General features: G+C 72.1%; 104 protein-coding genes and 1 pseudogene (1 of these 105 cut by a window edge). 47 read left to right on the top strand and 58 right to left on the bottom strand.

What is annotated here, in order from left to right:
- Positions 1 to 507 (top strand): hypothetical protein (locus AB0G15_RS03245; RefSeq protein ID WP_362834842.1); only part of this gene is annotated, 507 nt, incomplete at its 5' end.
- A 36-nt stretch (positions 508 to 543) separates the two neighbouring features.
- Here the strand turns inward: AB0G15_RS03245 and AB0G15_RS03250 are convergent.
- Positions 544 to 2994 carry a hypothetical protein gene (locus AB0G15_RS03250; RefSeq protein ID WP_362834844.1) on the bottom strand — a complete coding sequence of 817 codons (2451 nt, stop codon included), beginning with the start codon at positions 2992 to 2994 and terminating at the stop codon, positions 544 to 546.
- A 459-nt stretch (positions 2995 to 3453) separates the two neighbouring features.
- On the opposite strand from AB0G15_RS03250, the gene AB0G15_RS03255 reads away from it, so the two are divergent.
- Complete coding sequence (locus AB0G15_RS03255; RefSeq protein WP_362834846.1) at positions 3454 to 4323, top strand: sulfotransferase; 870 nt, start codon at positions 3454 to 3456, stop codon at positions 4321 to 4323.
- Between the two features lie 186 nt (positions 4324 to 4509).
- Here AB0G15_RS03255 and AB0G15_RS03260 read toward each other — a convergent pair whose 3' ends face one another.
- The 3 genes from AB0G15_RS03260 to AB0G15_RS03270 form a co-directional block, all read right to left on the bottom strand.
- On the bottom strand, positions 4510 to 5643 hold the full coding sequence (locus tag AB0G15_RS03260) for a glycosyltransferase (RefSeq protein WP_362834848.1): 1134 nt from the start codon (positions 5641 to 5643) through the stop codon (positions 4510 to 4512).
- A 28-nt stretch (positions 5644 to 5671) separates the two neighbouring features.
- Positions 5672 to 6880, bottom strand: coding sequence for a hypothetical protein (locus tag AB0G15_RS03265; RefSeq protein WP_362834850.1), 1209 nt, complete (start codon positions 6878 to 6880; stop codon positions 5672 to 5674).
- Positions 6881 to 7111: 231 nt separating this feature from the next.
- A complete protein-coding gene (locus tag AB0G15_RS03270) occupies positions 7112 to 8170 on the bottom strand; it encodes a methyltransferase domain-containing protein (protein ID WP_362834852.1) in 1059 nt (352 codons plus the stop codon).
- A 398-nt stretch (positions 8171 to 8568) separates the two neighbouring features.
- Here AB0G15_RS03270 and asnB point away from each other — a divergent pair, with 398 nt between their 5' ends.
- The 7 genes from asnB (at position 8569) to AB0G15_RS03305 (ending at position 17816) form a co-directional block, all read left to right on the top strand.
- A complete protein-coding gene (gene asnB, locus AB0G15_RS03275; RefSeq protein ID WP_362834854.1) occupies positions 8569 to 10479 on the top strand; it encodes an asparagine synthase (glutamine-hydrolyzing) in 1911 nt (636 codons plus the stop codon).
- Entirely contained in the window at positions 10464 to 11747 is a 1284-nt protein-coding gene (locus AB0G15_RS03280) for a polysaccharide biosynthesis C-terminal domain-containing protein (RefSeq protein WP_362834856.1), read from the top strand. Before asnB ends, AB0G15_RS03280 begins: the two co-directional genes overlap by 16 nt.
- A 494-nt stretch (positions 11748 to 12241) precedes the next feature.
- Complete coding sequence (locus AB0G15_RS03285) at positions 12242 to 13378, top strand: glycosyltransferase (protein ID WP_362834858.1); 1137 nt, start codon at positions 12242 to 12244, stop codon at positions 13376 to 13378.
- Positions 13375 to 14340, top strand: a complete 966-nt coding sequence (locus AB0G15_RS03290; RefSeq protein WP_362834860.1) for an NAD-dependent epimerase/dehydratase family protein — start codon at positions 13375 to 13377, stop codon at positions 14338 to 14340. Before AB0G15_RS03285 ends, AB0G15_RS03290 begins: the two co-directional genes overlap by 4 nt.
- A 59-nt stretch (positions 14341 to 14399) precedes the next feature.
- Positions 14400 to 15389: an NAD-dependent epimerase/dehydratase family protein gene (locus AB0G15_RS03295; protein ID WP_362834862.1), complete on the top strand. Its 990-nt coding sequence runs from the start codon at positions 14400 to 14402 to the stop codon at positions 15387 to 15389.
- Positions 15386 to 16423 (top strand): MraY family glycosyltransferase, encoded by a 1038-nt coding sequence (locus AB0G15_RS03300; protein ID WP_362834864.1) that lies wholly within the window; start codon positions 15386 to 15388, stop codon positions 16421 to 16423. The genes AB0G15_RS03295 and AB0G15_RS03300 overlap by 4 nt, the downstream gene beginning before the upstream one ends.
- Position 16424: 1 nt before the next feature.
- Entirely contained in the window at positions 16425 to 17816 is a 1392-nt protein-coding gene (locus AB0G15_RS03305) for a polysaccharide biosynthesis tyrosine autokinase (protein ID WP_362834866.1), read from the top strand.
- On the opposite strand, the gene AB0G15_RS03310 is transcribed toward AB0G15_RS03305, so the two are convergent.
- From AB0G15_RS03310 to AB0G15_RS03330, 5 genes are all read right to left on the bottom strand, one after another.
- Entirely contained in the window at positions 17794 to 18525 is a 732-nt protein-coding gene (locus AB0G15_RS03310) for a hypothetical protein (RefSeq protein WP_362834868.1), read from the bottom strand. The genes AB0G15_RS03305 and AB0G15_RS03310 overlap by 23 nt on opposite strands.
- A 106-nt stretch (positions 18526 to 18631) precedes the next feature.
- Entirely contained in the window at positions 18632 to 20422 is a 1791-nt protein-coding gene (locus tag AB0G15_RS03315; protein WP_362834870.1) for a DUF4012 domain-containing protein, read from the bottom strand.
- Positions 20412 to 21440 (bottom strand): hypothetical protein, encoded by a 1029-nt coding sequence (locus tag AB0G15_RS03320; protein ID WP_362834872.1) that lies wholly within the window; start codon positions 21438 to 21440, stop codon positions 20412 to 20414. Before AB0G15_RS03320 ends, AB0G15_RS03315 begins: the two co-directional genes overlap by 11 nt.
- Before the next feature lie 202 nt (positions 21441 to 21642).
- Complete coding sequence (locus AB0G15_RS03325) at positions 21643 to 22839, bottom strand: PQQ-dependent sugar dehydrogenase (RefSeq protein ID WP_362834874.1); 1197 nt, start codon at positions 22837 to 22839, stop codon at positions 21643 to 21645.
- A 170-nt stretch (positions 22840 to 23009) separates the two neighbouring features.
- Entirely contained in the window at positions 23010 to 23444 is a 435-nt protein-coding gene (locus AB0G15_RS03330; RefSeq protein ID WP_362834876.1) for a DUF1801 domain-containing protein, read from the bottom strand.
- 93 nt (positions 23445 to 23537) lie between these two features.
- Between AB0G15_RS03330 and AB0G15_RS03335 the strand changes: the two genes are divergently transcribed.
- Complete coding sequence (locus AB0G15_RS03335) at positions 23538 to 24290, top strand: SDR family oxidoreductase (RefSeq protein WP_362680720.1); 753 nt, start codon at positions 23538 to 23540, stop codon at positions 24288 to 24290.
- Positions 24291 to 24576: 286 nt separating this feature from the next.
- On the opposite strand, the gene ugpC is transcribed toward AB0G15_RS03335, so the two are convergent.
- On the bottom strand, positions 24577 to 25797 hold the full coding sequence (gene ugpC / locus AB0G15_RS03340; RefSeq protein ID WP_362680724.1) for a sn-glycerol-3-phosphate ABC transporter ATP-binding protein UgpC: 1221 nt from the start codon (positions 25795 to 25797) through the stop codon (positions 24577 to 24579).
- A 177-nt stretch (positions 25798 to 25974) separates the two neighbouring features.
- On the opposite strand from ugpC, the gene AB0G15_RS03345 reads away from it, so the two are divergent.
- Positions 25975 to 26973 carry a substrate-binding domain-containing protein gene (locus tag AB0G15_RS03345; protein ID WP_362680727.1) on the top strand — a complete coding sequence of 333 codons (999 nt, stop codon included), beginning with the start codon at positions 25975 to 25977 and terminating at the stop codon, positions 26971 to 26973.
- Here the strand turns inward: AB0G15_RS03345 and AB0G15_RS03350 are convergent.
- Entirely contained in the window at positions 26945 to 27430 is a 486-nt protein-coding gene (locus tag AB0G15_RS03350) for a glutathione peroxidase (protein ID WP_362834878.1), read from the bottom strand. The two genes, AB0G15_RS03345 and AB0G15_RS03350, sit on opposite strands and share 29 nt — an antisense overlap.
- A gap of 319 nt (positions 27431 to 27749) precedes the next feature.
- Here AB0G15_RS03350 and AB0G15_RS03355 point away from each other — a divergent pair.
- Positions 27750 to 28040 (top strand): annotated as a pseudogene (locus AB0G15_RS03355) (transglycosylase SLT domain-containing protein); the annotation flags it as partial.
- 339 nt (positions 28041 to 28379) lie between these two features.
- The gene (locus AB0G15_RS03360) at positions 28380 to 28874 is read left to right on the top strand and encodes a transglycosylase SLT domain-containing protein (RefSeq protein ID WP_362680736.1); all 495 of its coding nucleotides are present in this window, start codon (positions 28380 to 28382) and stop codon (positions 28872 to 28874) included.
- Positions 28875 to 28976: 102 nt separating this feature from the next.
- On the opposite strand, the gene AB0G15_RS03365 is transcribed toward AB0G15_RS03360, so the two are convergent.
- Complete coding sequence (locus AB0G15_RS03365) at positions 28977 to 29609, bottom strand: TetR/AcrR family transcriptional regulator C-terminal domain-containing protein (protein WP_362680739.1); 633 nt, start codon at positions 29607 to 29609, stop codon at positions 28977 to 28979.
- A gap of 93 nt (positions 29610 to 29702) precedes the next feature.
- On the opposite strand from AB0G15_RS03365, the gene AB0G15_RS03370 reads away from it, so the two are divergent.
- Positions 29703 to 30824: a ferritin-like domain-containing protein gene (locus AB0G15_RS03370; RefSeq protein ID WP_362834880.1), complete on the top strand. Its 1122-nt coding sequence runs from the start codon at positions 29703 to 29705 to the stop codon at positions 30822 to 30824.
- 50 nt (positions 30825 to 30874) lie between these two features.
- On the opposite strand, the gene AB0G15_RS03375 is transcribed toward AB0G15_RS03370, so the two are convergent.
- From AB0G15_RS03375 to AB0G15_RS03390, 4 genes are all read right to left on the bottom strand, one after another.
- Entirely contained in the window at positions 30875 to 31591 is a 717-nt protein-coding gene (locus AB0G15_RS03375; RefSeq protein ID WP_362834882.1) for a hypothetical protein, read from the bottom strand.
- A 23-nt stretch (positions 31592 to 31614) separates the two neighbouring features.
- On the bottom strand, positions 31615 to 31947 hold the full coding sequence (locus AB0G15_RS03380; RefSeq protein WP_362834884.1) for a DUF202 domain-containing protein: 333 nt from the start codon (positions 31945 to 31947) through the stop codon (positions 31615 to 31617).
- Between the two features lie 7 nt (positions 31948 to 31954).
- Complete coding sequence (locus AB0G15_RS03385) at positions 31955 to 32296, bottom strand: DUF202 domain-containing protein (protein WP_362680750.1); 342 nt, start codon at positions 32294 to 32296, stop codon at positions 31955 to 31957.
- A 158-nt stretch (positions 32297 to 32454) separates the two neighbouring features.
- Complete coding sequence (locus AB0G15_RS03390) at positions 32455 to 32856, bottom strand: hypothetical protein (protein ID WP_362834886.1); 402 nt, start codon at positions 32854 to 32856, stop codon at positions 32455 to 32457.
- 200 nt (positions 32857 to 33056) lie between these two features.
- Here AB0G15_RS03390 and AB0G15_RS03395 point away from each other — a divergent pair, with 200 nt between their 5' ends.
- The gene (locus tag AB0G15_RS03395; RefSeq protein ID WP_362834887.1) at positions 33057 to 33314 is read left to right on the top strand and encodes a UBP-type zinc finger domain-containing protein; all 258 of its coding nucleotides are present in this window, start codon (positions 33057 to 33059) and stop codon (positions 33312 to 33314) included.
- On the opposite strand, the gene AB0G15_RS03400 is transcribed toward AB0G15_RS03395, so the two are convergent.
- Positions 33311 to 34894: a Na+/H+ antiporter gene (locus tag AB0G15_RS03400; RefSeq protein WP_362834889.1), complete on the bottom strand. Its 1584-nt coding sequence runs from the start codon at positions 34892 to 34894 to the stop codon at positions 33311 to 33313. The two genes, AB0G15_RS03395 and AB0G15_RS03400, sit on opposite strands and share 4 nt — an antisense overlap.
- A gap of 178 nt (positions 34895 to 35072) precedes the next feature.
- Positions 35073 to 36473 carry a hypothetical protein gene (locus AB0G15_RS03405; RefSeq protein WP_362834891.1) on the bottom strand — a complete coding sequence of 467 codons (1401 nt, stop codon included), beginning with the start codon at positions 36471 to 36473 and terminating at the stop codon, positions 35073 to 35075.
- Between the two features lie 264 nt (positions 36474 to 36737).
- Between AB0G15_RS03405 and AB0G15_RS03410 the strand changes: the two genes are divergently transcribed.
- A complete protein-coding gene (locus AB0G15_RS03410; protein WP_362834893.1) occupies positions 36738 to 38807 on the top strand; it encodes an ATP-dependent DNA helicase in 2070 nt (689 codons plus the stop codon).
- A gap of 178 nt (positions 38808 to 38985) precedes the next feature.
- Here AB0G15_RS03410 and aroQ read toward each other — a convergent pair whose 3' ends face one another.
- The 5 genes from aroQ to AB0G15_RS03435 all read right to left on the bottom strand — a co-directional run bounded on the left by aroQ (position 38986) and on the right by AB0G15_RS03435 (position 43423).
- Complete coding sequence (aroQ, locus tag AB0G15_RS03415; RefSeq protein ID WP_362835304.1) at positions 38986 to 39420, bottom strand: type II 3-dehydroquinate dehydratase; 435 nt, start codon at positions 39418 to 39420, stop codon at positions 38986 to 38988.
- Positions 39421 to 39591: 171 nt separating this feature from the next.
- Positions 39592 to 40668 (bottom strand): 3-dehydroquinate synthase, encoded by a 1077-nt coding sequence (aroB, locus tag AB0G15_RS03420; RefSeq protein ID WP_362834895.1) that lies wholly within the window; start codon positions 40666 to 40668, stop codon positions 39592 to 39594.
- The gene (locus AB0G15_RS03425) at positions 40665 to 41168 is read right to left on the bottom strand and encodes a shikimate kinase (RefSeq protein WP_362834897.1); all 504 of its coding nucleotides are present in this window, start codon (positions 41166 to 41168) and stop codon (positions 40665 to 40667) included. Before AB0G15_RS03425 ends, aroB begins: the two co-directional genes overlap by 4 nt.
- A 64-nt stretch (positions 41169 to 41232) precedes the next feature.
- Positions 41233 to 42411 (bottom strand): chorismate synthase, encoded by a 1179-nt coding sequence (gene aroC / locus AB0G15_RS03430; RefSeq protein ID WP_362834899.1) that lies wholly within the window; start codon positions 42409 to 42411, stop codon positions 41233 to 41235.
- 199 nt (positions 42412 to 42610) lie between these two features.
- A complete protein-coding gene (locus AB0G15_RS03435; RefSeq protein WP_362834901.1) occupies positions 42611 to 43423 on the bottom strand; it encodes an A24 family peptidase in 813 nt (270 codons plus the stop codon).
- A gap of 152 nt (positions 43424 to 43575) precedes the next feature.
- Between AB0G15_RS03435 and AB0G15_RS03440 the strand changes: the two genes are divergently transcribed.
- The gene (locus AB0G15_RS03440; protein ID WP_362834903.1) at positions 43576 to 44568 is read left to right on the top strand and encodes a hypothetical protein; all 993 of its coding nucleotides are present in this window, start codon (positions 43576 to 43578) and stop codon (positions 44566 to 44568) included.
- Positions 44547 to 45566, top strand: coding sequence for a hypothetical protein (locus AB0G15_RS03445; protein ID WP_362834905.1), 1020 nt, complete (start codon positions 44547 to 44549; stop codon positions 45564 to 45566). The genes AB0G15_RS03440 and AB0G15_RS03445 overlap by 22 nt, the downstream gene beginning before the upstream one ends.
- Here the strand turns inward: AB0G15_RS03445 and AB0G15_RS03450 are convergent.
- From AB0G15_RS03450 to AB0G15_RS03470, 5 genes are all read right to left on the bottom strand, one after another.
- A complete protein-coding gene (locus AB0G15_RS03450; RefSeq protein WP_362834907.1) occupies positions 45487 to 46050 on the bottom strand; it encodes an SseB family protein in 564 nt (187 codons plus the stop codon). The two genes, AB0G15_RS03445 and AB0G15_RS03450, sit on opposite strands and share 80 nt — an antisense overlap.
- 211 nt (positions 46051 to 46261) lie before the next feature.
- A complete protein-coding gene (locus AB0G15_RS03455) occupies positions 46262 to 47353 on the bottom strand; it encodes a ring-opening amidohydrolase (RefSeq protein ID WP_362680789.1) in 1092 nt (363 codons plus the stop codon).
- 27 nt (positions 47354 to 47380) lie between these two features.
- A complete protein-coding gene (gene arcC / locus AB0G15_RS03460; protein WP_362834909.1) occupies positions 47381 to 48289 on the bottom strand; it encodes a carbamate kinase in 909 nt (302 codons plus the stop codon).
- A gap of 197 nt (positions 48290 to 48486) precedes the next feature.
- Positions 48487 to 49215, bottom strand: coding sequence for an alpha/beta fold hydrolase (locus tag AB0G15_RS03465; protein ID WP_362834911.1), 729 nt, complete (start codon positions 49213 to 49215; stop codon positions 48487 to 48489).
- 234 nt (positions 49216 to 49449) lie between these two features.
- Positions 49450 to 50010, bottom strand: a complete 561-nt coding sequence (locus AB0G15_RS03470; RefSeq protein ID WP_362834913.1) for a TetR family transcriptional regulator — start codon at positions 50008 to 50010, stop codon at positions 49450 to 49452.
- Positions 50011 to 50091: 81 nt separating this feature from the next.
- On the opposite strand from AB0G15_RS03470, the gene AB0G15_RS03475 reads away from it, so the two are divergent.
- Positions 50092 to 51753, top strand: coding sequence for an MDR family MFS transporter (locus tag AB0G15_RS03475; RefSeq protein WP_362834915.1), 1662 nt, complete (start codon positions 50092 to 50094; stop codon positions 51751 to 51753).
- Positions 51754 to 52073: 320 nt separating this feature from the next.
- On the opposite strand, the gene AB0G15_RS03480 is transcribed toward AB0G15_RS03475, so the two are convergent.
- From AB0G15_RS03480 to AB0G15_RS03490, 3 genes are all read right to left on the bottom strand, one after another.
- Positions 52074 to 52577 carry an RICIN domain-containing protein gene (locus AB0G15_RS03480; protein ID WP_362680804.1) on the bottom strand — a complete coding sequence of 168 codons (504 nt, stop codon included), beginning with the start codon at positions 52575 to 52577 and terminating at the stop codon, positions 52074 to 52076.
- 220 nt (positions 52578 to 52797) lie between these two features.
- Positions 52798 to 53721 carry a tetrahydrofolate dehydrogenase/cyclohydrolase catalytic domain-containing protein gene (locus tag AB0G15_RS03485; RefSeq protein WP_362835306.1) on the bottom strand — a complete coding sequence of 308 codons (924 nt, stop codon included), beginning with the start codon at positions 53719 to 53721 and terminating at the stop codon, positions 52798 to 52800.
- 107 nt (positions 53722 to 53828) lie between these two features.
- Positions 53829 to 55025, bottom strand: a complete 1197-nt coding sequence (locus tag AB0G15_RS03490; RefSeq protein ID WP_362834917.1) for a pyridoxal phosphate-dependent aminotransferase — start codon at positions 55023 to 55025, stop codon at positions 53829 to 53831.
- 478 nt (positions 55026 to 55503) lie between these two features.
- Between AB0G15_RS03490 and AB0G15_RS03495 the strand changes: the two genes are divergently transcribed.
- The 8 genes from AB0G15_RS03495 to AB0G15_RS03530 all read left to right on the top strand — a co-directional run bounded on the left by AB0G15_RS03495 (position 55504) and on the right by AB0G15_RS03530 (position 64057).
- Positions 55504 to 57528 carry a VWA domain-containing protein gene (locus tag AB0G15_RS03495; RefSeq protein ID WP_362834919.1) on the top strand — a complete coding sequence of 675 codons (2025 nt, stop codon included), beginning with the start codon at positions 55504 to 55506 and terminating at the stop codon, positions 57526 to 57528.
- Between the two features lie 48 nt (positions 57529 to 57576).
- On the top strand, positions 57577 to 59007 hold the full coding sequence (locus AB0G15_RS03500) for an extracellular solute-binding protein (RefSeq protein ID WP_362834921.1): 1431 nt from the start codon (positions 57577 to 57579) through the stop codon (positions 59005 to 59007).
- A 105-nt stretch (positions 59008 to 59112) separates the two neighbouring features.
- Positions 59113 to 60366: an MFS transporter gene (locus tag AB0G15_RS03505; protein WP_362834923.1), complete on the top strand. Its 1254-nt coding sequence runs from the start codon at positions 59113 to 59115 to the stop codon at positions 60364 to 60366.
- A complete protein-coding gene (locus AB0G15_RS03510) occupies positions 60356 to 61126 on the top strand; it encodes a MerR family transcriptional regulator (protein ID WP_362834925.1) in 771 nt (256 codons plus the stop codon). The genes AB0G15_RS03505 and AB0G15_RS03510 overlap by 11 nt, the downstream gene beginning before the upstream one ends.
- Positions 61127 to 61286: 160 nt before the next feature.
- A complete protein-coding gene (locus AB0G15_RS03515; protein ID WP_362834927.1) occupies positions 61287 to 62366 on the top strand; it encodes a DUF418 domain-containing protein in 1080 nt (359 codons plus the stop codon).
- Positions 62363 to 63157, top strand: coding sequence for a carbon-nitrogen hydrolase family protein (locus AB0G15_RS03520; protein WP_362680824.1), 795 nt, complete (start codon positions 62363 to 62365; stop codon positions 63155 to 63157). Before AB0G15_RS03515 ends, AB0G15_RS03520 begins: the two co-directional genes overlap by 4 nt.
- Positions 63158 to 63167: 10 nt before the next feature.
- Positions 63168 to 63629 carry a hypothetical protein gene (locus AB0G15_RS03525; RefSeq protein WP_362834929.1) on the top strand — a complete coding sequence of 154 codons (462 nt, stop codon included), beginning with the start codon at positions 63168 to 63170 and terminating at the stop codon, positions 63627 to 63629.
- Positions 63626 to 64057: a hypothetical protein gene (locus AB0G15_RS03530; protein ID WP_362834931.1), complete on the top strand. Its 432-nt coding sequence runs from the start codon at positions 63626 to 63628 to the stop codon at positions 64055 to 64057. The genes AB0G15_RS03525 and AB0G15_RS03530 overlap by 4 nt, the downstream gene beginning before the upstream one ends.
- 107 nt (positions 64058 to 64164) lie before the next feature.
- On the opposite strand, the gene AB0G15_RS03535 is transcribed toward AB0G15_RS03530, so the two are convergent.
- The 3 genes from AB0G15_RS03535 to AB0G15_RS03545 all read right to left on the bottom strand — a co-directional run bounded on the left by AB0G15_RS03535 (position 64165) and on the right by AB0G15_RS03545 (position 68541).
- Positions 64165 to 65682, bottom strand: a complete 1518-nt coding sequence (locus tag AB0G15_RS03535; RefSeq protein WP_362834933.1) for an MFS transporter — start codon at positions 65680 to 65682, stop codon at positions 64165 to 64167.
- A 149-nt stretch (positions 65683 to 65831) separates the two neighbouring features.
- Entirely contained in the window at positions 65832 to 67328 is a 1497-nt protein-coding gene (locus AB0G15_RS03540) for a carboxyl transferase domain-containing protein (RefSeq protein ID WP_362834935.1), read from the bottom strand.
- A gap of 49 nt (positions 67329 to 67377) precedes the next feature.
- Positions 67378 to 68541, bottom strand: coding sequence for a CoA transferase (locus tag AB0G15_RS03545; protein ID WP_362834937.1), 1164 nt, complete (start codon positions 68539 to 68541; stop codon positions 67378 to 67380).
- Between the two features lie 558 nt (positions 68542 to 69099).
- On the opposite strand from AB0G15_RS03545, the gene AB0G15_RS03550 reads away from it, so the two are divergent.
- Both AB0G15_RS03550 and AB0G15_RS03555 read left to right on the top strand, forming a co-directional pair.
- Positions 69100 to 69507, top strand: a complete 408-nt coding sequence (locus AB0G15_RS03550) for a YciI family protein (protein ID WP_362835308.1) — start codon at positions 69100 to 69102, stop codon at positions 69505 to 69507.
- The gene (locus tag AB0G15_RS03555; protein ID WP_362834939.1) at positions 69504 to 70649 is read left to right on the top strand and encodes a DUF6596 domain-containing protein; all 1146 of its coding nucleotides are present in this window, start codon (positions 69504 to 69506) and stop codon (positions 70647 to 70649) included. Before AB0G15_RS03550 ends, AB0G15_RS03555 begins: the two co-directional genes overlap by 4 nt.
- Before the next feature lie 315 nt (positions 70650 to 70964).
- Here AB0G15_RS03555 and AB0G15_RS03560 read toward each other — a convergent pair whose 3' ends face one another.
- Positions 70965 to 71168, bottom strand: coding sequence for a cold-shock protein (locus AB0G15_RS03560; protein ID WP_049562746.1), 204 nt, complete (start codon positions 71166 to 71168; stop codon positions 70965 to 70967).
- A gap of 270 nt (positions 71169 to 71438) precedes the next feature.
- On the opposite strand from AB0G15_RS03560, the gene AB0G15_RS03565 reads away from it, so the two are divergent.
- From AB0G15_RS03565 to AB0G15_RS03580, 4 genes are all read left to right on the top strand, one after another.
- On the top strand, positions 71439 to 71951 hold the full coding sequence (locus AB0G15_RS03565) for a hypothetical protein (protein ID WP_362834941.1): 513 nt from the start codon (positions 71439 to 71441) through the stop codon (positions 71949 to 71951).
- 60 nt (positions 71952 to 72011) lie between these two features.
- Positions 72012 to 72467, top strand: coding sequence for a GntR family transcriptional regulator (locus AB0G15_RS03570; RefSeq protein WP_362834943.1), 456 nt, complete (start codon positions 72012 to 72014; stop codon positions 72465 to 72467).
- Complete coding sequence (locus tag AB0G15_RS03575; protein ID WP_362834945.1) at positions 72464 to 73345, top strand: ABC transporter ATP-binding protein; 882 nt, start codon at positions 72464 to 72466, stop codon at positions 73343 to 73345. Before AB0G15_RS03570 ends, AB0G15_RS03575 begins: the two co-directional genes overlap by 4 nt.
- A 203-nt stretch (positions 73346 to 73548) precedes the next feature.
- Entirely contained in the window at positions 73549 to 74517 is a 969-nt protein-coding gene (locus tag AB0G15_RS03580) for a hypothetical protein (protein ID WP_362834947.1), read from the top strand.
- A 55-nt stretch (positions 74518 to 74572) separates the two neighbouring features.
- Here the strand turns inward: AB0G15_RS03580 and AB0G15_RS03585 are convergent, their stop codons facing one another.
- The 3 genes from AB0G15_RS03585 to AB0G15_RS03595 all read right to left on the bottom strand — a co-directional run bounded on the left by AB0G15_RS03585 (position 74573) and on the right by AB0G15_RS03595 (position 79468).
- On the bottom strand, positions 74573 to 76453 hold the full coding sequence (locus AB0G15_RS03585) for a hydantoinase B/oxoprolinase family protein (protein WP_362834949.1): 1881 nt from the start codon (positions 76451 to 76453) through the stop codon (positions 74573 to 74575).
- Between the two features lie 173 nt (positions 76454 to 76626).
- Entirely contained in the window at positions 76627 to 78852 is a 2226-nt protein-coding gene (locus AB0G15_RS03590) for a hydantoinase/oxoprolinase family protein (RefSeq protein ID WP_362834951.1), read from the bottom strand.
- 169 nt (positions 78853 to 79021) lie between these two features.
- On the bottom strand, positions 79022 to 79468 hold the full coding sequence (locus AB0G15_RS03595; protein ID WP_362680870.1) for a hypothetical protein: 447 nt from the start codon (positions 79466 to 79468) through the stop codon (positions 79022 to 79024).
- A 303-nt stretch (positions 79469 to 79771) separates the two neighbouring features.
- Between AB0G15_RS03595 and AB0G15_RS03600 the strand changes: the two genes are divergently transcribed.
- Complete coding sequence (locus AB0G15_RS03600; protein ID WP_362834953.1) at positions 79772 to 80410, top strand: SRPBCC family protein; 639 nt, start codon at positions 79772 to 79774, stop codon at positions 80408 to 80410.
- Positions 80411 to 80505: 95 nt separating this feature from the next.
- Complete coding sequence (locus tag AB0G15_RS03605) at positions 80506 to 81138, top strand: thymidine kinase (RefSeq protein ID WP_362680876.1); 633 nt, start codon at positions 80506 to 80508, stop codon at positions 81136 to 81138.
- 42 nt (positions 81139 to 81180) lie between these two features.
- Here AB0G15_RS03605 and AB0G15_RS03610 read toward each other — a convergent pair whose 3' ends face one another.
- The 4 genes from AB0G15_RS03610 to AB0G15_RS03625 form a co-directional block, all read right to left on the bottom strand.
- A complete protein-coding gene (locus tag AB0G15_RS03610; protein WP_362834955.1) occupies positions 81181 to 81879 on the bottom strand; it encodes a DsbA family oxidoreductase in 699 nt (232 codons plus the stop codon).
- A gap of 584 nt (positions 81880 to 82463) precedes the next feature.
- Positions 82464 to 82931, bottom strand: coding sequence for an ATP-binding protein (locus AB0G15_RS03615; RefSeq protein ID WP_362834957.1), 468 nt, complete (start codon positions 82929 to 82931; stop codon positions 82464 to 82466).
- Positions 82928 to 83122, bottom strand: coding sequence for a DUF5999 family protein (locus tag AB0G15_RS03620; protein ID WP_362680885.1), 195 nt, complete (start codon positions 83120 to 83122; stop codon positions 82928 to 82930). Before AB0G15_RS03620 ends, AB0G15_RS03615 begins: the two co-directional genes overlap by 4 nt.
- A gap of 478 nt (positions 83123 to 83600) precedes the next feature.
- Entirely contained in the window at positions 83601 to 84341 is a 741-nt protein-coding gene (locus tag AB0G15_RS03625) for a MarR family winged helix-turn-helix transcriptional regulator (RefSeq protein WP_362834959.1), read from the bottom strand.
- A 97-nt stretch (positions 84342 to 84438) separates the two neighbouring features.
- On the opposite strand from AB0G15_RS03625, the gene AB0G15_RS03630 reads away from it, so the two are divergent.
- Positions 84439 to 84849 carry a nuclear transport factor 2 family protein gene (locus tag AB0G15_RS03630; RefSeq protein ID WP_362834961.1) on the top strand — a complete coding sequence of 137 codons (411 nt, stop codon included), beginning with the start codon at positions 84439 to 84441 and terminating at the stop codon, positions 84847 to 84849.
- Positions 84850 to 84897: 48 nt separating this feature from the next.
- Here the strand turns inward: AB0G15_RS03630 and AB0G15_RS03635 are convergent, their stop codons facing one another.
- Positions 84898 to 85896 (bottom strand): LysR substrate-binding domain-containing protein, encoded by a 999-nt coding sequence (locus AB0G15_RS03635; protein ID WP_362834963.1) that lies wholly within the window; start codon positions 85894 to 85896, stop codon positions 84898 to 84900.
- Positions 85897 to 86098: 202 nt separating this feature from the next.
- Between AB0G15_RS03635 and AB0G15_RS03640 the strand changes: the two genes are divergently transcribed.
- Both AB0G15_RS03640 and AB0G15_RS03645 read left to right on the top strand, forming a co-directional pair.
- A complete protein-coding gene (locus tag AB0G15_RS03640) occupies positions 86099 to 86980 on the top strand; it encodes a serine hydrolase (RefSeq protein WP_362834965.1) in 882 nt (293 codons plus the stop codon).
- Between the two features lie 217 nt (positions 86981 to 87197).
- Entirely contained in the window at positions 87198 to 88175 is a 978-nt protein-coding gene (locus tag AB0G15_RS03645; RefSeq protein WP_362834967.1) for an MBL fold metallo-hydrolase, read from the top strand.
- Positions 88176 to 88235: 60 nt separating this feature from the next.
- Here AB0G15_RS03645 and AB0G15_RS03650 read toward each other — a convergent pair whose 3' ends face one another.
- The 9 genes from AB0G15_RS03650 to AB0G15_RS03690 all read right to left on the bottom strand — a co-directional run bounded on the left by AB0G15_RS03650 (position 88236) and on the right by AB0G15_RS03690 (position 98128).
- On the bottom strand, positions 88236 to 89135 hold the full coding sequence (locus AB0G15_RS03650) for a hypothetical protein (protein ID WP_362834969.1): 900 nt from the start codon (positions 89133 to 89135) through the stop codon (positions 88236 to 88238).
- Between the two features lie 25 nt (positions 89136 to 89160).
- Positions 89161 to 89490 carry a monovalent cation/H(+) antiporter subunit G gene (mnhG, locus tag AB0G15_RS03655; protein ID WP_362834971.1) on the bottom strand — a complete coding sequence of 110 codons (330 nt, stop codon included), beginning with the start codon at positions 89488 to 89490 and terminating at the stop codon, positions 89161 to 89163.
- Positions 89491 to 89629: 139 nt separating this feature from the next.
- Positions 89630 to 89890 carry a monovalent cation/H+ antiporter complex subunit F gene (locus AB0G15_RS03660; RefSeq protein ID WP_362834973.1) on the bottom strand — a complete coding sequence of 87 codons (261 nt, stop codon included), beginning with the start codon at positions 89888 to 89890 and terminating at the stop codon, positions 89630 to 89632.
- Between the two features lie 202 nt (positions 89891 to 90092).
- On the bottom strand, positions 90093 to 90653 hold the full coding sequence (locus tag AB0G15_RS03665) for a Na+/H+ antiporter subunit E (RefSeq protein WP_362834975.1): 561 nt from the start codon (positions 90651 to 90653) through the stop codon (positions 90093 to 90095).
- The gene (locus AB0G15_RS03670; protein ID WP_362834977.1) at positions 90650 to 92293 is read right to left on the bottom strand and encodes a Na+/H+ antiporter subunit D; all 1644 of its coding nucleotides are present in this window, start codon (positions 92291 to 92293) and stop codon (positions 90650 to 90652) included. Before AB0G15_RS03670 ends, AB0G15_RS03665 begins: the two co-directional genes overlap by 4 nt.
- Positions 92294 to 92357: 64 nt before the next feature.
- Positions 92358 to 93179 carry a Na(+)/H(+) antiporter subunit C gene (locus AB0G15_RS03675; protein ID WP_362834979.1) on the bottom strand — a complete coding sequence of 274 codons (822 nt, stop codon included), beginning with the start codon at positions 93177 to 93179 and terminating at the stop codon, positions 92358 to 92360.
- The gene (locus AB0G15_RS03680) at positions 93176 to 95965 is read right to left on the bottom strand and encodes a Na+/H+ antiporter subunit A (RefSeq protein ID WP_362834981.1); all 2790 of its coding nucleotides are present in this window, start codon (positions 95963 to 95965) and stop codon (positions 93176 to 93178) included. The genes AB0G15_RS03675 and AB0G15_RS03680 overlap by 4 nt, the downstream gene beginning before the upstream one ends.
- A 240-nt stretch (positions 95966 to 96205) precedes the next feature.
- Positions 96206 to 96982, bottom strand: a complete 777-nt coding sequence (locus AB0G15_RS03685; RefSeq protein WP_362834983.1) for a carbon monoxide dehydrogenase subunit G — start codon at positions 96980 to 96982, stop codon at positions 96206 to 96208.
- Between the two features lie 159 nt (positions 96983 to 97141).
- Complete coding sequence (locus AB0G15_RS03690) at positions 97142 to 98128, bottom strand: acyl-CoA desaturase (RefSeq protein ID WP_362835310.1); 987 nt, start codon at positions 98126 to 98128, stop codon at positions 97142 to 97144.
- Positions 98129 to 98486: 358 nt separating this feature from the next.
- Here AB0G15_RS03690 and AB0G15_RS03695 point away from each other — a divergent pair, with 358 nt between their 5' ends.
- Entirely contained in the window at positions 98487 to 99362 is an 876-nt protein-coding gene (locus tag AB0G15_RS03695) for a polysaccharide deacetylase family protein (protein ID WP_362834985.1), read from the top strand.
- A gap of 161 nt (positions 99363 to 99523) precedes the next feature.
- Here AB0G15_RS03695 and AB0G15_RS03700 read toward each other — a convergent pair whose 3' ends face one another.
- A complete protein-coding gene (locus AB0G15_RS03700; protein ID WP_362834987.1) occupies positions 99524 to 100045 on the bottom strand; it encodes a hypothetical protein in 522 nt (173 codons plus the stop codon).
- 540 nt (positions 100046 to 100585) lie between these two features.
- On the opposite strand from AB0G15_RS03700, the gene AB0G15_RS03705 reads away from it, so the two are divergent.
- Positions 100586 to 102076: a cytochrome ubiquinol oxidase subunit I gene (locus AB0G15_RS03705; protein WP_362834989.1), complete on the top strand. Its 1491-nt coding sequence runs from the start codon at positions 100586 to 100588 to the stop codon at positions 102074 to 102076.
- 11 nt (positions 102077 to 102087) lie between these two features.
- Positions 102088 to 103038: a cytochrome d ubiquinol oxidase subunit II gene (cydB, locus tag AB0G15_RS03710; protein ID WP_362834991.1), complete on the top strand. Its 951-nt coding sequence runs from the start codon at positions 102088 to 102090 to the stop codon at positions 103036 to 103038.
- Positions 103039 to 103109: 71 nt separating this feature from the next.
- Here cydB and AB0G15_RS03715 read toward each other — a convergent pair whose 3' ends face one another.
- On the bottom strand, positions 103110 to 104765 hold the full coding sequence (locus tag AB0G15_RS03715) for an LLM class flavin-dependent oxidoreductase (RefSeq protein ID WP_362834993.1): 1656 nt from the start codon (positions 104763 to 104765) through the stop codon (positions 103110 to 103112).
- 174 nt (positions 104766 to 104939) lie between these two features.
- Here AB0G15_RS03715 and AB0G15_RS03720 point away from each other — a divergent pair, with 174 nt between their 5' ends.
- The gene (locus AB0G15_RS03720; RefSeq protein WP_362834995.1) at positions 104940 to 105485 is read left to right on the top strand and encodes a MarR family winged helix-turn-helix transcriptional regulator; all 546 of its coding nucleotides are present in this window, start codon (positions 104940 to 104942) and stop codon (positions 105483 to 105485) included.
- A gap of 258 nt (positions 105486 to 105743) precedes the next feature.
- On the opposite strand, the gene AB0G15_RS03725 is transcribed toward AB0G15_RS03720, so the two are convergent.
- From AB0G15_RS03725 to AB0G15_RS03735, 3 genes are all read right to left on the bottom strand, one after another.
- The gene (locus AB0G15_RS03725; RefSeq protein WP_362834997.1) at positions 105744 to 106475 is read right to left on the bottom strand and encodes a hypothetical protein; all 732 of its coding nucleotides are present in this window, start codon (positions 106473 to 106475) and stop codon (positions 105744 to 105746) included.
- Positions 106476 to 107093: 618 nt separating this feature from the next.
- Complete coding sequence (locus tag AB0G15_RS03730) at positions 107094 to 107660, bottom strand: helix-turn-helix domain-containing protein (RefSeq protein ID WP_362680945.1); 567 nt, start codon at positions 107658 to 107660, stop codon at positions 107094 to 107096.
- A gap of 348 nt (positions 107661 to 108008) precedes the next feature.
- Positions 108009 to 108362: a MerR family transcriptional regulator gene (locus tag AB0G15_RS03735; RefSeq protein WP_362680948.1), complete on the bottom strand. Its 354-nt coding sequence runs from the start codon at positions 108360 to 108362 to the stop codon at positions 108009 to 108011.
- A gap of 130 nt (positions 108363 to 108492) precedes the next feature.
- Here AB0G15_RS03735 and AB0G15_RS03740 point away from each other — a divergent pair, with 130 nt between their 5' ends.
- Positions 108493 to 109698, top strand: a complete 1206-nt coding sequence (locus AB0G15_RS03740) for an MFS transporter (protein ID WP_362680950.1) — start codon at positions 108493 to 108495, stop codon at positions 109696 to 109698.
- A gap of 136 nt (positions 109699 to 109834) precedes the next feature.
- Positions 109835 to 110923: an NADH:flavin oxidoreductase gene (locus AB0G15_RS03745; RefSeq protein WP_362680953.1), complete on the top strand. Its 1089-nt coding sequence runs from the start codon at positions 109835 to 109837 to the stop codon at positions 110921 to 110923.
- 420 nt (positions 110924 to 111343) lie between these two features.
- Here the strand turns inward: AB0G15_RS03745 and AB0G15_RS03750 are convergent, their stop codons facing one another.
- Positions 111344 to 111922 carry a TetR/AcrR family transcriptional regulator gene (locus AB0G15_RS03750; protein WP_362834999.1) on the bottom strand — a complete coding sequence of 193 codons (579 nt, stop codon included), beginning with the start codon at positions 111920 to 111922 and terminating at the stop codon, positions 111344 to 111346.
- Between the two features lie 88 nt (positions 111923 to 112010).
- Here AB0G15_RS03750 and AB0G15_RS03755 point away from each other — a divergent pair, with 88 nt between their 5' ends.
- From AB0G15_RS03755 to AB0G15_RS03765, 3 genes are all read left to right on the top strand, one after another.
- Positions 112011 to 112727, top strand: a complete 717-nt coding sequence (locus tag AB0G15_RS03755) for an SDR family oxidoreductase (RefSeq protein ID WP_362835001.1) — start codon at positions 112011 to 112013, stop codon at positions 112725 to 112727.
- An 81-nt stretch (positions 112728 to 112808) separates the two neighbouring features.
- Positions 112809 to 113705: an LLM class flavin-dependent oxidoreductase gene (locus tag AB0G15_RS03760; RefSeq protein WP_362835003.1), complete on the top strand. Its 897-nt coding sequence runs from the start codon at positions 112809 to 112811 to the stop codon at positions 113703 to 113705.
- 217 nt (positions 113706 to 113922) lie between these two features.
- Positions 113923 to 114049 carry the beginning of a spermidine synthase gene (locus AB0G15_RS03765; RefSeq protein WP_362835005.1) on the top strand. Its footprint extends 602 nt past the window's final position, so only the first 127 of its 729 coding nucleotides appear in the window; the start codon lies at positions 113923 to 113925; its stop codon lies beyond the right edge, outside the window.

Below are 114049 nucleotides of genomic sequence, written 5' to 3' on the forward strand. Positions count from 1 at the left end.
GGGGGGGGGGGGGGGGGGGGGGGCGGGCGGGGGGGGGGGGGGGGGGGCGCGCGCCCCCGCCCCCCGCCCCCGGAGGGCGCCCTCGACGCGGGGCGCTGGCTGCGCGCCCACTCCGGCCCCGGCGACCTGGTCGCCACGAACGCGCACTGCCGCTGGGGGCGTGAGGAGCCGTGCGACGGCAGGCACTTCTGGGTGGCCGCGCTGTCCGAGCGGCGCGTCCTCGTCGAGGGGTGGACCTACACCTCCAGGAACACGGCCCGCTGGCGTCCGGAACTGCCCGCGCTGGAGCTCCCGTTCTGGGACGCCCGGCTCCTCGCGCTGAACGACGCCGTCTTCGAGGCGCCCACCGGCGAGGCCGTCCGGGAGCTGCGCGAGCGTCACGGGGTGCGCTGGCTCGTCGCCGACGAGCACCGCGGGGGCCCGGTGCCCGCCCTCGGCACCTTCGCGACGCTGCGGTTCCGTTCCGGCGACTACGCCGTCTACCGGCTGCCCGGCGAACCGGACTGAGGGCGGCCGGTCCGGGGCGTGTTCCGTGGATCCGCGCTAGGGCCTGGATTCACGGAACACGTCCGGAGAGGCCCCGGAGGGGTCCGGTATCCGGTAGACGGCGTAGTCGCCGGCGCGGAACCGAAGGTCGGCGAAGTCCCCGATCTCCCCGGGCTCCCCGGACTCACCGGACTTCGCGGTCTCACCGAGCTTCCCGGGCTTCCCGGGCTCTCCGATCCTCCCGGACTCCCCGGACTTCCCGGACTTCCCGGGCTTCCCGGGCTCTCCGATCCTCCCGGACTCCCCGGGCTCCCCTGCCTTCCCGGACTCTCCGATCCTCCCGGACTCCCCGGGCTCTCCGGGCTCCGGGGCCGGGCCGGGCCCGCTTTCCTCGGCGAGGAGCCAGCGCACCCCGTACCGTTCCCGAAGGAGCCGCACCGAGGCCGCCGAGGGTTCCCGGAAGACCTCGTCGTTCAGCCGGATCCGTTCCCCGTCCCAGAACGGGAGCCCCGTCATCGGCTCGCCCGGGCGCCAGCGGTCCAGGTTCGACGCGGTGTACGCCCACCCCTCGACGAGCACGCGCCGCTCGGACAGCGCGGACAGCCAGAAGTGGCGGCTGTCGCACGGCTCGCGGCGCCCCCAGGCGCAGTGCGCGTTCGTGGCGACCAGGTCGCCGGGGCCGGAGTGGGCGCGCAGCCACCGTCCCGCGTCGAGCGCGCCGGGCGGGACCTGCGGCGCCGCCGGGCGGCTCACCCGGTAGACGCCGCCCTCGCCGCCGCCGCGCACGATCAGCAGGGCGCGGGCGTGCCAGGCGGAGAGGGGGCCGACGGCGGTGACCAGGGCGATGACGAGGGCCCAGCCGCGAAAACGGCGCCTCGTCGCGACCAGGACGACGGCCACCGCCACGGCGAGGGCCGACAGGGCGAGGTACGGACGGTACAGGGCGGTCTCCGGCTCGCCCGGGGGCAGCGGGACCTCGACGCCGGACAGCGTGCGGACCAGGTGGGCGACGGCCACCCCCGCGCCCGCCGCGCACGCCGTCGCCAGGACCGACGCCCGTTCCCCGCGCGCGACGACGAGGAAGCCGCAGGCCGCGGCGACCGCCAGGTAGGGATAGGCCCCCTGCAGGAAGTAACCCTGGTTCATGGCGGGGCCCCCGAGCAGGACCACCGCGCCGACGCCCGCCGCGCCGACGCCCAGCATGAGCACCACCCCGGGGCGCGTGAGCAGCCGCGGCCGGCGCAGCAGGCCGGCCACCCCGCACCAGGTGACGGCCCAGCACAACGCGTACAGCAGCGTGATCCCCGCCAGCGAGGCGGGCGACGGCGCGGCGTTCTCCCCCAGGCCGGTCAGCTCCCCCCAGGTCCTGCGCATGAGCGAGAGGGGGTCGACGATCGTCGCCTGCCTCGCGCCGCCGAACAGCACGAACTGCGCGTAGCCGAGGCACGCGGCCGCCATCCCGAGCGCGGCGAGCGCGGGCCGCGGCGACCGGCGCCGCACGCACACCTCCACCGCGGCCACCGCGACCAGCCCGGCGACGAGCATGGGCAGGTACGTGGCCTTCGCCCCCATGACCGCCACCAGGAAGACGCCCACGAGCAGCCACCCGCCGGCACCGCGCGCCCGCCGCCGGCGTTCGAGGAGGTCGAGGAGGAGGAGGACCACCGGGGCGAACAGCAGGGCCCCGAAGGTCTGGGTGGGGCTCTCCCACGCGGAGTGCTGGACGCCCGTCCAGGTGAACAGCCCGTTCGCGTTCGCGTAGAGGCTCGGAACCGCGACGAAGATCGTGCCCCCGATCGAGAGCAGCGCCCCCGCCCGGGAACCGGTGACGCGGTGCCCGATCGCCCCCACCAGGACGACGAACGCCACCAGCATGGGCAGCATCCCCAGGCGGAACAGCAGGACCAGCGGCTCCACCCCGGTGGTCCAGCTCGCCGCCGCGAGGTGCGCGTAGACGAACCAGTGGTAGAGGAGCGGCTCGCCGGCCACCACGGGCACCGTCGGCGGCACGTGGTGCCTCAGCTCGCCGACCAGGGCCAGGTGGTACGGCATGTCGAACAGGGACGTCCCGATTCCCGGCCAGGTGAGGGGGGTCGTCCTGAAGAAGGTGAAGGAGCTCCAGGCGGCCACGTAGGCGACGAGCAGCGCGAGGGACCACGAGTACCAGGCGGGCGCGCACGGGCGGGCGACGCCCTTCCAGTGCCGGCGCAGCCGGGGGGCGGCGGCGAAGGCCACGTACGTGGCGAGCGGCCACGCCGCGACGAGCGACGGCGACCCGGCGGCCCGGGCGGCGACGTAGACGAGCACCTCCACGGCGTAACCGAGTGCCAGCCCGAGCGCGACCTCCTCCACCCGCGCGAGCCTGCGCGCCCTGCGGTACAGGGCCCGGAGCAGCAGCAGGCCGGGCAGTGCCAGGCCCAGCGCGAGGTAGCCGCCGAAGAACGCCATGTCCACGGCCGAGACCCCGTAGAAGGACAGCACGGTCACCACGACGGCGATCGCGAACACCGCCGGCGACCACTTCCGGACGAGGACGGGCGACGTTCCCCATATTTGGGAGGATCGAATTTTTCGATGGGGTATGTCCGGCTTTTTAGGGTCCGCGGCCGTTTCGGGCGGGCTCAGTGTCGAATCGCTACCGGACGCCGGCTTGATCATGCGCGTAAGTCTGGCAACGCGGGCGCACCCACCGGTCCCGAACATTCGCGTCCCGCGATGTTTTGCCAGGCTTTTGTGCCGGACGGGAGCGGTATGACGCGCCGGACGGCACCTCCCGGCCGTTGCCGACAATCATTCGAATCCGGATCGCAGGTGTTCGGCCATTGGTTTCCACGGCCGCTTCACAAGCGACTGACCTGCGAAGACGACATCCGACGACAACTCCGGCGGATATGTTAACGTCGGAGACCCCGCCCGGTTCCGATGAACCGGATCATTTTTCCGGCACCAATCGGAACGGGGAGGAAAGTGCTCGATTTTCTCGTCGGCAGCGGTCGTTGCGGCTCCACGCTTCTTCATGAAATTCTCACCGGCCATCCCGACATGGGATTCGTGACCAACCTGGACGACCGTTTCCCCCGGGTCCCGGATTCGGCGAAGCGGATCGGCGGGGAGATCTACCGCCGGGCCCCGCTGCGTTTCCCGGAGAAACGGTTGCGTCCCTGCGAGGCCCACCGCGCGCTGAGGCGGGAGGTCTCGCCACTGATCGTCGACTCCTTCCGGGACCTCTCCGCCGACGACGTCACGCCCTGGCTGGCGGAACGGCTGAGGGCCTTCTTCGGGAGCCGGGCCTCCGCGCAACGGGTCGGGCGCTACGTCCACAAGTTCACCGGGTGGCCCCGCGCGGCGTTCATGCACGAGGTGTTTCCCGAGGCGCGCTTCGTGCACATCGTGCGCGACGGGCGCGCCGTGGCCAACTCGTGGCTGCAGATGCCGTGGTGGCGCGGGCACCTCGGGGCGCCGGGGTGGCACTTCGGCCCCCTGCCCGAGGCCTACTCCGGGGAGTGGGACGAGGCGGGACGCTCGCAGGTCCATCTCGCGGGAATAGGCTGGAAGCTGCTGATGGACGCCACCGCCGTGGCGCGTGCCGCCGTCCCGCCGGACCTGTGGCTGCAGGTGCGCTACGAGGACCTGCTCGCCGACCCGCGCAAGCAGACGGACGTGATCCTCGACTTCCTCGGGCTCACCTGGACGCCCGGGTTCGAGCGCGGCTTCGCGCGCCACACCTTCTCCTCCGCCCGGCGCGAGGCGTTCCGGCACGACCTCACCCCGTCGCAGCTGGCGTTGCTCGACCGTTCCCTCGCCGGGCACCTGCGCGACTTCGGCTACCGCGTCTGAGCACGCCGCCGGGCGTCCGGGGAGCGCGTTCCCCGGGCGCGCGCGACGGCGGGCGCGCCGCCGGCCTCGAGCACGGCGCACCCGCGGGCAATCGCGCGCCCGGCGGGCAACGGCACGCTCGGCGGGAGACCGCACGCTCGGCGAGTGACCGCACGCGCGGCGGGCTCGGCGGGCGCGCCGCGGGCCTCAGGTGCGCCGTGCCCTCGTCAGTTCCTCGTAGAGGTGCTCGAACCATTCGGCCGTCCCGGCCATCTCGACGCCCTCGGAGCTGGCGGCGGCTCCGGACCGCAGCCGGCGGTGCGTGGCCGGCTCCATCGCCTTGAGGATCCCCGCGGCCAGGGCCTCCGGCGACTCCGGCTCGGTCAGGATCCCGTTCCAGCCCGAGGAGACCAGTTCCGGTATCCCCCCGACCTCGGTGGAGACCACCGGCACGCCGGCCGCGAGCGCCTCCATGACGACCACGGGAAGCCCCTCGTAGTGCGAGCTCAGGACCAGCAGGTCGGCAGCCGCCACCAGCCTCCTCGCCTGCCTCACCGGGCCCAGGACCCGTACCCGGCCCTCCAGCCCGCGCCGCTCCGTCTCGCGGACGATCCCCTCCCGCAGCGGCCCGTCCCCGGCCAGCAGGAAGAGCGCGTCCGGGCGCGCGAGGAGGACCTCGGCCGCGGCCCTGACCAGCAGCGCGTGGTTCTTCTCCGGCCGGAAGTTGGCGACGCAGACCACCAGGAACGCCCCTTCCGGCACGTCGAACTGGCGCCTGACGGTGCCCGCGCGCATCGCCCAGGAGCGCTGCCCGATGACGTCGACACCGTGTACCCGGGTCAGCAGGCGGCGCGCTCCCCGGACGGAGGGGGAGCACGCCACCTGTGACGAGACCGCGACCGTCCGGTCGTCGAGCCTGCGGACGAGGTAGTCGAGGAGCAGGCTGACCGCCGCCGTCAGGCGGCCGAGGCGGACGGTGGACGGCCGCCGGCAGTAGTGGACCGTCGACACCAGGACCGGCCGCCGGGGGGTGATCCTGGCGAACGGCCAGAGCACCGCGGCGGGGGTCGGCGAGTGCGCGTTGAGCACGTCGGGAGCGAGCCGGTGAACCGTTCTGACGAGGTGGGCGTAGGCCAGCGGGCGCGCTTTCGAGCTGAGGTCGACGACCGTGATCCCCGAGGCCCGCAGCTGTTCCACGAGCTCGCCGGTCGACGCGTGCAGGCACACGACCGTGTAGTCCTTGTTCACCCTCGGGGCGCGCCGCAGCCGCTCGACGAGGAGCACCTCGACGCCCCCGGCGTCGAGTGTCTTGACGACCTCGCACACGCGAAGATCCCTCATCGTGTCCTTCCTGGTCGGGGCGGCGCGGTCACCGCGCCGCCCGGGATCCGGCGATGGGCCGGGGCGGGACGGCGGGTTCCGGCGCGTGCCCGGGCGGCCGGGATCGAGGGCGCTCCCCGCGCCCGGCCTCGGTCCACGCGACCGCGGCCAGCACGCTGACGACCAGCATGATCGGCATTCGCTGGCGGAAGATCAGGCCGATGTTCGACATCGTCGTCGCGTAGGCGACCGTGCCCGGGGCGACGAACAGCACGAGGGCGAACAGCAGCGCCCGGTTGTGCCCCCACAGCCGGCGCGCCCCGCGCAGCGCGCTGTAGAGAAGGTAGTACCACAGGAACGTGTCCACCTTTCCGAGCTGCAGCGCCAAGCTGCCCCCCATCCAGGGGAACGGGGCCAGGAGCGTGTAGAACAGCTTCGGCACGAGCGCGCCCCAGGCATCGCCGCCGTCCTCGAACAGCACGCCGGAGCCGCCCTCCGCGCTGGACCTGCGGACCATCTCCGACTGGCCCTGGTCCAGCTGCTCCTGCAGCGCCGTGAAGGACGCCCCGCCGTCCGCCTGCGCGATGAGCACCAGGATGGGGATCAGCACCAGGATCGACACGATCAGGGAGTGGACGGACAGCTTCCGCTGCACCGGGGAGAGCCCGAACACCAGGGGCACCGCGCACATGAGCACCATGTACGGCCGCACGTGCCACAGTGCCCACAGCAGGGGGATCACGGCGACCAGCTTCCGCACGTCGAAGCGCCGCACGTTGGAGACCACGAGCCACAGGCAGGCGACGACGAGGAACGCGTTTATGCCGTCCTTGAACGTGTCGGACGTGTGCAGCAGGAGGGCGGGGAGGAAGGCGACCACGACCAGCAGCCGGAACGCCGCCCGCTCGTCGGCCCCGACGGTCAGCGCGAACCTGTACATGACGACGCACAGCCCGCCGGACAGGGTGGCGAGGACCGCCGTGCAGGCCAGCGTGGCCGGTCCGTCGCACAGGTAGACGATGACTCCGAAGAGGTTGCACGGCACCTCCATGGAGTAGATGGAGGGAATCTGGTCGGAGGTGACGAACCAGAAACCCTCGTGCCTCCAGTACGCGGCGACCTCCATGGCCTTGGCCAGATAGACGCGGTTGTCGCCGCCGTACTCGATGAGGCGGGGCTGCATCACCAGGACGTGCACGACCAGGCGGGCGGCGAAGGCGAGGAGCAGCACCGGGATCGCCCGGCTCGCCTGCTCCATCCCCAAACTGGCATAGGTAAGAAAAACCAGAAATACCGCCATTGAGAAGACGAGAAAAAACTCCATGAATGAGATCACCTTAGAAACGCATCGAGGTCATGCGCTGTGGGCCCGCCGCGGCCGGCGGGCCGGCGGAGCCTTCCGGGGGAACCCGCCGGGCACACCGGAAAGGACGCTCCGGACGCCCCGGGAACCCCGGGGGCCCGCGGCGTCAGATGACCGGCCGGCCGGTCATTTGACGCCGCGGACCACGTACATCCCGCGCCGTCTCTCTATCGAGACGTCGCTCAGGGCGAGGTCCTCGGTCCAGCGCCTGATCCGCCGCCGGGTCTGGGGTTTCTCGTACCGCGGGGCCAGCCAGTCGAACGTGTCCAGAATCGACCAGTTCCGCATCGTCTCCTCGTCCGTCAGGCCCAGGTGCCGGTGGTTGGCCACCGGCACCAGCCGCACGAGCCCCTGTCCCACGCCCGGGACGGCGCTGAGCGCCATGGACAGCGGCAGCAGGCGCGGCACCGCCCTCTCGACCAGGGTGTAGAGCCTCGCGGGAGGCATCCGCCGGGTGAAGGGGCGGATCAGCTGCCGCAGGTGGGGGTAGGCGATCATCGCCGCGTAGACGTCGACGCAGAAACGGCCCCCCGGCCTCAGGTAGCGGAACAGCGTCTTGAACGTCCGTTCCACGTCCGGGGTGTGCTGGACGACTCCGAGGCAGAGCAGGAAGTCGAAGGAATCCTCGGGGAACGGCAGCTCGTAGACGCTCGCCTGGACGAGTCTCAGATTGGGGAAACGGCCGTTCGAGGCGGCGTTGGCATGGACCGCGCTGGAGATGTCGAAGGACGTCACGAGGGCGCCGGTCTCGCACAGCACCTCGGTGAAGCGTCCCGCCCCGCTGCCGCACTCGAGCACGCTCCGGCCCCGCAGCCCGTCCGCGGACCAGCCGCTCCCCGTCATCAGCCGATCACGTGAGATCGGCATGCCGACGTGCGAGTCGAGCTGCGTCAGCCGATGCCTGTTCCACTGGAACCCGAACCCCTCCGCGTAGTTGTCCCGGGGAACGAACCGCGCGATCCCGTCGTCGACGGGATAGTCCGCCCCGCACCCGGCACAGCACAGCCCGGCCCCGTACGCCTCGGTCCCGTGCGCCCCGGTCCCGCGCGCCTCCGCCTCGTACGGCTCGATCCCGTACGGCCCGGCTCCGTCATGGAGCGAACCGCCGCACCGGGGACAGCACAGCGCGGGATGCCGGAGGACACCGGCACCCGTGTCAGCCGTCGTGTCTTCCGCAAAGGTCATCCGACCACCCGTTCAGCGAGAGGGAGTGAAGGGCCGCGACGTCGCGGCCGGCTCCCGGCGTACCGCCACAGGCGTCCGCCGGGTGGGCGAGCACGCGCGCCGGGCGCCCACGACGAGCACGGAGTCATGCCGTTCACCACGTTCGCTCACAAGCTCGCACGTCATGGCCGCCGGGTGGCGCCCGGCGGCTCCCCCGCGAGCAACGATCTTCGTGATCCTTACCAGCGGTTGGAGTTCGCCGCGACACGCCCCCCGGCGCCAACCACCTGCGAGCGGCCGGGGTCGGTTACTCTCAGCAAGATCACGGTAACGGCGGGCCCCGGACGTCCCGGCCCGTCACGAGAACACGGGGCAGGGGCGTCACGAGCCGCCGGCGCCGGCAAGCGATGGAGGGCCCGATGTGCGGGATAGCCGGAATGGCGTCGATGTCGCGCCCCGATCCCGAGCTCGTCCGCAGCATGTGCGAGGTGATCGCGCACCGGGGTCCCGACGGCTCCGGCTTCCACGAGGACGAGCACGCGGCGCTCGGCATGCGCAGGCTGGCGATCATCGACGTGGCGACCGGCGACCAGCCCGTCTACGGCGAGGGCGGGCGGGTCGTGTCGGTCTTCAACGGTGAGATCTACAACTTCGCCGAGTTGCGGCGGGACCTGGCCGGCCGGGGCCACCGCCTGAGCTCGGCGGGCGACTCCGAGTGCCTCGCCCATCTCTACGAGGAGTACGGCGCCGACATGGTCCACCGGTTGCGGGGGATGTTCGCCTTCGCCGTCTGGGACCGCGACCGGCGGCGGCTGGTCCTGGCCCGGGACCGGGTCGGGAAGAAGCCGCTGTACTGGAGGTCCGACCACGCCTCGATCTGGTTCGGCTCGGAGCTGAAGTCCCTGGCCCGCGATCCCGGCATGCGCCGCGAGATCGACCCCGTGGCGCTGCACCACTACCTGACCTACCGCTACGTCCCCGCGCCGTGGTCGATCTACCAGGGCGTGCACAAGCTGCCCCCGGGCCACGTGCTGGTCTGGGAGGCGGGGCGGGTCACCACGCACCGCTACTGGGAGCTGGACCGCACCCCGCGGGTGGTGACGGACGAGCGGGAGGAGGAGGAGCGCCTGCGCGAGCTGATCCTGGAGTCGACCCGGATCCGCATGGTGAGCGAGCGCCCCATCGGGGCGTTCCTCTCGGGCGGGATCGACTCGTCGGCCGTGGTGGCGGCGATGGCCATGCAGAGCCGCGAGCCGGTCAAGACGTTCTGCGTCGGCTTCGAGGACGACCGCTACGACGAGCGCGCCGAGGCCCGGCTGGTCGCCGAGCGCTACTCCACCGACCACCACGAACTCGTCGTGACGGCGGACCTCCTCGGCGTCCTGCCCCTGCTCGCCTGGCACTTCGACGAGCCGTTCGCCGACTCCTCGGCCGTCCCCAGCTTCCACGTGGCGCGGCTGAGCCGGCGGCACGTCACGGTCGTGCTCAACGGCGACGGGGGCGACGAGTGTTTCGGCGGCTACCGGCGCTACGCCCTGATGAACCAGGCCGGCAGGATCCCGGCCATGCCCCGCGCCCTGGCGGCGGCGTCCGCCCGCGCCGGCACCCTCATCACCGAGCGGAGCGGGTACGGATCGCCGCTCCGGCTGCTCGGCCGCGTCATGCGGTTCGCCGCGGAGTGCCCGTCGCGGCGCTACGCCGGCCTGATGTCCTGCTTCACGGCCGAGCAGAAGGCGGAGCTCTACAGCCCCGCGCTCCGCGAGCGGCTGGCGGGGGTGGACAGCCACGGGCTGCTGGAGGAGACCTTCGCGGACTCGTCCGCGGTGACCGCCCTCGGCCGTGTCCTGGACGTCGACACGACCACCTACCTCCCGTACGACCTGCTGGTCAAGGTCGACGTCACCACGATGGCCAACTCGATGGAGGCCCGCTCGCCGTTCCTGGACCACCGCCTGATGGAGTGGGCGGCGGGGCTTCCCGACCCGCTGAAGGTCCGCGACCGGCGGACCAAGCTGCTGCTGCGGCGGGCGGTCGCCCCCTGGCTGCCGGGCCGGCTCCCGCACCGTCCCAAGCGGGGGTTCGGCGTGCCGCTCGCCACCTGGCTCAGGGGCGAGCTGCGGGAGCTCTCCCACGACGTGCTCACCGACGGCGCCGCCCGGGGCAGGGGGCTGTTCCGGCAGGAGGTGGTCCAGGACCTGCTCCGGCAGCACGCCGAGGGAGCCGACCACGGCGACCGGCTGTGGGCGCTGCTGCAGTTCGAGCTCTGGCACCGGGCGCACGCCGTCCCGGACGGCCCCGTCATGGCGGAGATCGGATGCCCGGGGTCCTGAACAGGAGCGCGGCCCTCACCCAGGCGGTCCAGACGATGGCCAGCCACGTCCTGCGGCTGACCCTGGCGGCGATGACGGGCGTCCTGATGGCGCGCACCCTCCAGCCCGAGGGCCGGGGCGTCTACGCGATGCTCGCGACCACCGGCGGGATCGCGGTCGTCCTGGGCAACCTGTCGATCGGGAGGTCGCAGATCGCGCTGTGGCGGGACCCCGCGCGACACCGCGCCCTGGCCGGCAACGGCCTGCTCCTCGGGCTGCTCCTCGGACTCGCCTCCGCCTCGGTCACCCTGGCGGTCGTGACCGCGTTCCTTCCCCTTCCCTCGCCTCACCTGCTCGTCATCGCCCTGCTCGCGGTGCCGTTCGGCGTCGCGGCGGTGAACCTCAACGGGATCGCGTTGCTGCGGTCTCGCACCGACCTCGTCAACCGGGGGGTCGTCACGTCCGCGCTCGTCCTGAACCTGCCGGTCCTGGTGCTCGCGGCGACGGGACACCTCACCGTCACCGCGGTGATCGTCTGCTGGACGGCCGCCGTGAGCGCGCCCTTCTGGCTGCTCCTGCGGCCGCTCGGTCTGCGCGCCATGCGCGTGGAACCCGCGCTCGCCCGCCGCCAGCTCGCCCTGTCGTGCCGGTACCACGCCGGGCTGGCGGCGTTCCATCTCCTGCTGACCGTCGACGTCTTCCTGCTGGGCGTCCTCGTCTCCCCCGCCGAGGTGGGCCTGTACACCGTCGGAGCGGCTTTCCTGACCTTCTCGCGGGTGCCCGCCGACGCGGTGACGCAGGTCGCGCTCCCCCGCCAGGCGGTGGAGGACGAGCTCGGCGCCAGGGACGTCAGCGTCCGCGTCCTGCGGCTCAACCTGCTGCTGTCGTCCGTCTTCGTGTGCGTACTGTCGGCCGCCTCACCGGTGCTCGTCCCCCTGCTCTACGGCGCCGCGTTCGCCGGCAGCGTGACGCCGATCCTCCTCCTGGCCCCCGGCATCGTCGCCCTGTCGCTGCTGCGGCCGGTCGAGCAGTATCTGGTACGGCTGGACCGCCCGATGACCATGACCGCCTTCGCCTCCGGCGCCCTCGCGGCGAACCTGGCGTTGAACGCCCTGCTCATACCCCGGTGGGGGGCCACCGGCGCCGCCCTGGCCGCGAGCACCGCCTACACCGCCCTGGCGGCGGCCGAGATCACCTGGTTCGCCAGGACGACCGCGACCGGGGCGCGGGAGTTGCTGCCGCGCCTGTCCGACCTGCGTTCCGTGGTCCCGGCTTTCCCGCGCCCGTGATCCCCGGGCGGCACGATCGGCCTCCCGCCGGAATTCCGGCCGACAACGCCGAATCGCCGAACGGGGGGTCAAGCTTTCCGCGGCGACATTACCCTGACCGCGGCCCCGAAAGGACGACCGGCTCGTCGGCCGCCGAAACCTCGACCGAGTACGGCAATCGCGATCCGCCGGGTCATGTCACCACCGGCCATTCCATTTCCGCGCGCACACCGCTCTTCCAAAAAGGTCATAGGTCGCGATTCATCTGATCCTGCTCGCCGCTGCGGCCGCCGCCGACCTGCCCGTTTCACCGATGACGGTGATACTCCGCCCAGCCGCGTGAGGGCTTAGATCATGTTCAGGTAGGGAGAAGGAAAAACATCCCGCCGCCGACGTGACGATGCCGGTGAACGAATCAAAAAGGGGTTAGTTTCTCCGAAGTGACCAGGCCCATCACCGAGGAGCCCGTAATGAAGCCGGACGGTCGGATTCGTGTCATGGAGATCATCGCACGTATGAATGTCGGCGGACCGGCCACTCAGGTCATGGGACTGTACGAGGAACTGAACCCCGAGGAATTCGACCACCGTCTCTACACGGGCCATGTCGAGGGCGGCGAGGGCGACCATCTCCGCCTCCGGAACTCGGGGGTGGAGGTCCACCGGATTCCGGGGCTCGGCCGTTCGGTCCGGCCGGCCGACGACTACCGTGCCCTGGCCGCGCTGACCGGGGCCATGCGCGGGTTCCGCCCGCACGTCGTCCACACCCGGACCACCAAGGCGGGCGCGCTCGGACGGGCGGCCTCCTGCCTGTCGGGCGTCGGCTCGGCCCGGGTGCACGTGTTCCACGGGCACCTCCTCCACGGATACTTCTCCCCGCCCAGACGTCACCTCTACGTCAGGACCGAACGGCTGCTGGCCCGCGTGTCCGACCGGCTGGTGACGGTGGGGGCCCGGGTCAGGGACGAGTTGCTGCAGGCGGGGATCGGCCGTCCCGGGCAGTACGTCGTCATCCCGCCCGGGGTCCGGCCGGGACCGGTCCCCGACCGCGGCGCGGCCCGCGCGGCGCTGGGAATCCCGCAGGACGCGCCCGTGGTGGCGTACGTGGGCCGCCTCACCCAGGTGAAGCGGCCGGACCGGTTCGTCGCCGTGGCCCACGCGGTGCTCGGCCGCATCCCCGGCTGCCACTTCGTCATGTGCGGCGGCGGCGAGCTCGGGCGGCAGGTCGAACGGGACGCCGAGAGCGTCCGCGACTCCTTCCACCTGCTCGGCTGGCGCAGGGACGTGGAGACGGTCTACGCCGCCGCCGACGTGGTCCTGCTCACCTCGGACAACGAGGGCACCCCGCTCACGCTCGTCGAGGCGGGAATGGCGGGCACCCCCGTGGTCTCCACCCGGGTGGGAAGCGTCGCCGAGGTCGTCAGGGACGGGCACACCGGCCTGCTGTCGAGCACCGACCCGGACGAGCTGGCGGCGCACACCGTCCGCCTGCTGTCCGATCCCGGCCTCGCCCGCCGGATGGGCGGCGCGGCCCGCGACTGGACGACGCACGCGTTCGCCCTGGACCGCCTCGTCTCGGACACCGAGGACCTCTACCGGTCGCTGTGCGAGACGCGCGGCCGGCACCTGCTCGCGCGGGGGAGCAGCCGATGAGGGTGCTGGTGACGGGCGGCGCCGGCTTCATCGGCGCGCACACCTGCCGGACGCTGGCGGCCAGGCCCGACGTCGGGAACATCACGGTGCTGGACGACCTGAGCAGCGGGGATCTCGCCAACCTCGACGGCGTCGAGGCCGACGTCGTGATCGGCAGCATCCTGGACCGGGACCTGCTGACGGACCTGGTGGCCGGCGCCACGCACGTGATCCACCTCGCCGCCAGGCCGTCGGTGCCCCGCTCGCTGGCCGACCCGCTCGCCTCGCACGCCGTCAACGCGACCGGCACCCTGTACGTGCTGGAGGCGTGCCGCGCGAGCAGGCCGCACGTGATCCTCTCCTCCTCCTCCTCGGTGTACGGCGACCGTCCCGAACCCCGCAAGCACGAGGACCTGCCGACCAGGCCGCTCAGCCCGTACGGGGCCGGCAAGCTCGCCGCGGAGGCCTACGCGCTGGCCTACGCGCACAGCTACGGCCTGCCTGTCCTGCCGTTCCGCTTCTTCAACGTCTACGGCCCGCTGCAGAGCGCCGGGCACGCGTACGCGGCGGTGATCCCGGCGTTCGTCTCCGCGGCGCTGCGGGGCGAGCCGGTCCCGCTGTACGGCGACGGCGGCCAGGCGCGGGACTTCACCTACGTGGAGTCGGTGACCGGGGTCCTCGCCGACGCGGCCGCCCGCCGGGTGACGAGCACGAAGCCGGTGAACCTGGCCTTCGGCACCCGTGTCTCCCTGCGGCACCTGATGGACGTCATCTCCGAGATCCTCGGCCGGGTGGTGGAACCGGTGTCCCTGCCGCCGCGCAGGGGCGACGTCCGGGAGTCCCAGGCCTCCGCCCGCCTGCTGCGCGAGCTGTTCCCCGGGGCGCGCCCCGTCTCCCTCGAGGAAGGGCTCCGCACGACGGTGGCGTGGTTCGAGAAGACGCGGGCCGAGGACGTCGAGGCGGTGGCCGGCGTGCAGGCGTGAGCGGCCGTCTCCCGCCGACGACAGAGATCTCTCTCCAAGCACATGATGAGGAGAAGCCCGTGAGCAAGACATCACCCACCAGATATCTGATAACGGGCGGCAGCGGATTCATCGGCTCGCACCTGGCCGACGCCCTGCTCGCCCGCGACGACTCCGTCGTCGTCCTGGACAACCTCTCGACGGGACGGCTGGAGAACCTCAGGCCGCACCCGAACCTGCGCTTCGTGCACGGCTCGGTCCTGGACGAGCTCATGGTCGACGAGCTGGTCCACCGGTGCGACGTCGTCGTCCACCTGGCGGCCGCGGTCGGCGTCAAGCTGATCGTCGAGCAGCCGCTGCGGTCCCTGACGACCAACATCCGGGGGTCGGAGATCGTCATCGAGGCCGCGCACCGGTACCGGAAGAAAATCCTGATCACCAGCACGAGCGAGATCTACGGCAAGAACTCCTCGGGCGCGCTGCGCGAGGACGCCGACCGCATCCTCGGCAGCCCCGCAGTGGTCCGCTGGGCCTACAGCACCGCCAAGGCCGTCGACGAGATCCTCGCCAACGCCTACCACAAGGAGCGCGGCCTGCCGACGATCATCGTCCGGCTGTTCAACACGGTGGGCCCGAGGCAGAGCCCGAGCTACGGCATGGTCATCCCGAGCCTCGTCCGGCAGGCGCTGTCGGCCGTCCCGTTGACCGTGTTCGGCGACGGGACCCAGACCCGCTGCTTCGCGCACGTCGCGGACGTCGTCGACGCGCTGCTCAGGCTGCTCGACGAGGACGCGGCGGTCGGTGAGACCTTCAACATCGGTTCCGGCGACGAGGTGAGCATCATGGAGCTGGCGAAGCTCATCGTCGAGTTCACCGGGTCCACCTCCGGGATCGACCTCATCCCCTACTCCGAGGCCTACGAGCGGGGGTTCGAGGACATGACCCGCAGGGTTCCCGACACCGCGAAGCTCAGCGCGCTCACCGGCTGGGTCCCGCGGCGCAGCCTCGACGAGATCCTCACCGAGATCATCAGGGAGGCCTCCGGGGAGCCGGCGGCGTCCACCCCGTGAGCGGGACCCTCGCCCTCGTCTCGGGAGCGGCCTGCGCGCTCAGCGCCACGGCCGTCGTACCGCTGAGGCGTCTCGCGGTCCGCTGGAACCTCGTCGACAACCCCGGCGGGCACAAGGCGCACGCCCGCCCGACCCCGTACATCGGCGGCATCGCGATCGTGACGGGCACCGTCGTGCCCTTCCTGATCGCCCTCGGCCTCGCCGACCTGCAGATCACCGCGATCATCCTCGCCGCGGCCGCGGTGTCCGTCCTCGGGCTGATCGACGACATCGCCCCGCTGCCCGCGGTCACCAGGCTGGCCGTGGAGACCTCGGTGGCGGTCGGGGTGGTGCTCTCCGGCGTCCAGGCGACCGTGACCGGGACGTGGCTGGACGGCGTCCTCACGGTGGCGTGGATCGTCGTGATGACGAACTCCTTCAACCTGCTGGACAACATGGACGGCGCGCTGGGAACCGTCACCGCCGTCACCGCGGCCCTGCTGGCGGCCACCGCCCTGGCGCAGGGCCACGTCGCGCTCGCGCTGCTCCTGTGCGCGCTCACCTGCGCGTGCCTGGGTTTCCTGCCGTACAACTGGGCGCCCGCGAGGGTGTTCATGGGCGACTCGGGGTCGCTGTTCATCGGGTTCACGCTGGCCTGCTCGGCGGCCGTCCTCGCCGTCGGGCGTCCCGCGGACGCGGCGGTCGCCGGATTGTTCCTGCCGACCTTCCTGGCGACCCTCGACACCTGCGTGGTCTTCGCCTCCCGCATGCTGGCGGGCCGCTCACCGTTGCAGGGCGGCACCGACCACGTGTCCCACCGGCTGCGCCGGACCGGCCTGGGAACCCGCGCGGTCGCGGCGGCGCTCGGCGCGGTCGCGGCGATCTCCGGCGCCCTCTGCCTGGCGATGGCCCTGGGCCGGGTCTCCCCGCTCGCCGCGACGGCCGCGGCCTGCGTGATCGCCGTCGCCCTCGCCTGCCTGCTGCGGGGCGTGAGCGGGCGCGCGCCGGCCCCCTCCCCCGAATCCCTCCCGAAGATCCGCGAAAGGCGGCACTGACATGGAACTCCTCTATTACACGCGGCTCGCGCGCAGGAACTGGCCGTTCATCCTCCTGGCGCTGATCCTGGCGGTGGGCGCGTCGGCCGCCGTCACGGCCGGCACGCCGCCGAAGTACGTCGCGACGATCTCCATGCTGGTCTCGGGCCACGACAGGGAGGGGAGCCTGTCCACCGCCTACCAGGCGGGGATGCTGTCGGCGCAGCGGGTGCACTCGTACGCGACCCTTCTGTCCAGCCGGCGGGTGGTCGGCCAGATCACCGGCGAGGACGACGTGGAGCGCGTGCAGGCGAACATCACCGCGGAGGCCGTCCCCGGCACCGTGCTGCTGCGCGCCACGGTCGGCGACCCCGACCCCTCGCGGGCCGCGAACCTGGCCAACGCCCTGGGCGAGCGCTTCGCCGAGCTCATCGACCAGATCGAACGGCCCACCCCCTCCAGCCGCCCCATCGTGAAGGTCACGCTGGTGGACCGGGCGGAGACGCCCGACGCGCCGGTCAGTCCCAGGCCGGTGGTCAACCTGACGATGGCCCTGCTGCTCGCCCTGATCCTGGCCATGGCCGTCATCGTCGTCCGCGACCGCCTGGACACCACCGTCAAGTCGACGGAGGCGCTGCAGCAGGCGTCGGGCAGCTCGACCCTGGGGGTCATCGGCTACGAGCGGGACGCGCGGCGCCACCCGCTGATCGTGCGCAACCAGGGCCAGTCGTCCAGGTCCGAGGCGTTCCGCACGCTCCGCACCAACCTGCAGTTCATCGGCGTCGACCGGCAGCCGAAGTCGCTCGTGGTCACCAGCTGCCTGCCGAGCGAGGGGAAGTCCTCGATCTCGGCCAACCTGGCGATAACCCTGGCCCAGGCCGGCTGGCGGGTCATCCTGGTGGACGGCGACCTGCGCCGCCCGACCATCCCCGGCTATCTCGGCATCGAGGGGACGGTCGGCCTCACGGACGTGCTGATCAGCAGGGCCCAGCTGAAGGAGGTCGTCCAGGTCTGGGGCGAGCCGGGCATGTCGGTCCTGCCGAGCGGGCAGATCCCGCCGAACCCGAGCGAGCTGCTCGGCTCCGGCGGGATGCGCGAGGTGCTGGCCCAGCTGACCGAGACGTACGACATGGTGATCGTCGACGCGCCGCCGCTGCTGCCGGTGACCGACGCCGCGACGCTCGGCGCGCTCTGCGACGGCGTTCTCCTCGTCACCCGTCACGGCAAGACCCGGCGGGAGCACATGGCGCGCGCCACCGAGCTGCTGGCGTCGGTCAACGCCCGCGTGGTGGGGACCGTCCTGAACTTCTTCCCGCTCAAGGACAACACGTACTTCGGGTACGGGTACGGCTACGGATACGGATACGAGGCCAAGAAGTCCACGCCCAAGGTCAAGCATCCTGTGGGTGTGTGAGCAGCCGGAGCGGGACGGCGAGCGCTCTGGCGATGTTCCGCCCGGCCGCCCGGTGGGCCAGCCGGGAACCCTGGTAGGGGTCGGCGATGTCGAGCTCGTCCACCCGCACCAGCCCGCGCAGCGCCCGCGCCTCGTCGACCAGGGCGCGTGCCCGATGCGCGGGATCGCGATGCCGGGTGATCTTCCCGGGTGGCACGGCCTGCACCAGCGTGCCGAACTCGGCGATGGTGAAGGCCCGGCCGGCCGCCGCGAGATGCAGGGCCACCGCGTGCGCCCGGTGCCGGCCGGTGGCCGTGAGCACCAGGTCCGCCTCGGCCACCAGGCCGGGGACGAGCAGGCGGGAGCCGAAGTCCGCGGGGTCCCCGCCGAGCCGCACCAGCGTCCGCCGGGTGTGCCTGGCCATCTCCATCCCGGGCCGGGCGTGGGTGCCCGCGCTGATCACCTGGACCGCCGGGCACGGCCCGAGCGCCGCGCGGGTCAGCCGCTCGGCAAGCGGGGAACGGCAGATGTTGCCCGTGCACACGAACAGGATGCTGAACCGGACGCCCTCCCGGGGCGCCGGCGCCTTCCGCACGTCCCGCCAGCAGCGCGGGCCGCAGCCCTCGTGCCCGGGCGGGACGAGCCCGGTCTCCCCGTGGCCGGTGACCTCGGCGGCTCCTCCGATGGCGGGGCTCCGCGCGATCCCGGCGTGCTCCGGTGAGGCCCTCATGACGAGAGGGTAGATCGGCTCCCGTGCGTCACCGCCCGCGGCACACCGCTCTTTGCCCTTTTATACCGACGCACGCGACAGATCGTACGGAAGAGGTCCGTTTCCATCAGGGTGCGCACCCGCGCGGGTCCTCGGTGACGCGGGTCCGCTGCGGCCGGACGAGCGGCTGGACGGGGACCAGCGGCGGTTCCCGCGAGGCGACCTCGGTGAGGTCGAACTCCAGGGACCTCGACTGCCCGGGGGCGAGTTCCAGCATCACCGAGTAGACGGGGTGGGACCGCTCGGTCCCCTCGATGACGGCCGTCCGCTCGCCGTCGAGCCGGGCCCCGGTCATCCGGCCGCCGAGCCCGCCGTACAGCGACACCCACAGCAGGTTGGAGCCCACGGCGGGCCGCCGCGCGGGGCGATCGAGCCGCCCGGTGACGTAGGAGGGCAGCGTCCCTGCCGGGACGTCGTTGGTGAGCCTGACCCGCACGGTCGAGGAGCGCAGGCCGTCCCGGCAGGGGCCCAGCTCGTAGTCGAGGGAGCGGTCCAGGTAGTAGTCGAGCTTGCCGCCGGCGGAGTTGTTGACCACCAGCCCCGCGAACGGCCCCGGCCGTGACGGCAGCACGCCGCCGATGGGGGCGCGGGCCAGGATCCGCTGTTCCGCGCCGTGGCGGCTCCAGACCTGGATCCGCCGCTCGCCCACCATGCGGCCCATCACGGGCAGCAGCGCCGCGGGGTCGGCCAGCGACCTGGGCAGCGCCTCGCCGACGGCACCGGCGATCTCGAGGAGGAAGCGCTTGCGCGCCATCGGGTCGGTGTAGCGGGCGTAGGCCGCCCGCTCGGTGAGGTCGACGACGTTTGCCCCGGTCACCTTCTCCCCGCCGGGCAGGGTGACCGGGCCGATCAGCCCCAGCAGGTGGGCGAGCCCGGCCGGGTCGACGGCCACGGCGCCGTCGAGCCGGGTGCCGGCCCGCCGCTCCCACAACCCGGCCCAGGTGGCGGCGGCGTACGGGAAGTGCGGGGAGAGGTTGGAGACGGACAGCATCCTGGTCGCCCCCGGACCGTAGCGCCGCAGGAACTCCCGGCCGTGGTCGGCGACGGGGACGGGGCTGGTGAACAGGCCGGTGTCGGCGGACAGCCGTTCGACGGCGATCCGGCCCCGGTCGGCCCTCAGGATGCCGAAGGCTCCCACCAGGCCCCCGGTGCCCCGCGCCTCGGCGTTGGTCTGGAAGGCCAGGAAGTAGCGGCGCGGGCCGTCGCCGCCCAGCATCGGAGGGAGCAGCGCGGCGGCCGTCGCCACGTCGCCCAGCGTGGCGCGCAGCCGGTCGACCTCGCGCAGCGCCGTGCCGCGCGCCCGGTCCAGCCGGTCCACGCCGGTGTGCGCCGGGGCCGCCGCCAGGCGGGAGCTCACCCGCGCGAGCCGGGTGACGGCGTCGCCGAGGACCGGCGCCGCCGTCTCGGCGGTGGCCAGCAGCCGCCTCGACCCGCCCGGGGAGGGCGTGGCCGCCGCGACGAACGCCGCGCCGGCCCGATGGAGGCCGTCCAGCACGTCGATCAGTTCCGCGACCCCCTCGGCCAGTGCCCGGACGGTCGTCGCGGCGTCGCCCAGCACCGGGGTGCGGGTGAGCACCGACCAGTCCGCGCCGGCGGTCAGCCGCCGCGCCTCGGCCGCGTGCCGCCGGGCCTCGGCGAGCGGTCCCGCCATGAGGCCGGGTTCGGCCGCGCCCACCGCCGCGCGCAGCCGGAGCAGCGCGTTCTCGGTCGCCTCCAGGTGATCCCGCACGCTCAGACCGAGGTGGGCGGACCAGCCCCCGGCCGGTACGGCGACGGCGAGGGCCAGCAGGCACGCCGTGAGGGCCCGGCGGCGCCTTCCCTGCGGTACCCGATGCCGGCTGCGCCCGCTACGCGCCACTGGAGGATCGACGGCGCCGCACGGAGATCAGGATGCCGGCGGCCCCGGCGGCCAGCAGGCCACCGCCCACCGCGGCCACGGCCGTCAGGGGCGCTCCGGTGAAGGGCAGCCCGCCGTCACCGTCACCCGTCTCCAGTGAGACTCCGCGGACGCATCCCTCGTCGCCGTCACCGCAGCCGTCACCGCAATCGTCGCCGCATCCCCCGAAACCGTCACCGTCTCCGTCTCCGAAGCCGTCGCCGTCACCCCTGTCGGCCCCGGCGCCGGCGATGAGGCGCGCGAGGTTCCGGGCGGCGATGGCGAGGGACTCCGCGGCCGAGGCGAGGTGCGCGGCGGCCTTGGCGATCTCCTCGGCCTCGGTGGCCACCCGCTGGGCGCCGGTGGCCACCACCGCGGCGGCGGAGTCGGACGGCGCCGCGAGAACCGCGAGCGCGCCGGCCTCGGAGGCGATGTCTCCGGCCCTGCCGGCGATCTCCCTGGCCTTCCTGGCGCTCTCCCTGGCCCTGGCGGCGATCTTCTCCGCCTGGGCGGCGAGCGACGCGGCGTAGGAGCCGTCCCGCTCGTCTCCGGGGCTGGTCTCCGCGGCGGAGGCGGCCTGCCGGGCCGCGGAGGCGAGCCGCGCGGCGGCGGGAGCGACCCTCGCCGCACCGGCGGCGCCGTCCTCGCCGTCCTCCACCGCGCGGAGCCTGGCCTCCGCCGAGGCGATGGAGGCCCGCTGGGCGTCGAAGTTCGCTCCGCCGACGACGCCGGCGAGGTTCTCCACGGCAGTGGCGACCGCTCCGGCCTGCGAGGCGACGGCCCCGGCCTCGGAGGCGACGCCCTCGGCGTCGGCGATGGCGTCCTGGGCCTCGGAGGCGAGCCTCGTGGCGGCGGCGGCGAAGTCGATGGACGGCGGGTACGGGGACGCCGCCGATGTCCGGAGGCCGGTTTCGGCGGTCGCCGCCCCACCGGCCCCTACCGCCGCGCCGCTCCCGGCCATCACCGTGAGAAGAATGGACACAATGAACTTTCCGGCCATTTCGGGCTCCTCATGGCGAATATGTCAGTCCAGGAACAGACGCTTGGCACACAAACGACATGCCTCCGGAACCCGTTATATTTGCCTATTGAAAAGCCCGCCCGATCGGCTCACGCCCCTTACCGAATGATCGCCGACTGTTTATGGTGGCGAGACGGCCCGGCCCGGCCGAGGACCGCCCGGGCCGGACGGGCCGGACGGGTCACGGCGCGGCCTCGACCCGGTAGACGGGCCCCGACAGGCTGAGCGCGTACAACTCGCCGTCGTGGTCCTGGCCGAAGGACGACAGCTGTTCCACCGTGCCGAGGTCGTCGCCCCGCCCCTTCCCGCCGGGGGGCGCGGCCTTGACCCAGCCCGCGCAGAAGTCTCCGTAGACGAACCGTCCCTCCAGGCCGGGGATCTTCTTGCCCCGGTAGACGTATCCGGCGATGACCGAGCAGTTGCCGCCCTCGCCCAGCGGATACTCGATGACGGGGTCCACAGTGTCGCCGCCGTCGCCGTCACCGCCGCCCTCGAAGGGGTGGGTGCCCTCCTTCAGGTTCCAGCCGTAGTTGCGGCCGCCCTCGCCCTTCGGCTCGAAATCGACCTCCTCCCAGGCGTTCTGACCGACGTCGCCGATCCACATGTCGCCGGTCCTCGCGTCGAAGGTGAACCGCCAGGGGTTGCGCAGGCCGTAGGACCAGATCTCCGGCTTGGCGCCCTGCCTGCCGACGAACGGGTTGTCGCGGGGGACCTTGTACGGGGTGCCGCGCGGGTCGATTCTGAGGATCTTGCCGAGCCAGGTGTCCAGGTTCTGGCCGTTGCCCTGCGGGTCTCCCCCGCTGCCGCCGTCGCCGAGGGCGATGTAGAGGTGCCCGTCGGGCCCGAAGGCGAGCTGCCCGCCGTTGTGGTTGGCGTATGGCTGCCGCTGGGTCAGCACATCTCTGCGGCCGGTCGCCCTACCTCCGGAGAAGGCCCATTCGGTGAGGTGGGTGTGCCCCTCGCGGTCGGTCCAGTTGAGATAGAGGAAGTTCCCTTCCGGGTGGAAGGCCACCCCGAGCAGCCCCTGCTCGTTGCCCGTGCTGATCTCCCCGGAGAGGTCGACGACGGGCGCCTCGGCGACCTTCCCGTCCTTCACCGCGCGCAGCCGTCCCGTCTGCTCGGCGATGTAGAGCGTCGGGTCGTCCTTGCGCAGGGCCATCGCCACCGGCATGTCGAGCTGTGCGAACTCGGTGAAGCGGACCTTCGGGGCGGCCTCCGTCCCCGCCTCCCCGGTGGGTTCCGCCCGCGAGGCCGCAGGCGACGCGGCGGGAGGGACGGATCCGGATTCGGCGGCCCCGGTGGTCCCGGTGGAGGAGCAGGCGACCAGCGCCGCGCTCAGCAGGGCCAGGCCCCATCCTGTCCGGTGGGAGATCGGCACGGTTCTCAGCCTCCTGTGTTCGTCACCTGCTCAGGCGATCACTTGTACGCGCCGGGCGCCGCGCAGGTTCCGGCCGCGGGGCGACTCCCGCACGTCCCTGCCCTCCCCAGGCCGCGTACGTCCATTCTCCGTTCGCTGATTCTCAGTGTCTCTCCGAGGGTCAACGGCGTTCAGCCGGCCCGGCCCACGCCCCTGTGCACCCGAGCCGTACGGTCGATGAGCTCGCGCAGCGCGCCCTCGTCGACGTCGCCGAGCCGTTTCAGGTAGAGGCAGCCCTTTCCGGCTTTGTGGGGACCCAGCCGGGTGAGCACCGACGCGTGTCGTTCCTCGAACCCGCCCACCAGGTAGACAACGAGATGCTGCTTTCGCGGCGAGAAGCCCACCAGAGGCCAGTCGCCCGTGCGTCCGCTCTCGTAGGTGTGGCGATAACTGCCGAAACCGACGATGCTCGGGCCCCACATCACCGCGGGCTCACCGGTCACCTCGCGCAGGATCGCGCGGAGGCGCTCCGCGTCGGCTCGCCGGCGTTCGTCGGGGACCGCAGCCAGAAAACCGTCGACGCTGACGTCGGTCGGAACCGTCACCGGCTGTTTCGATGTCGCCATGGGGGCATGCTGACATACCGGTACGACAAAAGGCTGAGATCCGTGGCGCAACCCCTGGAACTCCCCCGGCCGCCCCCTCCCTAGACTGCTGGCATGCCAACCGCACTGATCACGGGGGCGACGGCCGGCATCGGTGCCGCCTTCGCCCGCCGCCTGGCCGCCGACGGATTCTCACTCGTCCTGGTCGCCCGCGACGAGAAGCGCCTCGTCTCCGTCGCCGAGGAACTGCGCCTGCGATACGGGGTGAGCAGCGAGGTTCTCGCCGCCGACCTGGTGACCGACGAGGGCCTGGAGGCGGTGGAACGGCGGCTCGGGGAGGGAGTCGACCTGCTGGTCAACAACGCGGGCTTCGGCCACCGGGGGCACTTCCTCGACGTGCCCGCGGAGGAGGAACTGCGGATGCTAAAGCTGCACTGCGAGGCGGTGCTGCGGCTGACGCTGGCCGCGCTGCCGGGGATGAGGGCCCGCGACCGGGGCGCGGTGATCAACGTCGCGTCGGTGGCGGCGTTCTTCCCCCGGGGCTCCTACAGCGCGTCCAAGGCGTGGGTGGTCAGCTTCAGCGAGTCCACGGCCGTCGAGATGGCCGGCAGCCGCGTACGGGTCATGGCCCTGTGCCCGGGGTTCGTGCACACCGAGTTCCACGAGCGCGCCTCGATGGACAAGTCGGGCATCCCCGAGTTCTTCTGGCTGTCGGCTGACAACGTCGTCCGCGAGGCGATGCGCGATCTGGCCCGGGGCGTGCGGGTGAGCATCCCCGACCTGCGCTACAAGGTGATCGTCAGGGTCGGCAGGCTGCTCCCCCTCGGCCCGATCGGCCGCTTCTCGCGCCGCCTCGCCCGCCGCTGAGGGAAGACCCCAGGAGAAAGACCGCCGGGGACCGCAGGAGAAAGGCCGCTGGGGACCGCAGGAGAAAGGCCGCTGGGGACCGCAGGAGAAAGGCCGCTGGGGACCGGCGGTGGGAGGCACCACCGATCTCCAGCGGTGCTCTCCACCGGCGGAAACCGGCCGGCGGAAAGCCACCGGCGACGGCGAGGAACACGAAAAGGGCCCGCGCCACGGGAGGGGGTCGTGGCGCGGGCCCTTCCGGCCTGCGGTGGTGGCCGGGACGCGTCTCGCGGCCCGGCGCGGTGGATCAGACGCGGGCGTTGGCCTCGTGACCGATCGCCAGACCCGAGACCGGGTCGAAGAAGTGCAGGTTGTGGGTGTCGACGATCAGCTCGATGTTCTGACCGGGACGGACGTGGCTGCGGGAGTTGACCCGGGCGGTCCACAGCGACTTGTCGCCCACCAGCGGCAGCGTCGCGTCCTCCTCGCCGTCGTCGGCGGCGGCGGCCACGGTGTCCTGGTGCTGGACCGGCGGGGCGTCGATCAGGAACAGCACGTTGATCTCGGAGCCCAGCTCCTCGGTGACCTCCGCGCGGACCGGCAGGCGGACCCAGCCGGAGGAGGAGCCGTTGGCGGCGATCGAGTCGTCGAAGTCGGAGGGGCGGATGCCCAGGATGATCTTCTTGCCGAAGTACTGGTCGAGGCCGCGCTTCTCGGCGAGGGTCTCGGCCGGCACCGGAAGCTTGAAGCCCGCGAACGCGACGGCGGCGCCGCCGTCGCCGCGCACCAGCTCGGCGTTGACGAAGTTCATCGACGGGGAGCCCATGAAGCCCGCGACGAACAGGTTGACCGGCTTGTCGAAGAGGTTCTGCGGGGTGTCGACCTGCTGGAGCAGGCCGTCGCGCAGCACGCAGACGCGGTCGCCGAGGGTCATGGCCTCGACCTGGTCGTGGGTGACGTAGACGGTCGTCACGCCCAGGCGCTCGTGCAGGGTGTTGAGGGAGGCCCGCATGGAGACGCGGAGCTTGGCGTCCAGGTTGGACAGCGGCTCGTCCATGAGGAAGGCCTGCGGCTCACGCACGATCGCGCGGCCCATGGCGACACGCTGGCGCTGGCCACCGGAGAGGGCGGCGGGCTTGCGCTTGAGGTACTGGTCCAGGCCGAGCATCTTGGCGGCCTCGCCGACGCGCTTGGCGATCTCCGCCTTGGGCATCTTGCGGAGCTTCAGACCGAAGGCGAGGTTCTCCTCGACGGTCATGTGCGGGTAGAGCGCGTAGTTCTGGAAGACCATGGCGATGTCGCGGTCCTTCGGAGGCAGGTGGTTGACCACCCGGTCGCCGATGGAGATCTCGCCGCCGCTGATGTCCTCGAGCCCGGCGATCATCCGCAGGGCGGTGGACTTGCCACATCCGGACGGACCGACCAGCACCATGAACTCCCCGTCCTTGATCTCAAGGTCGAGGCCGTTCACGGCTTTGACGCCGCCCGCGTAGATCTTGTCGACTTTGCTGAGAACAATGGATGCCATGGAAGTCCTTGTCGCCTCGGGCCAACCCCGCGTTCACCCGATATTGGATACGTTTTCATGCATCTCATCGGAAACGGACATCCATGTCAAGAGTCTGCCCGGTTCTGGCCTGTCAGCAGGACCGCTGTTGCCGCTTCGCACTGGATCGAACCTGGAAATCATGATGGAATCGTTTCCATGAACATGCGTCGTACGACGATCAAGGACGTCGCCGGGGCGGCCGGGGTGGGGGTCGCCACGGTGTCCCGGGTTCTGTCGGGCGGGTCGGCCAGCCCGGAGACCAGGGAGCGGGTGCTGACCGTCGCCGCCCAGCTCGACTACCGGCCCAGCGCGCTCGGGCGCAACCTGCGCCAGCGGCGCTCGGGCGGGATCGGGCTGCTGCTGCCCGACATCACCGACACCTTCTACGGCCGGGTGGCCGACGGCGTGCTCGCCTGCGCGCGCTCGGCGGGCGAACCGGTGATCGTGGGCGCGACCGGCGACGATCCCGAGTCCGAGGCCGAGCTGATCGGCACACTGTTGGAACAGGGCGTGGACCGGGTGATCGCGGTCCCCTCGGGCGACGGCGACAGCTGGGCGCCGACCCTGCGGGCCGGGGTGGTCACGGTGTTCGCGCACCGGCTCGCGGCCGGGCGCGACGACATCCCCGCGGTGGTGGCCGACGACCGCGCGGGGGTCAGGACCGCGGTCGACTACCTCACGGGGCTGGGACACCGGCGCGTCGCCTATCTGGGCGGCCCGGGGCAGGAGCAGCGCCTGTCGGTCTTCAGGCAGGCGCTGGGGCCCCTCGTCGACGAGGAGCTGATCGTCGTCGCCCGGGGCAGCCGCGACTCCGCGTACGCCGCCGCCGCCGGGCTCTTCCAGCACCGGCCGGACCTGACCGCCGTGCTGGCCGGGGGCAACCTGCTGGGCGAGGCGGCCGTGCTGGCGGCGCGGGAGCTGGACCTGCGCATTCCCCGGGACCTGTCCCTGATCATGTTCGACGACGTGCCCTGGGCCGAGCTGTGCTCACCGCCGCTGACGGTGATCGCCCAGCCGGCCAGGGACATCGGCTACCGCGCCGCCGAGCTGGTGCTGCGCGGCGGCGCCAGGAGGCCGCGGGGCGTGCTGCTGCCCACCGAGCTGATCGTCAGGGGCAGCTGCGCGCCTAAAGGGACTTCTCGATCGCCGCGATGAGGGCGGGGTCGTCGGGCTGGACGGTCGGCCGGAACCTGGCCAGCACCTCCCCGTCCCGCGCGACGAGGAACTTCTCGAAGTTCCACTTGACGTCGCCGGCCTCACCGCCCGCGTCGGGGGTGGCGGTCAGCGCCTCGTAGAGGGGGTGCCTGTCGTCGCCGTTGACCTCCGACTTGGCCAGCAGCGGGAAGTCGACGCCGTAGGTGGTGGAACAGAACTCCTGGATCTCCTCGGCGGTGCCCGGCTCCTGACCGTAGAACTGGTTGCACGGCACGCCGACGACGGTGAAGCCCCGCTCGCCGTAGGTCCGCTGGAGGTCGACGAGCCCCGCGTACTGGGGGGTGAGGCCGCACCGGGAGGCGACGTTCACGACGAGGACGGCCCGGTCACCGGCCAGCTCGGCCAGGGTGGTGGGCGCGCCGGCAAGAGTGTGAATGGAGATATCACGGATTCCCATGATCAGCAGCCTAATCCCTCTGTCACATTTGAGAGTTATGACGTCCACCAAGTGAAATGTGACCGACACCACAGGTGAGACGACGCCCGCCTCACCAATGCTCTGATCATTCTCTTACCGATCTTTGACAGGACCCCTGACAGGCGCTGTCGACTGGCCCGCCGCCGGATGGCCGGGCATCGTGTCGGCCGTCCCCCGTCCCCGAATCACAGGGAGTCCCATGTCGACGCTCCGCCGTACCGGTGTGCTGGTGATCACCTCGGTGCTCGCCCTCGGCACCACCACGGTCGCCCAGGCGTCCTCGGCAAGACCGGGCAACCAGGCCGTCGCCAGGCCCATGGTGTCCGCGCACGGCTGGAACAACAGCCAGTTCGGCTGCCTCAGCAGGCTCTGGACCAGGGAGAGCAACTGGAACCACCGCGCCCACAACCGCTCGTCGGGCGCGTACGGCATCCCGCAGGCGCTGCCCGGCGGCAAGATGGCCAGCGCCGGACGCGACTGGCGCACCAACCCCAGGACGCAGATCAGGTGGGGGCTCGGCTACATCAAGCAGCGCTACGGCTCGCCGTGCCGGGCGTGGGCGCACTTCACGACGCGGGGCTGGTACTGATCAGGGAACGGTGAATTGAAACCCCATGGCAGGGTGATTTTCACACCGTCTCCCGGCATGGGTGATTCGTCGGCCGTAACCGCCCCTTCTCCGAATCACCCGTAAATCCCGAAGATCGGGCAAACACCTTTCCTTCGCGTGTCCCATCCGCCGCTCGGCGCGCTCTCGCGTAATAGAAAGCGGCCTAGAGAGATCGCCGCGGCGTCTCATGCCGGAAACAGGCCGGAGAGACCGCGCGGACGTTCCCCGTCCGAGCCACGGACGCCGGATCGTCGGACGCCGGAGGGCACCACGTGCCCTCCCGCGCCTTCCGCACGCGGCCCGAGGACAAGGATCCACGTGAACAGCTACCGCGTTCTGCGCAACACCGTCATGACCGTGCTCACCGCCTCGGCGATGGTCGGTCCACCGACGGCGGGGCAGGCTGACAGCACCTCCGAGACGTCCAGGAAAGGGACGGCGAGGACGGTGTACCGCCTCACCTGGGCCACCCAGGCGAAGCCAAGGGTCAAAGCGGTCGCGAGGACCGCCAAGGGCAGGAACAAGACGATCGCCTATCGTCTCGTGTCCCGCCGAGCGTGGCCGCACCGCCAGTTCCGCTGCCTGGACAGTCTCTGGACCAGGGAGAGCAACTGGAACCACCGCGCGTACAACCGTTCGTCGGGCGCGTACGGCATCCCGCAGGCGCTGCCCGGCTCGAAGATGGGCGGCAGCGGCAGGGACTGGCGATACAACCCGAGCACGCAGATCCACTGGGGTCTGCGATACATCAAGAGCCGCTACGGGTCACCGTGCGGCGCATGGGGTCACTTCCGGTCGAGCAACTGGTACTGACCCGCACGGAGAGTGTCCAGGGGAAGGGAACACTCTCCTGACGCCCGGGGCCCTGCGGCCCCGGGCGTCACCCTCCGGGCCGCCCGGCCGCGCCGGCGGCCGTCAGCGGTTGAGGCGTACCGCCATCGCCTGGATGAGCATCTCCAGCCCGAAGGCGAACTCGGCCTCGTGGTCGCACTCGTCGAGTATCGGAGCCAGCTCGCCGACCTGGGGGAACAGGACGGGATCGACCTCGTCGACCCTGACGTCCGAGCGGTGGACCGGGGCGAACGTCGGGGTCACCCCGACCTCCCGCAGCAGCGAGCCCACGATGTAGGCGATGAACACGCGCAGGGCGCGCACCGCCTCGTCGCCGCCGAACCCCGCCTGGCGCAGCGTGTCCAGCGCCCGCTCCACGGGGAGCAGCCCGGCGGTGGAGCGGAGCTGGCGGCTGACCACCACCATCGTGCAGCGCGGGTAGTGGCTCGCGATCTGCCGGAAGGCGAGCGCCTGCATGCGCACCCGGTCGGTCCATTCGGCGTCCGGGTCGTCGGTGAACTCGATCTGCGACAGGACGGTCTCGGCCACCGCGTCCAGCAGCGCCTCCTTGTTCGGCACGTGGTTGTAGAGGGACATCACACCCACGCCCAGGTCGGCGGCGATCGCGCGCATCGACACCGCGTCGGCGCCCTCCCGCTCGATCAGCGCGATGGCCGAGGCGACGATGCGCGGCCTGGACAGTGGCTGGACAGGCATATGGCCGTCGTCCCCTCATCGGTTCCGTTGACGTACGTACAGCGTACGTGACAACCTCGATGGATACGTACGGTGTACGTCTCTGGAGGCCGCATGTCGACGCACGATCTCTACACCATTCCCGCCGAGCTCTCCACCTGGGACGTCGAGGCGGCCGGGGCCGCCCGCTTCACCTGGGAGTACGACGACGGCAGGGACCGCATGCTCGCCCTCTACCAGAAGGGCAAGGACAAGCAGTGGGACTCGGTCAAGCGCATCGACTGGGACCTGGAGGTCGATCCGTACAACGTGCTCGGCGTCCCCGACGAGACCATCGCGATCTTCGGCACCCCGCTCTGGGAGCGGATGGACGACAGGCAGCGCAAGGACGTGCGCCTGCACAACGCCTCCTGGCAGTTCTCCCAGTTCCTGCACGGCGAGCAGGGCGCGATGATCTGCTCGGCGCGGATCGTGGAGTCCGTCCCCGACCTCGACTCCAAGTTCTACGCCGCCACCCAGACCATGGACGAGGCGCGACACGCCGAGACCTACGCGCGTTTCCTCCAGGAGAAGGTGGGCCTGGCCTACCCCATCAACCCGCACCTGAAGTCGCTGCTCGGCAACACCCTGAGCGACTCCCGCTGGGACATGCCCTATCTCGGCATGCAGGTGCTCATCGAGGGCCTCGCCCTGGCCGCCTTCGGCGTGATGCGCGACATCACCACCAAGCCGCTGCCCAGGCAGATCCTCGCCTACGTGATGCAGGACGAGGCCCGGCACGTCGCCTTCGGCCGGATGGCGCTGCGCGACTACTACGCGCAGCTCGGCGAGTCCGAACTGCGCGAGCGCGAGGACTTCGTCATCGAGGGCTGCTACCTGATGCGCGACCGGCTGCGCGGCCGGGAGACGTGGGAGAACCTGGGGCTGACCAAGGCCGAGGTCAACGAGGCCATGGAGTGCGTCGACAAGTCCGAATATCTCAGGATTTTTCGCTCTCTGCTTTTCAGCCGCATCGTCCCCTGCGTCAAGGACATCGGGCTGTGGAGCCCCCGCCTGCAGCAGGCCTACGCCGACATGGGCGTGCTGGACATGGCCGGCCAGAGCCTGGACAAGCTGATGCGGCAGGACGAGGACATCGCCGAGAGGCTCGACGCCGAGAGGTTCGCCGCCGAGGAGGCCGAGCGCCACGCGGAGGTCGCCGAGACCGTCTCCCTCGGCGAGGAGCCGCGGTCCTGACCTCGTTCAGCCCGGGGCCCGCGCCCCCGCCGGACCACCCTCACCGGACCTCAGGGCAGGTGGAGGGCGCTCAGACCCAGCAGGAGGGCCTGCCGGTCACGGGTGGTCAGGCTCTCGTACGGCCGCGCGGCGCGGCGGTTCGTCTCCGCCTCGATCCGGTCGCGGGCGGGCCCCGGGGGCAGGGCGATGATCTGGGCCGCGGTGAGGCCCTCCCGCGTCCAGGCGCCGGCGTGCGCGTCGGCACGGTGGTAGCGCAGCACGGCCAGCCGGTTGAACAGCAGCACGCCCGGCGGGGTCCCCACCGGCTCGTGGGGCGGCGAGGCCTGGGCGAAGGCCGCGCCGCCGCCACCGGCCGCCAGGAGCCTGCCGGCGAGGTCCGCGAGCTCGGGCAGCCGGTCGGCCTGGCCGGCCCACAGCTCGCCGGTCACCGCCGCGTGCACCTCGTACAGGGAGGCGATGAAGGAGAGCGCGGCCTCGGTGGCGCGCAGCGCGCCGCCGTCGCGGGCGAGGGCGCCCTGGGCGATCTGCGCTTCGATCTCCGACCGGTCGAAGGGGTTGTAACGGTAGAGGGCGGCCAGCCCCTCGGCGGTGAGCGGCCTGGCGGGGAGCACGAATCGGAGATCGACCAGCAGGTCCGTCTGGAGGCCGGACCGCTCGGTGAGCTCCCGGCTGAGGGGCCTGCTCGCGATGTGAACGCCGAGATTGACCGCGTCGATCAGCGAAGCGATCGACGCCGCGTAGCCGGGCAGATCATCGAAGCGTGACATGCTGCGATATCTTGCCGCATTTTTTACCTTCCGAACCTTCCCAGAACGAAGGCGGCGGCTCCGGCCACGGCGGCGAGCGTACCGAACCAGGCGATGAGGGCGTCGGCCCGGTTGTCGAGGGGACGGCTCCCGTGCAGGGCCTCCTGGGCGCGCCGGTAGCGGATGCCCGTGTGGGTCAGCAGCAGGACGGCGCAGAACACGGCCGGGACGAAGGGGATGATCGCCACCGCGGGCGTGCCGGCACGCAGGGCCACCCCCGCGCCGGCCAGGCTGGTGACGGCCAGCATGGCGGTGGTGCGGACCCAGGCCAGGCGGGTCCGCTCGCTCTGCAGACCCGCGTCCCACAGCCTGTTCACCGGGGGCTCACCGGGACAGCAGGATGAGGATCAGGGCGAGCACGGCGACCGCCGCCACGCCGTACCCGAACAGGGGTGCGAGGGCGGGGGGCGGGAGCGGGGCGGAGCTGCGCAGGGCGCGCTGGACGCGGCGCCAGCGGGGGTAGGCCATCGCGGCCGCCAGGGCGGACAGCGACACCAGGACCACCGCGAGCACGGTGCGCATCCACGGGACGAAGACGTCGGCGGAGACGGCGGCCATCGCCACGCCGCCCGCGCTCAGCGCGAGCGACGTGCTCAACCAGGTCAGATACGTGCGTTCGTTGGCAAGGGTGAACCGGGGATCCGGCTCACGGTCCGGAGAGTTCATGAACTGTCCTGGGTCTTCATAGAAATGACGGTATTTCAACCACATTTCCCCTAGAGAACCCGGGATTTCCGGAGGTGCCCGCGGGCACCTCCTTCCGGTCCCGCCGGGCGGCGCCCCGCCCCAGGCGGGACGGGCGTGCCGCACCGGGGCGGCGGGGACTACCCGCAGGCGTTGGTCAGCTGCTGGACCCACTGCACCGAGTCGGTGGCCACCTTCTGGGCGGTGTCGACGGCGCTGTTGGCGTTGGTGACGTTGAAGCCCTCCAGGGTGCCGGAGACGCCCTCGGCGGCCTCCTTCAACGAGGTGTTGGCCGCCTTGTCGGCCAGGTCGCCCAGCTTGGCGCCGCCCTCGTTCAGCGCCTTCTCCATCGCGGCGGGGTCGTTGATCAGCCCGGAGACCTTGGCGGCGGTCTCGGTGACGATGCCCGCGGCCTGCACGCACTGCTGTGCCTTGTCGATGCCCTGGCTCACCTCCTGGAGCTCGGAGCAGCCGGTGGTGACGAGGACGGCGGCCAGCGCAGAGGCGGCGAGGACGGGAATTCGTCGCGGAAGGGGTCGCATGACCCGACCCTACCCAACGGGCCGCCGCGGCAGGCGGTGCCGTACCGGCTCGTTACCCACCGGTCCGCCGGCGGGCCGGAACGCGGGAGAGACGGCGGAGCCGGGAGACGCGAAGATCGCGAAACCGGAACGCGGGAGGTGGCGGAACAGGGCCGCCGCGATGGTCGTACGATCCTCAGTAGTCACGTGAGGGGGAGACCATGACAACCTGTGAGCACATCGTGGAGGCCCAGGACACGCCCGCGCGCACCCCGCAGGGGTGCGAGGAGTGCCTGGCGACGGGCGGCCGCTGGGTCCACCTGCGCAGGTGCCTGGCCTGCGGGCACATCGGCTGCTGCGACTCGTCGCCCAACAAGCACGCCACCGCCCACTTCGCGGAAGACGGCCACCCGGTCGTCGCCTCGTTCGAACCGGGCGAGGACTGGCGCTGGTGCTACGTGGACAACGTCATCGGCTAGTCGCGCTCCAGGGTGGCCTCTTCGAAGTCGATCTCGTGGAGGACCCGGCGGAGCACCTCGTCGTCGATGCGCCGCTCGTCGCGGAGGCGGACGAACACGTCGCGCTCGACCGTCAGCATCTCCCGGCGGAGCCGCCGGTAGACGTTGCTCGGCGTCTCCGTCCCCTCCTGCCCCGTGCCGCCGCCCAGGCGCTCCCAGGCGGTGAGGGTACGGCGCTCCGCGCGGGATCTGAGCTGGTCGACGACCTCCCGGTGGACCTCGTCGACGCCCTCCGCCACCAGCTCGTCCAGCCGGGCCAGCGAGGCCGTGGCGGCCGCCTGCTGCGCGGCCGCCTCCGCCAGGTTGTCGGTGTAGGTCTCCTGCGCGTTGGAGACCTTCAGCCTGCGGATCAGCGCCGGGAACGTCAGGCCCTGGACGAGGAGGGTGCCGATCACCACCGAGAAGGTGAGGAAGAGGAGCAGGTCACGGCCGGGGAAGGTCTCCGGGATGGCGAAGGCCGCGGCCAGGGAGACCACGCCGCGCATGCCCGCCCAGCTCACGATGGTCACGTTCTGCCAGGTCGGCGCGTGGGTCTCGGTCCTGCGGATCTTCTTCGACAGCATCCGGGGCAGGTAGATGCTGGGCACGACCCAGACCACCCTGGCGACCACCGCGGCGGCGAAGACGGCGAGCGCCATCCCGGCGAGTTTCCACCCGTCGCCCCACTCCAGCCCTCTCATGATCGGCCACATCTGCAGGCCGATCAGCGCGAAGACGATCGTCTCCAGGAAGAAGTCGAGGACCTTCCAGACCGCGTCGGACAGCAGCCGGGTGCCGAAGGCCGCCCTGGGCATGCGGTGGCCGATGTAGAGGCCGACGATCACCACGACGATCACGCCGGAGACGTGCACGCTCTCGGCCGCCAGGTAGACGGCGAAGGGGATGAGCAGCATGACGGTGTTCTCGACGAGCGCGTCGCGCAGCCGGACCAGCACCCAGGCCAGGGCCCAGGCGAGCGCGAGGCCCATCACCACGCCGCCCGCCGCGGAGCGGGCGAAGTCGAGGGCGGCGTGCTGCCAGGTGATGCCCTGCCCGACCGCGGCGGCGATGGCCACCCGGTAGGCGGTGAGCGCGGTGGCGTCGTTGAACAGGCTCTCCCCCACCAGGATGGTGACCACCTTGCGGGGCAGCCCGAGCCTGCGGGCCACCGCGACGGCGGCGACCGCGTCGGGCGGGGCCACGATCGCGCCCAGCGCGAACGCGGCGGCGAGCGGCAGCTGGGGCAGGAGCAGGTGGGTGACCCACCCGATGACCAGCGTGGTGAACAGCACCAGGCCGACCGAGAGCAGCGCGACCGGCCTGCGGAAGTCGTTGAGCCTCAGGTAGGAGCTGTCGATCGCCGCCGAGTAGAGCAGCGGGGGCAGGAACACCAGCAGGACCAGCTGGGGGTCGAGCTCGTAGGTGGGGACGAACGGCGACAGCACCACCCCGGCGAGCACCAGCAGCAGCGGCGCCGGCCATCCCTTGCGCCTGGCCACCGCGGCCACCGCGATCGCGACGACAGACACGGCCAGCATCTGCAGCACCGTCGACTCGTCCACGCCACCCCGCCCGATAGGGATCGATCAGCCTATGCGTCCCGGCGCACCTCGCGAACCGCCCGGGGCGGCCGAAACCACCACACGGCGCCGGACCACGGACCCGGCGGACGCCACACGGTATCCCCTCCGGCGGCGAGCTCGCGACCGGGGCCCGGCGGCGCCGGGTCCCGGAGGAAGATCACCAGTCGCGGTGCTCGTCCCTGTCGTCGCGGCGACGGCCCTCGCGGCGCCCGCCCTCGTACTGGCGCCCGTCGTCGTACTGGCGCTCGTCGTAGCGCTGCTCGTCGTAGCGCTGCTCGGGGCGGAGCCTCTCGCCGGTGGAGTGCGGCGGTTCCTGGACGTAGGGGCGGGGCAGTCTCTGGTCGGGCGCCGCCTGGCCGAGCAGGCCCAGCGGGTCGGACGGGTCGACGTCCTGCTGCGGGTAGGCGGGCGGCGAGCCGTACAGGTCGCGCAGGTCGGCCGGGTGACCGGCCTGGTGGGACTGGTGGGGCTGCTGGGCGCCGAACGCGTACGGGTCGGGCTGCGAGGGGGGCGGGTAGCCGCCGCCGTACTGGTCGGCCTGCGCGTTCCCGTAGGCGGCCTGCTGCTGGGCGGCGAACCCGAAGGGGTCGGTCGAGTTCTGCTGTCCCGGTCCGTAGGAGTCGGGCTCCGGCCGCTGGGCGGAGTCGGCGAACTGGCCGAAGAACTGGTCGGGGCGCGGCGTGAACGGGGCGGCCGGCTTCTGCCGGCCCTCCGGGGGCGCGAACGGGTCGACGGGCTGGGGCGGCACGCCGTACGGGTCCGGCTGCTGGGCGCCGAACCGGTCGGCGGGCCCGGCGTAGGGGTCGGGCCGCTGCTGGACGGGCGGGGCGGCATAGGGGTCGGGCTGCTGGACGGGCGCGGCGTAGGGGTCGGGCTGCTGGGCGCCGTACGGGGGCTGCGCGGGCGGGTAGCGGTCGCCGGACAGCTGGTAGGCGGGCTCACCGGGGACGCCGGGAACGCCGGGGACGCCGGGGACAGGGCCCGCGCCGAGCGGCTCGACGGGCTGCGGCTGCCCGTAGGGCAGGGAGTCGTTCACGATCATGTTCTCGCGCGGCACGGCGTCGGAGGAGCCGTACCCGGGGGCCATCCGGTCCTGGGGCGGCGGCACCACGCCCCGCGCGACGAGCACGTCGTTCGGGCCCAGGGCGGCGACCTGGCGGGGTTCGTCCAGCGGCGAGGGGGCCAAGGGGATGTGGCCCGCCGGGTCGGGATACTGCTGCGGCTGGGCGTAGTCCTCGGGCCGGGGCCGGGCGTACTGGCCGGTGCCGGGATACTCGCCGTAGGCCTGCGGCTCGTCCTGCGGGGGCTGCTCGGCGTGCACGGGCTCGCCCACCTCGTCGGGGTACTGCCCACCGGCCTCGACGAAGCCCTCGTCAAGGGTGTCGACCAGGCGCCCCACATCGCTCATGGGCATGCGGAAACTCGCGGTGCACATCTCGCCGCGCCACAGGCTCAGCACCAGCGTGCCTTCGTGCCAGGTGACCCGGAGCACCCGCTCCTGGCCACGCTCGTCAAAGAACACCTCGCCGAACGACGGCAACGGTACAACTTCCGACATGGAGGACATAGTGCTTTAACCAGCCTTTATTCGTCCACTCGACCTCGGGAAACCCTACCGAACCGGTCTTTCCATCCCTATCTTCCGCCCCAACGGCACCAGAACGGTAGACCTTCCCTTGACCTTACGAGGATTGATGAGCCGGGTGATCCAGCCAGTTTGCCATGCGAGGTGAACCCCGGGTTCCGGAATACGGGTATGCGTCCAGCCGCGACTCGCCGGAGCAGCCGCGACTGTCGGGCCGAACGGGTACGGTTGGCTGTCGTGCCGACCGACTCCATCGCCCCATCCGAAGACGTCTCCTCAAAGGTGGATATTCCCCCGGTTGAGGATCTGCTGAGCACCGCCGTCGAGGCGGTGGGCGGGGTCGAGCGCCCCGGCCAGATCACCATGGTGAGGGCGGTGCAGCACGCGATCGAGTCGGGCGACCACCTGGCCGTGCAGGCGGGCACGGGCACCGGCAAGTCGCTCGCCTACCTGATCCCCTCGATCAGGCACGCGATGACCTCCAAGGGCGCCGTGGTCGTCTCCACCGCCACCATCGCGCTCCAGCGCCAGCTCGTCGACCGCGACCTGCCGCGCCTCGCCAAGGCGCTGGCCCCGCAGCTGCCGCACGAGCCGGCGTTCGCGATCCTCAAGGGCCGCCGCAACTACCTGTGCCGCTACAAGGCGAGCGCGGGGTGGCCCGACGAGGAGCAGGACCAGCTCTTCGACCCCCGGGAGGTCAACGCGACGGGCCGGATGGTCCAGCGCATCCAGGAGTGGGCGAACGAGACCGAGACCGGCGACCGCGACGAGCTCGTCCCCGGCGTCAACGAGCAGGCCTGGCGGCAGTTCTCGGTCAGCGCCAGGGAGTGCCTGGGGGCCACGCGCTGCCCGAGCGGCACGGAGTGCTTCGCCGAGCTGGCCCGCGCCCGCGCCGGCGAGTCCGACGTGGTCGTGACCAACCACGCGCTGCTCGCGATCGACGCGATGGAGGACTTCCCGCTCCTGCCCGAGCACGAGGTGGTCGTGGTCGACGAGGCCCACGAGCTGGTCGACCGCGTCACCTCCGTGGTCAGCGGCGAGCTGTCGGAGACGATGATCACGGTGGCCGCGCGGCGGGTCGGCAAGCTCATCGAGCAGCACCTCGCCGACCGGCTCATGGAGAGCGGCGAGGACCTCAAGGCCCTGCTGGCCGCCGCTCCCGCCGGGCGCCTCGACGAGCTCCCCCAGGTGCTCGGGATGACGCTCGCCCTGATCCGCGACGCGGCGTGGGCGTGCATAACGGCCCTCGGCCCGCGCAACGGCGACAAGGACGACCCGGAGGGCGCGGGGCTGCGCAGGGCGGCCTTCACCTCGCTGGACGAGGTCCACGACACCGCGCAGCGCATGCTCGACGCCTTCGGCCACGCCGAGGAGGTCGACCGCGCCGAGGTGGTCTGGCTGGAGGCGGGCACCGACCGGCGCCCGCCCCTGCTGCGGGTGGCGCCGCTGACGGTGGCGGGCATGCTCCGCGACAAGCTCTTCGGCGACCGCACGGTCATCCTGACCTCGGCCACGCTCGCCCTGGGCGGCGCCTTCGACGGCCTGGCCCGCCAGTGGGGCCTGGGCGGCGGCAGGAGCGCCGCCGAGGACGAAAACGGGAAAGAGGGGAAGAAGGAGGGGAAGGGCGGCAAGGGCCGGGCCGGGTGGGCCGGCATCGACGTCGGCTCCCCCTTCGACCACCCGCGCAGCGGCATCCTCTACGTCGCCAAGCACCTGCCCCAGCCGGGCCGCGACGGCCTGCCCGAGGCCTACCTCGAGGAGATCACCGAACTGATCGAGGCCGCGGGGGGCCGCACCCTCGGCCTGTTCTCCTCGATGCGCGCCGCCAAGGCGGCCACCGAGGCGTTGCGCGACCGGCTGAGCGTGCCGCTGCTCTGCCAGGGTGACGACTCCACGATGCTGCTGGTCAAGCAGTTCGCCGAGGACGAGCCGACCTGCCTGTTCGGCACGCTGTCGCTCTGGCAGGGCGTCGACGTCCCCGGCCCCTCGCTGCGCCTGGTCATCATCGACCGCATCCCCTTCCCCCGCCCGGACGACCCGCTCAGTTCCGCCCGCCAGCGCCACGTCGCCGCCAAGGGCGGCAACGGGTTCATGTCGGTCGCCGCCACCCACGCCGCGCTGCTCCTCGCCCAGGGCGCGGGCCGCCTGCTGCGCAGCCAGCACGACAAGGGCGTGGTCGCGGTGCTCGACCCCCGGCTGGCGACGGCCCGCTACGCCGGGTTCCTGCGCGACTCCCTGCCGCCCTTCTGGCCCACCAACGACCCGGCGAAGGTCCGCAGCGCCCTCAAGCGCCTCAACGACTCCTGAGGCCGCCGGCCGCGCGCGGGACACCCGTGCCGAGGCGCCCCGCGCGGGACTCGTACGGACCGGTCGTGACGACGGACCGGTCGTGACTACGGACCGGTCGTGGCCCGGCACGGTCGTGGCCCGGCACGGGTTCCGGGGCATCCCGGCACGGGTTCCGGGGTGTCTCGGAGGCGTGGGCTCAGGAGGTGGTCTCGGCGATGGCCTGCAGGGCCAGCACGTACGACCTCAGGCCGAAGCCCGCGATGGTGCCGGTCGCCACGGCGGCGACCACCGAGTTGTGCCGGAACTCCTCGCGGGCGGCCGGGTTACTGATGTGCACCTCGACCAGGGGCGCGGTGCGCTGGGCGATGGCGTCGCGCAGCGCGTAGGAGTAGTGGGTGAACGCCGCCGGGTTCAGCACCACGGGGATCCGGCCGTCGGCCGCCTCGTGCAGCCAGCCCAGCATCTCGGCCTCGTCGTCGGTCTGCCGGACGTCGACCGACAGGCCGAGCTCCCTGCCGGTGTCCCGGCAGAGCGCGGCCAGGTCCGCGAAGGTCTCCGCGCCGTAGACATCCGGCTCGCGGGTGCCGAGCCGCCCCAGGTTGGGGCCGTTGAGCACGTAGACGGGTCTCATCGGGTCACTCACCGCTCCTTGATGGCCGCGCGCCTGCCGCGCCGCCGACGTCACTCACCCGGCGCGCCGCCCGGCACGGTCCCGCCGCGCCTCGCCGGTGGCCCGGACCCGGCCCCCGCCGCGCGGGCGCCCCCGGGCCGCCGGGGGCGTATGGGCACGGGGACGCGAGGCTCACCGGGCGACCTGGTGGTAGGCGGCCTCGAGGAGCTCCTCCGGCGGGTCGACCAGAGGGGACACCTTCGCCAGGTCGTCCAGGAGGACGAAGCGCAGCTTGGCTCCGCGGCTCTTCTTGTCGAGGCGCATGTGGTCGCGCAGTTCCGGCCAGGCCTCGCGGCGGTAGGCGGTGGGCAGCCCGACCGAGCTCAGGATGGACCTGGTCCGCTCCACGAGGTCGGCGCCGATCCTGCCGTCCAGGCGGGACAGCTCGGCGGCGTAGACCATGCCGATCGCGACGGCCTCGCCGTGGCGCATCCGGTACCCCTCGACGCGTTCGATGGCGTGCGCCAGCGTGTGGCCGTAATTGAGGATCTCCCGCAGGCCGCCCTCGCGCAGGTCGGCTCCGACGACGTCGGCCTTGATCTGGATCTTCCGCTCGATCAGCTCCCGGGTGTGCCGCCCCTCGGGGAGCCTGGCGCCCTCCGGGTCGTCCTCGATGAGCGTGAGAATCCGCGGGTCGGCGATGAAACCACCCTTGACGATCTCCGCGAGGCCGCCCACGTAGTCGTCGCGGGGCACCGAGACCAGCGTCGCCAGGTCGCACAGCACCCCGGCGGGCGGGTGGAAGGATCCCACCAGGTTCTTGCCCTCGGGGGTGTTGATGCCGGTCTTGCCGCCCACCGCCGCGTCGACCATGCCCAGCAGGGTGGTCGGCACCTGCACGACCTTGACGCCGCGCAGCCAGGTGGCGGCGGCGAACCCCGCCAGGTCGGTGGTGGCTCCTCCGCCGACGCCGACCACGGCGTCGGAGCGGGTGACGCCCGCGCGGCCGAAGGCGGACCACAGCCCCGCGGCCACCTCGACCGTCTTGGCGCGCTCGGCGTCGGGCACCGGCAGGGCGACGACCTCGTACCCGGCCGCCTCGATCGCGCCGCAGACCGGGCGGGCGATCTCCGGCAGGCTCTCCGGGTGGATCACCGCGACGGTGCTCACCCCCGCGCCGAGCAGGCCGGGCAGCTCGCCGAGCACCCCGGTGCCGACCACCACGTCGTACGGGCTCTCGCCGGGGACCTCGATCCTGGAGATCGTCACGGCTTCAGGCCCTCCACGATCTCGTCGACGATCTGGCCGGGCTCGCGCTCGTCGGTCGCCACGACGATCGTGGCCAGTCCCTCATAGAGGGGACGGCGGGCGTCCATCAGCTTCTTCAGCTGGCTGCGCGGGTTCAGTACGAGCAGCGGCCGCGCCGAGGCCAGGCCCACCCGCTGGACGGCGTTGGAGAGGCCGACCTCCAGGTAGATCACCGGATGCCCGGCCAGCAGCTCGCGGGTGGCCTCGGCGAGGATCGCGCCGCCGCCCAGGGAGAGGACGCCGTCGTGCTCGGCCAGCGCCCGCCGCACGGCGTCGGCCTCCAGCTCGCGGAAACGCTCCTCGCCGTCCTCGATGAAGACGTCGCTCACCGGCTTGCCCGCCGTGCGCTCCACGTCGGCGTCGGTGTCGCGGAAGGCGACTCCGAGCCGCTCGGCCAGGAGCTGCCCGACGGTCGACTTGCCCGATCCCGGAGGACCGATCAGCACTGCTCGGGGACTCATCTGCTCTCCTTCGACGCCGGCCCGCTCACCGGGGAACCGGGAGCGCCCTCGCCCGGACGCCCGCTCACTTGATCACCAACGAGGAGAGGTAGCCGGACAGGTTGCGGGCGACCTCCTCGACGGAGTCGCCGCCGAACTTCTCGATCGCCGCGTCGGCCAGGATCAGCGCGACCATCGCCTCGGCGACGATCGCGGCCGCCGGAACCGCGCACACGTCGGAGCGCTCGTGGTGGGCCTTGGCGGCCTCGCCGGTCAGCACGTCGATGGTGGCCAGCGCCCGGGGGACGGTGGAGATCGGCTTCATCGCCGCGCTGACGCGCAGCGGCTCGCCGTTGGTCATGCCACCCTCGACGCCGCCGGCCCGGTTGGTCGTCCGGCGCACGCCGTCGGCGGTGTTCTCGATCTCGTCGTGGGCCAGGGAACCGGGGCGGCGGGCCGTCTCGAACCCGTCGCCGACGCCGACGCCCTTGATCGCCTGGATGCCCATCAGGCCGGCCGCGAGGCGGGCGTCGAGGCGGCGGTCCCAGTGGGTGTAGCTGCCCAGGCCCGGCGGCAGGCCGTAGGCGATCACCTCGACGACGCCGCCCAGGGTGTCGCCGTCCTTGTGCGCCTTGTCGATCTCGGCGACCATGGCCGCGCTGCCTTCGGGGTCGGCGCAGCGCACCGGGTCGGCGTCGACCGCCTCCAGGTCGCCGGGGCCGGGGACGACGCCCCGGGTGCTGACGGCCCCGCCGATCGAGACGACGTGGCTGACGATGTCGACGCCGAGGGCCTGCTTGAGGAAGCTCCGCGCCACCTGGCCGAGCGCGACGCGGGCGGCTGTCTCGCGGGCGCTGGCCCGGTCGAGCACCGGGCGGGCGTCGTCGAAGCCGTACTTCTGCATCCCGGCGAGGTCGGCGTGGCCGGGACGGGGGCGGGAGCGCGGCGCGTTGCGCGCCTGGCCCTCCAGCACGGCCGGGTCGACGGGGTCGGCGGCCATGACCGTCTCCCACTTGGGCCACTCGGTGTTGCCCACCCTGATGGCCACGGGGCTGCCGAGCGTCCGGCCGTGGCGGACCCCGCCCGCGATGGTCACGACGTCCTGCTCGAACTTCATCCGCGCGCCGCGGCCGTAGCCGAGACGGCGGCGGCGCAGCGCCTCGTCCAGCTGTGCCGTGGTCACCTCCACCCCGGCGGGCAGGCCTTCCAGGATCGCGACGAGCTCGGGGCCGTGGGACTCTCCGGCGGTCAACCAGCGCAACATGGTGACAAGTCTTCCACGTGTCGCCCACTGGAATGGCCTCCGTTCACCGGTTGAGACATCCGCCGGTGATCGTCCCGCCGGAGGCCGGAACCGGGGGCGGGTGGTCCGGAGGGCGGCGGTCCCGGGACGGACGGCCACGAGGGCGGTCCGGCCAGTGGTCCGGTCGGGGATCCGGTCGGGGATCCGGTCGGGGATCCGGTCAGAGGGCGGTGAGGACGGCGGCGAGGGCGCCGGCGGCCATGAAGGGTCCGAAGGGGATCTCGCTCTTGCGGCCCGCGCGGCGCGCGACCATCAGGGCGGCCCCGTAGAGCCCGCCGGCCAGGAGGCCGAGGAACGCCCCGGTGACCAGGGTGTCCCAGCCCAGCCAGCCGAGGGCGGTGCCCAGGCTCGCCGCGAACTTGACGTCGCCCAGCCCCATCCCCGCCGGGTTGACCAGGAACAGCACCAGGTAGAAGCCCGCCAGGGCGAGGCCGCCCAGCCCTGCGCCGAGCAGGTCCCCGAGGCGGCCGTCGGCGAGGGCCGGCACGGCCAGCGGGACTGCGGTCCCCAGGTAGGCGGCGAGGGTGAGCCGGTCGGGCAGCCGGTGGACGGCGGCGTCGACGAAGGACAGGGCGACCGCGACCACCGCCAGCCAGCCGAAGGCGAGCAGTTCCCCCGCCCTGCCGGCCGGCGTGATCCCCGCCCCCGGCGCTCCCGGCCACGCGGCCGTCCCCGCCGCGTCCGGCCACAGCGCCCGCAGCGCGAGAGCGGCCAGCACCGCCGCGGTCACCCCCTCCACCGCCCCGGCCGCGGGCCAGGGGCCGTACCGTCCCCCTTCGGCCCTCTCGGCCCCTTCCGCCCTCTCGGCCCTATCAGCCTTTTCCGCCCTCTCGGCCCCCTCGGCCCTATCAGCCCTTTCCGCCCCCTCGGCCGCCGAGTGGCGGGCCACCACGCGCCGCGTCCCGGACCCGATCGCCAGCCCCGCCAGGGCCGCGAGCGCGGGGAGGAGCAGAAGGGTCACCGGGGGGCTCATGGACCGACCATAATCCGCGAACCCCGGCCGCGCCGGGGATCCCGGCCACTCCCCGCCCCGTCCGGGGGCCGAAGTGACCTCGGAGGTCATTGACGGGCACCGCGATGATCACGGAGGCTGGAGGCATCCCTACCCCCGGAGGGCCGGACGGCGTGGACACGGATCGCTTCAGCAAGATTCCCGCGGTCATCGCGTCACTCGTCCTCCTGCCGGTGCTGCTCGAACTCCTCGCGTGGTACATCGAGGGCGAGGAGTACGACGTGGCCCGCGCGGTCACCGTGATCGCGGTGATCGTGACGCTCGCCCTCATCGCCACCGTGCTCGGCCGGATCAGGGCGCGGCTGCCGGTGCTGCTGGTGGTCGCGCTGACGGTCACCGCGGCGGGCGAGGCGGTGCTGGGGTTCGTGGCGGCGTTCGGCCCGGTGCTCTGGCGGGGCGGGGTGCCCGGCGAGCTGCACGGGCTGATCACCGCGGGGGTGAGCGCGTTCGCCGTCGCCACCGGCGTCTACCTGCTCGTCCAGTACCGCCGGGGCCTCTACCTGCCGTACCTGGAGGCGGGGATGGGCCCGCTGCCCACCGCCACCAAGCGCAGGGTGATCGGCGAGTCGGAGATCCTGATCCGCACCATGCCGGGCATCGGCCCCTCGGTGGAGAAGGCGCTGGCCAGCTGCGTGGCCATGGTCGACCAGGACGACCTGCACTTCGTGGCCTACTTCGGCGACCAGAAGTGCTGCTTCTACACCGACGTGCTGGAGGACGGCGACCTGGCCCACTTCTTCCACGAGACCGACCAGGAGGAACGCAGGAAGATCTATCTCAGGGCGGGAAACCAGCTCAACTGGCTCACCCAGCGGCTCAACCGGCAGCTGCGCAGGCTGGAGGGCGGCGTCCTGATCCGCACGGTCCTCGACGTGGAGCGCGGGGCCATGTTCTTCTACTGGATCGACGAGACCCGTTACCTCATCGGGGTGACGCTGGACCAGCGCAAGGTCGACGCCTCCGACGACAAGATGGCCAGGCTCGTGGACACGATCCGCGGGCACTTCACCCTGCCCCCGATCAACCAGCGAGAACGCCTCCCCAAACCCCAGGGGCACCTGCGATCCATCCCAAGGAGTGAGCGGTGGCCCGAATCGGGCTCTTGATCGTCGTCGTCGGCTTCGGCTGGCTCGCCGCCGAACTGGGCGGCCTGCGCAATCTGGAACACTCGGGCGCGTACGTGCTGTTCAGCAGCCTGCTGCTCGCGATCGGCCTGTACGGCAGCACGCACGGGATCGATCGCGCCGAGGCCAGGGAGCACTCCCGGCTGATCGTGCTCGCGGTCACCGTCGGGGTGCTGCTGAAGGCGGCGTTCATCGCCGGGGTCGTCTACCTCGTCTCCGGCGACCCGCGGGCGCTGATCATGGCGGTGGTGGTCGCCCAGATCGACCCGCTCTCGGTCGCCGGGGTGATGCGGGACAGCCGGCTGTCGAACCAGGCGAAGACGATCCTCGGCGCGTGGTCCTCCTTCGACGACCCGGTGACGATCATCCTGGCCGTCTACGCGGCGGCGCTGGTGAGCGGCTCGGGGGGCGGCGGGCTGTCGGCCTCGTACTTCGCCGACCTGGGGCTGAACGTGCTGTTCGCGGCCGCGGTCTACCTGCTGTGGCGGCTGGTCAGGAACGCCCCGCCGGTGCTGACGTACGCGACGGCGGCCGGGGCGGTCGTGTCGGCCGCGTGGACCTCCCTCATGCTCGGCATAGCGACCGCCGGGCTCTACCTGCGCCTGCCCGACGCGCGCTGGCTGGGCCGGGCGGTGAGCGTGGCGTTCGCGCTGTCGGCGTTCCTGATGGGCCTGCTGCTCGTCGGCGGGACGAACATGGGCATGGGCGTGTTGCTCGGGCTGGCCGCGTACGCCGCGCAGATGGTCGCCGCCCTGGTGCTCACCCACGGCCTGCCGATGATCGACCGGGTGCACCTGGGGCTGGCCCAGCAGAACGGGGTGACGGCGGTGATCCTCGCCCTGGTCTTCGAGCGCGACTTCGGCGGGTTCGTCGCCGTGATCGCCCCGGCGATCCTGACGGTCAACCTCGTCCACGCGGCGGCCAACCGAACCGCCGACGCCTGGGAGGCTCGTCGATCTCTTCCATCCGCGCCACGGTGACGCCGGGGGCCTCGGCCCCCAGCCGGTCGAGGGTGCCCGACTCGACCGCGGCGAGCGCCCGCAGGAGACCGCCCTCGATCACGAAGGGCACCGGGCCCGCGACGTCCATCACCACGGCCGCGGTGCCCTCGTGCACCGCGGCCTGGCAGACCTGAAGGATCGTGGCCTGGATGGGCCTGGCGTCGGGGCGCCAGCGCCGCAGCGGTTCCGCCCCGGTGAAGGCGAGCACCGCCTCGCGGCCGTCCGCGCCGACGAGCTTGGGGAGGGCCATCTCGCTCTCCTTCTCCTGCCGCAGCCCGTGCTCGCCGATCTCCGACTCCTTCAGCAGGGCGACCACCGGCACGAGCAGCCGGGCCCCGCTCAGCGCGGCGACGACCTCACCGGCCTGCGCCTTCCCCGCGGCGAAGGCCGCGAGCACGGATGTCACGGCGGCGTCGGCGGCGCCGTCGTCGCCGGGGACCAGGGGCTGCGGAATGCTCGGCACGAACCGGGAGCCTACCCGCGGCCGGGACGGGAGGACGAACGCCCCGCCAGGCACGCGCCCCGGCCCGCCCGGGTACGGCACGGACCGGGACGGGTGCCGCCCACCGGCGTCGCCCGTCAGGAGCGCGCCCGGGTACGGCACGGCCGGAGCGCGTACCGCCCGTCAGGAGCGCGTGCCCGGGTGCGGCACGGGCCGGGGCGCGTGCCGCCCGTCAGCCGAGGTCGGCGATGGCGGCCACCGGGCCCCCGCCGCTCGGCCCCTGGTGGACCGCCGCGACCGAGACGAACACGGCCGGGTCGCCGGTGACGCTGGCCGCGACGCCGCCCACGGTGGCCTTGATCTGGCGGTGCCAGTGCACGTCGGAGTCGTCGAGCATGATGTTGCGGCGGCCGCGCACGCTGCCCGACGGGTCGGCCTCGCACTTCATGAAGACGTTGACGAGCCGGTCGCCCAGGTCGGACGGGTGGGGACGTTCGGGCAGCTCGATGCCGCTGGAGCGGATCGCCTCCCAGATGCCGTCGGCGTCCAGCGCGTCCTTCATGACCGAGTGGCCGATCCGGTAGCGGCCGCCGATGCCCCGTACGTTGCCGACGACCACGATCTGGGCCCGGTCCAGCTCGACGCCCGAGGAGCACGACGCGACGGAGGAGTAGAGCGACAGGTCGCGGTGGATCTGGTCGGCGGCGGGCATCTCGATCTCGCCGAGGGCGACGGCGACGCCGAGCGCGGTGGTGGAGTTGGAGATGTCCATCGACGGGCCGGTGTCCTCGATCACCACGTCCTTGCCGCGCGACTTGGCGTCGTTGATCGTGGACAGCGTGAGCAGCGGGGTCTTGGTCTGGACGTAGTGGACGTCGGCGGGGTCGTCGATCCCGGCGAGCTTCATGGCCTCGCGGACCCCGGCGGCGACCTTCTCCACCATCGCGGGGCGGCCGATGTCCTCGGGCAGGATCACGTCGCTCATCGCGATGCCGACGCTCACCCTCGGCTCGTCGTTCGGCTCGGCGTTCGCGGTGGTGGCGAAGATCGTGGCGTGCGGGCTGAGCACGCCGTCGGTCCCGCCCGACCACACCAGCGGCACGCTCTCGGGGGACGGATGCCCCTTGGCCGCGAGCACCCCGCGGAAGGCCGTGTCGGCCAGGATGCGGGTGTAGTCGTTCACCCCGCCGTTGCCCTCGGTCTTGCCGATCACCGCGAGCACCCGGTGCGCCTCGATCACCCCGTCGTCGATGAGCCGGGCGAGCCCGGAGGCGTCGGTCACGCTCTCGATGGGGACCTTGCGCACTTCAATGGGTTCGGGCATCCCTGCCACCTTTCGATCGCGTCATGTTCACTTTCGCACCACGGTGCCGGTCTCCCCGGTGAGCGCCGCTCCCATGTCCTCGAGAGAGGTGATCACCGACCGGTCGCCGCCCTGCTCGACGAAGCGCAGCGCGGCCTCGACCTTCGGGCCCATGCTGCCCCCGGCGAAGTGCCCGGCGGCGTGCAGCACGCGCAGCTCGGCCGCGGTGACGTGGCCCAGGGGCCGGGCCCGGGGCGTGCCGAACCCGACAACGGCCCGGGGGACGTCGGTCGCGATGACCAGGACCGTGGCCCGCACGGCCCGGGCGAGCACGGCTGCGGCCAGGTCCTTGTCGATCACGGCCTCGACCCCGGCCAGCCGCCCCTCGCCGTCGCGGGTCACGGGCACGCCGCCGCCGCCCGCGGCCACGACGGTGAACCCCGCGGCCACCAGCGCGGCCACCGCGGGCGCGTCGAGGATCTCCAGCGGCTCGGGGGAGGCCACCACGCGGCGCCAGCCGCGCTCGAACCGGCGCCAGGTCTGGCCGAGGTCCTCGAACCGGCGCGCCTCCGCCTCGCTGAAGTAGCGGCCGATCGGCTTCACGGGGTCCTGGAAGGCCGGGTCGGCGGAGTCGACGAGCGTACGGGTGACCACGACCGCGGCGCGGCCGCCGAGCGCGTTGAGGATGAGGGTGCCGATGGTGGCCTGCGTCTGCGCCCCGCACCAGTCGAGCGGCACCGGGGGCACGACGTGGGCGGCGAGCTGGTTCTTCAGGATCAGGTTGCCGACCTGGGGGCCGTTGCCGTGGGTGAGGGTCACCTGGTGGCCGTCCTCGATGAGCGCGACGACGTGGCGCACGGCCTGCTCGACCGCGCGGTGCTGGTCGACCGGCGAGGCGCCGCCGTCGGGCCCGGTCATCGCGTTGCCGCCGAGCGCGATCAGTACTCGTTCACCCACCTGGCCGACGCTAACGGCCTCCCCGCCCCACCTCATGGGCACTCGTTGCCCAAGGGGCACCGTTCCTTCGGCACAACCAGCCAACCGGCAGGTTTCCGCGGGCCTCGCGGCGGCGGACATGACACGGAGCCGGTACGGCTCCTACCGTCCGGAGCCCGTATCGGGACGTTCCCCTGCCCCCGTCGCGGGGCGCCCGCTCACCCCAAAAGCGTCCGGGCCATTCTCTCGACCACCGGCGCACGCTGTGGCTGCAGGTAGAAGTGGTCGCCGGGGAAGACCGTCAGGGAGAAGTCCGAGCTCGTACGGGCCTCCCACGACTTGGCCTGGACCGGGGTGACCACCGGGTCGGCGTCGCCGACGAAGGCGGAGATCGGGGTGTGCAGCGGGGGTCCGGGACGGTGGCGGTAGGCCTCGACCAGGCGGAAGTCCGCGCGGACGTAGGGCAGGACGATCTCGCGCATCGCCCGGTGGGACAGGATCTCCACCTCGGTGCCGCCGAGCTTCGCCAGCTCGGCCACGAGGCGGGCGTCGTCGTACTCCGAGATCGGAGGCCTGTCGCGGGGATCGTGCGGCGCTCTCGCGCCGGACACGAACAGCCGCGCCGGGGCGATTCCCCTGGTTTCGAGGCGGCGCGTGACCTCGTAGGCGAGCGTCGCCCCCATGCTGTGCCCGAACAGCGCGAAACGCCTGTCCAGCAGCGGCAGCATCGACCCGGTCACCTCGTCGGCCAGCGTGTCCATGTCGTCAGGCGACGGCTCGTTGAACCGGTCGGCCCGGCCGGGCAGTTGCGTCGCGTGCAGCTCGACGGACGCGGGCAGCAGCTCGGACCACGCGCGGTAGGCGGTGGCCGACCCTCCCGCGTGCGCGAAGCAGAACAGCCTCGTGGTCGCCCCCGGGCGGGGGAAGGCGCAGCGCAGCCAGCTCATGCGACTTTCCCGCTCACTGTCCCGTGGCCCTGGCCGGGGTGCCGGGCCGCGTGCCGTTCCGGCCGGCCTCGATGTGCTTCACCGCGTGTCCTCTCTGGAAAGCGCCGCGATCTCCGCGACGGGCCCGGGATGCACCATGTTCGCATGCCGCGGGCGACCGGATGATCGCGGGCGGCGCCGGGACGGGCTCGGCGCCTCACGTCCCGAGGCGTGCCTCACATCCCGGGACCGGTCTCATATCCCGAGGCAGGCCTCGAAGACGGCGGTGAGGCGGGCGACCACGACCTCGTGGTCGGGGGCGGCCGCGGCGTCGGGACCGTAGAGCTGGCGCATCGTGCCGGTGCCGGTGACGAGCGCGGCGGCGACCGTCGCCCGGAAGGCCGCGTCGGGCCCGGAGAGCCGCGCCGACAGGGGTTCCAGGATCGCCGAGCTGACCCGGTCGCGGATGATCTCGTGGATCTCCGGGGAGCTGGACGACCGGATGAGCGCGGCGAGCACCACGCTCCCCTGGTCGGAGCGGAGCCGGTCGGCGACGTACTCGGCCAGGCGGCGGGGCAGTTCCTCCTCGGGCCCCTCCAGGACGCCGGGAAAGCGCCCGTGCATCGCGAGCACCTCGGCGAACAGCTCCCGCTTGCTGCCGAAGTAGCGGTTGATCAGCGCGATGTTGGCGTCCGCCTCCGCGGCGATCGCCCGCATCGTCACCTGGTCGTACCCGAGGTCGGCGAACAGCCGGCGGGCGGCGTCGAGGATGCGCCGCCTGGTGCCCTCCCTGTCGCGCTGCCGTGTCTCGTCCACCTACGGGATCCTTCCAGATTTGACGAGTAAACAAGCGTCTACTAACTTCATGTGTACTGTACATGTATTGGGGGAAGGTTCATGCCGACCGAACAACGGATCCAGGCCGAGGCCGCGCCGGTTTTCACCCACAGACAGGTGCTGGAGATCCTGGCCGGACTGATGCTCGCCATGCTGACGTCGATGATCTCGACCTCCGTGGTGGGAACCGCGCTGCCGACCATCGTCGGCACGCTCGGCGGTCAGGACCAGCTCGCCTGGGTGGCCAGCGCGACCCTGCTGACCATGACCGCCTCCACCCCGATCTGGGGCAAGCTCTCCGATCTCTACGGCCGCAAGCTCATGTTCCAGGTCGCGCTGGTCGTCTTCCTGCTGGCCTCCGTCGCCGCCGGCTTCTCCCAGGACATGGGCCAGCTCATCGCGGCCAGGGCGGCTCAGGGCATCGGCGCCGGCGGCCTCGCCGCGCTGCCGCAGATCATCCTCGGCGACGTGGTCGAGCCCCGCGAGCGCGGGCGGTACTCCGGCTACATCGGCGCGGTCTTCGGCGTCTCGACGGTGACCGGCCCGCTGCTCGGCGGGTTCATCGTGGACAACATGTCCTGGCGCTGGACCTTCTGGATCTGCGTGCCGCTGGCCGTGGTCGCGTTCGTCGTCATCCAGAAGGTGCTGAAGCTGCCGCTCGTCCGCCGCGACACGAAGATCGACTGGTGGGGCGCGACCTTCATCACCGGCGGCACCACCGCGCTGATGCTGCTGCTCTCCCTCGGCGGCAAGGAGTTCGGCTGGAACTCCGCGTGGACCTACGGCCTGGGCGCGCTCAGCCTGGTGCTGTTCGGCCTCGCCGTCGTCGCCGAGCGCAGGGCCGCCGACCCGATCCTGCCCCCGCACCTGTTCCGCAACCACACCTTCGTGCTCACGTCCGTCGCCTCCCTGCTGGTCGGCGCTGCGATGTTCGGCGCGCTGATGTTCCTGCCGCAGTACCTGCAGATCGTCAAGGGCATGAGCCCCACCGGCTCGGGCCTGATGACCCTGCCCCTGGTGCTCGGCCTGCTCACCTCCTCGATCCTGACCGGCCGGTTCGTCAGCCGTACGGGCCGCTGGAAGATCTTCCCCGTCGTGGGCATGCTGCTGGTCGCGGTCGGCCTGTTCCTGCTCTCCCGCCTGCACGTCGACAGCTCGCTGGTGATCGTCGGCCTCGACAACGCGGTGCTCGGCATCGGGCTCGGCGCCTCCATGCAGATCCTGATCCTGGCCGCCCAGAACGCGGTGACCCGCGCGAACCTCGCCTCGGCGACCTCCGGGGTGTCGTTCTTCCGCTCCCTCGGCGGCGCGGTGGGCGTCGCGGCCTTCGGCGCGATCCTGTCCAACCGGCTCACCGCGGAACTGATCTCCCTGGCGAAGGCGGCACACCTGCCGCTGAGCGGTGGCGCGGTCCCCAGCCTCGGCTCCCCCAAGGCCATCCACGATCTTCCCGCGCCGATCCTGGAGATCATCCTGGAGGCCTTCACCCGGGCGATGAGCGCGGTCTTCGTGGTCGGCGTCCCGATCGCCGTCCTGGCCGCGGTGGCCGCCCTGATGCTCAGGGAGATTCCCCTGCGCTCGGCGCGGACCACCACCCCGACGGCCACCGCCGACCCGGCCGCCCCGCCGGTCGCCACGACCGGTCCGCTCACCCCGCCGGCCACCCCGCAGGCCGCCACGACCGATCCGGCCAGCCCGCCGGCCGTCGCGGGAAGGCGGTAACACCCGCGCCGCCCGGGGCCGGCCCGCTCTCCGGCCGGCCCCGGGCCCTCCCACGCCCGTCTCACCCGAGCCGCCCACCCCTGAACGGGGGCGATCCTCCCGGCGGCGCCGCGAGGATCGCCCCCCTTCCCCGTCCGGGGGTCAGGCCCCGGACGGGGAGGCAGCGGACACGGCCCGCACCGCCACACCCCGTCCGGGGTCAGACCCCGACGCGAGGAAACAGCGGACACAGCCCGCACCGCCACACCCCGTCCGGGGTCAGACCCCGACGCGAGGAAACAGCGGACACAGCCCGCACCGCCGCCCGCGGGCGGCGGCCGTCAGAGCGTCCACTTCTGGTTGGCCCAGCCGTTGCAGTTCCACAGCTGTACTTTGGTCCCGTTCGCGTTGATGGTCCCCAGGTCCGCGTCCAGGCAGCGCCCGTTGTACATGCTGTAGATCGTGCGGCTCGTCGCGTCGTAGATCCATTTCTGGTTGGCCCAGCCGTTGCAGTCCCAGAGCTGCACCTTGGTCCCGTTCGCGTTGATGGTGCCGAGATCGGCGTCCAGACAGCGGCCGTTCTCCTTGCTGTGGATCGTGTGACTGGACACGTCGTAGCTCCACGACTGGTTGTCCCAGCCGTTGCAGCCCCACAGTTGCACCTTCGTCCCGTTCGGGCCGATGCTGCCGAGGTCCGCGTCCAGACAGCGCCAGTTCTGGTGGCTGCGAATGGGACCCCAGGCCGCGGACTCCGAACCCGAGGCGGTCGCCGCGCCGGGGACGAACCCCGCGCATCCCAGCGCGACCGCCGCCGCCGACGCCAGCACCCTGAATCTCCGTCGCATCGTCGATGCTCTCCTTCCTGCGAATCACGGCAGTGTGGAGAGCGGCGCACGCCACCGGGAGGAAACCGCCCAGCCCGATCCACTCCGCACCGCGCGCACCGCTCCCGCGAGCACGCCCGGTCATCACTCTCCGCAGCAGAAGGTACACGCAGAGAGATCGATTCCGGGCCGGCGACACGGCGACCGGCGTTTCGCGGGGTACGGGCGTCCTCCGGGCGGGCTACCGGGGCCCCTCCCCCGCGAGGGAGCCCGTGGCGCGCTCGGCCGCCGTGATCGCGTTGCGGAACAGCATCGCGACCGTGGTGGGCCCGACCCCGCCGACCCTGGGGGTGATGGCCCCGGCCACCCGGGCGCAGGACTCGTCGACGTCGGGCAGCAGGCGCCTGCCCTCGTAGCGCACCCCGCCCCCGATGACGACGGCGCCGGGCTTGACGTGCTCGGGCTGGACGATCCCCGGCACCCCCGCGGCGGCGACCAGGACGTCGGCGCGCCGCGTGTAGCGGGGCCAGTCGCTCACCCCGGTGTGGACGACGGTGACCGCCGCGTTCGCCGTCGGGCGCTTCTGCGCGAGGAGGATCGACAGGGGACGGCCGAGGGTGGCCCCGCGGCCGAGGACGACCACCTCCCGGCCCGCCACCGGGATGTCGTAGTACGCGAGCAGCGCCTCGATCCCGGCGGGCGTGCACGGCAGCGGGCCGGGGAGCTCCAGCGCCAGCCGCCCGATGTTGAGCGGGTGCATGCCGTCGACGTCCTTGTCCGGATCCATGACCTGCAGGGCCCGGTCGTAGTCGAGGTGCTTGGGGACGGGGTGCTGCACGAGCAGCCCGTGCACCGCCGGGTCGTCGTTGAAGGCGGTGATGACCGCGTGCAGGTCCGCCTGGGTGGCGCTCGCGGGCAGGTGCTCGTGCGGCGAGGCGAAACCGAGCTCGGCGGCCTGCCGCTGCTTGATGCGGATGTATCCGGCGCTGGCGTCGTCATCACCGACCAGGACCGTCGCCAGGCTCGGGGTGACACCCTCGCGGGTCAGGGCGGCCACCCGCGCGGCCACGTCGGCGAGGATCCGCTCGGCCACCGGGCCGCCCGGGAGAAGCCGGGCCGACGGCGCGCTCTCGGACTCCGGGCCGTTCGCTGCGTACTGGGACATGCGCGTCCTCTCGGCGTGGGCGCCCAGGCGGTCGACTCCCACGACGAGCTCCCCGATGGTTGATGCCATCCCCTAGCCGCCAGTCGCGTCACCCCCAGGATGCCCGATCACCCCCCGTCCGGTCGAACCGCCCCCGCCGCCGCGCCGAGACCGGCCAGGCGGCTCACGGCCTCGTCGATGACCTCGTCCCGCTTGCAGAAGGCGAAGCGGACGAAGTGCCTGCCGCGCTCGGGGCGGGCGTAGAAGACCTGGGTCGGGATGGCGACCACGCCCGCCAGGGACGGCAGCTCGCGGGTCAGGGCGAGGCCGTCGGTGAAGCCCAGGGGACGGATGTCGGTCTGCACGAAGTAGGTGCCCGCGGGGCGGTAGACCTCGAAGCCCGCCGCGGACAACCCCGCCGTCAGGCGGTCGCGCTTGGACTCTAGGTCCGTCCGCAGGGAGGAGACCCAGTCGAGCTCGTGGCGCAGGCCGTAGGCGACGGCGAGCTGCCAGGGCGCGGCGGCGGTGAAGGTGAGGAACTGCTTGACGGTCTGCGCGGCCCTGACGAGCTCGGGCGGCGCGCAGATCCAGCCCGTCTTCCAGCCGGTGACCGAGAAGGTCTTGCCCGCGGAGGAGATCATCACGGTGCGCTCGCGCATGTCGGGCAGGGTGGCCATCGGCACGTGCTCGACACCGTCGAAGGTGAGGTGTTCGTAGACCTCGTCGGTGACGACCACCAGGTCGCGCTCCAGGCACAGGCGGGCGATCTCGTCCAGCTCGGCGCGGGTGAAGACGGTACCGGTGGGATTGTGCGGGGAGTTGACCAGGACGGCCCGGGTGCGCGGCCCGGCGGCGGCGCGCAGCTCGGCGGGGTCGAAGGTGAAGCGGCCCTCGACCGGGCGCAGGGTGACCGGGCGCAGCACGGCCCCGGCGAGGGCGACGGCGGCGGCGTAGGAGTCGTAGTACGGCTCGAAGGCGATCACCTCGTCGCCGGGCTCGCACAGCGCGAGGATCGTCGCGGCGATCGCCTCGGTCGCGCCGACGGTGACGAGGACCTCGCCGTCGGGGTCGTAGTCGAGCCCGTAGTGGTTCTTGCGGTGCTCGGAGACGGCTCGGCGCAGTTCGGGCACCCCCGGCCCCGGCGGGTACTGGTTGGCGCCCTCGCGGATCGCCGACACCGCGCGCTCCAGCATCGTGGCGGGCCCGTCGGTGTCGGGGAAGCCCTGCCCGAGGTTGATCGAGCCGGTCCGCAGGGCCAGCGCCGACATCTCGGCGAAGATGGTCGTGCCGAACTGGCGCATCCGCGCCACCAGAGGATCACTCACGCGCTCCAGCGTAGTCCCGCCCCCGCGGCGCCTCGTGGTCACGTAGTCCCGCCCCCCGCGGCGCCTCATGGTCACCGCCGCGTCCTCCTCCCGGGGGACATCCCGGCGAACTCCCGGAGGACGTCCCCGCGAGAAGCCGTCCGATCACCGCTCGCGCCGCGGCGCCATCGGCAGAAAAGCCAGGACGGCGTTTGCTCGGCGAATTCCCATGAGCGACTTCCCATGAAGCGACTTCCCGCAAAGCGACACGGGCGGCCGGAGAATCTCCGCCTCCCGTTCCGCCGGAGTACGCAACACGGACACACCATGACGCGCCGAATGCCCGGTCCCCGTCCTCGGCTTCGTAAATGCGGACGGCCGTAAACACCGCGGCGGTGAATCCCGTTCCGTAGATCACCGAAACCCTCTCTCGGTGGTGATGGTCCGACGTAGGGTGAACGCGAAGTCTCGGGAAACCACCGGCGGAGACGACTGACAGATGGCGAACAGCGAGAAGACCGCGGAGACCTCGCCTTCGACGGACACCACCGGCTCGACGGACACCACCGGCTCGACGGAACGCGCGTGGCAGATGGTGACCGGTTTCTCCAACGCCCTCGTCCAGACACTGCTGGTGCTTCTCGCCCTCTCCATTTCCACCGTCTCGAAAGTGCTCCTGGTCTGCGGGATTCTCGCGCTGACGGCACTGACCATCTTCCCCGGCCACCTGCTGAAGAGCACCGCCTGGGTGCGCCGCGCGATTCCGGGACGGCTGTACGGCCTTCTCGGGACGTTCTCCCAGTGGGTGCGCCAGGACGCCTGGTGGCTGCTCTCCGCCGGCGTCCTGGTCACCGTCGTCGTCACCCTGGCCGTCGTTCCCAAGGACGAGCCGTGGGTCACCTGCCGGATCCCCGACGAGATCACGCTCCTGGCGTCCGCCGAGACCTCCCCTGCCATCCAGCGGGCGGCCGGTGAGTTCATGGCCGGGAAGACCGACTGGTGGGGCTGCCGTCAGATGAACATCAACGTCAGCGGGCTGCGCGCCGACGAGGTCCGGGACCGGCTGGGCGACTGGACGTTCCCCGTCCAGCCGGCGACCGGGCGGGCGGGGGAGCCGATGCCCCTGCGGCCCCCGGGGGCCCGGCCCGACGGGTGGATCGCCGACTCCCCGCAGGAGATCGACTACCTGGACAGGAGCGCGGACGGCATGCCGGCGTTCGGCGCGCGGACGGTCGTCGCGACCTCGCCCCTGGTCATCGCCGCGCCGGAGGAGCTCGCCGAGGAGCTCACCGAGGCCAACAGGAAACCGGGAGACCGCGACTGGGCCGACCTGCTGCGAAGCAGGCCGGGCGCCCGGCAGGTCGTGCGCACCCACCCGCTGGCCTCCAACGTCGGCCTGATGGCCACGGCCGCCGCCCCCGGCCGCGCGGAGGGGCTGTCCACGAAGGTACGGCCGGGCGACGACGTCCGCGACGTGATGTGCCGGTACGCGGGTTCGCTCGACACGTCCGCGATGGTCCTGACCGAGCAGCAGTTCCACGAGCTCAACGTCTCCCTGTCGGGCGCCGACCCCGCGCTTCCCTCGTCGGGCGGCTGCGCCGTCCCCGGTGCGGGCTCGCCGGGTGCCGCCTCCGCGCCGGGGAACGCCGGGGACAGGCCGCCGTCGCTGACCGCCGTCTACCCGAGGGGCGGCCACGCCATGCGGTACGCCTGCGTCTCCAAGCGGTGGCCGGACCTGAGGCGGCCCCCCGCCGTCGAGCGGACGGTCAAGGAGTTCTGCGACTTCCTGCGGGAGGCCCTGCCCCGCTACGGGTTCCGTGACGCCGAGGGCCGTCTGGACGTCGGGAGGCTGCCGGCGAAGGCGCCCTGGCTGAGGCCGGGCGCGCCGGTGGCGGCGAGCTGGAAGCCGGACATCTCCAAGCTGCTGTACAAGCTGGCGACCCCGCTCGCCGACCACGTCCTCGTCGTGGTCGACGTCTCCGGATCGATGGCGGGCAACAGGGTGAACGACGGCAGGTCACGGCTGGAGGCGGCGATCCAGGTGGCCCAGCTCGCCGTCACGTCCAGGCGCGGTGAGCTGACCACGGGGATCATGACGTTCTTCCCTGGCGACGACGACGGCCGCGGTGTCCCCCTCGCGCCCGTCGCCGACGGGGGAAGGGCTCTCGCCGGCAGGCTCACCGCCGTCCAGAAGGCCTACCGGGACAGCTCGCACCGCGATCCCCCGATGCGCCCCATCATCAGGAGCGCGCTCGGCCAGATGGCGAGGATCGGTGACCCCGGGGAGCGGAAGGCCGTGCTCGTACTCACCGACGGGGGGAGCCCTCACGGGCTGACCGGCGGGGACATCAGGGAACACGACGGTGTCCGCCTGCTGATGCTCTCCTTCGACCTGCACGGCTGCGCCACGGCCCCGCTGCCGAAGCTCAGGGACGAGGGCCTGATGTCCTGCTACGACGCGAGCACCGACCCCGACCAGAAGCTGGACGACGCGTTCACCGAACTCCGGACGGTCACCGATTGACGTCCTCCCCAGGGCCGAAGCCCGAGGTCTCCACGCTGGAGGTATCCGATGAGCCGCCCCTCGCCGTCCACGACGTCCGCCCCGGGCGGGACGGGCGGGCGGGGCACGCCCTCCGGCGCGGAGCCGGTCGGCCACGGGGTGATCCTTCTCCTCCTGCTGCTCGTCCTCCTGCCCTCCCTGGGGGCGAGCGCCGCGCCCACCCCTCCCCCCGGCCCGCCCAGGGACGACTGCGTCCTGCGCATCGCCAGCGGCGCCGACGTCTCGGGAGGGGCCCGCGAGCGGGCGCTCCAGGCCGTCTGGAACGGCGTCGGCGGCAGGCCCCGGGCATGCTTCGTGGCGATCTCCTCGGTCGCGGACGAGCAGCGCAGCGCGATGATCTCGGCCGCCCAGTCGAAGGCCGGGCACTACGACGTGTACAACCTCGACATCCAGTGGATCCCCGAGTTCGCCGAGGGCGGCTATCTGCGCCCGATCGACACCTCCGAGCACGGCGGGACCAACGACTTCCTCTCCCAGATCTGGTCCGCGGGCGCCTGGGACGGCGTCCAGTACGCGGTGCCGTTCAACACCGACGTGGGGCTCCTCTACCACCTCGACGACCTGCGGGAGCCGAAGGACTGGCGGGACATGACCGGCCTCGCGAAGGCGCGTCGCGCCGGTCCCGGCTCCACCGTCCTCGGACTCACCGGGCAGTTCGCCTCCTACGAGGGGCTCACGGTCAACGCCCTCGAGGCGATCTGGGCCAACGGCGGGGACGTGGTCGACGTGAACGGCCGCGTGGTGATCACCCAGAAGGAGGGTGTGGAGGCCGTCCGGCGGCTCATCGAGACGGTGAGGGCCGGCGTGATCTCCGGGGAGACCCTCGGCAGCACGGAGACGGAGTCGCTGACCGCCTTCCGCAAGCGGCACGCGCTGTTCCTGCGGCACTGGCCCTCCGCCCACGAGGTGCTCTCCGGTGAGTCGAAGTCGGGAGGGGTCGCCTTCCGCGCGGCGCCGCTGCCCTGGCCGGGGGTCCTCGGCGGCCAGTACCTCGCCGTCTCCCGGCACACCGTCCGGCGTGACGCCGCGCAGCAACTGGTGGCGGCACTGACCGGCGGGGAGGCGGCCAGGCTGCTCTACCACTGCGGCGGGTTCGCCCCGGCCAGGGTCTCCGCGCTCTACGCGCGGCCGGAGAGCGGCTGCGGCGGCCCGTCGCCCGCGGCGACCCCGTCCGGACCCGCCGCCGAGCCCGGGTCCGTCCCCTCCCCCACCGCCGAGCCCGAGTCCGAGAGCGTGCGGCCCGACACGCTGCTGCGCGCGCTGACACAGGCCAGGGCCCGCCCGCCCTCCCCGTACTACAGCCAGTTCAGCCGGGTCTTCCGCACGGAGGTCCACGAGCTGCTCGGCTGCTGGTCGCTCGGGCGCAAGGGCTGCGAGGACGCCAGGACGTTCACGGCCGGTCTCGCCCCCAAGCTGAGAAAGGCGCTGGCCGGCGGCTGACCCCCGTTACCTTCCTCACGTCCCCACCGTGAGGTGGGGAGCCAGGTCACCCGCCCCGGCTCCGGCACTTGCCCCCGACGTAAGGTCATGGTTTCCACTGGGGGCATGAAGCCCGTTCCCCTGATCTACCTGGCCTCGTACGCCCTGTCGTTGCTGGGAAACTCGATTACCGCGGTGGCTCTTCCCCTGATCGTGTTGCAGACGACGGGAAGCGTCCTCTCCGCGGGGGTCCTCTCCACCGCCACCGCGGTGCCGGCCTTCGTCTCGGGCCTGGTCATGGGTGTCGTGATCGACCGGATCAACAGGCGCACGTCGTCGGTGATCACCGATCTGATCTCCGCCGCGTCGCTGGCCGCACTGCCCGTCGTCGACCTCGTGACCGGTTTGAACCTGGGGTGGTTCATCCTCTTCGGCATCGTCGGCGCGGTCGGTGACGTGCCGGGGATGACGGCCCGCGAGGCGATCCTGCCCGCGATCGTGCGGAACGGCGGCATCCCCGCGCACCGGCTCATGGGCATCAGGGAGGGCCTCGGCGCATTGATCATGGTGATCGGGCCGGCCGCGGCCGGGAGCCTGCTGGTCCTGTTCGACGGGTCCATGGTGCTGTGGATCACAGCAGGCACCTCGTCCGCCGCGGCGATGCTCACGCTCCTGATCCCGAGGAACGTCGGCGTGATCCCCGCCGGGACCGGCCCCGTGTCTCCGCCCGCTTCGGGATGGGGGCTGTTGAAGGAGGGCTGGCGGGTGCTGTTCCGGCGCGACCGGTTCCTGCTCGCGGTCACGATGCTCAACCTGGTACTGATCACCGTGATCGTCTCCCTGCAGGGAATCGTCCTGCCCGCGCACTTCACGCTGGTCGGCCGCCCGGAGACACTCGGTTTCGTGCTCACCGCGATCGCCGCGGGAACCCTCGTGGGCGGCGGCCTCTACGCCGCTCTGGGGACACGCGGGTCACGCCGGGCCTGGTTCGTGACCGGGCTGCTGGGCAGCGCCGTGGGCATCGGTGTCATCTCGGCCCTTCCCCCGGTGTGGACCGTCTTCGCCGGCGCGTTCGTGCTGGGGCTCTCCTCGGGACTGCTCGGCGGCCTGCTCGGGGTGCTCATGATCGAACGAATCCCCGAGGACCTGCGCGGGCGCGTCATGGGCACGCAGAACTCCCTCATGACGATCGCCGGACCGGTGGGGATCCTCGCCGCCGCGCTCATCGGCCATTTCGGTGGCCTGGCCGCCGCGGGAGCCACCATGGGCGTCGTCTGGGTCGTCACCGTGCTGGCGGCGCTCCGCGCGCCCGCGCTGCGTAGCCTTGAGGCGCTGCGTAGCCTTGAGGCGGAGCGGGAGGTGACCGCGCGTGCGAAGTAGCGAGCTGGCGTCACTCGCGGACGTGACGGTCCGCACGCTGCGCCACTACCACCAGATCGGCATCCTGCCCGAGCCCGGGCGCGACCCGAGCGGATACCGGCGCTACACGATCCGGGACCTGGTCAGGTTGCTGCGCATCAAACGGCTCGCCGCGCTCGGGATCCCCCTCGACAAGGTGGCGGGCCTCCTCGACTCGGAGGAGGAGGACCACCACGATCTGCTGAGCGACCTCGAGCACGAGCTCGACGCCCAGATCGCCCGCCTCACCAGGCAGAAGACGATGCTGGGGGTCATCCGCGAGCACCGCGCCCTCCCCGACGTGCCCCCGGAACTCGCGCGGTTCTTCGAGGTCTTCGCCCTGTCGGGCATCTCACCGGCCATGAACAGGATCGACCGGGAGCAGTCCGTTCTTCTCGCGCATCTCGTCGGCGAGGCCGGCATCGAACACCTCGCCGGTCTCTACGAGCACATCGCCGCGCCCGGCACCGTCGAGGTGGTGGCGGGGCTCGCCCGGCGCTTCGACCGGCTGGACGCGGACGCGGATCCGGCGGTCGCCGACCGCCTCGTCGAGGACTTCACCGAGCGGTTGGGGACGATCCTCGCCGAGTTCACCGGGTGGGACGGGGGCATCGACCTCATCGACGGGAAGCTGTACGGCCTCTTCGAGCAGTATCTGCGCGAGGCCCTGAACCCCGCGCAGCGGATGGTGGTCGCCCGGATCACGGAAAGGCTGGAAGCGCTCACCGGCCCGCCGGCGTGAGAGCCGGTCACCGCCGAGCGCCGGGCCCGCGCCCGCGGAACGAACCTCTCTCGCGGTGGCCGGTCGCGCCGTCGGACCGGCCGCGCGATCCGGTCCGGGCGCCAGCAGCCGGGTGGGTCGTCTATGCGTAGGTGATTATGGGATGGTACGTCTATTTGCTGTGACCCGACCGACCCAGCCGACCGATCCGATCGATCCGATCGATCCGGCCGGAGCAGCCCCACCGGCCGGACCGGCCGGAGCGGCACAACCGACCGGACCGGCCGGAGCGGCGCAACCGACCGGAGCGACCGGGGCGGCCCGGCTCGACGCGCTCGACGCGCTCCGCGGCTTCGCGGTGTGCGGGATCATGGTGGTCAACACCTGGCAGCACACGCGTGACCACCTGGGCGAGTCCGATCGCAACGCGGTCGACTGGGCGATCGACAACCTGCTGCAGAGCAGGTTCTACCCGATCTTCTCCTTCCTGTTCGGGCTGAGCTTCGTCCTCTTCCTGAGGTCGGCGGCCGACCGGACCGAACACCCCCGGGCCGTGCTGCTGCGCAGGCTGGCGGTGCTCGCCGTCCTCGGCGCGGTCCACCAGGTCTTCAACTCGGGCGAGGTGCTCCTGCCTTACGCGATCTTCGGGGCGTTGGTCCTGCTGCCCGCCTCGTTCTTCCCCCGGCCCGCGGTGGCGGTGCTGGGCGTCGCCCTCACCGCGTGGGCGGTGTACCAGGGCGGCGGGATCATCCTCGTTCCCGGCCTGTTCCTGCTGGGCACGGTCCTGATGGAGCGCCCGCCGCCCGGGTGGCTGCTGCCGCCGGCGTTCGTGGCGAGCGCGGTGCTGGGCGTGACGCTCACCTGGCTCTGGCTCCGCATCGCCAAGGACCCCCTCCTCTTCCACGCGTCCGTCCACGCGGCCGCCGGGCTCACCGTCGCCACGGCCTACGGCACCGGGATGCTGCTCCTGCTGCGGACCCGCCTGCGCGGCCCGCTGCTGGCGGTCCTGGCCCCGCTCGGCCGGATGGCGCTGACGAACTACCTGGTGAGCACCCCGATCATCCTGATCTTCGTACCCCTGCTCGTCGCGGACACGACCCGGCTCGCCGGTGTGGCGCTCTCCGTCGCCGTCCTGGCGCTTCAGGTGCTGTTCAGCCGCGCGTGGCTGGCCAGGTTCAGGTACGGGCCGCTGGAATGGGCGTGGCGGAGCCTCACGTGGTTGGAACGAGTGCCGAACAGACGGATAGGGTCACATCCGTGACGCGCATCGCCCTCTGTCAGATCCCGGTGGCCGAAGACCCCGCCGCCAACCTCAGCCGTGCCCGCGACGCCCTCGCCGAGGCCGCCGCGGGCGGCGCCGAGCTGGCGATCCTCCCGGAGGCCGCCCTCACCCGGTACGGCAAACGCGTCACCGACCTCGCCCAGCCGCTGGACGGGCCGTTCGTGACCGGACTGGCCGCGGCGGCGCGGGAGCACGGCCTGTCGGTGATCGCGGGGGTGTTCGAACCCGGCGAGGACCGGGTCCACAACACCGCGGTCGCCATCGGCCCCTCCGGATCGATCGAGGCGGCCTACCGGAAGATCCACCTGTTCGACTCCTTCGGCGCCCGCGAGTCGGAGCTGGTCGCGCCGGGCGACACGCCGGTCGTGGTGGAGCTGGCCGGGATCCGGGTGGGCCTGGTCACCTGCTACGACATCCGCTTCCCCGAGCTCACCCGGGCCCTGGTCGACCTGGGGGCCGAGATGTTCGCGGTGATCGCCGCATGGGGTTCGGGGCCGATGAAGGAGGAACACTGGACCACCCTCGTCAGGGCCCGCGCGATCGAGAACACCACCTGGGTCGCGGCCGTGGGCCAGGCGCCGAACCCGGAGGCCCGCGACGGCTTCGGGATCGGGCGGAGCATGCTGGTCGATCCGATGGGAGTGGTACGCACCGATATGGGGCCCACAGCCGCCGTGCAGACGTGCGAAATCGACGCGCAGATCACGATTGCCACCCGGAATGCCCTGCCGTGCCTGGAACACCGGCGGCTCCAGGTCGGCGGATCGTAAAATGCCGACCGTGAGTGAGCCACCTGGGCGTAGAACGCAGATGCAGAAGGTCATACCGCCTCGGCTGCTCGTGCCCTATCTGGCCGGCAGACGCACCGTGATCTCCGGGTACGTGTACCGGGTTCAGGACTGCGCGCGGCTGACCACCCCCGCGCAGCTCTTCGCCGGCCTCGACCTGGGGTTCGAGGGCTCGGAGCTGACCGCGACGGTCCCGGAGATCTATCTGATGCGCTGGTTCGCCCGCGACATGGACGCCTACGTCGTGCCGTACGGCCCGCACATGGGCGGTGACTGGAACGATTCACCGCCCTTCACCGGAAACGGCTTCACCACCTCGCGGGAGCACGTCGTGCCGCAGTTCCACACCACGCCCATGCCGATCCCCGCGGGGGCCGAGATCATCCACGTGGTCCCCGGCGAGGAGCGCCTCTTCGGTCTCTACGACGGCCTGAGCTGGCGGCCCGCCTCATGAGCGCCGAGATCGAGCCGGTGGCCTCGGGGTTCGCCGCCCGCTACCTGGGCCGTACGTACGCCGCGGCCCTCGGGCCCGGCGGCGCGGAGGTGGTGCTGTTCAACGAGGAGGCGCAGAAGGGCTTCGAGGCGGCCTCCGGCTACTGGCGGCTGGTCGTCGCCCGCGAGGACCTCGAATGGCTGGTGCTGGTCCGCACGGTCGGCGCGTTCGGCGGGGAGCCGTGCCTGGTCCTCGACGTCTCCGAGGAGAACGGCGAGGAGAGCCTGCACATCGCCTACACCGGCCACAGCGGGATGAAGGCCGAGGCGCTGGGCTACTGGATGGTCGACCACGGGGCGTACGAGGTCGTCGTCCCCCGAGACGAGGTCTTCTCCATCAGGATCGAGCGCCTGCCCGTCCCGCTCACCCCGGAGGGCGCCGAGCCGTAACGCTCCCGGCACACCCGCGCAGCGGGCTCACCGGCCTGCCGGGAGCCGCGAGCCGGGCCCGCCCGCCGGTCGGCGGGCCGTCAGCCCGTCGACCGGCCGGGAGCGTCTCATCGCCCGGCGTCCTCGCGGAGCAGGATCACCACCAGCAGGGCGACGCCCGCCATCAGGACGGCGCTGATCGCCGCGGTCAGGTGGAAGCCCTGGACGAACGCGGTGCGCGCCGTGTCGAGGAGTCCGGACGCGAGCCGTCCGGGAAGGCTCCCCGCGACCGCCACCGCGGCGTTGAGGTTGTCGCGGGCGGCCTCGGGAACCTCCGCCGGTGAGATCCGGCTCCGGTAGACCGCGGTGATGACGCTGCCGAGGACCGCGATGCCGAGCGCGCCGCCGAACTGGGGCGCCACCGAGGCGATCGCCGCCGCGGCACCGGCCCGGCGAGGCGGCGCGGAGCCGACGACCAGGTCGGTGGCGAGCGCCATCATCGGCCCCAGCCCCGCGGAGACGACGACGGCACCGGACACGAGGACGGCGAGCCCGCCCGTCCCCTGCGTCCGGGTGAGCACGAGATAACCGGCCGCGGACACGGCCAGGCCCGTGGCGATCACGATGGAGGGCGGGATCCTCCGCGCGATCCGGGGGGCCAGGAGGGAGCCGGCGATGACCCCCGCCGCCGAGGGCGCCGTCCACAGGCCCGCCTCCAGGGGCGACAGGCCGTGCACCAGCTGCAGGTACTGCGCGACGGCGTAGTTGGAACCCCACAGCACGAAGATGCCGAGCGCCAGCGTGGCGGCCGCGGCGCTGAACGTCCGTCCGGCGAACAGCCGCAGATCGACGAGGGGATCGGCCAGCGTGCGCTGCCTGCGGACGAACGCCGCCGCCAGCGCGAGCCCGGTCACGACCGCGACCGCGGACGTCGCCTCCGGGCCGTCGGCCGCGATCCGCTTGAGCCCGTAGACCAGCGGCAGCACCGCGCCCAGTGACAGCAGCGCGCCGGCGACGTCCAGCCGCCCCGAGGCGGCGTCCCTGCGCTCCGGCAACAGGAGCGGGCCCGCGACCAGCAGCACCGCCATGAAGGGTACGGCCAGCAGGAACGCCGATCCCCACCAGAAGCGTTCCAGCAGCCATCCCCCCACCAGCGGGCCGATCGCGGTGCCTCCCGAGACGCTGGCGACGATGATCCCGATGGCCGTCGCCCGCTGCCGCGGATCGGCGAACATGGATGTGGCCAGGGAGAGTGTGGAGGGCATCAGCGTCGATCCGGCGACACCCATCAGCCCCCGGGCGACGATCAGGCTCCCGGCGTCGGGCGCGTAGGAGGCCAGGACCGAGGCCAGGCCGTACGCCACCGCCCCGATCAGCAGCAACCGGCGGCGGCCGATCCGGTCGCCCAGCGCGCCCATGGTGATGAGCGACCCGGCCAGCAGGAAGGCGTAGACGTCCACGATCCACAGCGACTGGGTGCCGCTCGCGGCCAGATCCCTGCCGATGGCGGGTAACGCGAGGTTGGTGACGGTCAGTTCGAGGGAGGCGAGGAGGGCGGGCAGCGCCAGCACGGCGAGGCCTGCCCACTCCCGCCGCCCGGCCGTAACCGGCGTGGCCGGCGTCGCGGGCGTGGTCGGATCGGTCATGGCCATCAGGATGAGACCTCAACCAAAGTTGAGGTCAACCGCCGACGGCCACCTCTGGGCCCCGGGGGCGTCCGGCATCCGTACGGGTGACACCGCCGTCCCCCAGGCCGGGGAGCCTCAGCTCACGTCGGCCCCCGGGCCGGGGAGCCTCAGCTCACGCCGAGCCGCCGGTAACGGGCCAGCCTGGCGGCGAGGCGGTCGGCGGGGGCCTGGCCCAGCAGTCCCGCGATCTCGTGCTCCAGGGTGCGCGCGACCCGGACGCAGAACGCCTCCGGCTCGTAGGCGGCGTCGGGGAACTCCGGGATGATCCGGTCGACGAGGCCGTCCCTGCGCAGGTCGGTGGACCTCACCCCCTGCGCCGCGGCGATCTCCGGGGCGAAGTCGACACTCCGGTACAGCAGGGCCGAGGCCCCCTCGGGAGACAGCGGCGACAGCCAGCCGTGCTGGGCGCACAGCACCCGGTCGGCGGGGAGCAGCGCGAGCGCCGCACCGCCCGCCCCCTCCCCCAGCAGCAGGCACACGGTCGGGGCGTCGAGCATCACCAGATCGGCCACCGAACGGGCGATCTCCGCCGCCAGGCCGCCCTCCTCGGCCGCCTTGGACAGCGCGGCCCCGGCGGTGTCGATCACGGTGACCAGCGGCAGCCCCAGCTCGGAGGCGAGGCGCATGCCCCGCCTGGCGACCCTGAGCCCGGCCGGGCCGAGCGGGGCGTCGATCCGCTGGTGCCGCCGGTCCTGGCCGAGCACGATCGCGGGAGCCGCACCGAACCTGGCCAGGGCGAGGATCAGCCCGGGGTCGTTCTCGCCCACGCCGGTGCCGTTGAGCGGGGTGACGTCGGAGGCGCCGAGCTTGAGCAGCGCCCGCACCCCGGGACGGTCGTCGCGGCGGGAGCGGCTGATCGCGTCCCACGCCTGGACCGTCGGGACCCGCTCGTCCGGCTCGGGCCCCGGATCCAGGTCCCGGCGGGGGGCGCACAGCACGGCGAGCGCCCGTATCGCGACCCGGCGGGCGTCCTCCGCCGACACGACCGCGTCGACCAGGCCGTGGGCGAAGAGGTTCTCGGAGACCTGGACGCCCGCGGGGAACGGGTAGCCGTTCAGCGACTCGAACACCCTCGGCCCCAGGAACCCGATCAGCGCGCCCGGCTCGGCGGCGGTGACGTGCCCGAGCGACCCCCAGGAGGCGAAGACACCTCCGGTGGTGGGATGGCGCAGGTAGACGACGTACGGCAGCCCCGCGGCGCGGTGCGCGGCCACCGCGGCGGTGATCTTCACCATCTGGACGAAGGCCACCGCGCCCTCCTGCATCCGGGTTCCGCCCGAGGCGGGGGCGGCCAGCAGCGGGAGCCCCTCGGCGGTGGCCCGCTCGACCGCGGCGGTGAGCCGCTCGGCGGCGGCCACCCCGATCGAGCCGGCCAGGAAGGAGAACTCGCACACGGCGATCGCCACCCGGCGCCCGTCCAGCAGGCCCTCCCCGGTGATCACCGACTCGTCGTATCCCGTCTTGACCCGGACCGCGGCCAGTTCCTCGGCGTACCCCGAACCGGGCGCGGCGGGGTCGGCGGGCGGCTCGTCCCACGACCGCCACGTGCCAGGGTCGAGGAAGGTGTCGATCAGCGTGCGCGCGTCGGGCCGTGCCGGGGTCATACCCGCGCTCCGCGGGACGGCGTCCGGGTGCGGACGGGGGGTGTGCCTGTCATCGCTCGCGCTCCTCCAGCCAGGCGAGGACCTCGCCGTCGTGCTCGCCGAGAGCGGGCGGGGCGGCGTGGCGCACGGGAGGGTCGCCGTCGAAGCGGAGCGGCGGTCCGGGCAGCTCGATGGTGCCGAGCACGGGATGGTCCACCTCGACGACCAGGCCCTGGGAACGGGTCTGGTCCCAGGCGTAGACCTCGTCGAGGGACCTGATGGCCCCGGCGGGCACCCCGGCCTCGCCGAGCGCGGCCAGCCAGTGGGCCCGGTCGTGCTCGGTGAGCGCCCGCTCCATGTCGGCGATCAGCTCATCTCGATGCGTAAATCTTTCCCGGTTGGTCGCATATTTAGCGACATATGGGTCGCTGTCCAACCCGAGCAGGGCGGCGACCTTGCGCCACTGCGCGTCGTTCGCCGCCGCGATCTGGATCATGCCGTCGGCACAGCGGAAGGCGCCGTACGGGGCGATGGAGGCGTGGTGGTTGCCGCCCGCCCGGGACACCTGGCCGCCGACCGTCCAGGCCGTCCCGTGGTAGGAGTGCACCCCGGTCACCGCGGCCAGCAGCGAGGTCCGCACCACCTTGCCCCGCCCGGTCCGCTCCCGCTCGTAGAGCGCGGCGACCACCCCGTACGCGCCGTGGATACCGCCGAGCAGGTCCGCGACCGAGGCGCCCACCCGGTACGGCTCCTCGGGCGAGGGGCCGGTCAGGCTCATCAGCCCCGCCTCGCCCTGCGCGATCTGGTCGTAGCCGGGCCTGCCGCCCTCCGGGCCGTCATGGCCGAAACCGGTGATCGACAGGATGACCAGGCGGGGGTTGAGCTCGTGCAGCCGCTCGACGGAGAGGCCCAGCCGGTCCATGACCCCGGTGCGGAAGTTCTCCACCAGCACGTCGCTCTGCCGCACCAGGCGCTCGACGAGCGACCTGCCCTCGACGGACTTGAGGTCGACGGCGATCGACTGTTTGTTGCGGTTGGCCGCCAGGAAATAGGTGGAGATGTCCTGTTCGGGGCCCACGAACGGCGGGCCCCAGCCCCGTGACTCGTCGCCTCCCGCGGGATGCTCCACCTTGATCACGCGGGCGCCCAGGTCACCGAGCATCTGCGCGGCGTGCGGGCCCGCGAGCGCGCGAGAGAGATCGAGGACGACGATGTCGCCGAGTGCTCCCTGCAAGATCAACCTCCGGTGCGTGGCGGCCGGCCCGGCCGGCAAGGGCTCCCCCGCTCCCGGCCCGCTTGCCATGAGATCACTTGGCACGATATCCGGACGGAGGAACACCCATGATCTCCCATACCGTCACCGGGCGGGACGGGAGGGGGCGAGATCATGCCGATGTGTTGGTCACGATCTCCCGCACGGCTCCGATCGGAAGACCGGAGGCGTCCGGGTACGTACGGCTCACGGCCGGGGACAACGGGAGGCGCCCGTGCCGGGCCCTTCCCGTCCGCGTCCGTCCGGTCGTGGCGGCGGGCGCGCGGGACGGCCAGGACGCCCGTGAGCAGCCGCCCCGGCCTCGACCCCGCCGGCCCGTGAGCGGATCGGCGCGCGGACGGGCTCTCGTTCGGTGCGGGCGGGTTCTCGTTCGGTACGGACGTCCCAGGCCGGTGACGGCCAGAATTACATTCTGGAAATTGGCACGTTTCCGGATGTCGAGAACTCGTGCGCGGCTTCGTCCCCGCAGTGAACAGCCGACACGGCCACAATGGGCCGTACCGCAACAAGGAGAACATGATGGCCAAGTATCTGCTGCTCAAGCACTACCGGGGCGCGCCGGCGGCGGTCAACGACGTGCCGATGGACCAGTGGACGCCGGAGGAGGTTTCGGCCCACGTGCAGTACATGAGTGACTTCGCCACTCGGCTCGAGGGCACCGGCGAGTTCGTCGACGGTCAGGCGCTCTCCCCGGAGGGCACGTTCGTCCGCTACGACGGCGAGGGGCGGCCGCCGGTCACCGACGGCCCGTTCGCGGAGACCAAGGACCTGATCGCCGGCTGGATGGTGATCGACGTCGAGACCTACGAGCGGGCGCTCGAGCTGGCCGGTGAGCTGTCCGCGGCTCCGGGTGCGGGCGGCAAGCCCATCCACGAGTGGCTCGAGGTGCGCCCGTTCTACGCCGAACCACCCACGGTGACCGAGTGAACGAGTCGCTGCTGCGGGAGCTGGTGCCCGCGGTGATCGGTGTCCTCGTCCGCCGCGGAGCCGACTTCGCGGCGGCCGAGGACGCCGTGCAGGACGCCCTGGTCGAGGCCGTGCGCGTGTGGCCGGACGACCCTCCGCGGGACCCCAAGGGCTGGCTGGTCACCGTGGCCTGGCGTAAGTTCCTCGACGCCGCCCGCGCCGACACCTCCCGGCGGCACCGCGAGGTACGCGTCGAGACCGAGCCCGTGCCCGGCCCGGGCGAGGCGGTGGACGACACGCTCCGGCTGTACTTCCTGTGCGCGCACCCGTCCCTGACACCGGCCTCGGCCGTCGCGCTCACGCTGCGCGCGGTCGGCGGCCTGACCACGCGCCAGATCGCGCAGGCCTACCTCGTGCCGGAGGCGACCATGGCCCAGCGGATCAGCAGGGCCAAGCGGACCGTCTCGGGCACCCGGTTCGACCGGTCCGGTGACGTCGCCACGGTGCTGCGCGTGCTCTATCTGGTCTTCAACGAGGGCTACTCCGGCGACGTCGACCTCGCCGGCGAGGCGATCCGGCTCACTCGCCACCTGGCGGCCAAGATCGACCATGAGGAGGTCGCGGGCCTGCTCGCGCTCATGCTGCTCCACCATGCCCGGCGCCCGGCACGGACCGGCCCCGACGGCAGGCTCGTGCCTCTCGCCGAGCAGGACCGCGGCCTGTGGAACACCCGCCTGATCGCCGAGGGCGTCGACGTGCTCCAGACGGCCCTCGCCCGCGACCGTCTGGGCGAGTTCCAGGCCCAGGCCGCCGTCGCCGCGCTCCACGCCGACGCCCGGACGGCCGAGGAGACCGACTGGGTGCAGATCGTCGAGTGGTACGACGAACTGGTGCGCCTCACCGGCAGCCCGGTGGCCCGCCTCAACCGGGCCGTCGCGGTCGGCGAGGCCGACGGCCCGCGGGCCGGCCTGGCCGCCCTGGCGGAACTCGACCCCGCCCTGCCCCGCCACACCGCCGCCGCGGCGTACCTGCACGAGCGTGACGGTGACCCGGTGACCGCGGCGCGGCTCTACGCCGAAGCCGCCCGAACGGCGCCCAACCTCCTCGAACGCGCCCACCTCACGCGACAGGCCGCCCGGCTCAACGTGCGGCTGCGCGGGTAAGCGGGTGAGCGGGTGAGCGGGTGAGCGGGTGAGCGGCACGATCGCCACGAGGGACCTCCGACGAGCGTGCCGCGGTGGCCCGTTCCTCGGACCGCGCGCCTGATCACCGGGGCCGCCTCGCCGGCGGCAGGTCGCACTCCGCCGGCACCCGGCAGGCACGGTCCCGCTCCCTCTCCTCGCTCACGGTTCCTCGCTCACGGCCTCTCGTTCACGGTGCGGGACCGCAGGCCGACGGCAGAGGGCGGGGACACGAAAACGAGCCGGGGCCCGCACCTCAGAGAGATGCGGGCCCCGGCCCGTGATGTGCCGGTGCTACTAGGCGGGAACGATGTTCTCCGCCTGCGGGCCCTTCTGGCCCTGCGTGACGTCGAAGGAGACCTTCTGGCCCTCCTGCAGCTCACGGTAGCCCTGGGCGGCGATGTTGGAGTAGTGGGCGAAGACGTCGGCGCCGCCGCCGTCCTGCTCGATGAAGCCGAAGCCCTTTTCCGCGTTGAACCACTTAACGGTGCCAGTCGCCATGATCATTCTCCTTCGATAGGGGGCAGAGCCGAGATCCACACCGCGTGGATCTCGCGTCGCCGCGATGAGCCCATCCGGAGATGACCGGGAAAACAAAATGCACCTGAAGGGTTATCCGTCAGGTGCACACAAAGTTTCATGGGTACCACAACCGCAACTACGTTCAGGCTAGCACCTGTCCGGGCCAACGCACGAGTCCACCCCGGCCCGGACACCGGGAACCTGTGCCGATCACCCGCCCGACCGCTCCTCGCGCGCCAGGACCCGCTCGTGCGCGGCGTCCAGAACCACGATCACGGCCAGGGCGGCGATCGTCGCGCCCGCCGCACCCCGCTGCCGGCGGTGACGCGAGGACGGCCTCCGGCGTACTGCTCGCGCGGTTGCCAGGCCAAGGCGTACCGGCGGCGGAAGAACCCGCCCACCGCGCCCGTGCCCCCCGCGGCGGGCACGGGGCCGTCCAGGCGCCGCGAGATCAGCGAGGCGCTCTGGCGCGTCGCCGCCGAGCGCGCACAGCGCGACGGTACGGCCGCGCCGGGGCTCGACCCGCGCCACGAGGCCGACCTCCTGGTGGCCGGTGTCACCGGGCTGGGCATGGACGTCCTGCACGGACGGCGCACGATGGCCGAGGTCCGGCGCGTCGTCGACTACCACCTCGGCCGCGTCTTCACCACGGACCCGAAAGGCGCCACGGGCCCGAAAGGCGCCACGGGCCCGGGAGACGCCACGGGCCCGAAAGGCGCCACGGACCCGGGAGGCGGCCTACGCGCGGCCGGGCCGTCCTGATGTGGAACTTGACATTCCCCGGCCCGAGCTCCACCCTTTCACTACTTAATTAGTGAAAGGGTGTGGACGTTGATCGAATTCCGTCTCGATCGGGGTTCGGGGGTGGCGACGTACCTCCAGCTGGTCCATCAGGTCCGGCACGCGCTGCGGCTCGGCGTGCTGCGGCCCGGCGACCGGCTGCCGACGGCCAGGGAGGTCGTGGCCCAGCTGGCGATCAATCCGAACACGGTACTGAAGGCGTACCGCGAGCTGGAGCGTGAGGGCCTGGTCAGCGGGCGGCCGGGGCAGGGCACGTTCGTGGAGCGGTCGCTGGGCCAGACCTCCATGGGCGACCGCGCGCGGTTGCGCGCGGACCTGGTGCGCTGGGTGCGCGACGGGCGCCAGGCGGGGCTGGACCTGGAGGATCTGGAGGCGCTGGTCGCCTCCGTCCTGACCGGCTTCTCCCACGAGACCCCCGAGTCCCCAGGGATCCGCGAGTCCCGTGACTCCCACGACTCCCGTGAGGAGATCGCGTGACCGCGCTGGAGACCGAGGCGCTGGGCAGGCGTTACCGGCGGACCTGGGCGCTGCGCGACTGCTCGGTGGCGGTGCCGTCCGGGCGGGTGGTCGCGCTGGTGGGCCCGAACGGCGCGGGCAAGTCGACCCTGCTCCACATGGCCGTCGGCCTGCTCGCCCCGACCACGGGGACCGTGCGGGTGTTCGGCGGACCCGTGCGCGAGAACCTGCGGCGGATCGCGTTCATGGCGCAGGGCAAGCCGTTGTACGCGGGCTTCAGCGTGGCTGAGATGCTCACGTTCGGGCGCAGGCTCAACCCCCGGTGGGACGACGCGGCGGCCAGGAGGCGGCTGGCGGAGCTGGACATCCCGCTCGGCCGCAGGGTCGGCAGGCTGTCGGGCGGGCAGCGGACGCAGGTGGCGCTCACCGTCGCGCTGGCCAAGCGCCCGGACCTGCTGGTGCTGGACGAGCCGCTGGCCGACCTCGACCCGCTGGCCCGCCAGGACGTGATGCGCGGCCTGATGGCGGCGGTCGCCGAGACAGGGCTGACCGTGTTGCTCTCCTCGCACATGGTGTCGGAGCTGGAGGGGACCTGCGACTGGCTGATGGTGGTCAACGGGGGCCGGGTCCAGGTCAGCGGCGACATCGACGAACTGGTGGCCGGGCACCGCCTGCTGACCGGCCCCGCCGAGGGCGCCGACGCGCTCGCCGCCCGGCTGCCGGTGATCTCGCGGGGCGGGACGGGGCGGCAGACCACCCTGCTCGTCCGGGACGGCACTCCGCCGCCCGACCCGCGCTGGACCGCCCGCCCGGTGAACCTGGAGGAGACGGTGCTGGCCTATCTGCGCGCCCCGGACCTCGCGGCCCTTCCCCGCCCCACCCTGACCTCCACCCGCTGACCACCCCGCCTCCACCGTAGGGAACCGGCACGAGACCGGCGGGTTCGCGCGGTCCCTCGTATGGGACCGGCACCGGACCACCAGGTTCGCGCGGTTCCTCATATGGGACCGGCACCGGACCACCAGGTTCGCGCGGTTCCTCATATGGGACCGGCACCGGACCACCCGGGTGAACCGGGCGTACCACCTGAAGGGATTCCTCCTTGCTCTGGCTGACCTGGCGACAGCATCGCGCGCAGATCCTGGTGACCTGCGGTCTGCTGCTCGCCCTGGGGGTGCTGCTGCTCATCTCCGGCCTGCGGACGACCGCCTACATCGCCGGCCACGCCCCGCCCGGATGCCCCGGGCCCGCCGCCGCGTGCTCCGGCGTGAACTCGACGATCTACGACGATTACTACTACCCGGTCTTCATGGTCTTCGGACTGCTCCCCATCGCCGGGTCCGCGCTGGTCGGCGCCTTCTGGGGCGCGCCGCTGCTGGCGGCCGAGTTCGAGCGCGGGACCGGCGCGCTGGCCTGGACCCAGTCGGTCTCACCCCTGCGGTGGCTCGTGACCAAGCTCTGCCTGCTCGGCGGCATGGTCGTGGCCGCCGCCCTGCTCCTGTCGGTGATGATCGGCGCGTGGCTGCCGGTGTTCCGCGACGTGATCGGCGACAAGTCGCTGGAACCCGGGACGTTCACCATCATCGGCGTCGTCCCGGCCGCGTGGTGGCTGTTCGCGTTCGTCCTGGGCGCCGCCGCCGGGACGTTCTTCCGGCGCACCTTGGCCGCGATGGCGGTGACCGTGGCGCTGGTCGCCCTGACCGTCCCGTCCGTCTTCTTCTCCCGCGACTCCTACGCCGAGCCGGTGCGTACCGTCACCACCGGCTGGACGGCGCTCTACCAGGGCGGCGGCACCCTGGTCGGGGAGGCCTGGGTCGATCCTTCCGGCCGGGAGACCACGGAGCCGCCCGCCGGCGCCTGCCCTCCGCCCGCCGGGGTGGACGCGCGTTCGGAACGGGCCCAGTTGCTGAAGGAGGAGTGCCTGATCGACGAGGGCTACCGCAAGGCGGTCTACCACCATCCGGTCGACCGGTTCTGGCGCTTCCAGTGGACCGAGACCGGCATCCTGCTGGCCGGCACCCTCGCCCTCGGCGGCCTCACCGTCACCCGCACCCTCCGCCGCCGGAGGTGAGCCGCCGAGCGCCCCGCGAGCGCCCCGCGAGCACCCCACGAGGGCCCCGCGAGCGTCATATGAGGTCCACCTCCGCGTGCGGCAGGCCGCCCGACAGGGTGGGGAAGCCCGGACCCCGGTCGAAGAAGGGCCGGTCGGCCGGATCGGCCGGGAGGAGGGCGCGGAGGCCGGAGCGGCGGGTCTGGGTGGCCTCGACGTCCACCTGGGGATCGTCGGGGTCGCCGTACAGGACGACCCCGTAGTCGTCGCGGGCGCCGTCGGCGGAGACCTTGCCGTCGCGGACGTCGGCGGCCACCAGGGCGGGGTCGCGGTCCAGCGGGGAGCCCCAGCCGCCCCCGCCCGTGGTGCGCACCCGGATGATCTCACCGGCCCGGACCGGCGAGTCGTCCACCAGGCCCTCCATCTCCCTGCCCTCGATCTCCACGACGAAGGGCCGTCCGGCGCGGCCGCCGTTCACCCCCCAGCACGACAGGATCGAGCGGTCGGCGATGGACATGAACGAGGCGTCGCGGAGCATCCGCAGGTGCTTGTCGTAGCCGAGGCCGCCCCGGTAGAGGCCGGGGCCGCCGGAGTCGCGGGCCAGGCCGAGCCGCTCGACCCGGAACGGCCAGCGGGACTCGGCGAACTCGACCGGGATGTTGCGCGAGTCGGGCACCACGTGGATGGTGTCCTCGCCGTCGGCGTACCACCGGCCGCCGGAGCCGCCGCCGAGGACCTCCCTCATCAGGTACGGGGTGCCGTCGGGTCCCTCGCCGTAGACGCCGGTGTAGCGGATGGTCTCCTGGTCGGCGGGCATCCGGCCGCCGGTCGCCTTGGCCAGCACACCGGCCAGCACGCCCAGCAGCCGCAGGATCACGAACGTGCGGGCGTTGGTGGGGGCGGGGAAGATCGGGGTGAGCAGGGTGCCCTTCCCGGGAAACCGCATCTCGATGAGGGGGACGACCCCCTCGTTGACGTCGAGTTCGGCCATCCGCTCGGGGGTGTCGGCCAGGTTGCGCAGGATCGGCGCCAGCCACTTCTTCAGGAACACCCCGTCGGCGTAGTCGCCCGCGTGGTTGATCGGGCCCTTGGCCTGCGGGGAGGTGCCGGTGAAGTCGATGACGAGCGGCACCTCGGCGGAGTGGTCGACGGTGAGGGTCATCCGCTGCGTGTGCAGGCGGGGCTCGTCGACGCCGTCGTGCTCGGCGTAGTCCTCCCACACGTGCGTGCCCTCGGGGATCTTGGCCAGCAACTCCCTGCGGAACGTCTCGGTGGTGTTGGAGATGATCGCGTCGAAGCACGCCTCGACCGCCTCGCGCCCGTACCGGTCGAACAGCTCTCCCAGCCGCCGCGCGCCCATCAGGCAGGCCGAGCACTCGGCGTCCAGGTCTCCGGCGAGGGAGTCGGGCATCCGGGAGTTGCGCGTCATGATCGTGAGTGCCGCCCGGTTGGGCACGCCCTCGTCCCACAGCCTGATCGGCGGGACCATCAGCCCCTCCTCGAACACGCTGCGCGCGTTGCTCGGCATGGAGCCCGGCACGGCCCCGCCGATGTCGTCGTGGTGGCCGAACGCCTGCACGAAGGCGACGACCTGCCCGTCGTGGAAGACCGGGACCGTCACGCAGAGGTCGGGCAGGTGCCCGATGCCGCCCTCGGACAGGTAGACGTCGTTGTGGAAGAACACGTCGCCGGGCCTCATCTCGCCGACCGGGAAGTCCCTCACGATCGGCTGGACCAGCGCCGAGTAGGACCTGCCGGTCAGCTTGCGCAGCCGTACGTCGTGGATGCCGGCGCGGAAGTCGTGCGCGTCGCGGATCATGGGTGAGCGGGCGGTGCGGGCGATGGCGGTCTCGACCTCCATCTCCACCGACGCGAGCGTCCCTTCGACGATCTCCACCAGCACCGGGTCGGCCCCGTTCACCGGCCGCTCACCCCGCCGGGCTCGCTGCGTGCTCATCGGTCGCTCACCGCTCCTCGCTCACTCCGCGGGCCGCTCGTCCCTCGCGGACCACTCCGCTCACTGCGTCGGGCTCGCTGCGTGCTCATCGGTCGCTCACCGCTCCTCGCTCACTCCGCGGGCCGCTCGTCCCTCGCGGACCACTCCGCTCACTGCGTCGGGCTCGCTCCGCGTCATGCACGGCGTACCTCCAGGTTTCCGAACTCGTCCGTGGTCGCGGTGAAGCCGGGGTGGAGCGGCAGCGTGGAGCCGTACTCCTCGATGACCGCCGGGCCGGTGACCTGCGCTCCGGCGGTCAGGCCGGAACGGCGGTGGACGGGGGTCGCGCCCCACTCGTCGTAGAAGACCTCGCGGAAGGCGGCCGGCTCGGGTCGCGGGTCGCCGTGGGGCCTGCGCCCGATGACGGGCCGGGTGATCGGGCCGATGCCGGAGACGCGGAGGTTGACCCACTCGACGCCGTGCCGGGGGTCGTCGCGGTATCCGTACCCGTAGAGCCTGCGGTGCTCGGTGTGGAAGCGGTCCAGCACCTCGGCACGCCAGTCCTCGTCCAGCGGGCCGGACGGCGCGGGCACCCTGACCTCGTAGGCCTGGCCGTAGTAGCGCAGGTCGGCGCTGCGCGCGTAGACGTGCGCGCCGGGGGCGAAGCCCTCGCGGTCCAGGGCCGCGGCGGCCTGCCCCTCCAGGTCGCCGAAGATCTCCCCGGCGGTCCCCAGGGAGAGGTCGCGGGTGACGAAGGTGCGCACATAGTCGTTCTTGACGTCCACGGTGAGCAGTCCGAAGGCCGAGACGTTGCCCGGGTCGGGCGGGACGATCACCGACGGCAGTCCGAGGATGTCGATCAGGCGGCAGACCAGGAGCGGGCCCGAGCCGCCGAAGGCGACCATGGGGAAGTCCCGCACGTCCAGGCCGCGTTTGACGGTGATCTGGCGGATGGCGTTCGACTGGTTGAACGCGCTGATCTCCAGGATGCCCGCCGCGGTCCGTTCCGGGGACAGCCCGATCTTGCCCGCGAGCGCCTCGATCCCCTCGCGGGCGGCGTCGGCGTCGAGCGGGATCTCCCCGCCGAGCAGGTGCGGGGGGACCCGGCCGAGGAAGACGTGCGCGTCGGTGACGGTGACCTCGGTGCCGCCCCGGCCGTAGCAGAGCGGGCCGGGGTCGGCCCCGGCCGATCTGGGCCCGACTTTCGGCGTGCCCTCGGGGGAGATCCACGCGACGGAGCCGCCGCCCGCGCCGACGGTCACGATGTCGATCATCGGGATCTTGCAGGGGTAACGCCCGATGCTGCCCTCGGTGGTCAGGGACGGCTCCCCGTCGACGACCACCGCGACGTCGGTCGAGGTGCCGCCGCCGTCCAGGGTGATCACCGAGGGGTGCCCGGCGGTGGCGGCGATCAGCGCGGCACCGAGCGCGCCCGCGGCCGGTCCCGAGAGCACGGTGGTGATCGGCTGGTGTACGACCTCGGCCGCGGACAGCACGCCGCCGTTGCTCTTCATCACGGAGAACGGCATGCCGCTCCCCCTCACCGCCCGCGCGACGCCCGCCGCGGACTGCGCCACCGCCGGCCCCCCCGGCGCGACATCCGGCGCGGGCGGCGCCTCGCCCACGACACCCTTCGGGTACACCCGGTCGCCCGCGTACGCGCGTCCGTCCGCGTCCCGTGCGTGGCTCGCCGCCTCCAGGCGTTCGGCCAGGTTGGCGATGTAGCGGCGCATGGTCGGTTTGACCGCGGCGTCGACCAGGGTGGTGACCGACCGCTCGTACTCGCGGTACTCGCGCAGCACGTCGCACGAGATCGAGACGACGGCGTCCGGGTGCTCCCGTTCGAGGACCTCCCGCATGCGCAGTTCGTGGGCGGGGTTGGCGTACGAGTGCAGGAAGCACACGCCGATCGCGGTGATGCCGCGGTCGCGGAACCAGCGGGCCGCCGCGACGGCCTGCTCCTCGTCGAACGGCCGCACCTCGGCACCGGTGTGGTCCAGGCGCCCGCCGACGGTCCTGACCCGGTGCACCGGGACGATGCGGGGCGGCTTCACCCAGAAGTAGGAGTTGCCGTAACCGTCCGGCACGCTCTGGCGGGCGATCTCCAGGATGAACTCGAAGCCCTCGGTGGTGACGAAGCCCAGGTCGGCGATGCGGTCTTCGAGGAGCTGGTTCGTGGCGACCGTGGTGCCGTGCACGACGGCCGACACCGCCTCCATGGCTGCGCCGCCCGCGTCGCTCACGTCCTCCGAGCCGGCCGCCTTCCGCAGGACTTTCCGCACCCCCTCCATGAACCCGTCGGCCGGGTTGGCGGGGGTGGAGGGAGTCTTGGTCGTGGTGATCTCACCGGTCTGCTCGTCCACCGCGACCACGTCGGTGAACGTGCCTCCGGTGTCGACCCCGATACGGACGCTGCGCATGCCCCCGTGTCTACCCAGTCCCGGCGAGTCCGCAAATCGGCGGACCCTGCCGAAGCTGCGCCCGGTCCTTGGGCAGTGTTGGCGGGAAACGACCTCGAACGACCTCGAACGGCCTCGCCGGAAACGGCCCCGCCGCCCCGGTCGCGGACCGGGGCGGCGGGAGCGGCTCCTAGCGGCGGCGGGGACCCATGGTGGTGTTGATCACCGCGTCGGCGTCGTGCGCGTGGATCTTGGCGGCGAGGCGGATGGCCATCTCGTTCGTACGGCGCAGTTCGGCCTCGACCCGGTCCTTGCCGGACTGGCCGACCTGCACGCCGAAGTAAGCGCCGATGATCGCGCCCGAGACCCCGACGAGCCCGGCGAACGGCGCGGCCGTGTCACCCTCGCGCAGCGCGATCACCACGAAGCCGATCAGGATGACCACGAGTCCCATGACGACGACGTAGAACCCGTACCGCCAGCGAGCCGCCTCGGCCTGGGCGGCGACGGCCTCGTCCTCGGTCATCATCGCCGCGAGCGCCGCGGGCATCTCCGTGGTCTCCGCGCCGGAGGGACCGGGGGTCACGACGGCCGGGGTCTTGCCGAGGGGTGGAGCGGAGTTGTTGGTGGTCGTCACAGATTCTCCCACTTTTCGATAGACCAAAAGGAATCTCCCACGGTTCTCACCGCCAAGCCAAGTCAGGCCACGCCCGGGCTTGCCGGCCGGGGACCACCCCCTTTTACCAGCGCATCTTCCACCTAAACGCCCTCATATACCTCACAGTTCACTACCAGTTGTAGATCGTTATCTTTGAGGCGGATGTACGCGGGCGGGCCGTCCACGAAACGTGAAGATCACGATCCATGCTCGGCGCGGTAAAACAGGACTCGGATGAGATAGAAGACATTCACCACTCTCATCTGGTTTTCAGAGGTCTCTGTGACGAAGCTCCTCCGGCTCCTCGTGGCCCCGCTGTCCGCCGCCGCCCTCCTTCTCAGCGTGTTCTCGACCCCCGCCCGGGCCGACACCGACCCCGTGCTCGCCGCGCAGTGGCAGATCGCGTGGAACACCTACCGGTTCTACGAGTGCCTGACCGCCCCCCTCCCGATAACGGGACGGAGCCAGGCCAAGCGCGACATCTCCATCGAGATCAACGCACCGGTGCAGCACGTGTTCGACGCCTACTCGAACATCAACAACCACCTGGGCATGCACTCGTTCCTGAAGCGGGTCGTCACCCACGAGGACCGGACCGACGCCGGAACGCGCTACGTCAACTTCACGGCCGTGGAGGACATCCCGGTCGCCGGGCTGCCCGTCACCTCCAACACGCACGCGCAGCAGCGCATCCACCGCGACGAGCTCTACTACGAGACCGACACCTGGACGCTGCCGAACGTCGTCACGCACCAGAAGATCGTCTTCGAGGACCTGGGCGATGGGCGGACGCGCGTCACCGAGCATCTCACCTTCGAGGCGAGCATCCTGCTCATCGACTTCACCGTGACGAACGGCGTCTCCTCCCACCAGGCGACGCAGGCGGGTCTCAAGGCGGCGATCGAGAGCGGCGAGCTCTGAACCGATCCCGTACGCTCCGGCGGCTGGTGAGGGCGACGAACCGATGGCCAGGGGGGAGATCGTGGAACGCGGCCGGAGTACTAGGCTGGCCCCCCGTGACCGAATTGTCTGCCCTCTCCGCCGTTCCTGCCGGTTCCCGGGACGGAGTGCTGCGTTTCTACTTCGGCCCGATGGACTGCGGCAAGTCCACGCTGGCCCTGCAGATGAACTACAACCACGGCCGCCAGGGCAGGCGTGGCCTGGTGCTCACCAAGCACGACCGCTCGGGCGCCCCGCAGGTCACCAGCCGGATCGGCCTGGGCAGCGAGGCCATCGAGGTCGTCGACGACCTCGACCTGGTAGCCCTGGTCCGCGCGCACGAGCCCATCGACTACGTCATCTGCGACGAGGCGTGCTTCTACACGGTCGCCCAGATCGAGCAGCTCGCCGACCTCACCGACGGCTACGGCATCGACGTCTACGCCTTCGGCCTGGCCTCGGACTTCCGCTCGCAGATGTTCCCCGCAACCCAGCGGCTGTTCGAGCTGGCCGACGAGATCAGCCGCCTGCAGGTCGAGGTCCTGTGCTGGTGCGGGCGCCCCGGGCGCCTGAACGCCCGGGTGGTCGGCGGCAGGATGGTCCGTACCGGCGAGCAGGTCGTCATCGGCGACACGGGCGCCGACCCGATCCGCTACCAGGTGCTCTGCCGCCGCCACTACCGCTCCGGAGAGCTCGGCCTGACCGGCTGAACCCCGCGCCGGGCGAAGGGGACGCCCCGCCCGGCGCGGGTGTCAGACGGCGCAGTGGCCCTCGTCGTCGCAGGCGTCGCCGCCGTTCGTGGCGGCCTTGACGGCCCTGGCGGCCGGCGACTGGCCGGTGCGCTCGGCGACCTCTTCGAGGGCGGCGAGCAGGGTGTCCTCGGGCTGGGCGCCGGAGACGGCGAACTGACCCTCGAAGAGGAACAGCGGCACCGAGCTGACACCGATGGCGCGGGCCTGGGCCAGCTCCTCCTTCACCGCCGCCGCGCCGTCCTCCCCGTCCAGGTCGGCCTGTACGCCGAGCTCGCGGGCCAGTCCGGCGAGGACCTCGCGGGAGCCGACGTCGAGGCCGTCGGTGAAGTGGGCGCGGAAGAGGGCGTGGAGCGCTTCCTCACCCCTGCCCTGCTCCCCGGCGAGCTGGACGAGGCGGTGCGCGTCGAAGGTGTTGGCCTGGATCGAGTGGTCGAAGTCCAGCACCAGCCCGTCCTCGGCGGCGACCTCGGTGACCCTGCCGAACATCTGCGCGGCCTGCTCGGCCCCGCCGAACCTCGTCGCGGCCCACGTGAGCGTGGGCTCACCGTTGGACTTCGCGTCCGGCATGAGCTGGAACGGCCTGAACTCGACCTCCACCTCACCGCCCTTGGCCCGGTAGCGCTCCACGGCGCGGGCGAAGCGGGTGTGGCCGATGTAGCACCATGGGCAGACGACGTCTGAGTAGATTTCAACCTTCACACCACGCTGCAACCGGCACCGGGACCCGCTGATTCCACGGGCCCGGCCCGCCGTCCGCGAACACGGGGACGGACGCGGGGACGGACGCGGGGACGGACGCGGGGACGGACGCGGGGACGGACGCGGGGACGGACGCGGGGACGGACGCGGGGACGTGGCATCCTGGCGAGAGCCACCCGGCCCGCGCCGACCGGCGCCGGCGACGGGAGGGAACGGGAAAGCGGAGGCTGCGGGGACCGCGCCCGCCCCCGGGCGGGGTGTTCACGCCCGGGGTCCGGGGTCAGTACGGCAGCGGCCTTCCCGACGGGCTCCGCAGGTCCAGCAGGTCCCGGTCGCGACGTCGTGAGCGCTTGCGGATTCGTGTCCGGCGCATCGTCCGGAACTCCTTTCGGGTGCGCGTGCGGGCCTGGCCTGCCGATTCCTGTGATGTGCCGCCGTCCGGGCGGCGCGGATGGTCCATGTCTTCTATGTCCCCCGTATCCTCTCTGCCCTCGGCGAGGAGAGGCTTTCCTGTCGTGGCCGGTGAGCCGGGTCGCCCCTGTCGTGGCCGGTGAGCCGGGTCGCCGGAAGGTCTCCCGGCCTTCTCAGGCCGCAGTGCCGTTGAGACGCGGGTGGATGGCCAGCTCGAACCAGCTGACCTTCCCCAGGGACGTGCGTTCGCTGCCCCACCGGGCGGAGAGCAGGTCGAGCAGATACAGCCCGCGTCCTCCCTCGTCGTCCTCGTGGGCGTCACGCACGTAGGGAAGGGCGGGATTGGCGTCGTCCACCTCGCACCGCAGCATTCCCTCCCGATAGGAGACGGCGAGCCGGATCGGCCCCCACGCGTGGCGCAACGCGTTGGTGACGAGCTCGCTGACGAGCAGCCGGGCGGTCTCGCCCTGCTCGCCGATCCCCCACTCGGCCAGCTGCCCGCAGATCAGCCGCCGGGCTCTGGGCACCGAGGCCGGGATGGGCGGGAGCGGCCAGGACGCCCTCCTGGCAGAGGGGCGCGGGAGCGGAACGGCGATCGCGCAGACGGAGAGGGTAAGGGCGAGAGCGACGAACGGTCTCATGCCGCCCTCCCGCAGGGAGCGCGGTGGGCGGGAACGACACGCCCGTCGGGCAGGATTTCCCCGGTGTCCTCGAAGACCACCACACCATTGCAGAGCAGCCCCCATCCCTGCTCGGGATGAGAGACCACGAGACGAGCCGCCTCATGATCGAGGGCGTACGCTGCCGGACAGGCGGGCAGGTGCTGACACACGGTACTACTCCGATCTTGATTGGCTACGGAGGGGAACCTCGCGGAACCCCGAGCGAATGATCGTCCTCACCGGCTCGCCCCCGGCCCGTCGACGACGGGACAGGTCTTCCTTGCCGAACGCGATGGATTCGACTCGCTTCCGCTGCCGGCGACGTCTCCTCACGCGCCCCCGCGCCCGCGTACATCCCGGCGCGACCGGTGGCGAACGGTTCCAGCGATGGCCGGAAACCCGTCGTCGGCGACCACATCCACCCGTTCGATGACCTGCACGTGACGCGGAATCTTCTGCCAGGCTCTCCCGAGCGAACGCGGTGTTGATTTATGCCATTTATGTGTTGTTTCATCTGTGTTTACACCCGCATGTGTTGAGCGTCGATAGAGCCATGGTCTTGTCCTGGTAGAGCATTTTTTGCGGTATTGGTTCCCGCCGCATCAGGCAAAGACAGGCCATGGCAAGGAGGCTCCCGGGGAGTCCGGATCACTCCCGGCGTGGCGCGGTGGCATCGGCGGCGAAACGGACGAGGAGCGAGGCGAAGGTCTCGCGGTCCTCGGCGGGCCAGTGCGCTGTGAGGGCGTCGAACGTGTCGTTCTGCCAGCGGCGGGCGGCTGCGAGGAGTTCGTGGCCGGACGCGGTCAGCGCCAGGTCGGCGTGGCGGGCGTCGCGTTCCATCGTGCCGCGCCGTACCAGCCCCGCGGCGACCGCGTCGGCGACCATGCGGCTGGCCACGGAGCGGTCCACCCCCAGGGCGTCGGCGACGGCCCGCACGCCGGTACGCCCACCGCCACCGCCCGTCACACCGGCGCCTCCGGCCCCGCCGCCGCTCCCGCCGCCTCCGTCCCTTCCGCCGATGATGTCGACGACCACGACCCGCGAGACGTGCCCGCCCTCGGCACCGGCGCCGGCGACCCCCTGGGGCCAGCGCCGCGACCAGTAACGGATCAGTGCGAACAAGGCGGGTCCCGCCTGCTCCGCGGTGGGGAGGCGGCTTCCGGAGAGGGCGGGGACCGCCCCCGGGCCGGAGGACGACGCACCGGGCACGAGAGGCGCCGCGGGGTCGGCCACGGAGCCGGACCCGGGACCGGCCTCAGGTCCGGCCTCGGGCCCGGCCTCAGGCCCGGCCTCAGGGCCGGCCTCGGGGCCGGCCTCGGGGCCGGCCTCGGGAATGGTTTCTGGACCGGACGACTCCCGGTCGCGCGCCTGGTCACCGGTGGTCCGCATGGGCGCAGCATGGCACTCGGCCTTGATGTGTGCAAATCACACATGTAACGTGTGCAAAATGCACGCACTTGATGACAACGCTCCCGATACCGAACCAGTGAACGAAGCGATCTCCCTGGTCACGCGATTCGAGGAGGCGGTCAACCGGCAGGCCGTGGCCGAGGCCGCGGGGATGGCCGCCGAGGATGTCGCGATCACCGGACCACGCGGCACCGCTCACGGGGTGGACGTCCTGCGCCGGTGGGTGGCGGACTCGGGCATCCGGCTCACCTCGCGGCGCCTGTTCGTCCGGCTTCCCCACCTGGTGGCCGAGCAGACGGCCCGCTGGCACGACCCCGGCACCGGGGCTCTCGGCGACGCGACGACCGTGGCGACCCTGTTCACCGTAAGGGACTCGAAGATCGCCGGTATCGCCCGCTACGACAGCGGCCTCGCGGCGGCGCTCCTCGCCGCCGGACTGGCAGAGATCGACGAGGTCGTCGTTCCAGGTCCGCCGCGGGCGGTCTAGAGGGAGGACCGGATGCGACCGGAGGAGGGGACCGACGGACCGGGGGCGTCATGGGGCGTAGACGACGGACCAGGGGCGGGGGGCGGGCGACGGGGACGTCCCGGGTGCCGCCCGCGGCGCCCCGGCGGTGACGTCCCGGGCGAGGATCCCGGCCGCCAGGGTGGCGAACCCGGCGGCCGCGGGGTGGGCCGACCGCTCCGGCCAGGCGACACAGATCCCTCTCAGGAGAGGGGCACCGGCCAGGGGGCGCCAGGCCAGCCGAGGCTCCCTGCGGGCCATCGCCTCCTGTTCGAACGCCACCCCGTGCCCCGCCAGCACGAGCCCCAGCAGGAACTCCGGGTTGCGGGCGTGCTGGAGGCGTACGGGCGAGAAACCCCCCGCGCGGCAGACGTCGAGCATGCGGTCGTACCACGCCGGGGAGGTCTCGCGCGGGAAGACGACGAGGTCGTGCCCGGCGAGGTCGGCCAGCGTGATCTCCCACGGCCGTGACCCCGTCCGCGGTTGCGGCCGTGCCTGCGCCAGGGGGGAGGTGCGGGGCAGCACCACGCCCAGCGGGATCTCCACGACGGGCCCGGACCGCAGGCCGGCAACGTCGACGGGGTGGTGCACGAGGCCCGCGTCGAGCTGGGCGGAGGTCAGCCGGCGCAGCTGTTCCGGAACGGTGAGCTCGTGGAGCTCCAGCCGTAGCCCCGGAGTCTCCTCGGCGACATGCCGCAGCAGGGCGTGCAGCGTTACGGCCGGGATCTCCGGGGGTACCCCGACCCGGAGGGTTCCCAGCTCACCGTCACCGGCCTGGCGCATCATCGCCCGCAGGCGTTCCTCACCGGCCAGGAACCGCCTGGCCTCCTCGACGAGGAGCCGGCCCGCCATCGTGAGCTCGATCTGCCGTCGCGAGCGGTCGAACAGCTCCGCACCGAGCTCGCGCTCCAGCCTCTGGATCGACTGGCTGAGCGGCGGCTGCGCGATGCCCAGCACCTCCGCGGCGCGGCCGAAGTGCAGTTCTTCGGCGACGACGAGGAAATGCCGCAGATGCCGGGAAAGGTCCACGGCGTCACGATAGGCGATCGTCCGCGGACTCGCGGCACGTCACAGGCCCGCGGCACGCCGCGACCCGGAGGTACGTCACGATCCGGAGATACGTCACGATCCGGTGGCGCGCCGCGACCCAGCCGCACGTCACGACCCAGCCGCACGCCGCGACCCGGCGGCGCGTCACGACCCGGCGGCGGGGCTGGATAGCGTTGCGGGCATGTCGGCAGAGGAACGGATAGCGGGAATCTTCGCGGCCGCCGGGGTGGAGGGGCACCTGCACGCGCTGGACGTCGCCGGGGGCCGCGAGATCGCCGTACGCGCCGACGAACAGGTCGTGATCGCCTCGATCTTCAAGGTGCTCCTGATCCTGGAGTTCGCCCGTCAGGCGGCGGCCGGCCAGCTCGACCCGGCCGAGCGCGTCCTCGTGGCGGCGGAGGACAGGCTCGGCGGATGGGGGACCGCCGGATGCGCGGACGACGTGGAGATGTCGCTGCGCGATCTCGCCCACTTCGCCATGCAGGTCAGCGACAACACCGCCGCCGACCTGCTGATGCGGAGGATCGGCCTGGACACCGTGCGGATGCTGGCGGCGGAGCTGGGGCTGGCGCGCACCCGCGTGGTCGGCGGGCCCAGGCAGCTGCTGGAGTCGATGCTCGCGGACGTGGGGGCGCGGGACGACGCCGAGTTCGCGCGGATCTTCCCGACGCTGCCCCCCGAGCGGGTACGGGCGCTGCGGGTCCTCGATCCCGATCACACGACCTCCAGCACGGCGCGCGACGTGACCCGGCTGCTCGGGCTGATCTGGCGGGACGAGGCCGGGCCGCCGGAGGCGTGCGCGGCCGTCCGCGACTACATGACACGGCAGATCTTCTGGACGCGGATCGCCTCGGGCTTCCCGCCGGGGACGCGGGTGGCCGCCAAGACGGGGACGCTGCCCGGCCTGCACATGGAGGCCGGAGTCGTCGAGTATCCCTCCGGCGAGGGCTACGCGGTGGCGGTGTTCGCCCGGGCCGGGCAGCTGCCCACCCGGCGCATCGACGTCGACCTGGCGATCGGCCAGGCCGCGCGGGCCGCCGTCGACGCGCTGCGGGCCGAGTGATCTCCCCCACTCGGCGGGCGGGTTCCGCCTTCCCGCACGGCGTCCGGATCCCGCCCCGGCTGCTCTGATACGCGTTCGCCTATCGGAGACGACGGTCGAGGATCTTGGACGTGGACGGCCCCGTGGTGGTTGGGTCCTCAGCGGGCCGCACGCGGCCGGCGGCCGTCACCCGGGTGACCGGGGACGACCGTGCGTTCATCCGCACCGAGGGAGAGACATGTCCCGATTCGATCGAAGAGGTTTCCTTCGCACCGCGACGGCGGGGGCAGCGCTGGCGGGGGCCGCGCTGGCACCGGCGGCCGGAGACCTCCTGTCCCCGTCGCCCACCAGGGCCGCGGCGCGTCCGGGAGGGAGGAAGACCGCCGCGACGTTCCGCTGGCTCGGCACGTCGGGCTGGCGCGTGGACGTGGGGTCGTCGACGTTCCTCGTCGACCCGTACGTGACGCGGTTCGACACCGGCCTGGCGGCGGGCGCGTTCAAGCCCACCACGCGGCTGGAGGTCGACGCCGAGGCGGTCGGCAAGCACGCGGGCACGCCGAAGGTGGTGCTGGTGACGCACGCGCACTGGGACCACTTCAACGACGTCCCGCACATCGCGACGTCGACCGGGGCACGGGTGGTCGGCACCGCCACCACGTGCAACCTGGCGCTGGCGTTCGACGTGAAGAGCAACCTGCTCAGCCCGGTGAAGGGCGGGGAGGTCCTGGACTTCGGCGACTACGTCGTCGAGGTGGTGGCGTCGCTGCACAGCCGCAACGCCGACTACTCCATGGTCTTCCCCGGGGTCCGGCTGACCCGGCCTGAGCGTAGGCCGGAGAACATCTCCGAGCTGCCCGAGGGCGACACCCTGGCGTTCCAGGTGAAGATCAAGGGCGGCCCGTCGGTTTTCTTCATGGGCGGCAGCGACTTCGTCGAGCGTAACCTCACCGGCCTCGCCCCGGACGTCGCGATGATCCCCACCACCTCCTCTTCGTCCACGTACGACTACGTGCCGCGCCTCCTGCGGGCCCTGGACATGCCCCGCGTGGTCGTCCCGGTGCACTGGGACAACTTCGAGGTGGCGCTGCGGAACCCGCCGCAGGCCGACGAGAAGTCGAGGAAGAGCCTCGCCGGGTTCGTCGCGGCGGTGCGCAAGGTCAGCCCCGGGACGAAGGTCGTGATCCCGGACTATCTGACACCGCACACCTTCGGCTGACGCCCGCGCCGCCGGTCCCTGCCGACGGCCCGCGCTGACGACCCGTGCTCACCGGGCGCGCTAGGGAACGGAGGCGATCTCCTCAAGGCGGGCGGCCAGCTGCTCGGGCTCGCCGTCGATCAGGGCGGACACCCCGCGCCACCAGGCGAACCACTCGCCGCTGCGCCACATCCAGTCGATCCGTTCGATGGAGGCGACGACGTCGCCCTTGACGCGCCACACCTCACCGGCCTGCTCGGTGGAGGCGCCGTGTCGCAACGCCCAGGCGTGCAGGGTCGTGGCGGCCTCGGCGTCGACCGGTTGCCCGTACGGGTCGGGGTGCTCGTCCAGCCGGTGGGGGCCGAGCCCGGCGGCGACGCCCCAGCTCCACTGGGCCTCGGCGGGACGGGAGTAGCGGAGGGAGTCGAAGTCGAGGTTGGAGCCGAGCTCGTCGTCGGGGCGGCGCACGACCACCGCGTCGAGACGGCCGCCCGCGTCGAAGGAGACCACGACCCGCCGGCCGGGGTGCGCGTCCTTGGGCAGCTCGACCCGGTCCTCGGCCTGCCAGGAGTTGAGGTCGGTGACCGCGGCCGGACGCCCCCAGGCCGCGTCGGCCGCGTCGTCGGCGATCCAGGCGGCGAGCATCTCCAGGACGGTCAGATCGGTCCACGGTTCGATCGCCGTGGAGGTCTGGAGCACCTCGTCGGGCGCGGGCAGCTTGCCACCGCGCTCCTGCCGCCACCACTCCTTGCCGAGTTCGCGGGTGCCGACCAGCAGACCGGCCAGCGCGGCGAGTTCGGTGGATCTGCGGGTGAGGGGGGCGCCGCGTGCGAGCTCGACGGCACGCGCGACGCGGTCGGCGCCCAGCGCCGCCTTCGCCTCGCTCAGCAGCAGGGCGGCGTCCGGCCGCTCCTCGCCCAGCAGATCGCGGATCAGTCGTCTGGCCTCGGTCCTGGCGTCCTCCGCACGTGCATCACGCATACGGACACGGTACGCCGGGAGATCCTTAGGCGCGAGCGTCACCGGGCGGTACGGCCGTGCCGTCGTCCCGTGGCGACTCGGCGAGATACGCCGCCCTTCCCACCATGTAGGCGGCCACCGCCGCCGTCACCACCTGGTAGACGGCGATCAGCAGCAGCGTGCCGGCGATCGCCCAGCGGGGGTGGCGCAGCCACATGGCGAGCAGGACGAGCTGGAGGCCGAGCACCTGGGGTTTGGTCGCCGCGTGCATGCGGGACAGGGTGCCGGGAAACCGGACCATCCCCACCCCGGCCGCGAACGCCAGTCCCGCCCCCAGCAGCAGGCACGCGCCGGCGGCCACATCCAGCACGGTCACCGGACGCGCCTCGCGCGCGGCCCCCGCCCCGCGGGAGCGCGACGCGTGGAGTGACGGTTCTCCGGGGCGGGCCGCGCGGGACGGTGTCCCCACCGGGTCCGCCGTACGGAACGGCCCGCGCGGAATCCGGCCCGCGCGGTCAACGGGCACGTCCCGCGAAGAACCTCGCCAGCGAGACCGAGCCGACGAACCCCAGCAGGGACAGCGCCAGCAGCAGGGGCAGCGCCGAGTACTCCCGGTACGTCGCCGCCTCCGCGCCGATCGCGCACATGACGACGGCGGTGAGCACGTCCAGCGCGACGGCCCGGTCCAGCATCGTGGGGCCGCGGACCAGGCGGTAGAGCGTCATCACCGCGGCGGCGGCGAGCAGCGCCAGAACGGTCAGGTATGTCACCGTCATCGCGGCTCCCCCTCACGCGCATCCGTCGTCGCGGCTTCCTCGCAGGTCGTCGTCATCGCGCCTCTGTCACGGGTCACCGTCATCGCGCCCCCTCGTATGTCCCCGTCATCCGTATGTCCCGTCATCGCTCCCCGTGCGCGTCCCCGTCATCCCGGTTCCCCGGACGCGTCACGGCCGTCACGCCCCTCCCGGCACGTCGCCGTCATCGCAGCTCCTCCCGGTCGGCGCGGGTGCCGAAGGCGGCCACGATGCGGCTCTCCAGCCGCGCCACGTCCTCGCGGGTGACCCGGGTGACGGTCGGCGCGTCACCCGGGATGCCGAGTACGTGGAGCACCAGCAGCCTCCGCCGGACGTTCGCCTCCAGCACCAGGCTGCCCGGCAGCGCCGACAGCGCCACCGTCATCAGCACGGCCACCGTCTCCGACGAGGAGTGCAGCCTGACCTCGACGATCTGGACCGGGGGCGGCGCGCCCGGGCGCAGCGCCCAGAAGGCGACCCGGAAGCTGGAGGCCACCAGGTCCCCCGCGAGGCGGACGACGAACAGGAGGATCCCGACGGGGTGGAGCCGGATCCCGGAATCCTCGACCGGCAGCGGCAGCAACCACACGGCGGCCAGCGCGGCCAGCAGGCCGCCGAGCACGTTGCCCACGCTGAGGTCCCCCCAGAGCAACAGCCAGACCGCGGTGAGCCAGGCCACCAGCGGCAGCGGCACGGGCCTGCCCAGCACCCGGGGCACCGGGATCGTCGGGCCCGGCCCCCTCACCGCTCACCGCCGAGCACCGCGGAGACGTACGGCTCGCGAGCCAGCAGCTCGCCCGCGGCCCGCTCGGCCAGGGCGGACAGCGGCCCGGCCAGCACGGTGTACGACAGGGCCAGCACCACCAGCGCCGCCGTGGCGGCGAGCATCGGCGCCGGCATGGTGACGGCGGTGACGACGGCCTTACCGGTGATCCCCCCGGTGTTCCCCGCGCCGCCCCCATCGTCTCCCGCCTCTCCTGTCTTTTCCGTGCCGGCCGCGCCGGGCTCGCCCTCCCCGCCCTCCCGCGCGGCTCCCCCCTCCGCGGTCGTTTCCGGGGCCGGCGCGGCCGATGTCCCCCAGAAGGCCCTGTTCCAGGTCGTGGCCACCGCGTACAGGGTGAGCAGGCTGGTCAGCAGCCCTCCCGCGACCAGGGCCAGGGCCATCGGACGGCCGTCCGCGACCCCGGCCTGGATCAGCCCGAGCTTGCCCAGGAAGCCGGACATCGGCGGTATCCCCGCCAGGTTCATCGCGGGCACGAAGAAGAGCACCGCGATCGCGGGAGCCGCCCCCGCCAGGCCGCCGAGCCGGTTCAGGGAGGTGGTGCCGGTACGGCGCTCGATCAGGCCGGTCACCAGGAACAGGCTGGTCTGCACGGTGATGTGGTGGGCGACGTAGAAGATGGCGCCCGCCATGCCGGCGACGGTGAACAGCGCGACCCCGAACACCATGTAGCCGATGTGGCTGACCAGGGTGAAGGAGAGCATGCGCTTGATGTCGGTCTGCGCCACCGCCCCGAACACCCCGACCAGCATGGTCAACAGCGCCGCCCACATCAGCAGGCCGCTCACCGGGCCGCCGGGGAACAGCAGCGCCTCCAGCCGGATGATCGAGTAGATGCCGACCTTGGTGAGCAGCCCCGCGAAGAGCGCCGTCGCGGGGGCGGGCGCGGTCGGGTACGAGTCGGGCAGCCACGCCGACATCGGGAAGATCGCGGCCTTGACCACGAAGACCAGCAGGAGCGTCAGCTCGACCAGCAGCCTGATGTGCTGGGGCAGCACCGAGAACCGCTCGGCCAGCTGTGCCATCGACACGGTGCCGGTCGCGGCGTAGGCGACCGCGATCGCGACGAGGAACAGCAGCGACGACGCCAGCCCCACCACCGTGTAGGTGGCGCCCGCCCGGATGCGGGCCTCTGTCCCGCCGAAGGTCAGCAGCACGTAGGAGCCGCTGAGCAGCATCTCGAACCCGACGAAGAGGTTGAACAGGTCACCCGAGAGGAAGGCGTCCGACACTCCGGCGACCATGATCAGATACGCCGGATGGAAGATCGACAGCGGGGCCCTGTGCTCCTGGTCGGCGCGGGACTGCGCAAGCGAGTAGACCATCACGCAGAGCGTCACCGCGGAGGAGACCGCCAGCATCAGCGTGGAGAGCCGGTCGGCGACGAGTGTGATGCCGATCGGCGCGCCCCAGCCTCCGGCGTGGGCCACCAGCGGTCCCTGCCGGTCGGCGGCCGGCAGCAGGAGCAGCGAAACGAGCAGTACCACCGCGAGCGTGCCCACGCTGATGAGCGCCTGGAGCCGTACCAGCTTGCGGCCGATGGCCAGCTTGAGCCCGGCGGCCAGCAGCGGCAGCACCACGGGCACCGGGATCAGCGCCTCCACCGGCACCCCCTCCTCCGGCCCCTCACGGACCTCCCTCCCGCACGGCGCGGGACGCGATCCCGCATCAGTCCTCCCCCTCCAGGTCGGTGTCGTCCTGTGCCCTGGCCTGCCGTGCCCGGTCGGCGCGGATCGCGGCGCGCATCTGACGGAGGGCGTCGCGACGGCGGGCGTGGAGCCGCCTGCGGATCTGCCGCTCCCGCACGATCTGCTCCCGCTCCCTGCGGGCGAACTCGGCGCGTATCTCCCGGACGCGTTCCTGCCGCTCCTCCTTGGAGAGGTCCTCGGCGCGCCGCGCCTCGGCGAACCGCTCGGCGAGCCGTTCGGCGGACAGGCCCTCGTCCTTGTGCTCCTGCAGCCAGCGGCCCAGGTCGACGTTCACGTCGAGGATCCGCTGCTCCAGTTCCGCGGCCTCCCTGCGCTCCCGCTCGTGGCGGGCCTCCCTCAGGCGGGCGAGCTCGACGCGCTGCTCCCTGACCAGCCGCCGGTACGCCTCCTGGCGCTCGAGCACGTCCTGGCCGAGCTCGCCGCGCCTGGCCCGCAGCCGCACCCGGCGGTCCTCGGTGTCGTCCTGCACCTCGTCGGCACCGGTGAGCTGCCAGGACCGGTGGACCATGGCGAGCAGGAAGGCGGTGACACCCAGCGTGATGACGATGGCGGTGAGCACCATGGCCTGCGGCAGCGGGTCGGCCATTCGCTCCGGGGCGGTCGTGCCCAGGATCGGCGGCCTTCCCGGCGGTCCGCTCGCGGTGAGGATCAGCAGGTTCACCCCGTTGGTGAGCAGGATGACACCGGCCAGCAGCCGGACCAGGCTCCTCTCCAGCAGCAGCGTCACCCCGCACGCCACGAGCGTGCCGGCCACCAGGAGAGGCAGCAGCGGGGCGGTCACCGGTCCTCCCCCTCGTCGATCCGCCGGTCCAGCTCGGCGCCCAGGCTGCGCAGGACGTCCTGCACCATGCCGATCACCGTGATGTAGACCCCGGCTTCGAACAGCAGCACGGTCGACAGGTGAAGGTCGCCGACGAGCGGGACGCGCAGGTCGGCGGGGAGCATGTCCAGCGGCCCGGCGCCGGCCAGCATCCCCCAGAACGCGGTGACCGTGCACAGCAGGAGCCCCAGGCCGATCAGTACCCCGGCGGTGACCGGCGCGGCGGCGGCCAGCTCGTACCGGCCTCCGGCGAGATAGCGCATGACCAGCGCGAGACCGGCCACCATGCCCCCGGCGAACCCGCCGCCCACCGCGCCGTGCCCGGTGAACAGCAGGAAGACCGAGACCACCATCACCGTGTGGAAGGTCAGCCTGGCCACGAGCTCGAAGATGACCGCCCGCTGCCCGGGCGGCAGGGTGGCCGCCAGCCAGTACGTCCGGGAGTCGTCGCCGGTCCTGCCCTGCGGGACCCGCAGCGCGTACGACCGGCTGCTCAGGAAGACCAGGCCGGTCATGCCGAGGGTGAGGACGACGAGCACGGAGGTCTCCCCCATGGTGTCCCAGGCCCTGACGTCGACCAGGATCGCGCTGACGATGTTGGCGGCCCCGGCCTCCTCGGCGGCCGGGGCCATCAGCGTGCCGACCGGCGTCGCCTGCCGCGCGTTCATCGCGAGCATCCCCGCCCCGGCCATCACCGTGCCGCTCACGACGCCGAGGGCGAATCGCGCGGCGAACGGCACCCGGGGCCGGTTCTCCCGGGGACCGAGGGGAAGCCTGCGGAGCACCAGCACGAACACGACCAGGCTCAGCGTCTCGACGAGAAACTGGGTCAGGGCCAGGTCGGGCGAGCCGTGGACGAGGAACAGCAGCGCCGTGCCGTACCCGGTCAGGCCCGCCACCAGCACCAGCACGATGTGCGAGCGCACCCTGAGCACGACGGCGGCCGTGGCCATGAGGAGCACGCCGATGACGGGCTGCTCGACGCGTTCCCAGAGCACCACGTCCGGACGCAGGTCGGGCGAGGGCCCGTACAGCAGCGAGAAGGCCGCGACCCCCGCCAGGGACACGAACGCGATCATGAGGTAGTCGGGCAGCGAGCCGCGCTGGACGACGCCGGTCAGCTGCAGGGAGAAGCGGCCCAGCCCGCGGACCAGCGCCCAGTAGGCCCGGCCGGAGTCCATCATGTGCAGTGCCACCCCCAGCCGCACCAGCGGTTCCCTGACCAGGAAGAGGAGCGCGCCCCCCGCCAGCGCGGCGGCCGACAGCAGCAGCGGCACCGGGGCTCCGCTCCACAGCGCGAGGTGGGTGCCGTGGCCGGGGCCGGGGAAGGTGCCGGTGTAGCCCTCCATCGCCTCGCCGTACCGCCCGGCGAGCGGGGCGGCGGCGAGCCCGAGCACCGACAGCAGCGCGGGCGGCAGGAACGTCGCGGCGCCGGTGGGACGCACCGGCACCGGCTCCCCGCCGGGCTTGTCGCCGAAGGCGCCCCACAGAAAACGCGCGCTGTAACCGGCGGTGAGCGCGGAGCCGAGGACGACTCCAGCGAGGACCGCCGTGTCGGCGGGCCGCCCGGTCAGCAGCGACTCGAAGGCGGCCTCCTTGCCGACGAATCCCAGGAACGGCGGGATGCCCGCCATCGAGACGGCGGCCCCCGCCGCGGTCGCGGACAACCACGGCGCCGCGCGCCGCAGGCCGCTCAGCTCGCGCAGGTCACGGGTTCCCGTGGAGCGGTCGACGACACCGACGACCAGGAAGAGGGACGCCTTGAACAGCGCGTGCGCGAGCAGCATCCCGGCCCCGGCGATCGCGGTGTCGCGGGTGGCCGCGCCGAACAGCACGGTCAGAAACCCCAGCTGGCTCACCGTGCCGTAGGCGAGCAGCCTCTTGAGGTCGTACTCGCGCAGTGCCCGCCAGGCGCCGAGCAGCATGGTGAGCAGGCCCAGCGGCACGGCCGTCCAGCGCCACACGGCGAGGTCGCCGAAGGCCGGGCCCAGGCGGGCGAGCAGGTAGACCCCGGCCTTCACCATCGCCGCGGCGTGCAGGTAGGCCGAGACCGGCGTCGGCGCGGCCATCGCGGCCGGCAGCCACATGCTGAACGGGAAGATCGCCGACTTCGACAGCGCGCCGACCAGGATCAGCACCACCGCCACCGGGACCAGGCCGCCGGACGGCGGGTCCGCGACGATCCGCGAGATGCGGTACGTTCCCGCGGCCTCGCCGAGCACGACCATGCCGCCCAGCATCGCCAGCCCGCCGAACGTGGTGACGGTCAGCGCCTCCATCGCGGCCCTGCGGCCGGCCCGGCTCGCGGGGTCGTGGCCGATCAGCAGGTAGGAGAAGACGGTGGTCAGCTCCCAGAACACGTACAGCAGCAGGAGGTCGTCGGCGACCACCAGGCCGAGCATCGCCCCGGCGAAGGCCACGAGCACCCCGGCGAACCGGCCGAGCCCCTCGGCGGTGGCGGCGAAGTAGCGCGAGCAGTACAGCACGACCAGCGCGCCCACGCCGGTGACCAGCGCCATCATCAGCACGGCCGGCGCGTCGGCGCGGAAGGACAGTCCCAGGCCGAGGGCGGGTGCCCAGTCATGGTGCGACTCGACCGGGACGCCGGCCAGGGCGATCCGGACCGTGTAGGCGAGCCCGCAGGCGGGCGGTACGGCGAGCGGGAAGAACGCGTCCCGGCCGAAGCGGCGCACCAGTGCCGGGGCGAGTACCGCCGCCACGGCGTGCAGGATCAGCAGCGGCTCCATGTCCCCCCGGGCACCCGTCGTGGCCGACGTATCCCAAAATGCCGGGAGGTACACGTTTCACCGGTCAAGCACGCGGGCCGCTTGACCCGAACCCCGCCGGTTCTTCACCTGGGCGTGATCAGCTCCTCGAACCGGCGGGCACGGTCACCGTCTCCCGCCGCTTCCCGCCGGGAAACGCCGGTGAACACCGAGGAACACCGAGGAACACCGAGGAACGCCGGGGAACGCCGGGGAACGCCGTCACCGCCTCCCGCCGGTGCGGCCGAGCAGCCAGCCGATCACCGCGCTGCCGAGCGCGACGCCCGCGCCCATCCCGAACGCGGCGAGAAGCGACCAGGCGGGGACCCCGGGCCTGGGCTGCCTGGCCGGGCGTTCGAAGACGTGCGCGGGTCCGGCCTGGCCGGCCGCGACCGGCGATCCCGGCTCGGCGACCGCGGCGGACACGGCGGGTGCCGAGGGCGCGGCGGGCGACGGATCGCCGCCCGCCGCGATCCGGGTGAGCGCTCCGGAGGCGGAACCGGAAGCGGGCGCGGAACCGGAAGCGGGAACGGGAACGGGAACGGGGGCTGCGGGAATCTCCCCCGAGGCGAGGTGGCTCTCCACGGCGGAGAAGAACTCCCCCGCGGTCTTCCTCGCGACGGAGCCCAGCATGCGCTGACCGACCCCGCCGATCATGCCGCCGATCACGGCCTCGGCGTCGTAGTCGATCCGGGTGCCGCCCTCGACCTCGCTGAGGCGGATCTCCACGGTGGCGTCCACGGTGCCGGGGGCGCCCTGGCCTCGGGCCCTGAGCACGAACCGTTCCGGCGCCTCGGGCTCCGACAGGGCGACCTCGCCCTGGTAGACGCCCTTGATGGAGGCCACCCCCGCGGTGACGGTCATCCGGTAGGTGGCCGGCCCCGTCTCCTCCAGGCGCTCGCAGCCCGGGATCGTGCGTACGAGCACGGCCGGGTTCTGGAGCGCTGACCACACACGATCTCTGTCGATGCCGAGCACGGCACTGCCTGCGAGCTTCACACCAGCACCCTAGGCAATCGCCGGGCGGGCGGATAACAGCAACATCTGCCCGCCGGCGGGACCCGCCCTTGTCAGTGCTGCCTCAGTGCCTCGAACCGGACTCCGGCATGCCCGGAACGCGAGGCCCGGCCCGGCGTGGGACAGGCGGGACATCACGGATCAGCCGGACACGGGGCTTCCGGATCGCAGAGGCACGCCCACGTCGTGCAGGTGACGCAGCGCCTGCGCGTACGAGCTGACGATCCCGGACTCCAGGTAGTCGACCCCCAGCTCCTCGCAGTACGCCCGGACGATCGGCTGGGCGCGGCGCAGGTTGGGCATCGGCATGCTCGGGAAGAGGTGGTGCTCGATCTGGTAGTTGAGCCCGCCGAGCACGACGTCCAGGAACACGCTGCCGCGCACGTTACGCGAGGTCAGCACCTGGCGCCGGAGGAAGTCGAGCTTGTCCTCGCCCCTGAGCATCGGCATGCCCTTGTGGTTGGGGGCGAAGGTGCAGCCCAGGTAGACGCCGAAGATCGCCTGGTGCACGAGGAGGAAGACCACGGCCTTGCCGGGCGACAGCACCGCGAACAGCGCGCCCAGGTACAGGACGGCGTGCACGGCGAGCAGCGACGCCTCCACGGCCCGGTGCTTCGTCGCCGGGCGCGTCAGTGCCCGGACGCTGGACACGTGGAGGTTGAACCCCTCGAAGGTGAGCAGCGGGAAGAACAGGAACGCCTGCCAGCGGCCCACGAACCTGGGCAGCCCCTTGCTCGCGGCGGCCTGCTCGCGCGACCAGAGCAGGAAGTCGGGGTTGACGTCGGGGTCGTGGTCCTCGTGGTTGGGGTTGGCGTGGTGGCGGGTGTGCTTGTCCATCCACCAGCCGTAACTCATGCCGATGGCGAGGTTTCCGGCCACCAGCCCGGCGATCTCGCTGGAGCGGCGGGAGCGGAAGACCTGGCGATGCGCCAGGTCGTGGGCGACCAGCCCGATCTGGGCGAACACCACCGCGAGGAAGACCGCCACCAGCAGCTGGTACCACGAGTCACCGAGGGCGAAGAAGGCGGCCCAGCCACCGACGAAGGCCGCCGCGACCAGGCCGAGCCGCGCGGCGTAGTAGCCCGGGCGCCGGTCGAGCAGTCCCGCCTGGGCGATCCGGCGCGACAGGCGCGCGAAATCACTGCCCCGCTCCCCTTCTCCGGGGGCGGCGTTTTCGGGGACGACGGGAGGATCCACGTCATCGATCGCGGTTGAGTTGGTCACGGTTCTCCTCAGATGGGCCGGATCACTCGACATGATCACGTCAGCCGGTGGCGCCATGAATCGACGTCGGCCAAGCAAGACGACCATCCCAGGATTCCGTGCCCGCCGTAATCCCAAACCCCCGCTCACACCCCAGCTTGTGGTAGTGCTGGCCCTACCCTGGCAGATGCCATGATTCCTGGATGATCACGCGATAGCCGCCGGAGTCACTCCTTTCAGGACCGCTGTGTCGGACTCCCGGCTGCTGGCAGGATGGTCGCCCATGGCATCGGGGACATACTGGACGATCAGAACGGCGGCGGCGACGGCTCTGGCGGTGAGCGCCGGGTGCGCCACGAGCCCCGACGACGGAAGGGCCGGTGCCACCCCCGGCCCGGGCGCCTCCCACGCGTCGAAGGCCCCCTCCGGCGCGGGCGACCGGGCGGCGAGACCGGCCGGGCCCCCCGGGGTGACGCCCAGGCCGGGTGAGGTGGGCCGGTTCCCCCGCCCCGGCGACGGCCTGCCTCCGGTGATCAGTTCCATTCCCACCAGGCGGAAGGTTGTCTTCCTCACCATCGACGACGGCTGGGAGCAGGATCCCGGCTTCGTGGCACAGGTCCGCGACCAGCGGATCCCGGTGGCGGCCTTCGTCACCCGCGACGCCGTGGAGGCCAGGGGCGCGGCCGATCCGACCGCCCAGGGCGGCAGGTTCCTGGGCGCGGGCAAGTGGAAGTACGTGCGCGACCTGCGCGACGCGGGGGCGACGATCGAGAACCACACGCTGACCCACCCGAACCTCCCGGCGCTCGGCTACGAGGGGCAGAAAACCGAGATCTGCGGCATCTCCAAGCTGATCCGCAGGCACACCGGCACCGCGCCCACGCTGTTCCGCCCGCCGTTCGGCAACCACAACACCCTGACCCGCAGGGCCGCCAAGGCCTGCGGCATCGACGCGCTCCTGCTCTGGACCGCGACCGTGCAGCCGGGCGGGAAGATCGCCTACCAGGTGCCCGACAAGAAGCTCCGCCCCGGCGACATCCTGCTGCTGCACTTCCGCCCGAACCTCGCCCGCGACTTCAGGATCCTCGTCGCGAAGATCAAGCGCCGGGGTTTCGAGATCGGCAACCTCGACGCGTACCTGAAGGCGGCGGCCCGCTGACCCGGCCATGACGGGCGGAGGTCCCGCGGCCGGACGGCGACCCGCCCTTGTACGGAAGTCCCGCGGCCGGGCGACGGTCCGCCCCGGTGCGGAAGCCCCCGGCCGGACAGCCGGACGGCCCGCCCCCTGCGCGGGGACGGGCCGTCCGGGGATATATGTGATCACTCACTCTCGGCGGTGTAGAGGTACTCCCAGTCGCCGCACCGGGTGGGGTAAGAGCTGTGCAGGCCGATCTGGCAGACCTTGACGCGGACGCTGTCGACCTTGTGCCTGCTGAAGGCGAAGTGCTTGGCGCCCCCGGCTCCGCAGTACTTGTAGGACTTGCCGTCGTACCACTTGTCGCCGTCGCCGAAGTGGTGGACGGCGAACTTCACGTAGGCGCACTTGCCGCCCTGCTTGTACGTGCGGTGGTCGAGGTCGTACAGCTTGCCCTTGACGTCGACCCGGTTCCACTTCTGCTGGTCGTCCCACTCGACGCCGATCCAGCCGCGGCTCTTGGCCCGGTGGTTGGACGAGAAGTAGTGGCCCCAGTTCTCGCTGTAGTCGTAGCCGGACGAGCCGGTCGCGGCGGTGGCCGCCGCCGGGGCCGCCGTGGTCGCGGCGTGCGCGGTGGCGGGCGCGGCGAGCGCGATCGCGCCGAGGGCGGCCGTGGCCAGCAGGCCGGTGGCAAGTCTCTTGATCATGATTTCTCCTTTACCTCCCCGAACCGGCCTCTGCCGATTTCCCCCTGGAGTGACTCATTTGTATGGGGAGGTGCTTGCAGGCCCCCATACCGTTCCTTACGGAGCGCTTGCGAGCCGTTTGCAGTGGCTTGACCCGGTCGTATGGAGAACAACCCGGTCACCGGAGGGACGGCGCATCCGCCGCCCGGCGTACCGGGAGATCACCCCGGAGGCGGACGCCTCGCGGGGGGCGCCCGGCCCACCATGGAGTCACGCCCCGGGGAGGCGGCCCGGGGATCGCCGGCGCGACGGGACGGACGTCCCTTCGGGCGGGGACATCGGGGAGGGGGTCCCCGGTGGCGCGCGGGAGAGCCGGCGCCGCGAGCCGGCGGAGACGATCTCGGTCCGACGGAGAAGTGCGGCCTCCCCGCGGACCGTGTGACGAAGATCGCAGTAGCTCGCGGCGCCTCTCCCACCCATAGCTCTACAAGCCGTAGTACTACTAGAAGTAGAACTACAAGCTGTAGAGCTTCAGGCCCGCGAAGGGAACACGAAGGAACGATGGAAGCGCTAGATCTGGCCCGGTGGCAGTTCGGGGTGACCACCGTGTACCACTTCCTGTTCGTACCCCTGACGATCGGGCTCGGCGTCTTCGTGGCCGGGCTGCAGACCGCGTGGTACCGCACGGGAAAGGAGCACTACCTGCGGCTCACGAAGTTCTTCGGGAAGCTCTTCCTGATCAACTTCGCGATGGGCGTGGTGACCGGCATCGTGCAGGAGTTCCAGTTCGGCATGAACTGGAGCGAGTACTCGATCTTCGTGGGCGACGTCTTCGGCGCCCCGCTGGCGCTGGAGGCGCTGCTCGCGTTCTTCCTGGAGTCGACCTTCATCGGCCTGTGGATCTTCGGCTGGGACAGGCTTCCCCGGCGCGTCCACCTGGCCACGATCTGGGCCGCGGTCATCGGGTCCAACCTGTCGGCGTACTTCATCCTCGCCGCCAACGCCTGGATGAAGCACCCGGTCGGGTACGAGGTGGTCGACGGCAAGGCCAGGATGACGGACCTGTGGGCGGTGCTCACCAACTCCACCGCGCTCGCCCAGGTGCCCCACGTGATCGCGGGAGCCTTCGTCGTGGCGGGCGGCTTCGTGCTGGCGGTCTGCGGCTACCACCTCCTGCGCGAGCGCCGCACCGCCTCCGCCACCGCCTCCACGGCCACGGCCACGGCCAAGGCCACGGCCGACGCCACCGGCGGGACCGCGCCGGCGCCGCGAGGTGTGAGCATCTGGCGGACCCCGATGCGGGCCGCGCTGGTGATGACGGCGATCGCCGGGGCCCTGGTCGCGGGCAGCGGCGACATGTCGGCCAAGCTGCTGTACGAGCAGCAGCCCATGAAGCTCGCCTCGGCCGAGGGGCTCCGGCACGACACCGCCGGCGCGCCGTTCTCCCCCGTCCCCGGGCTGGAGGTGCCCATGCTGCTCAGCTTCCTGGCCACCGACGACCCGAACGCGGTGGTCCAGGGCACCGAGGACCTGCAGGCGCGGTACGAGGAGCGGTTCGGCCCCGGCGACTACCGGCCCAACCTCCCGGTGGTCTTCTGGTCCTTCCGCGTGATGATCGTCTTCGGTCTGTCCACGGTGGGCCTGTCGGTGCTCGGCCTCTGGCTGACCCGCCGCAGGCGCCGCGACGGTCTCCGCGTCCTGGGAGAGGTCCCCGCCTGGTTCGCCCGGATCTGCGTGCTCGCGCTGCCGCTGCCGACGATCGCGATGATCTCCGGCTGGCTGCTCAGCGAGATCGGCCGCCAGCCGTGGACCGTCCAGGGCGAGCTGCTCACGGCCGCGAGCGTCTCGCCGGGCGTCAGCCTGGCCGAGGTGGCCGTCTCTCTGGCGGTCTTCACGGTGCTGTACGGCGCGCTCGCGCTGGTCGAGGCGGTACTGCTCACGCGCCACGTCAAGACGGGCCCCGAGCCCGTCGCCCCCGCCGCTCCCCGTACGCCGCCCTCCCGCGACGACGAGAGCGCGGACGCCCGGCTCCAGCCGACCCTCATGTACTGAAGGCGACGACGATGGAACTCACCACCTTCTGGTTCGCGGTCATCGCGTTCCTGTGGACCGGCTACTTCGTGCTGGAGGGCTTCGACTTCGGCGTGGGCATGCTGGCACCGGCGCTGGCCAGGAACGAGGCCGAACGCAAGCAGGTCCTGGGCACGATCGGCCCGGTCTGGGACGGCAACGAGGTCTGGCTGATCACCGCGGTCGGCGCCATGTTCGCCGCCTTCCCCGCCTGGTACGCCGGGATGCTCAGCGAGTTCTACCTGCCGATCGTGCTGGTCCTCGTGGGGCTGATCGTGCGCGGCGTCGGCCTGGAGTGGCGCGGCAAGGTCCGGCACGCCGCCGACCGCGCCTGGTGCGACCTGGGCGTGCTGGTCGGCAGCGCCCTGCCCGCGTTCCTGTGGGGCGCCGTCTTCGCCGACCTGCTGCGGGACAGCGCGACGGCCGCCCTGGTCGGCGGGCTGTTCTCGCTCTCGGTGTGCGTGCTGCACGGGGCGGTGTTCGTCGCGCTCAAGACCACCGGGCCGGTGCGCTCCCGCGCCCGGCGCGCCGCGATGCTCGCCTCCGCGGTGGCGCTGCCCGCCGCGGTGGCGGCCCTGTCGCACATCCCCGTCGCGGGTACGGCGGTCGGCGCCTGGTCGGCGGCGCCGACCAGCCCGTGGCTGTGGGCGGGCGCGCTCGCCTCGATGGCCGCCCTGGCCGCCGGGGTCGCGCTGACCTGGCGCGGCCGGGACGGCTGGGCGTTCGCCGCCACGGCCTCGTCCATCGCGCTGGGCGCCGCCGCCCTGTTCGGCGCCCTGTGGCCCGCCCCGCTCCCCGGCCTCACCGTCGCCGAGGCTGCCTCGGGCCCGTACACGCTGGGGGTGCTGACCTGGATCGGCCTGATCGCGCTGCCGTTCGTGCTCGGCTACCAGGCCTGGTCGTACTGGGTCTTCCGCAGGCGCCTGGTCGCCGAGGTGTCCTGAGAACGCAGGCCGCCTCGACCGGCCGCCTCCGTACCGGAACCTCTCGGCACCGGCCGCCTCGGCCGGACGCCTCAGTGCGCGCCGAGCCGGGCGATCGGCTCGACGAGCTCCCTCTCCTCGTAGGACAGGTGCGACAGGAGCGCGTCGGTCAGCAGGTCCAGGGCGGCCCACAGGGCCTTGTGACCGTCAGGTTCCGAGACGAAGGCGACCAGCGCCCGGTCGACGCCCTCGAGGACCTCGTGGATGGCGTGGTGCTCCTGCTCCAGACGGTCGACGACGGGCACCAGCCTGGGGTCCGCGCGGCGCAGGTGGGGAAAGAGACTCTGGTCCTCGATGGTGTGGTGGGTCGTGACGATCCGGCAGTAGGACTCGCAGTACACCCCGGCCGTCCAGTTGTTCTGGCGCATCGTCATCGTGTTGATGTGCGAGCGCGCCACGCCGGGATCCATCGCCCCGGTGGTGACCTCCTCGACGAGCCGCCGGACCTCGGCGAGCTCTTGTCGGAGCTGGTCGTGAACCTCGACGAGGTGGTGTCCGGCCGCCTGCTCCCTGGCGGTGTAGGTGCGGGCCGGGTCGGGGGCCGGGCCGGTGGGACGGGTGGACTCGTCCCAGACCCGGACGTCGGTGAGCCGGGTGCCGTCGTCCGGGGTCGGCATGGACCCCAGCGCGGGGGCCCCGCCTCCGTCGCGGGCGGGCGCGACGGTGACCGGTGAGGTGACCGGTGAGGTGGCCGGTGAGGTGGCCGGTGAGGTGACGGTGGCCGGTGACGCGCCCCGGTCACCGGCCCGCGTGCCCGTCCCGGCCGGCCGGGACCGGTCCTCGGCGGCGGGCGCGCTCGAGGCGGCACGCTCGGCGGCCACGAGCTCGCGCACGCCGGGGACGACCTCGGCGGCGAAACGCCGGATGTCGTCGGGGTCGTCACTCGCGAGGATGTAGGCGCTCATCCCCTGCTCCAGGGTGAGCTCGGCGAGCTGCTCGACCCAGACGCTCGCCGGCCCCTGGAGGAAGGCCCGGCCGGAACCGGTGAAGGTGCCGGCGATGTTGTACAGGCGCCGGACGTCGGCCGGGGAGCGCCCCGCGCCGAGAGCGGCCTCGTCGATGATCGCGTTCATGGCGGGAAGGGCGTCCAGGTCGGCGTAGGCGTGGGTGGGCAGCCAGCCGTCCGCGAGCCTCCCTGTCATGTCGAGCATGCGCTTCTTGTAGGCCCCCAGCCAGATGCCGACGTCGTGGGCGGGCGCCGGACCGGGGTGCGCGCCCCAGACGCGGTGGTGGCGGCCGTCCACCCGCACGGTTCCGCCCCCTTCCGCCCATATGGCTCGGATGACCTGGATGCCCTCCTCCAGCGCGTCGACCCCCTCGGCGGCGGTCAGCCTGGGACCGCCGATGGCGGCGATGGCGTCCCGGAAACCGCCCGCGCCGAGCCCGAGCTCGACGCGGCCACCGCTGAGGATGTCCAGGGTCGCCACACTGCGGGCGAGCACCGCGGGCGGGCGCAGGGGCAGGTTCGCCACGTTCGGCGACACCCGCACCGTCGAGGTGACGGCCGCGATGACCGACAGCAGCGTCCACGTGTCCAGGAACCGCGCCTGGTACGGATGATCCTGCACGGTCACCAGGTCCAGACCGGCCTGGTCGGTGAGCCGGGCGAGCGCGACGACCCTCTCGGCCTGGTCGGCCATCGGGGTCAGGAAGGTCCCGAACAGCAGCTCGTGCCCGTAGTCGGCCATGTCTCTCCTCGGTGCGTCATCTCGGCTGCGTGGCACGCGTCCTCCCCGATGTCCGGCTGCCCGGACGCGTGGACGCGCGGCACCGCGATGGTGCGGCACGACAGATCGTATGCAAAGCAGATGAATTGTCAAACAGAAGGTCTTATTGACCGTTGATCCTGGTAATCTCGTGGCATGCCCGCAACCCCACGTTCCGGCGCCGAGACCCCGGACGCCCTGGACACCGACCTGGGCTGGACGCTCGGAGTGGTCTTCCGCTCCTACGTCAGGACCGCGAACGCGCTGGTCAGCCACCTCCCCGGTGGCCCGCGCGGCTACCAGGTGCTCGTCGCCGCGGTCGAGGGGCTGCCCGGCGGCCAGGGCGCGCTGGCACAGCGCCTCGGCGTCGACAAGACGGTGATGACCTACCTGCTCGACGACCTGGAGAAGGCCGGCCTGGTCGAGCGCCGCCCCGACCCCGCCGACCGGCGCAACAAACGCGTCGTCGCCACCGAGCAGGGCAGGGCGACCTGGAGCGACACGCAGTCCCGGCTGGAACACGCCGAGGAGCACGTGCTGGCACCGCTGGACCCGGCCGACCGCTCGGTGTTCCGGGAACTACTGCGGAAACTGGCCGTCCGGGCCAACACCCTGGACCCGGTGCACAGCGCCTGCCGGCTCGTCGAGGAGCTGGACCCCGACGGCGCTCCTCCTAAACCCCGGCGCTCCGCCCGCGGCTGAACACCGGAACGAGCCGCGCCCAGCCGAACGCGGATACCGGGTCGGTGCGTAGGCCCTCGCAGGAGACCTCACCGCCGCCCGGCACCGTGGTGATCGCCGCGATCCTCTACATCCTGCTCAGCGGCTGTGCGTGGTGGGCATCGCCACCGTGTTTCGGAGCATCGAAGTCGACCGTGCATCGCGGCTTCGCCATCCGGTCCCCACAGGGTCTGGGGCCGGCTGCATCAGACCGGCTGGCGAAGGAGCACTCCGGCTGAGCTACTTCTTGAGCCTGCGGCTTCCTGCGTGCCAGTCCTCGGTCCTACCGGTCTCCTGTACCGTGACGCCGAATGACGGTAGCTGCGGACGCTCGCGCAGGCTGCGCTTGAGTTCGGCGAAGCCCGGGAACCGGGCAAGGCCGATGACGTGATCCCACAGCACCCCCGCCTGCTCGTCGTCGGGCAGTCGGCTGATCACCGGTCCGAAGAAGGCGACGCCCTCGGGCGGTTCGAAGTGCACGATCGGCGTGCCGACGTCCCTGCCCGTCAGCGAGAGCGCCTCGTCGGACTCGGCCTGGATCTCGACGTCGCGGGTCGTGTCGTCGAGTGCCTCGACGAGCGAGGCCGGCAGGCCGGCTTCGGCGAGGGCGCCGACGACGAGGCCGGGGGTGCTTCGCCAGCCGGGGGCTCGGCCCTCGTCGGGTCCGGCCTCCATGATGCGCGCGCCGAAGGCCGCGTAGAGCGGGCCGATCGCTTCGCGGCCATGCTTCTCCCTGGCAGCCGAAGCCACCCGCAGCAGTCGCAAGCCCGAGCTGTGCTGGTCGTGGTACTCCTCGGGGAAGTGGGTGTCGTAGTCGATGTGCGAGTTGATGAGCCGCAGTGAGATGAATCGCCAGTCGACGGTGTAGTCGCGCTGCGCCTGAATGATCCGGATCCACTTGCTCGTCATCCACGCGAACGGGCAGATGGGGTCGAAATAGAAGTTGATATCAGCTTTCTTTGCTGAATTCATGATCATGTCGACGATCCTAGGTCGGCTGGTCTTCGATGCGATGACTGCTGGAACGGTGTGGATTCATCGGTATCCCGCCGCGCTCGTCGCCGACCCGGTGACGGCGACTCCTTGGTCAGGGACCGTGAACGGGCCGGCGAAGGAGGTCGTTCACACGCCGGTTCAGCAGACACACGCCGCCGCGAGGGCGTCGAACACCTGGCCCAGCGCTTCGTCGGTGCCGGTCGAGGGGTCGGACAGCACCACGACTGCGGTCTTGCCGCTCACGAAAGACCCTCCTCCAGGTCGAGCGAGACGAACAACTTCAATTTACCGTACGTTCGGTAATTATGGAGAGTGATGCGCGCCACACCCTTCGCCCACAGCCCTCCGGCGGACCGGATCCGCCGACGTGGCACCGAGGTCCCCAGATCGGCGGCGCACTCCTCAACAAACCGACAGGTCGGTGACCGCGGTGCGGCGACCTGGCGGATCGGCCGAAGTGGGACGGGACTCGTCGCGGGGCCGATGGCGCGCCCTTCGCGAGGCGGCGGTTCCCCGTGGGACCACGACCACGCCACGGAGCGGAGCGAGCCCCGCCGGCCGTCGGCGAGCCGAGGAGCCGGTCGAGCCCTGGCTCTAGCTCTGCGCGGGCATCAGCAGGCTCGGCAGGAGGGCCACGGTTTCGGTGAAAGCACGCGTCTCGCCCAGCACCCGTGCCAGCACCAGCGCTCCCTCGATCCGCAGGAACGCGTCGTTCGAGGCGCTTCGGGCGTCTTCGGGCTGCCGTCCGGCGCGCTGCGCGGCCTCGGCCATCGCGTCGATCCACGTCACGGCGAGCGAGCGAGCGTGATCGCGGACCTTCGCCGGAGTCCCCGCCAGCGTCATCGTGTCGAGAACGCACGACAGCGCCCCCGCCCCGTAGAAGTCACTCAGGCGGCGTGCGGTCTCGGCGATCCCTCGCGCGACGTCGGAGTCCGTTCGCATCGGTTCGAGGATCCACAGGAAGCGCTCGCCGACCATGGTGAGGACCGCGTCCGCGATCTCTTCCTTGCCGGCGGGGAACCGGTGGTAGAGGCTCGCGCGCTGCAGGCCCGAGGCCGCCGACAGGTCGCCGATCACGGTCCCGTCGAAGCCCTTCTCCCGGAAAACGGGCAGGAGGAGGTCGAGCAGCCGAGCCTGATCGATGGAGGGAAGACGCGCCATCCCTCAATATTACCGAACTTTCGGTAATATTGAGGACCGTCGGCGACGGCTTCGCCGCGGTCGCGGGGGCTCACATTCGGAGGAATGGCCGCCCTGCTGCGGTCGCGATCGATGGGCGCAGTCCTCCTGCCGATCCAGGGGTTGATGCGTTCGGATCGGCCGGTCGAGCAGGGCCATAGCGTGGATGATCTCGCGGAAGCGCCTTGGGAGCCCGGCTCGCGGGCGCGGCTCGCCCCGCGGATACGAGTTCGCTGCCGCCTGTACCGGTCGGACACGGCGCCCCGGCTCCCGCTCGTCCCGCATCGCCTACGAGGCGCTCGCCATCGGCCGTCGCCACGCGGCTGCGCGTCACCGTTTGTTGAGAGCGTCCAGATAGTCGTCCATGGCCTTCAGGTTCTTCGCCAGGCATGCCAGGCGCTCGGCCATGCGCTCGCGCTCCCGGCAGACCCGGCTCACGAAGTCGGGGGCGGGATACCGAGAGTTCGCCGCCTCGGCCAGGCAGGGCAGCACGGTCCCGATGATCTCAGTGGTCAGGCCCGCATCCAGCAGGCTGCGAATCTGGCGGACCCTCGCCTCGTGGGACTCGTCGTACTCACGGTAACCGTTCTCCGCACGCTCTGGACTCAGGAGACCCTGCTCCTCGTAGTAGCGCAGCAATCGAGCGGAAACACCGGTCCGCTCGGAGAGTTCCTTGATCCTCACCACATCTCCTGAGACGTAATTTGCCTTCTCACTGATGTCAAGGTCGGAGCCTAGTCGAGTCGCCGCGACCGCGGAGGCCCGACCTGAACCCGGAGTTCTCTCCGAGGCTCTGACCAGTGAAGGAACAGTCGTGACCACCACCCAGACGGACGTTGCACGGACCTCGTCCGCGGAACGTCTGCCGCTCCCGCCCCTGATCGCCCTCTTCACAGCCGGGCTGATCACCACCCAGACCGAGGCGCTGCCGGCGGGTGTGCTGCCGCAGATGAGCCACGCGCTCGGAGTCTCGGAATCCGTCGCCGGCCAGACGGTCACCATCTACGCGGCGGGCACGCTCCTGACGGCGATACCCGTCATGCTGGCCACCGCCTCATGGCCACGGCGCCACCTGTTCCTGGCCGCGCTCGTGGGCTTCGTGATAGCCAACCTCGTGACCGCCGTCTCCGTCAGCTTCCCCCTGACCATGGGAGCCCGGTTCATCGCGGGCGCCTCCTCCGGCGTCGTCTGGAGCCTCCTCGGTGGCTACGCGGCACGTCTGGTCGGCCCCAGGCTGAAGGGCCGGGCGATGGCTTTCGCCATGGCGGGCACTCCCGTGGCCCTCTCCCTCGGAGTCCCCGTCGGGGCGTACCTCGGCAAGGCCGTCGGGTGGCAGCTCACCTTCGGCATCGTCACCGCCCTGACCGGGCTGCTCATCATCTGGACCGTACGGACCCTGCCGAACTTCCCCGGCCAGAAGGTCGAGGACAGGATCCCCTTCCGTCGCATCCTGCGACTGCGGGGCCTGCGCACCGTCCTCGTGGTCACCGGCGCTTTCGTGCTCGCGCACACCGTCCTCTACACCTACATCGCGCCAATCCTCGGCGACGTCGGACTGGAGGACCAGGTCCAGTGGATCCTCCTCGACTTCGGCATCGCCTCGATCATCAGCATCTGGCTCACCGGCGTACTCATCGACCGCCACCACCGCACCCTGGTGGTCCTCAGCACCGCACTCTTCGCCGCGGCCGCGGCGGTACTGGCCGCGTTCGCCTCGAGCCCCGCGGCCGACTACGCCGCCGTCGCGGCTTGGGGACTCGCGTTCGGCGGAGCGGCCACCCTGCTTCAGTCGGCACTGATGCGAGCGGCAGGTGAACACGCCGACGCGGCACAGTCGTCGATGGTGACCACCTGGAATCTTGGCATCGGCCTCGGCGGGCTCGTCGGCGGCGTACTCCTCGCCGGTTTCGGCTCCGGATCTCTCATGATCGCGGCCGTCGTACTCCTGGCACCGATCGTGCTCGTCGTCATCCTCGCGCGCGGTCACGCATTCCCCAGGCGCAGCCCCGTAACCGGCTGACGCCACAGCGGTGCGCACGATCTCCGTAGCGGATCACGCCATGTCGCCGTAGGTCCCGCTGCCGGAAAGTCGGTCAGAACCAGCGAAACAAAACGTCATCACACGGCGCCCCACCCACCCGGTCCCGGAGACTCCCATGTCCGTCTCAGATTTGTTCGAACCGCTTACTCTTTCGCATGGCCCTGCGATGAGGAATCGTTTCATGCTGGCGCCGCTCACCAATCAGCAAAGCGAGCATGACGGCTCCGCGTCCGATTTCGATCGGGATTGGATCAGGCAGGTGGCGCGGGGCGGTTACGCCCTGATCCAAACCGGCGCCGCCACCGTCGAGGCCAGCGGCATAGCGTACGAGCGGCAGCTGGGTGTTCACAGCGACGAACACCTGCCCGGCCTGACCGAGATGGCAGCCGCGATTCGGGAGGGAGGCGGCCTGTCCGCGGTGCAGTTGCACCACGCCGGCCACCGCGCTCGACCGGAACTGGGGGGAGTTCCAGCCCCTGCCTCCAGCGCCACGGTTCCGGGAGTCAAAGCGCTGACCACGGAACAGGTGGAGCGAATCCGGGACGGCTTCATCGCGGCCGCGAAGAGGGCAGAACAGGCAGGGTTCGACGGCGTCGCGCTCCACGGCGCTTTCGGATGGATCCTGTCGGAGTTCATGTCCCCCTTGCTGAACGACCGCACAGACAAGTACGGCGGCAGCACGGAGAACCGGGCTCGCCTCACCATCGAGGTGATCGAAGGAATCCGCCGAGCGTGCGGCCCCCGGTTCCAGATCGGCTGGCGCCTGTCGGTCGAACGCTACGGACTACGCCTGGAGGAACTTCGTGACATCACGGCCGAGATTCTCGATCGAGAACTGATCGACTACCTCGACCTGGCCCTGTGGGACTCTGCCCAAATCGTTCGAGAAGGAGCGTTTCAAGGGCAGACCATGCTCAGCGTCTTCACAGACCTCCCCCGCAAGGGCGTACGCGTGGGAGCCGCGGGCAAGATCACGAGCGCCCAGCGCGCCGGCCGACTACTGGACGAGGGATGCGACTTCGTATTGATCGGCCGGGCGGCCATTCTCCAGCGGGACTTCCCCCGGCGAGTACACGAAAACCCTCTGTACGAAAGCCCGAAGCTTCCGGTGACGGCGCAGTACCTGCGCACCGCCGGGCTGAGCGAGCGCTTCATCAATCACATGCGGGGATGGCAGGGCTTTGTTCGACGATTCAGCGTGTGAGTGGGTCGGGCTACCGCCCGTGCTCGCCGGACGGTGCCACCACGTACGCGCACGGGACACGCACGGTCGTGCGGCTGGACCCTGCGACCCTGCGGTCTTCGCCCTGGTGGGACGAGGTGCGGGAAACGGTCCAGGCTGTCACGAAACCGCAGGACACCGCACCCTGAAAGGGCTGAGAACGATCCTGACCCCTGTGCCAGCAGGTCAAAGGCCACCGATCCGAATTCGGCGGCCTTTGAGAACGGGCGGGGTCGGCTTCTCCCAGGGGTACCGCAGGTCTTGGACGAGCGGGCGTGCAAGGCGGAGCCGGGTGTGGGCCACGACGATCCAGGTCCCCCGGTCGGCGGCCTCAGAGTTGCGGAGTCGAGGGCGGCCCACCACCCATCAGCCGGCTGTCGCCAACGCCACGACCGAGTACACCTAGCCGGCGCGCAGCCCGCCGGCGTCCAGCAGCACCGACGCGGTGGTGACGGCCAGCCCCCCGACCCCGCTCCCCCGCACCACCGCGCGGGCGGCCAGCCCGTCGAACACGATCGTCAGCTGGCTCGCCAGCGTCTCCGGGTCGTCCGCGCCGCCGAGCGCGGCCTGCCGCGCGAAGAAGTCGGTCAGCTCCTGCTTGCGCGCGCGGGCCACCAGGGCCGCCGGGTGGGCCGGGTCCTTGAGCTCGGTGGCGGTGCCGACGAACGGGCAGCCGCGGAAGGCCGGGTCTCCGGCCAGCGCCTCCAGCCGTTCGAAGACGTGCACGATCCGCTCGCGCGGGGTCAGCCCGGCCGCCTCACCCGGAAGGTAGTCCGCGAGGACGTCCGCCCCGAACAGCGCCAGGCTCTCCGCGACCAGCTCGTCCTTGGTCTCGAAGAGCTGGTACATCGACCGCTTCGAGACCCCGGCGGCCCGGCAGAGCCGCTCGACACCGGTCGCGGTGATGCCCTCTCGGTAGAAGAGGTCCGCCGCGGCGCGCAACAGCCGCTCGCGGGGGGTGGCCTTCAGGATCGTGCTCACCCCTGAAGGGTACCTCCCGATTTGGCGTCGGAAACCGATCGGTTTACCATGGCGGAAACCGATCGGTTTCCGACTTCTGGAGGCTCATATGAAGATTCAAGACGCCGTCGTGCTCGTCACCGGCGGCAACCGGGGAGTCGGCAGGGCCCTGGTCGAGGAGGCTCTGGCGCGGGGCGCGCGCAAGGTGTACGCCGCCGCCCGGGACCCGAAGACCGTCTCCACCCCGCACGCCGTGCCCCTGAAGCTGGACGTCACCGACCCCGAGGCGGTCGCCGCGGCCGCCGAGCACGCCTCCGACGTGACCATCCTGATCAACAACGCCGGCGTGGACCTCGCCATCGACGACATCCTGACCCACGACCTCGACGACGTCCGCCGCGAGTTCGAGGTGAACTTCTTCGGCCCGCTGCGGCTCATGCGCGCCTTCGCCCCGGTCATCGCCGGCAACGGCGGCGGCCACATCCAGAACGTCAACTCGGCCCTGGGTCTCCTCGTGGCGCCCGGCTTCGGGTCGTACACCGCGTACGCGTCGACCAAGGCCGCGCTCCTGATGGCGACCAACGGCCTGCGCGACACGCTCCCCGCGCGAGGCGTGGAGCTGTCCAGCCTCCACATGGGCTTCACCGACACCGACATCCTGCGGGACCCGGCCGTGCAGAAGAACCCGGCCTCCGAGATCGCGCGGAAGGCGTTCGACGGCATCGAGGCCGGAGCGGCGGAGATCCTCGCGGACCCGGTCAGCGTGCAGGTCAAGGCGGCGGCCGCCCTGGATCCCGCCCAGCTCTTCCCGCAGCGCGCCGCCTGAGGCGTTTCCCCCGCGACACCGTCCGCCCTCGCGCCCGGCCACCCGCCGCGCATTGACCTCAAGAAGGCTTGAGGTTGAACGATGGCCTCCATGGAGATCGGAGTGATCCTGCCTTCCGTCGCCGTGCAGCGGGAGCAGCGGCTCGACCTGGGCACCGCCGCGCGGCACGCGGAGGAGGCGGGGCTGGACGGCGTCTGGCACGGAGACCACCTGGCCACCGGGGCGGCCTCGCTGGACTGCGCCGTGGCGCTGGCCGTCGCGGCGGGGGCGACGACGCGGATCCGGATCGGGGCGAGCGTGTTCGTCCCGGCGATCCGCGCCCTGGCCTGGTCGGCCAAGCAGATCGCGAGCCTCCAGCACGTCTCGGGCGGGCGGCTGGTGCTGGGTGTCGGGTCCGGCGGGGGCGCCGGGCAGTGGGCGGCGGCCGGGGTGCCGTACGGCGAGCGCGGCAGGCGGACCGACACCGCGCTGGAGCTGCTCCCGCGCCTGCTGTCCGGCGAGACCGTCACGCTGGCGGACGAGCCGGCGCAGGTGCGGCTCGAACCGGCCGTGACACCCCCGCCGATCTGGGTCGGCAACGCCTCGGCGGTGGCCGTGCGGCGGGCGGCACGCCACGGGGACGGCTGGTTCCCCTCGATGGTCCCCCCGGCGGCGGTGGCCTCGGGAAGGACCGTGCTGGCCGAACTCGCCGCCGCCCGCGGACGCCCGGAGCCGGTCGTCGCCGTCGGTGCCACCGGCGTCCTCGGCTCGGCACCCGGCCTGCCCACCCGCGCCTCCATCGCCTCGGGCATCACCGGGTACGGCATCCCGCTGGAGGAGGCGACGAGACTCCCCGTCACCGGGAAACCCGCACGGGCGGCCGAGCAGCTGGCCGCCTACCGCGAGGCCGGGGCGCGTCACGTGGTCCTGGGGTTCGCCGGAGGCGACTGGCGCGAGCAGTGCGACCTGCTCGCCGAGGTCCGCGCGCTCCTGCCCTGACCACCGAAACGCCTCCGGCACCCGCCTCGCCCGAAGCCGGGCCGTCTTCGCGGGAGTTCGTCGCGAGAGACCGGGTCGTCCTCGCGAGAAGGGCCCGTGGCGGCGCGCGGCACCTGCGGGATGTGCCCCGTGGTCAGGATAGATTCAGGCCCGGTACCACCGGGGCCGACCCGGGCATCGGCCCGGCCGCCTCCTTCGCCATGAACGGACTGCTGCGATGAGCGCGCGTTTCGAGGAGATCGACTGGCGGCCGACGCCGATCGGCGCCATCAGCCTGCGGCGCCGGCGGGAGCCCTCGCTCGGCGTCGACGTCTACGAGATCAAACTCGACGACGACTTCCTCA

This window comes from Streptosporangium sp. NPDC023825 (assembly GCF_040639575.1).
In the GTDB taxonomy this organism is placed as follows: Bacteria; Actinomycetota; Actinomycetes; order Streptosporangiales; family Streptosporangiaceae; genus Streptosporangium.

What these genes read in the sequence shown, in the direction of transcription:
- AB0G15_RS03260 (WP_362834848.1), bottom strand. Translation starts at nt 5,643, where the DNA reads ATGAGGGATCTTCGCGTGTGCGAGGTCGTCAAGACACTCGACGCCGGG.
- AB0G15_RS03265 (WP_362834850.1), bottom strand. Translation starts at nt 6,880, where the DNA reads ATGGAGCAGGCGAGCCGGGCGATCCCGGTGCTGCTCCTCGCCTTCGCC.
- AB0G15_RS03270 (WP_362834852.1), bottom strand. Translation starts at nt 8,170, where the DNA reads ATGACCTTTGCGGAAGACACGACGGCTGACACGGGTGCCGGTGTCCTC.
- asnB (WP_362834854.1), top strand. Translation starts at nt 8,569, where the DNA reads ATGTGCGGGATAGCCGGAATGGCGTCGATGTCGCGCCCCGATCCCGAG.
- AB0G15_RS03280 (WP_362834856.1), top strand. Translation starts at nt 10,464, where the DNA reads ATGCCCGGGGTCCTGAACAGGAGCGCGGCCCTCACCCAGGCGGTCCAG.
- AB0G15_RS03285 (WP_362834858.1), top strand. Translation starts at nt 12,242, where the DNA reads ATGAATGTCGGCGGACCGGCCACTCAGGTCATGGGACTGTACGAGGAA.
- AB0G15_RS03290 (WP_362834860.1), top strand. Translation starts at nt 13,375, where the DNA reads ATGAGGGTGCTGGTGACGGGCGGCGCCGGCTTCATCGGCGCGCACACC.
- AB0G15_RS03305 (WP_362834866.1), top strand. Translation starts at nt 16,425, where the DNA reads ATGGAACTCCTCTATTACACGCGGCTCGCGCGCAGGAACTGGCCGTTC.
- AB0G15_RS03310 (WP_362834868.1), bottom strand. Translation starts at nt 18,525, where the DNA reads ATGAGGGCCTCACCGGAGCACGCCGGGATCGCGCGGAGCCCCGCCATC.
- AB0G15_RS03320 (WP_362834872.1), bottom strand. Translation starts at nt 21,440, where the DNA reads ATGGCCGGAAAGTTCATTGTGTCCATTCTTCTCACGGTGATGGCCGGG.
- AB0G15_RS03330 (WP_362834876.1), bottom strand. Translation starts at nt 23,444, where the DNA reads ATGGCGACATCGAAACAGCCGGTGACGGTTCCGACCGACGTCAGCGTC.
- AB0G15_RS03335 (WP_362680720.1), top strand. Translation starts at nt 23,538, where the DNA reads ATGCCAACCGCACTGATCACGGGGGCGACGGCCGGCATCGGTGCCGCC.
- ugpC (WP_362680724.1), bottom strand. Translation starts at nt 25,797, where the DNA reads ATGGCATCCATTGTTCTCAGCAAAGTCGACAAGATCTACGCGGGCGGC.
- AB0G15_RS03345 (WP_362680727.1), top strand. Translation starts at nt 25,975, where the DNA reads ATGAACATGCGTCGTACGACGATCAAGGACGTCGCCGGGGCGGCCGGG.
- AB0G15_RS03350 (WP_362834878.1), bottom strand. Translation starts at nt 27,430, where the DNA reads ATGGGAATCCGTGATATCTCCATTCACACTCTTGCCGGCGCGCCCACC.
- AB0G15_RS03365 (WP_362680739.1), bottom strand. Translation starts at nt 29,609, where the DNA reads ATGCCTGTCCAGCCACTGTCCAGGCCGCGCATCGTCGCCTCGGCCATC.
- AB0G15_RS03370 (WP_362834880.1), top strand. Translation starts at nt 29,703, where the DNA reads ATGTCGACGCACGATCTCTACACCATTCCCGCCGAGCTCTCCACCTGG.
- AB0G15_RS03375 (WP_362834882.1), bottom strand. Translation starts at nt 31,591, where the DNA reads ATGTCACGCTTCGATGATCTGCCCGGCTACGCGGCGTCGATCGCTTCG.
- AB0G15_RS03385 (WP_362680750.1), bottom strand. Translation starts at nt 32,296, where the DNA reads ATGAACTCTCCGGACCGTGAGCCGGATCCCCGGTTCACCCTTGCCAAC.
- AB0G15_RS03390 (WP_362834886.1), bottom strand. Translation starts at nt 32,856, where the DNA reads ATGCGACCCCTTCCGCGACGAATTCCCGTCCTCGCCGCCTCTGCGCTG.
- AB0G15_RS03395 (WP_362834887.1), top strand. Translation starts at nt 33,057, where the DNA reads ATGACAACCTGTGAGCACATCGTGGAGGCCCAGGACACGCCCGCGCGC.
- AB0G15_RS03405 (WP_362834891.1), bottom strand. Translation starts at nt 36,473, where the DNA reads ATGTCGGAAGTTGTACCGTTGCCGTCGTTCGGCGAGGTGTTCTTTGAC.
- aroQ (WP_362835304.1), bottom strand. Translation starts at nt 39,420, where the DNA reads ATGAGACCCGTCTACGTGCTCAACGGCCCCAACCTGGGGCGGCTCGGC.
- AB0G15_RS03425 (WP_362834897.1), bottom strand. Translation starts at nt 41,168, where the DNA reads ATGAGTCCCCGAGCAGTGCTGATCGGTCCTCCGGGATCGGGCAAGTCG.
- aroC (WP_362834899.1), bottom strand. Translation starts at nt 42,411, where the DNA reads ATGTTGCGCTGGTTGACCGCCGGAGAGTCCCACGGCCCCGAGCTCGTC.
- AB0G15_RS03435 (WP_362834901.1), bottom strand. Translation starts at nt 43,423, where the DNA reads ATGAGCCCCCCGGTGACCCTTCTGCTCCTCCCCGCGCTCGCGGCCCTG.
- AB0G15_RS03455 (WP_362680789.1), bottom strand. Translation starts at nt 47,353, where the DNA reads ATGCCCGAACCCATTGAAGTGCGCAAGGTCCCCATCGAGAGCGTGACC.
- AB0G15_RS03465 (WP_362834911.1), bottom strand. Translation starts at nt 49,215, where the DNA reads ATGAGCTGGCTGCGCTGCGCCTTCCCCCGCCCGGGGGCGACCACGAGG.
- AB0G15_RS03475 (WP_362834915.1), top strand. Translation starts at nt 50,092, where the DNA reads ATGCCGACCGAACAACGGATCCAGGCCGAGGCCGCGCCGGTTTTCACC.
- AB0G15_RS03480 (WP_362680804.1), bottom strand. Translation starts at nt 52,577, where the DNA reads ATGCGACGGAGATTCAGGGTGCTGGCGTCGGCGGCGGCGGTCGCGCTG.
- AB0G15_RS03485 (WP_362835306.1), bottom strand. Translation starts at nt 53,721, where the DNA reads ATGTCCCAGTACGCAGCGAACGGCCCGGAGTCCGAGAGCGCGCCGTCG.
- AB0G15_RS03495 (WP_362834919.1), top strand. Translation starts at nt 55,504, where the DNA reads ATGGCGAACAGCGAGAAGACCGCGGAGACCTCGCCTTCGACGGACACC.
- AB0G15_RS03500 (WP_362834921.1), top strand. Translation starts at nt 57,577, where the DNA reads ATGAGCCGCCCCTCGCCGTCCACGACGTCCGCCCCGGGCGGGACGGGC.
- AB0G15_RS03505 (WP_362834923.1), top strand. Translation starts at nt 59,113, where the DNA reads ATGAAGCCCGTTCCCCTGATCTACCTGGCCTCGTACGCCCTGTCGTTG.
- AB0G15_RS03530 (WP_362834931.1), top strand. Translation starts at nt 63,626, where the DNA reads ATGAGCGCCGAGATCGAGCCGGTGGCCTCGGGGTTCGCCGCCCGCTAC.
- AB0G15_RS03535 (WP_362834933.1), bottom strand. Translation starts at nt 65,682, where the DNA reads ATGACCGATCCGACCACGCCCGCGACGCCGGCCACGCCGGTTACGGCC.
- AB0G15_RS03540 (WP_362834935.1), bottom strand. Translation starts at nt 67,328, where the DNA reads ATGACCCCGGCACGGCCCGACGCGCGCACGCTGATCGACACCTTCCTC.
- AB0G15_RS03550 (WP_362835308.1), top strand. Translation starts at nt 69,100, where the DNA reads ATGGCCAAGTATCTGCTGCTCAAGCACTACCGGGGCGCGCCGGCGGCG.
- AB0G15_RS03560 (WP_049562746.1), bottom strand. Translation starts at nt 71,168, where the DNA reads ATGGCGACTGGCACCGTTAAGTGGTTCAACGCGGAAAAGGGCTTCGGC.
- AB0G15_RS03585 (WP_362834949.1), bottom strand. Translation starts at nt 76,453, where the DNA reads ATGAGCACGCAGCGAGCCCGGCGGGGTGAGCGGCCGGTGAACGGGGCC.
- AB0G15_RS03590 (WP_362834951.1), bottom strand. Translation starts at nt 78,852, where the DNA reads ATGCGCAGCGTCCGTATCGGGGTCGACACCGGAGGCACGTTCACCGAC.
- AB0G15_RS03615 (WP_362834957.1), bottom strand. Translation starts at nt 82,931, where the DNA reads ATGAGACCGTTCGTCGCTCTCGCCCTTACCCTCTCCGTCTGCGCGATC.
- AB0G15_RS03625 (WP_362834959.1), bottom strand. Translation starts at nt 84,341, where the DNA reads ATGCGGACCACCGGTGACCAGGCGCGCGACCGGGAGTCGTCCGGTCCA.
- AB0G15_RS03640 (WP_362834965.1), top strand. Translation starts at nt 86,099, where the DNA reads ATGTCGGCAGAGGAACGGATAGCGGGAATCTTCGCGGCCGCCGGGGTG.
- AB0G15_RS03645 (WP_362834967.1), top strand. Translation starts at nt 87,198, where the DNA reads ATGTCCCGATTCGATCGAAGAGGTTTCCTTCGCACCGCGACGGCGGGG.
- AB0G15_RS03650 (WP_362834969.1), bottom strand. Translation starts at nt 89,135, where the DNA reads ATGCGTGATGCACGTGCGGAGGACGCCAGGACCGAGGCCAGACGACTG.
- AB0G15_RS03660 (WP_362834973.1), bottom strand. Translation starts at nt 89,890, where the DNA reads ATGACGGTGACATACCTGACCGTTCTGGCGCTGCTCGCCGCCGCCGCG.
- AB0G15_RS03680 (WP_362834981.1), bottom strand. Translation starts at nt 95,965, where the DNA reads ATGGAGCCGCTGCTGATCCTGCACGCCGTGGCGGCGGTACTCGCCCCG.
- AB0G15_RS03695 (WP_362834985.1), top strand. Translation starts at nt 98,487, where the DNA reads ATGGCATCGGGGACATACTGGACGATCAGAACGGCGGCGGCGACGGCT.
- AB0G15_RS03700 (WP_362834987.1), bottom strand. Translation starts at nt 100,045, where the DNA reads ATGATCAAGAGACTTGCCACCGGCCTGCTGGCCACGGCCGCCCTCGGC.
- AB0G15_RS03705 (WP_362834989.1), top strand. Translation starts at nt 100,586, where the DNA reads ATGGAAGCGCTAGATCTGGCCCGGTGGCAGTTCGGGGTGACCACCGTG.
- cydB (WP_362834991.1), top strand. Translation starts at nt 102,088, where the DNA reads ATGGAACTCACCACCTTCTGGTTCGCGGTCATCGCGTTCCTGTGGACC.
- AB0G15_RS03715 (WP_362834993.1), bottom strand. Translation starts at nt 104,765, where the DNA reads ATGGCCGACTACGGGCACGAGCTGCTGTTCGGGACCTTCCTGACCCCG.
- AB0G15_RS03720 (WP_362834995.1), top strand. Translation starts at nt 104,940, where the DNA reads ATGCCCGCAACCCCACGTTCCGGCGCCGAGACCCCGGACGCCCTGGAC.
- AB0G15_RS03725 (WP_362834997.1), bottom strand. Translation starts at nt 106,475, where the DNA reads ATGAATTCAGCAAAGAAAGCTGATATCAACTTCTATTTCGACCCCATC.
- AB0G15_RS03730 (WP_362680945.1), bottom strand. Translation starts at nt 107,660, where the DNA reads ATGGCGCGTCTTCCCTCCATCGATCAGGCTCGGCTGCTCGACCTCCTC.
- AB0G15_RS03745 (WP_362680953.1), top strand. Translation starts at nt 109,835, where the DNA reads ATGTCCGTCTCAGATTTGTTCGAACCGCTTACTCTTTCGCATGGCCCT.
- AB0G15_RS03755 (WP_362835001.1), top strand. Translation starts at nt 112,011, where the DNA reads ATGAAGATTCAAGACGCCGTCGTGCTCGTCACCGGCGGCAACCGGGGA.
- AB0G15_RS03760 (WP_362835003.1), top strand. Translation starts at nt 112,809, where the DNA reads ATGGCCTCCATGGAGATCGGAGTGATCCTGCCTTCCGTCGCCGTGCAG.